Origin of the sequence: Enterobacter cloacae complex sp. I3 (assembly GCF_014896175.1) — a bacterium.
GTDB classification, from domain to species: Bacteria; Pseudomonadota; Gammaproteobacteria; order Enterobacterales; family Enterobacteriaceae; genus Enterobacter; species Enterobacter bugandensis.
The window spans coordinates 115,343-216,091 of record NZ_JADBQZ010000006.1; the positions used below are offsets into that span (position 1 = coordinate 115,343).

Below are 100,749 nucleotides of genomic sequence, written 5' to 3' on the forward strand. Positions count from 1 at the left end.
GCCCGGGCGCAGGCGGCAGCCAGGGGCAGCAGTGCGAAAGCCAGCGCGTCTTCATCCAGCCCGGTTGCCTGTTTAAGCACCGTGACCTGCTCCGCCGTCAGCAGGGCGGGGAAATGTGCGTCTGCCAGAACGGGAGCGAGGGCTGACTGCAAATTCTCTGCAAGCTGAGCGAAGGCAGCTTGAAAACGTGGGTGCATGGCGTTTGCCTCATAAAGGTTAATGGATCGGTAGTTTACGGAGCCGCAAGGCCTTTATATGTGATCCACTTCTCATTATGTATGCAACTTATGAAATCAAAATGAAATTTGCGCGACGCATCGCAAATTTTAGCCCATCACCGCCAGAATCAGCGGGAAAATGAACGGGGCGAGCAGGGAGGTGATAATCCCGGAGATCACCAGCGCAAGCGAGCTAAACGCCCCTTCCTGATAGTCCAGCTCCGCGCAGCGGGCGGTACCCAGCGCGTGCGAGGCGGTGCCCATCGACAGCCCGCGCGCTGCTTTGGTGTGAATACGCATCCCGTTCAGCAGAGTGTGGCCAAACACCGCGCCGAGAATACCGACGAAAATCACGCACATCGCGCTGATGGCCGGAATACCGCCGAGGCTGCCGCCTACCGCCATCGCGATAGGCGTGGTCACTGATTTAGGCAGGATAGAGGCGGCAATTTGCGGGGAGGCCCCCATCAACAGCGCCACCGACGTGCCGGTAATCATCGCCACCAGGCTTCCCACAAAACAGATAGTAATGATGGACTTCCACCGTGCGCGGATCTGGTGCAGCTGCTCATATAAAGGAAAGGCAAGCGCGACAACGGCGGGCTGCAGGAGGTCGTTTAAAATTTTGCTGCCCGCAAAGTAACGCTCATAAGGAATGCCGGTGAGCAGCAGGAAGGGAATAATCACCACCATCGCCACCAGCAGGGGGTTCAGCAAGGGCATTTTAAATCGTGCGGCAAGCTTGCGCGCGGCGAAGAATACCAGCAGGGTTAACGGCAGTGACCACCAGATATTAGCCATCATTTTTTTGTTTTCTCCCCGACCACGTTACGTTCTCCATGTACCAGATGAGAACTCCAGCTCACCACCAGGAAAACCACCAGCGTGCTGACCGCGCAGGAAACGACAATCGGGCCGAACTGCGCCTTGAGCAAATCAAAATACTGCATGACGCCCACGCCGATAGGCACGAACAGCAGCGCCATGTAGCGGATAAGAATGAAGCAGCCTGGATTAACCCACTTTGCAGGCAGAATTTGCAGCGCCAGTAAAACGAAGAGGATCAGCATACCGATAATGCTGCCGGGAATGGTGATGGGCAGCAGCGACGCGATGAAAATGCCGGCATACAGGCAGGCGTAAATCAGGACGAATGCGCGCAGATATTGCCAGATAATGTTCAATGATTTGCTCATGGTGATAGTCCTTGCTGAAACGCATTCATCATACAATTAAACCTAAAAATGTGCCACGGATCACATCATGAATTTTGAGCATACCAGACATTCCGGAATGGAACGTCCGGTATCACCTTACTGGTGCAGGCTACAGTTTAGAGGAAAGGGATTGCGCTGGCGAAGTCACGCGCCAGAGAAGGTATCAGCGTCAGGCGGTCAGTTTATCGAGAAAAGAAAACAGCACCTGGTTCATTTCGCGATAATCATGCGAGCGGAGTTTTTCCGCCGTTTCGACAAAACGGAATTCACCCGCACGGCGGAGGTCATTCTGCGAATGCTCAATCAGCAACTCTACCACCTCCGGCGTCAGCTCCATATGGCACTGGAAACCGTAAACCCGTTCGCTGTATTGCACGATCTGGCGGGGACAGCCCTCGCTGTAAGCCAGAACCTTAGCCTGCGGCGTCAACCCAGGCATATCGTTATGCCAGTGACCGACGTTCAGCACGCTGCCAAAGTCCTCAAACAGCGGGTTCGCCTTGCCTGCATCTGTGAGCCTGACGGGAAATTTGCCGATCTCTTTTTCCGGGCTGTGGCAAAACGCTGCGCCCAGCGCTTCGCCGATAAGCTGTGAGCCCAGACAAACGCCTATCACCGTTTTACCTGCCTCTATCGCGCGGCTGATGAGTGCCTTTTCCGCCTGCGCATCAAACCAGGGGCATTCCTCAAGCGTGGTGGCGGGGGATTGCGGGCCTCCCATGATGATAAGCAGGTCTGTGCCCCCCAGTTCCTCAGGTAAAGGTTCGCCCTGATACACTCTGGTGTAGCTCAGACTGCAGCCGCGACTTTTCCCCCAGATTTCATAGGCGCCTGGCGCCTCGAAATGTTCATGAATAATAAAATGGATGTGCATTGCGTCTCTCTCTGGTTACGTGTACAAGCAGCATCATAAGAGGAAGGGGGGAATGTGAAATGCCAACCGTTATCGATAAAACGCCAATTCACGACGATGCTATCGGATGGTCAAGAGGGGCAATTCGCTATACGCGCGGCGAAGTCGATCCGCCTCACCAGCATTCGCAGGGACAACTTTTGTTTGCCATTAAGGGGGTTATGCTGGTTGAAACCGGCAGCAAACGCTGGGTCATACCGCCGCAGCGCGCGCTGTGGATCCCTCCCTTTCAGGAGCATACCTACAGCGTGTTATCCGCAACGGAGCTTCGCGCGGTCTGGTTTAGCCCGGCACTGATTTCGCAATGCGAACCTTTTAAGCGGAAAGACGAGGTTCACGTGATTATGGCCACAGCGTTGTTCAAAGAGCTGATTGCCGGGCTGTTCAGCGCGAAATACCGGCCGGCAAGCCAGCGCAGCATGGCCGTTTTGCTGCTCGACATCCTCAGCGAGACGCAGCAGATTTCTGCCGAACTGCCGATGCCCGTGGATGAGCGCTTACATCGCGTGGCCTGTGACATCATTGCCAACAATCTCTGGGATCTCTCTCTGGAAAGGCTGGCGGAACGGGCCGCGATGTCTGAACGCACATTTTCACGTGCGTTTATCAACGATACCGGCTTTAGCTTCCGGGCCTGGCGACAGCGCGCAAGGATTTGTGCCTCGCTGGATCTCCTCGCCAACGGATACCCGGTTAAGCAGGTGGCCTGGATGCTGGGGTTTTCCGGCCCGGCGGCATTTGCGGCGGCGTTTCGCGCAATTGTTGGGGCAACGCCGGGTGACTTTCTGCCTGAACAGAAGCGCTTCCCAGCGATATAGAGAGCGGCTACTATAGCGCGTCTTTTTTCACAGGTACTGCTATGCGTGTTTTACTGGCCCCAATGGAAGGCGTACTCGACTCCCTCGTGCGCGAGCTTCTGACCGAGGTGAACGATTACGATCTCTGCGTAACGGAGTTTTTACGCGTGGTCGATATGTTGCTGCCAGAAAAGTCATTCTATCGTCTCTGCCCTGAACTGCATCGCCAGAGCCGGACCCCTTCCGGCACGCTGGTGCGTATTCAGCTGCTTGGCCAGTATCCTGAATGGCTGGCGGAAAATGCCGCCCGCGCGGTAGCGCTTGGCTCTTACGGGGTGGATCTGAACTGCGGCTGTCCGTCGAAGCTGGTGAACGGCAGCGGCGGCGGAGCGACGTTGCTGAAAGATCCTGAGCTGATTTACCGCGGCGCGAAAGCCATGCGTGAGGCCGTGCCCTCGCATTTGCCGGTGACGGTTAAGGTGCGCCTGGGGTGGGACAGCGACGCCCGACAGTTTGAAATTGCCGATGCGGTGCAGCAGGCCGGGGCCACCGAGCTGGTGGTGCATGGCCGCACTAAAGAAGACGGCTACAAAGCCGAGCGCATTAACTGGCAGGCGATTGGTGAGATCCGCAAACGACTTACTATTCCGGTGATCGCCAATGGCGAAATCTGGGATTACGAGAGCGCGCAGGCGTGCCTGAAAGCCACCGGCTGCGATGCGGTGATGATTGGCCGCGGTGCGCTGAACGTGCCGAACCTCAGCCGGGTGGTGAAATATAACGAACCGCGGATGCCGTGGGCAGACGTCGTCACGCTGCTGCAAAAATACAGCCGTCTGGAGAAGCAGGGCGACACCGGTTTGTATCACGTCGCGCGAATTAAACAGTGGCTGAGTTATTTACGCAAAGAGTACAGCGAAGCGCTGGGATTATTTCAGGAGATCCGCACGCTGCAAACGTCGGCTGATATTGCGCGAGTTATACAGTCAAAATAAACGGCAATTATATTTAAAAATAAATAATTCACTCGGTGAATATTTTGCCGAGTATGTAAGTGTATGACAATTTGCGGATTGCCACGCGTTACTAAAAAATAGCGCGTCATCAAGCGTAAGTTGCGCCTTTATTTTTTTGAGTGCATGGCGTAATGAAACGTTTTCTTATTTTATCTCTGAGTGCTCCCCTTGTTTTTATGCTGGCTGCCTGCGCACCGGAACATTCCACGGTGTCGCCAATTCAAACGCAAACGACAGCCGCGTCCGTTAATACCCAACTTCGTCATGCGGACTGGCCGAAAAATGAATGGTGGAAAGAATATAACGACCCGCAGTTAAATTCGCTTATTGCCAAAGCCATAGCGGATGCGCCCGATATGCAAATTGCCCGGCAGCGCATTACGCTTGCCGAAGCGCAGGCCAGAGCCGCTATCGCAGCCGATGGCCCACAAATGGATTTTTCAGCGGATGTTGAACGGCAAAAAATGTCGGCAGAGGGGCTGATGGGGCCGTTTGCCCTTACCGACCCGGCGGCGGGCACCACCGGCCCATGGTATACCAACGGCACCTTTGGCCTGACGGCGGGCTGGGATCTCGATTTGTGGGGCAAAAACCGCGCCCGGATTGCAGCGCGTATCGGTAAAGTGAATGCGCAAAAAGCGGAGCTGGAGCAGACCCGCCAGCTGCTTTCAACCAGCGTTGCGCGTCTTTACTGGGCGTGGCAGACCCAGGCCGAAGCAGGGGAAGTTCTTACCCGGATTAAACAGGAGCAGGAAAATATTATCGACGCCGATCGCGAACTGTATCAACACGGTATTACCTCCTCGGTGGAGGGCGTCGAAACCGATATACACGCCAGTAAGACTAATGAACAGCTGGCCGACGTAAAGGGCAAAATGAAGGCCATTGAAGCGCGTCTGGATGCGCTGACCGGCACCCCGGCGACACACCTTACGCGCCACCCGTTGCCTGCAGCAGAAGCCTCGTTACCGTCGACGCTCGGCTATGAACTGCTGGCTCGCCGACCGGATCTGCAGGAAGCGCACTGGTATATCGAAGCCTCCATGAGCGAGGTGGAAGCCGCCAGAGCGGCGTTTTATCCTGACGTGAACCTGATGGCGTTCTTACAGCAGGATGCCCTGCACCTGAGCGATCTGTTCCGCTCTTCAGCCCAGCAGATGGGCGTGACTGCCGGACTGACGCTGCCGATCTTCGACAGCGGCAGGCTGAACGCTAATCTGGATATCGCCCAGGCGCAGAATAACCTCTCGGTCGCGAACTACAACAAAGCGGTGGTGGAGGCGGTCAATCAGGTGGCGCGTACGGCAAGCGAAGTTGAAACCCTGACGGCAAAAAATCGTCACCAGCAGCAGATCGAAAAAGACGCGGCGCGCGTGGTGGCGCTGGCGCAGGCGCGTTTTAGCGCAGGTATTATTGCCGGTTCGCGGGTCAGCGAAGCCAGAATCCCGGCACTGAAAGAGCATCTCGAAGGCGTCATGTTGAAAGGCCAGTATCTCGACGCCACGCTGCAGCTGACGTCAGCGCTGGGCGGCGGCTATCATCATGGCTAAACAGGGCCATTATCTATACTTACCTCTTTGCAGTTTTTCAGGAGGTGAGTATGAACAGAGTAGCGATTGTAACCGCATCGGATTCCGGGATCGGTAAAACCACGGCGCTGATGCTGGCAGAGCGCGGGTTTGATATTGGCGTCACCTGGCATTCGGATGAAAAAGGGGCGCTGGAAACCTGCCGTGAAGTTGAAGCGCGTGGGCAGCGTGCAGAGGCTATCCATCTTGATTTAAGCACGCTCCCGGACGGCGCTGAAGCCATTGAAACGCTGATTGCACGTTTCGGCCGGCTGGACGTGCTGGTTAACAATGCCGGAGCGATGATCAAAGCGCCATTTCTTGAGATGGCGTTTGACGACTGGCGGAACATTTTTACCGTCGACGTGGACGGCGCGTTTCTCTGCTCGCAGATTGCGGCACGGCAGATGGTGAAGCAGGGGAAAGGGGGGCGGATTGTGAACATCACCTCGGTGCATGAGCACACGCCGCTGCCTGATGCCAGCGCTTACACGGCTGCGAAACATGCGCTCGGCGGCTTAACCAAATCGATGGCGATGGAGCTGGTGAAGCACAAGATTCTGGTGAACGCCGTCGCGCCGGGGGCCATTGCCACGCCGATGAACGATATGGACGACAGCGAAGTGAAGGAAGGGTCAATGCCGGAAATCCCGCTGGCAAGGCCGGGCCACACCAAAGAAATCGCCAGCCTGGTGGCGTGGCTGTGTGACAGCGACGCCAGCTATACCACAGGGCAATCGTTTATCGTCGACGGGGGCTTTATGCTGGCGAATCCGCAGTTTAAGCCGGAAGGGTAACAGGTTTCCCCTCTCCCCAAAGGGGTGAGGGGCACCAGGCTGACTCACTCCTCATCCCGCTTCTTCTCTCTGTGCCGCATCCACAGCCTGACCCCAATCACCGCCACAACCACCAGAATCAACCACGCCCAGTGCTTCAGGTGTTGGTCAAGGTTATGCAGCCACGGGCCAATCACTTCGCCACCCACGTAACCAAGCGTCGTGAAGATCAGCGCCCAGGCTATCGCGCCAACAATATTCAGCGGCAGGAAAATTTTTGGCGGCAGGCGGCTGGCACCAATCAGTATCGGTCCGATAATCCTGAAGCCGTACATAAAGCGGGTGCCTATGACGAACAGATAAGGGTGACGCTGGATCAGGCGCTGCGCGCGGTTGATTTTCTTTTTGTGTTTAACGAAACGCTTGAGCAGCGCCGGGCCAAAGCGTAGCCCCAGGAAGTAGAGCAGCTGATCGCCAATCATGCCGCCCAGCGCGACCGCAGCGACGACCAGCGGAAACTTCAGTAAGCCCTGATGCGCGGCGACGCCGCCCAGCAGCGTGATGGTTTCACCTTCCGCCACGCTGCCGATGACCAGCGCGGCATATCCATATTGTTCAATGAGTGCGTTAATATCCATTACGTAACGGTTATCTCCCTCTGCGTACCTCGTTTAATCATATACCTCATGAATCAACCGCGCGGCAATCAACGGAAATTTCCCACTGTACATAAAATAATCTAAAGCCTGCATTATACTTAAGGTATCGCTGACGGGCCGACAACAAGGGGGCGCTATGAACCATGTCTGGGGACTTTTCTCCCATCCCGATCGTGAAATGCATGTCATCAAAAGTGAGAACGAAACGGTCTCGCATCATTACACCCACCATGTGCTGCTGATGGCCGCGGTGCCGGTAATATGCGCGTTTATTGGCACAACACAAATCGGCTGGAACTTCGGTGACGGTACCGTGGTTCAGCTCTCCTGGTTTACCGGGCTTTATCTGGCCATTCTCTTTTATGGCCTGATGCTGGCAGGGGTGGCGGTCATGGGGCGCGTCATTCACTGGATGGCGCGTAACTACCCACAGCGCCCATCGCTGGCACACTGTATGGTCTTCGCCGGATACGTCGCGACCCCGCTGTTCTTAAGCGGTATTGTTGCGCTCTATCCACTGGTCTGGCTGTGCGCGCTGATCGGTACTGTTGCGCTCTTTTACACCGGTTATCTGCTGTATCTGGGCGTTCCAACCTTCCTGAATATCAATAAAGAAGAGGGCCTGAGCTTCTCCGGTTCCACGCTTGCCATCGGGGTGCTGGTACTGGAGGTGTTACTGGCACTGACGGTTATTCTCTGGGGTTATGGATACCGTCTCTTCTAAGCTCACTGCATTGCTGGCGTAAATGCCAGCAATGCAGCATCTGTTCACGATTATCCGCTGGCGACAAAGCACGGTGACCGCTATGATGCCGAAGCCAGCCTGTGTTTATCCGTCGACACAGGCGGTGTACGTCATTACGTGCGTGAATAATTATCAGAAGTCTCACCATGCTGAAATTTCGTGTCTCCTTACTTAGCCTGGCGCTGCTGCTGGGCGCGTCCGCTGCCGTGCCAGCCGTCGCCAAAACGCCCGCGGTGACCACCGCTGCTGCTCAGCCGCAAATTGCGTCCGGCAGCGCGATGATTGTTGATCTCAACACCAATAAGGTGATTTACGCCAGCCACCCGGACCTGGTGCGCCCGATCGCCTCAATAACCAAATTAATGACCGCGATGGTGGTGCTTGATGCTCGCCTGCCGCTGGACGAAAAGCTGAAAGTGGATATCAGCCACACGCCGGAGATGAAAGGGATCTACTCTCGCGTGCGCCTGAACAGTGAAATCAGCCGTAAAAATATGCTGCTGCTGGCGCTGATGTCGTCCGAAAACCGTGCGGCGGCAAGTCTGGCGCACCACTATCCTGGCGGTTACGATGCCTTTATCCGCGCGATGAACGCCAAAGCCAAAGCGCTGGGGATGAGCAATACTCATTTTGTTGAACCGACGGGTCTGTCGATTAACAACGTCTCCACGGCCCGCGATCTGACGAAACTACTGATTGCCAGCAAGCAGTACCCGCTGCTCGGCCAGCTCAGCACCACGCGTGAGGACATGGCGACATTCTCGAATCCGTCTTACACGCTGCCGTTTCGCAACACGAACCATCTGGTGTACCGCGAGAACTGGAATATTCAGTTAACCAAAACCGGGTTTACCAATGCGGCAGGCCACTGCCTGGTGATGCGCACCGTGTTTAACGGTAAGCCGGTGGCGCTGGTGGTGATGGATGCCTTCGGGAAATATACCCACTTCGCGGATGCGAGCCGCCTGCGGACCTGGATTGAGACCGGGAAAGTGCAGCCCGTTCCGGCTGCGGCATTGACCTATAAAAAGCAGAAAGCGGAGCAGATGGCGACGGCGCAAAACGATTAGGTAAAAGCAAAACGGTAACATGCGTTACCGTTTTTTATGTTTTCTCCCTCTCCCTGTGGGAGAGGGCCGGGGTGAGAGCACCAGACCGCACTGCGTTTATTCCGGCAGCGTCCAGTCACCGTCGTTGAGCGGGCGCTGCATTATCACCGTATCCCGCCAGTCGCCTTTCTTATACCCCACGCTGCGAAGCTGACCGACAATCTCAAAGCCGTGTTTTTTATGCAGCCGTAACGAGCCGGAATTATTATTGCCATCGCCCACAACGGCAATCATCTGCCGCCACGGGCCCTGCTCGCAGCGCGCGATCAGCGCGTTCATTAACGCGGTGCCAAAACCGCGTCCGGTGATGCTGGCATCCACGTAAATCGACTCTTCCAGAGTATAGCGATAGGCCTGACGCGGTCGGTAAGGGGTGGCGTAACAATAGCCCACCACGATGCCGCGATACAGCGCGATGAGCCACGGTAAACCGTTCTCGGCCACGCTTTTCATGCGCTGACGCATTTCGTCGATGGTGGGGGGAACTTCTTCGAATGACGCGCGTCCGTGAAGCACATGCCAGGCATAGATGGCGGCGATGGCATGCACATCATCGGGAAGGGCGTCGCGCACTTCCAGTTCGGTTTCGGATAAAACATCAACAGCCGACATGATGCGCCTGCTCCTCGTTATAGAATGCCGGAGAAACATTTCTCCGGCGACAGACCGCTACTCTATTACGATTAAGGCGCGCTAAACAATCTCTCAAATTTGGCTGTAGGGTTTAATCAGACGCTTGCGTTATGCGCTGCTCCGCGTCTGCACTCTCTTTCCAGTATTTCTTCCGCGTTGTTTTCCCGATCCCGGGGTTCATGCTGTTTGTAGGGTCATTCTCGCGATAAAACTGCTTAAGGGCGTCAGGGGCCTTATAAAGATGCCCGACGTTATGTTCCGCAGGATATTGTGCGCCACGCTCGCGCAGCAGGGCGAGCATCTGCTCTTTCAGTTCGTGAGCATCTACCCCTTTTTTGACGATGTAGTCCTGATGGAAGACGTAGCACATAAAGTGGCCGTAATAGAGCTTATGCACCAGCTTGCTGTCGATTTCCGGCGGCAGATGCTCAAACCATTCGGTGTCGTTGCGTCGCAGGGCGATATCCAGCGCCAGAATATCTTCCACCTCTTCGGAATGCACCGCCTGGTAACGGATAGCGGCACCCGCCGCGGCGAAGCGGTGCAGGAAGGCTTTGCTGCCTTCTTCCGGCGTGCAGGCAAAGAAATCACCCTCAGCCGTCCTGAAGAACTCGGTCAGCCAGCTCTGCGCTTCGGCGATCCCGTCCCCGGCCATTTTCAGCAGCAGGTGATGTTCGTACTTATCACGCCAGGTTTTCATTCGCTCCGGCAGATGTGCAGGGAAAACGTTGCCCAGCTTCTGCATAAAGCGGTCGGTAAAGTGGGGCTTGAACAGCGGCACTTTCTCCAGCATCGCGTCGGTGCGGCCCTTCATGGTGAAGAAGAACGGCATTTTGTCGGTGCCAAGCTTATCGATCATCAGGAAGGTGTCTTTCCCGTAGCGCTCCGCGATGTCGTAAATATCCCGATGCATGTACTCGCCCGCCACCGGCAGGTGGGTGAATTCGCCCAGAATATGGCGACGAATTTCGGTCAGGACCTCAGGCTGATTGGTGCCGATGTAAAATACCTGCTGCTTTTTCTCTGCCGGGAAGGTGTCGAGACGTACCGCAAAAACCGCCAGCTTGCCCGCGCAGCCGGACGATTCAAACAGGCGATCCGGGTCGGCGTTGTAGCGCGCCGGGGTATCGGCCTCGATATCGCGCACGCGGGTGATGTAATCGTGGTCGTGCGCGTGGCGACCATCGTGTTGCACGTCTTCGTCCCTCACGCGGTCGTCGTCGAGCTTGCTGAGGATCTGTTCCGGCGTCACGCCCAGATCGATGCCCAGGTGGTTCACCAGCGTCAGCTTGCCGTTTTCATCGATGCGGGCAAAAAGTGACATTTCGGTGTAGGCCGGGCCGCGCTGGACCAGCGAACCGCCGGAGTTATTGCAAATCCCACCGACCACCGAGGCGCCAATGCAGGAGGAGCCGATCACCGAGTGCGGCTCGCGGCCCAGCGGCTTAAGCGCTTTTTCCAGCGAGTAGAGCGTGGTGCCCGGGAACGCGAGCACCTGCTCGCCTTTGTCCAGCAGGTGCAGCTTGTCGAGGCGCAGAGTGCTGATAATCACGATATCGCGATCGTAATCGTTGCCGTTCGGCGTGGAACCTTCGGTCAGGCCGGTGTTGGCCGCCTGCATTAAAATAATTTTGTCCGCCGCAACGCAGGCGCTCAGCACGCGCCACAGCTCCAGCAGCGTGCCGGGGAAGACCACCGCCAGCGCGTCGCCCTGGCCGGAGCGGAAACCCTTACGGTAGCGGGCGGTTTTGGCCGGGTCGGTAAGCAGGTGAGAGGAGCCAACCAGGCGCGACAGTTCGTTAATAAATGTTTTGTTATCGTCAGTTCGAACAGAAGTCATCTTCCACTCCTTGTGGTGGGGCAAATTTCTCGCTGTAAAGCATAGCGCGATTAACTGTTCAGCGGTCGAGTATTCACGAGAAAAATCAGAGAATAACCCTGCAACGTTCAGAGGGTTTATGGCACACTGCGCTTTTCGCACGGTCTGGCCGGGTGCTTCCCACGGTTATTGATGAGAGAGAATAACAACATGAAATGGCTATGTTCTGTAGGTGTCGCCGTCAGCCTGGCGCTGCAACCTGCGCTGGCAGAGGATTTGTTTGGTAATCACCCGCTCACGCCTGAAGCCCGCGACGCGTTTGTCACGGAGTTGCTTAAGAAGATGACGGTCGATGAAAAAATCGGCCAGCTGCGTCTGATCAGCGTTGGCCCGGATAACCCGAAAGAGGCCATCCGCGAGATGATCAAAGAGAACCAGGTGGGCGCGATTTTTAACACCGTCACCCGCCAGGATATCCGCGCCATGCAGGATCAGGTGATGCAGCTCAGCCGCCTGAAAATCCCGCTGTTCTTCGCCTATGACGTGGTGCACGGCCAGCGTACCGTCTTCCCAATCAGCCTCGGCTTAGCCTCCTCGTTTAACCTCGACGCGGTGAAAACCGTCGGGCGCGTGTCGGCCTATGAAGCGGCGGACGACGGCCTGAACATGACCTGGGCACCGATGGTGGACGTCTCGCGCGATCCGCGCTGGGGCCGCGCCTCGGAAGGCTTCGGTGAAGATACCTATTTAACGGCCACGATGGGCAAAACCATGGTGGAAGCGATGCAGGGCAAGAGCCCGGCGGACCGCTACTCGGTGATGACCAGCGTTAAACACTTTGCGGCCTACGGCGCCGTGGAAGGCGGTAAAGAGTACAACACCGTCGACATGAGCCCACAGCGCCTGTTTAACGACTACATGCCGCCGTACAAGGCAGGGCTGGATGCGGGCAGCGGCGCGGTGATGGTGGCGCTGAACTCGCTGAACGGCACGCCTGCGACCTCCGATTCCTGGCTGCTGAAAGACGTGCTGCGCGACCAGTGGGGCTTTAAGGGCATCACCGTTTCCGACCACGGCGCGATTAAAGAGCTGATCAAGCACGGCACGGCGTCCGATCCAGAAGACGCGGTGCGCGTGGCGCTCAAGTCCGGCATCAACATGAGCATGAGCGACGAGTACTACAGCAAATACCTGCCGGGGCTGGTGAAGAGCGGCAAGGTAACGATGGCGGAGCTGGACGATGCCGCGCGCCACGTGCTGAACGTGAAATATGACATGGGGCTGTTTAACGATCCGTACAGCCACCTGGGGCCGAAAGATTCTGACCCGGCGGATACCAACGCCGAAAGCCGCCTGCACCGCAAAGAAGCGCGTGAAGTGGCGCGCGAAAGCCTGGTGCTGCTGAAGAACCGCCTCGACACGCTGCCGCTTAAAAAATCCGGCACTATTGCTGTGGTCGGCCCGCTGGCTGACAGCAAGCGCGACGTGATGGGGAGCTGGTCTGCTGCGGGCGTGGCCGATCAGTCCGTTACCGTCCTGACCGGCATCAAGAGCGCCGTCGGTGAAAACGCCAAAGTGGTGTACGCCAAAGGGGCGAACGTCACCGACGATAAAGACATCGTCACCTTCCTCAACCAGTACGAGGAAGCGGTGAAGGTCGATCCGCGCACGCCGAAGGAGATGATCGACGAAGCGGTCAACGCGGCGAAGCAGTCTGACGTCGTTGTCGCGGTCGTGGGGGAAGCGCAGGGTATGGCGCACGAAGCCTCCAGCCGTACCGACATCACCATCCCGCAGAGCCAGCGCGATCTGATCGCCGCCCTGAAAGCGACCGGCAAGCCGCTTGTGCTGGTGCTGATGAACGGTCGTCCGCTGGCGCTGGTGAAAGAGGACCAGCAGGCTGACGCCATTCTGGAAACCTGGTTCGCCGGCACCGAAGGCGGTAACGCCATCGCCGACGTGCTGTTTGGCGATTACAACCCGTCGGGCAAGCTGCCGATGTCCTTCCCGCGCTCCGTCGGGCAGATCCCGGTTTACTACAGCCACCTGAACACCGGTCGCCCGTACAACGCCGACAAGCCGAACAAATACACGTCTCGTTATTTTGACGAAGCTAACGGCCCGCTCTACCCGTTTGGTTATGGCCTGAGCTACACCACCTTCAAGGTCTCTGAGGTGAAAATGTCGGCGCCGAGCCTGAAGCGTGACGGCAAGGTCACCGCCAGCGTCGAGGTGATCAACACCGGCAAGCGTGAAGGGGCAACGGTGATTCAGATGTACGTGCAGGATGTCACCGCCTCGATGAGCCGTCCTGTGAAGCAGCTGCGCGGCTTTGAGAAGGTCAATCTCAAGCCTGGCGAAACCAAAACCATCAGCTTCCCGATTGACGTGGATGCGCTGAAGTTCTGGAACCAGCAGATGAAATATGATGCGGAACCGGGCAAGTTTAACGTCTTTATCGGGGTGGATTCCGCCCGCGTAAATAAAGGCGAGTTCGAGCTGCTGTAACCTTTCCCTCCTTTGCATCCCCCGTCCATCGGGGGATGCGTCTTACCTTATGCTAAAAAGGCATTTTGCCGGGTAAATCCGCCGTTTTAAGCTACGCTTTTCTCTCAAGCCTCTGAAAAAGGCGATAAAAAAATGAGGACAGCGGAATGACGATTAAATCGGGGATGGTAGTTTCTGCGGCGCTGCTCGCGGCGCTAAGCCTGCCGTTACAGGCGGCGGAGCCGGTAAAAGTGGGCTCAAAGATCGATACCGAGGGCGCGCTGCTCGGGAATATTATTCTCCAGGTGCTGGAAAGCCACGGCGTGAAAACCGTCAATAAAGTTCAGCTGGGCACCACGCCCGTCGTGCGCGGCGCGATTACCTCCGGCGAGCTGGATATCTATCCTGAATACACCGGCAACGGCGCGTTCTTCTTTAAAGAAGAGAACGATCCGGCATGGAAAAACGCCAAAGCTGGCTATGAAAAAGTCAAAAAACTCGACGCGGAACAGAACAAGCTGGTCTGGCTGACCCCGGCCCCGGCCAACAATACCTGGACTATCGCCGTGCGTAAGGACGTGGCGGAGAAAGGGAAGCTCACCTCGCTTGCGGATCTCAGCCGCTACCTGAAAGAGAAGGGCGACTTCAAGCTCGCGGCGTCCGCGGAGTTTATCGAGCGTCCCGACGCGCTCCCTGCATTCGAAAAAGCGTACGACTTCAAGCTCGACCAGGCGCAACTGCTCTCGCTGGCGGGCGGAGATACGGCGGTAACCATTAAGGCGGCGGCGCAGCAAACCTCCGGCGTTAACGCGGCGATGGCCTACGGCACCGACGGCCCGGTCGCGGCGCTGGGCCTGCAAACCCTGACCGATCCAAAAGGCGTTCAGCCGATCTACGCTCCAACCCCGGTTGTGCGTGAGGCGGTGCTGAAAGCCTACCCGGATATTGCGGAATGGCTCAAACCGGTCTTCGAAAGGCTGGATGAAAAAACGCTGCAACAGCTGAATGCCAGCATTGCCGTCGAGGGACTGGATGCCAAAAAAGTGGCCGCCGACTTCCTGAAACAACAAGGGCTTGTGAAGTAACGGGAAAGGGCTGTGCCAATAAAATGTCATAACCGCGTACTGCTGCTGTTGGCCTGCGTGGCCATCGCGGCGGTCGCGTTACCGTTTGTGAACGTCGCGCCTAACCGCCTGATGTCGGGGGAAGGGCGTGCTCTCTGGGACGTATGGTCGTTCACGCCGTGGTGGTTGGCGGCTGCGCTGGCCGCGTGGGTTGGACTGTCGCTCTGGCAAGGGCGAACGGCGCAGTGGCTGACGCTGCTGCTCTCGGAAGGTCTCTTTATCACGCTGTTCTGGAGCGCCGGGCTGGCGGCAACGCATATGGCCTCGGCGGAAAGTCCGCTGGCGAGAACCACGCCAGGCAGCGGCCTGTGGCTCTGGCTGGCTTTGTGTTTACTGGCCAGCAGCGATGCGATTCGTCGTCTCATCGCCAGTTCTGTCTGGCGCTGGGTGCTTAATGCGCAGATATGGTCTATTCCGCTGCTGTTATTGTTCAGCGGTGAACTGAACAACCTCTCGCTGTTAAAAGAGTACGCCAACCGTCAGGAGGTGTTTGATGATGCCCTGGCGCAACATCTGACGATCCTTTTCGGCACGCTGATCCCGGCGCTGCTGATCGGGATACCGCTCGGTATGTGGTGTTATCGTCATCCCTCACGTCAGGGTAGCATCTTTGCCGTGCTCAACGTCATCCAGACCATTCCCTCCGTTGCGCTGTTTGGCCTGCTGATTGCCCCCCTGGCCGGGCTGGTGAAGTCGTTTCCCGCGCTGGGCGCGGTGGGTATCGCCGGAACGGGGCTAACGCCCGCGCTGATTGCGCTGGTGCTGTACGCGCTGCTCCCGCTGGTGCGCGGCGTAGTCGCGGGCTTAAGCCAGGTTGCGCCGGATGTGCTGGAAAGCGCCCATGCGATGGGGATGAGCGCGCGACAGTGTTTCTGGAAGATTCAGCTCCCGCTGGCGCTGCCCCTGCTGCTGCGCAGCCTGCGTGTGGTAGCGGTTCAGACCGTTGGCATGGCGGTGATTGCCGCGCTGATTGGAGCAGGCGGCTTTGGCGCGCTGGTGTTCCAGGGGCTGCTGAGCAGCGCCCTCGATCTGGTGTTGTTAGGCGTAGTCCCTACCATTGCGCTGGCGGTTGTCGTCGACGCCCTGTTTGCCTTATGGCTCGCGCTGCTCAGGAGAAGAGCCAATGATTGAATTTCATGATGTGAATAAAACCTTTGCCGGCCGCCCGGCGGCAAGCCATCTGAACCTGAACTTTGCCGAGGGGGCATTTTCCGTGCTGATTGGCACTTCGGGCTCGGGAAAATCCACCACGCTGAAGATGATCAACCGGCTGGTGGAGCATGACAGCGGGTTAATTCGCTTTGCCGGGGAAGAGATCCGCAGCCTGCCGGTGCTGGAGCTGCGCCGCCGAATGGGCTATGCCATTCAGTCTATCGGCCTGTTTCCGCACTGGACGGTGGCACAGAACATCGCCACCGTGCTGCAGCTGGAGAAATGGTCGCGGGCTAAAATCGCTGACCGCGTTGATGAACTGATGTCTCTGCTGGGGCTGGAGCCCGCGTTGCGCGACCGCTATCCTCACCAGCTCTCCGGTGGACAACAGCAGCGCGTGGGCGTGGCGCGCGCGCTGGCGGCTAACCCGCAGGTGCTGCTGATGGATGAACCCTTTGGCGCGCTGGATCCCGTTACGCGCGGGGCGCTGCAAACGGAGATGACCCGCATTCACCGCATTCTTGGTCGAACCATCGTCCTCGTGACGCACGATATAGATGAAGCCCTGCGCCTGGCCGACCATTTGGTGCTGATGGACCACGGCGAGGTGGTGCAGCAGGGCGCGCCGCTTGCGCTGCTGACCAGCCCGAAGAATGACTTTGTACGCGAGTTTTTTGGCCGCAGCGAGCTGGGCGTCAGGCTGCTCTCCCTGCGGACGGTCGGAGACTATATGCGCCGTGAGAATGCACCGCCCGGCGGGGAACCGCTACAGGAGCAGATGAGCCTGCGGGATGCCCTCTCCGCGTTTGTCGCGCGCCGGTGCGAAGTCCTGCCCGTGGCGGATGCCCGGGGTGCGCCGTGCGGCAGCCTGCATTTTCGCGATCTGCTGGCCGGGGAGGTGACGCGTGAAGGCACTGCGTGATCCGCTCCCCTGGCTGGTAGCGCTCTTTGTCGCCTTACTGTTTCTGATGCCTCACAGCGCGGCGCTGTTTAACACTCTTTTTCCGGGGCTACCGCGGCCGGTGTATCAGCAGGAGAGCTTTATTAACCTTGCCCTGGCGCATCTCTGGCTGGTGGCGCTCTCAAGCGTCATTGCGGTGGTGCTGGGAGTAGGGGCGGGCATCGCGGTCACGCGACCTGCGGGCCGGGAGTTTCGTCCGCTGGTGGAGACGGTTGCGGCCATTGGACAGACGTTTCCGCCAGTGGCGGTGCTGGCGATAGCGGTGCCGGTGATGGGTTTTGGTCAGCAGCCCGCGATTATTGCGCTGATTCTGTACGGCGTGTTGCCCGTTCTGCAGGGCACGCTGGCGGGCGTTGCGGCGGTCCCGGCGTCTGTTTTAAGCGTGGCGGAAGGGATGGGGATGAGCCGCTGGCAGCGGCTGCGCAAGATAGAACTGCCGCTTGCGGCACCGGTTATTATTGCCGGGATCCGCACGTCGGTGATCATTAACATCGGGACGGCGACCATTGCGTCTACGGTCGGTGCCAATACGCTGGGAACGCCGATCATCATCGGCTTAAGCGGGTTTAATACGGCTTATATTGTGCAGGGGGCGGTGCTGGTCGCGCTGGCGGCCATCGTTGTCGATCGCCTTTTTGAGCGGCTGGCGCTGTACCTCAGCCGACACCGCCACGAACGATAAACGAGTATCCTGCAAGCATCACGCCGCCGATACCGCTTACGGCCATCAGGACAAAAAGGGTAATAATGGCGAGTTTAGTTGCCTTCATCATATGCTCCTGTTGTTAACGGAACAATTATACGGTGAAGCGCAGCTGTTAATGAACCATTAAATGCCGTTATGACTCATCCGGGCCAAGGGAATAAACCGGATAACCATGCTCACGCCACTCCGTCAGCAGCTGTTGCTGCGTGGCGGACGGCACTTCGCCACACCAGACCAGCAGGGTCTGGCCGTCGAAAAACTCGGGTTTGAGCTGCCCCAGCGAGTGCGCAAGGACATCCACGCGCCAGCCCTTTTGGGTGGCGATCCACGCTTCCAGCCACAGGCGGGTTGTATCGTGCACGTTCCAGCCGACCACCAGCGCATCTTTTCCTGCCTTGTTCTTCGCCGAGGCAAGACAGACGGCGATATAGTTGATCAGCACTCCGTCAAGCATGCTGAGCAGCGCCTGCAGGGTAGACTGTTGGCACTGCAGGCGCCGACGGAGCGGAATGAAAAGATGGGTGATAAGCGTTTTCGCCGGATAATCGCGACCCTGCTCTTTGATCCAGGCGCGCAGTCGCTGCAGGTTACCCGCCTGCAGGAGGCGCAGCAGCGTTTCCTGCTGCTCGCGCCAGAGGCGTTGCGTGTCCGGGTCGTCGTGGCTCAGCAGGGACTTCACTTTCCCGACCTGCACCCCGTTGTCGATCCAGCTTTTGATTTCGCGGATCCGGTCGATATCGGCATCGTTGAAAAGGCGATGACCACCGTCCGTCCTCTGCGGTTTGAGCAATCCATACCGTCGCTGCCACGCCCGTAGGGTAACGGGATTGATATCACAAAGGAGTGCCACTTCACCGATTGTGTAAAGCGCCATATTTGCCCCCTGGCTTACGCGTCCCCAGCTTAACTGTAGACCCACTTTGCCGAACCAGGAAGAGTTGATTAATTTTTAAACAAATAATGCGAAGCATGCGCGATGTGCAGAAAAAGATGTGATAACGGACACGATTTTGCGCTTTTTTGGGGCGCTTCAAAGAAAGTTCAGCCGCATCCGTGTATGTTACGCGTTTTTTAGCGTGTGCGGTTTTGAGTATGTACGAGTTTAACCTGGTGCTGCTGTTGCTTCAGCAGATGTGCGTGTTTCTGGTCATTGCCTGGCTGATGAGCAAAACGCGTCTTTTCATTCCGCTGATGCAGGTCACCGTACGTCTGCCGCACAAGCTGCTCTGCTACGTCACCTTCTCTATTTTTTGCATCATGGGGACCTACTTCGGCCTCCACATCGAAGACTCTATTGCTAATACGCGCGCCATCGGCGCGGTGATGGGCGGGCTGCTGGGCGGCCCGGTCGTCGGTTGCCTTGTCGGTTTAACCGGTGGGCTGCATCGCTATTCCATGGGCGGGATGACGGCGCTCAGCTGCATGATCTCCACGATCGTCGAAGGACTGCTGGGTGGCTTGGTGCACAGCTATATGATTAAGCGCGGTCGCCCGGACAAGGTGTTTAGCCCGCTTACCGCCGGGGCCATTACATTTGTGGCTGAAATGGCGCAGATGGCGATCATTCTGCTGATTGCCCGCCCGTTCGAGGATGCTCTGCACCTGGTCAGCAGTATTGCCGCCCCGATGATGGTGACCAACACCGTCGGCGCGGCGCTGTTTATGCGTATTCTGCTCGACAAGCGCGCCATGTTTGAGAAGTACACCTCGGCCTTTTCCGCCACGGCGCTGAAGGTTGCCGCCTCGACCGAAGGGATCCTGCGTCAGGGATTTAACGAAGAGAACAGCATGAAGGTCGCGCAGGTACTTTATAAAGAGCTGGATATCGGTGCGGTGGCCATTACCGATCGCGAAAAGCTGCTGGCGTTTACCGGCACCGGAGACGATCACCACCTGCCGGGCAAACCGATCTCGTCGACCTATACGCTGCGCGCCATTGAAACCGGCGAAGTAGTGTATGCCGACGGTAACGAAGTGCCTTACCGCTGCTCGCTGCATCCGCAGTGCAAGCTGGGCTCCACGCTCGTCATTCCGCTGCGCGGGGAAAATCAGCGGGTGATGGGCACCATCAAGCTGTATGAGGCGAAAAACCGTCTGTTCAGCTCCATCAACCGCACGCTGGGGGAGGGTATCGCCCAGCTTCTTTCCGCGCAAATTCTGGCCGGGCAGTATGAACGGCAGAAAGCCCTGCTGACGCAGTCTGAAATTAAGCTGCTGCATGCTCAGGTCAATCCGCATTTCCTGTTTAATGCCCTCAACACGCTCAAAGCGGTGATTCGCCGCGACAGCGATCAGGCCGCGCAGCTGGTGCAGTTTTTGTCGACCTTTTTCCGTAAAAACCTGAAGCGCCCGTCAGAGATCGTGACCCTCGCCGATGAAATTGAGCACGTGAATGCCTATCTGCAAATTGAGCAGGCGCGGTTTCAGTCCCGCCTGCAGGTGTCGCTCTCCGTTCCGGACGAGCTGGCGTATCAGCATCTTCCGGCCTTTACCCTGCAGCCTATTGTGGAGAACGCCATCAAGCACGGTACCTCGCAGCTGCTGGGGACAGGGGAGATAACCATTGCCGCCAGCCGTTTTAACCACCATCTGGTGCTGGATATTGAAGATAACGCCGGGCTGTACCAGCCTTCCGCTTCGGGCGGATTAGGGATGAGCCTGGTGGATAAACGTCTGCGCGCCCATTTTGGCGACGACTGTGGCATTACCGTCGCCTGCGAGCCTGACCGTTTTACCCGTATTACCGTTCGACTGCCGCTGGAGGAAAACGCATGTTAAGAGTGCTGATCGTGGATGACGAGCCGCTGGCACGGGAAAACCTGCGCGTTCTGCTGCAGGAGCAGCCAGACATTGAGATTGTGGGGGAGTGCGCCAACGCCATTGAGGCCATCGGTGCGGTGCACAAGCTGCGCCCGGACGTGCTGTTCCTCGACATTCAGATGCCGCGCATCAGCGGGCTGGAGATGGTCGGCATGCTCGACCCGGCGCATCGTCCCTACATCGTGTTTCTGACGGCGTTCGACGAATATGCCGTTAAGGCTTTTGAGGAGCACGCTTTCGATTATTTACTCAAGCCGATTGAAGAGAAGCGGCTGGAAAAAACGCTCACCCGCTTACGCCAGGAGCGAACCGTCCAGGACGTTACGCTGCTGCCGGAAAACCAGCAGCCGCTGAAATTTATCCCCTGCACCGGGCACAGCCGGATTTATCTGCTGCAAATGGATGATGTGGCGTTTGTCAGCAGCCGCCTGAGCGGGGTGTTTGTCACCAGCGCGGAAGGGAACGAAGGGTTTACCGAGCTGACCCTGCGCACGCTGGAGAGCCGCACGCCGCTGATTCGCTGTCACCGTCAGTATCTGGTGAACATGGCGCACCTGAAGGAGATCCGTCTGGAAGATAACGGTCAGGCCGAGCTGGTGCTGCGCGCCGGGCAGACCGTCCCCGTCAGCCGTCGCTATCTGAAAAGTTTGAAAGAGGCGATTGGCCTGTAAAACTGGTACACTGCGCGCCATTGCATCATCGACATTCGAAGGCTCTATGCTAAGTAACGATATTCTTCGTAGCCTGCGCTACACCCTGAAAGCAAACAATAACGACATGGTGCGCATTCTTGCGCTGTACGACATGGAATCCACGTCTGCAAATTTTGATACCTGGATGACCAAAGAGGACGAAGAGGGCTTCGTCCGCTGCCCGGACATCATTCTGTCGGGTTTTCTGAACGGGCTGATTTACGATAAACGTGGAAAAGATGACTCCGCGCCCGAGCTGGCGCTGGAGCGTCGCGTGAACAACAACACGGTGCTGAAAAAGCTGCGTATCGCCTTCTCGCTGAAAACGGACGATATCCAGGCGATCATGACCGAGCAGAAATACCGCGTGTCGATGCCGGAAATCACTGCCATGATGCGCGCGCCGGACCACAAAAATTACCGCGAGTGCGGCGACCAGTTTCTGCGTAATTTCCTGCGCGGGCTGACCCATCGGGTGCATCATCCGAAACCATAAAAAAAGCCGGAGATTATCTCCGGCTTTTTTGTTATTTCACCTGCTGGCCCGGCTTCGCGCCTTCGTCTGGGCTTAACAGGAAGATATCCTTCCCGCCAGGGCCTGCTGCCATCACCATCCCCTCGGAAATGCCGAAGCGCATTTTGCGCGGCGCCAGGTTGGCGACCATCACGGTTTGACGGCCGATCAGCACCTGCGGGTCCGGGTAGGCAGAACGGATGCCGGAGAAGACGTTGCGCTTCTCGCCGCCGAGATCCAGCGTCAGGCGCAGCAGCTTGTCAGAGCCTTCCACGAATTCTGCGTTTTCAATCAGCGCCACGCGCAGGTCGACTTTAGCGAAATCATCAAAGGTGATGGTTTCCTGAATCGGATCGTCCGCCAGCGGGCCGGTTACCGGTGCTGCAGCCGCTTTCACCTCTTCTTTAGAGGCTTCGACCAGCGCTTCAACCTGCTTCATCTCGATGCGGTTATACAGCGCCTTAAAGGTGTTCACCTTGTGGCCGAGCAGCGGCTGCGCCATTGCATCCCAGGTCAGTTCGGTGTTCAGGAACGCTTCAGCGCGGGCTGCCAGCTGCGGCAGAACCGGCTTCAGGTACGTCATCAGCACGCGGAACAGGTTGATGCCCATGGAGCAGATGGCCTGCAGATCGGCATCGCGGCCTTCCTGTTTAGCGACAACCCACGGCGCCTGCTCGTCCACATAGCGGTTAGCCAGATCAGCCAGCGCCATGATTTCACGCACTGCTTTACCGAACTCGCGCGTTTCCCAGGCTTCGCCAATGGTGGCTGCCGCGTCGGTGAAGGTTTGGTACAGGGCAGGGTCCGCCAGCTCAGCGGCCATTACGCCGTCAAAGCGCTTGGCGATAAAGCCCGCGTTACGGGACGCCAGGTTCACCACCTTGTTGACGATGTCTGCGTTCACGCGCTGCACGAAATCTTCCAGGTTCAGGTCGATATCGTCGATGCGGGAAGAGAGCTTCGCGGTGTAGTAGTAGCGCAGGCTGTCTGCGTCGAAGTGGTTCAGCCAGGTGCTGGCTTTGATGAACGTCCCGCGGGACTTGGACATTTTCGCGCCGTTCACCGTGACGTAGCCGTGAACAAACAGGTTGGTTGGCTTGCGGAAGTTGCTGCCTTCCAGCATGGCCGGCCAGAACAGGCTGTGGAAGTAAACAATGTCTTTGCCGATGAAGTGGTACAGCTCGGCGGTAGAGTCTTTCTTCCAGTATTCGTCGAAGCTGACGGCGTCGCCACGCTTGTCGCACAGGTTCTTGAAGGAGCCCATGTAGCCGATTGGCGCATCCAGCCAGACGTAGAAATATTTGCCCGGCGCATTCGGGATTTCGAAGCCAAAGTACGGCGCATCGCGGGAGATATCCCACTGCTGCAGGCCGGATTCGAACCACTCCTGCATCTTGTTCGCCACCTGCTCCTGCAGCGCGCCACTGCGGGTCCAAGCCTGCAGCATTTCGCTGAAGGACGGCAGGTCGAAGAAGAAGTGCTCGGAATCACGCATCACAGGTGTGGCGCCGGATACCACGGATTTGGGCTCAATCAGTTCGGTCGGGCTGTAGGTCGCGCCGCAGACTTCGCAGTTATCGCCGTACTGATCCGGGGATTTACATTTTGGACAGGTGCCTTTGACGAAACGGTCCGGCAGGAACATGCCTTTTTCCGGATCGTACAGCTGAGAGATAGTACGGTTTTTGATGAAACCGTTCTCTTTCAGACGGGTGTAGATCAGCTCCGACAGCTCGCGGTTTTCGTCGCTGTGCGTGGAGTGATAGTTGTCATAGCTGATGTCAAAGCCAGCAAAATCGGTCTGATGCTCCTGACTCATTTCGGCAATCATCTGCTCAGGGGAAATCCCCAGCTGCTGCGCTTTCAGCATGATCGGCGTGCCGTGGGCATCGTCCGCACAGATGAAGTTAACCTCGTGGCCGCGCATTCGCTGGTAACGGACCCAGACATCAGCCTGGATATGCTCCAGCATGTGGCCGAGGTGGATTGAGCCGTTGGCGTACGGCAGGGCGCACGTTACCAGAATTTTTTTCGCGACTTGAGTCATAGTAGGCATTACTTCTTTTAACTGTGAAAAGGGTTTTCGATATTACCAAAAGGGGCATTATTAAGTAAGCACAAACCACGGCCTTTCAGGTAAACTTGTTTGTCTAAGGTCTTATTCACAAGAACAAAGGAGTCGGGATGAGTTCTCAATCCCAGGCCAAATCACCGGAAGCCTTACGAGCAATGGTCGCCGGGACGCTGGCTAACTTTCAGCATCCAACCCTGAAACATAACCTCACTACGCTGAAAGCGTTACACCACGTCGCGTGGCTGGACGATACGCTGCACGTTGAAGTGCAGATGCCGTTCGTCTGGACCAGCGCCTTTGACGCGCTGAAAGAGCAGACCAGCGCCGAGCTGCTGCGCATTACCGGTGCGAAAGCGATTGACTGGAAGCTGAGCCACAGTATCGCCACGCTGAAGCGTGTGAAAAATCAGCCGGGCGTCAATGGGGTGAAAAACATCATCGCCGTGAGTTCAGGTAAGGGTGGGGTGGGTAAATCCTCTACCGCCGTCAACCTCGCGCTCGCGCTGGCGGCGGAAGGGGCAAAGGTCGGTATTCTGGATGCCGATATCTACGGTCCGTCTATTCCAAACATGCTGGGTGCGGAAAATCAGCGTCCAACCTCGCCGGACGGCACGCATATGGCGCCGATCGTGGCGCACGGTCTGGCGACCAACTCCATCGGTTACCTGGTGACCGACGATAACGCCATGGTCTGGCGCGGCCCGATGGCCAGCAAAGCGTTGCTGCAGATGCTGCAGGAAACGATGTGGCCGGATCTGGATTATCTGGTGCTGGACATGCCGCCGGGCACCGGTGACATTCAGCTGACGCTGGCGCAGAACATCCCTGTAACGGGGGCCGTTGTGGTCACCACGCCGCAGGATATCGCGCTGATCGACGCCAAAAAAGGCATCGTGATGTTCGAGAAAGTGGAAGTGCCGGTGCTCGGCATCGTCGAGAACATGAGCATGCACATCTGCAGCAACTGCGGACACCATGAGCCTATCTTTGGTACGGGTGGGGCGGAAAAACTGGCAGCGCAGTATCACACCCAGCTGCTGGGGCAGATGCCGCTGCATATTTCCTTGCGTGAAGATCTGGACAGCGGGAAGCCGACGGTCGTCAGCCGTCCGGACAGCGAGTTCGCTGAGATGTATCGCCAGCTGGCGGGGCGCGTTGCGGCGCAGCTGTACTGGCAAGGTGAAGTGATCCCGGGTGAAATCGCGTTCCGCGCGGTGTAACCCCCCAGCGCTGGATTGCCGGGTGGCGGTTTCGCCTTACCCGGCCTACGAAATACGATTTTGTAGGTCAGGTATGCGAAGCGCCACCTGACTTTACCCAAGCCGGTAATGCATAAGATAGTACTCTCCCTCAGGAGAATTCCCCGTCGCCTCAATGTGCCAGCCGTGGCGCTGGTAAAACGTAATAGCCCGCGCATTTTTCACCAGACACTTGAGTGAGCCCGTGCTGGTAAACGTCTTCTGTACGTGCTCAAGCAACACATGTCCGACGCCCAGGCTCTGATACTGCGGGTCGACAAACAGGTTGTGCAGAAAATTATCGTTCGTCCAGACTGAGGCGAAGCCAAGACGGTGCCCATCCTGCTCCGCCACCCAAATCTCTTCGTCCAGGGTTGCCGCGTCAAAATCTTCAAGCTGCCACGCAGAACTGTCCAGCCACGGCCAGGCTTCACGCCGGGCGTGGAGGTAGAGCGTACGCAGGAAAGGGCGGTCGCTCTCCTGCCACGGACGGATTACGATCGTATCAGCGATGATAGAAAATATCTCCATTGTAGGCTTTGTAGATTTTGCCATCTGCATCGCCAATCAGGACGTAGTTTTCGCCCATGTAGGTCCAGTGGGTACCGGCATCCGGTGCCGGAAGGTTACGCAGCTGGTACTGTTTAATGGTGTACTCCGGCGTTTGATACTGCGCCGGTGCCGTATCGCCGATTTTAAACTTCGTGAAATCGGCGATGAACTCTTGTTCTTCATAGGCCTTGATGCCCGATGGCGCAGCGGCGGTTTGCGGAGCAGAAAACGCGGAGCCCGCCAGAGACAGTAATACACCCAGAAGCAGCAATTTACGCTTAGCCATTTTTTCTCCAGTGATATTGTTTCAGAGACTTTCGTCTGCAGGGCACACAGCACAAGACAGACGGTCTATTTTAAGTATCAAAGCATGATGCGTTTGATAAAAAATGTAACAAAAGTGGAGGGGTTTGGGTAGTCGATAACGGTGATGCGCATCATTGCGGTGAATGTTGATTGTGCGGAATATTTGTTATTTTTATTATTTTATTAATCTATTCTGAAAATAAGTTTATACGTCAAAATAGCACCGTTAAGCGAATGCTTTCGTAAGGGATAACATTTAATATCGCGGCGCATAAAGTATTATTACTCTCCGTTTTCTTGCGCAATTGTGCGCTGTTTTTTAACGTTTTAAACAACAGCGAACGTGTGTTTTACAGCATCGCGGGGAAATAATAAATAACTATATTTCAATGACTTGCTTGCTTTCTTTTGCGAGTTAACTACCCAGCGCAACGATAAATCAACATTTTATATAAATGAAAAATACAACTGCTCTTTTACTGTCCTTTCTGACGCTCAGCCAGCTAACAGGATGTGTATTTTCACCAGGCCAGAACTTAAGTCTTTCCGGGAAAAAAGTCACTACCGGTGAGGAAATTAACGATCCGCTGGACAAACGCGTGGAAGTTTTTCCTTTAACCCCTGGATTGATTGAAAAACTGCGCCCACCCGTTTCTAAATCTCAGGCAAATCCTACTCTGGATGAGCAGCTCAAAAACTGGGAATACCGCATTGGCACAGGGGACATTTTGACGGTCACCGTCTGGGATCACCCTGAACTCACGACGCCCGCAGGGCAGTACCGTAGCGCGAGCGACGCGGGTAACTGGGTTAACGCCGATGGTACGCTTTTCTACCCCTACGTCGGCAAGCTGAAAGTGGCGGGCAAAACGGTTTCGCAGGTACGTGAGGAGATCACCGAGCGGCTGGATGAGGTCATTGAGAGCCCTCAGGTGGACGTCAGCGTTGCCTCCTTCCGTTCTCAAAAAGCCTATATCACCGGAGAGGTTGAGAAATCGGGCCAGCAGCCAATAACCAATATTCCATTGACGGTAATGGATGCGGTGAACGCCGCGGGCGGTCTCTCTGCGGATGCCGACTGGCGTAACGTCGTGCTCACGCATGATGGCCAGGACTCGCGCCTTTCCCTCTATGCTCTGATGCAACATGGCGATTTAACCCAAAATAAGCTGCTTTATCCGGGCGATATCCTGTTTGTTCCCCGGAACGACGCGCTGAAAGTGTTTGTGATGGGCGAGGTGGTTAAACAGAGCACCCTTAAGATGGATCGTAGCGGCATGACGCTGGCCGAAGCCCTGGGGAATGCAGGCGGGCTTAACCAGAATATGGCCGATGCAACCGGGATTTTTGTTATTCGCCCGGTTTCACGAAAAGGCGAGAAAGACAAAATCGCCAACATCTATCAACTCAATGCGGAAGATGCCTCAGCCATGGTGCTGAGCACAGAATTCGAGCTGGAACCGTACGACATTGTCTATGTCACGACGGCACCGCTTTCACGCTGGAATCGTGTGATCGCCCAGCTGGTACCCACCATCAGTGGCGTACATGACCTGACCGAAACCGTCCGTTACATCAGGTCGTGGCCGCAATAATGTTCAATTCAATTCTCGTGGTTTGCACCGGCAATATTTGCCGTTCACCGATGGGTGAGCGGCTGTTGCGCCAGCAGCTACCCGACGCGCAGGTGACCTCGGCAGGTATTTTCGGTCTTGAAGGACGCCCGGCGGATGCGACTGCAAAGGCAGTCGCCTTACGTCATGGCGTTTCGCTGGAAGGTCACGTGGCGCGTAAGGTCACACGTTTTCTGTTACAAAAATCCGATTTGATTCTGGTGATGGAGCCAGAGCATCTCCGTTTTATTGCCTCAGTGGCGCCGGAGAATCGGGGGAAATCGCTGTTGTTTGGTCAGTGGCTGGAAACAAAGGACATTCCCGACCCGTATCGCAAAAGCCGGGAAGCCTTCGAATATGTTTTCGAGCAGTTAGGAAAAGCCAGTCAGGAATGGGCTCGTCGTTTGCGTCAACAAGGAATGAAGCAGTAATGTCGTCTCATAAATCAGACAAATTTGGTGCTGCGACACCGCATGATAATGAAATTGATCTCATTCAGCTGCTGGCTGAGATGTTTGATCATCGGGTAATGATAGCGTGCATCACGCTCCTGTTCACCGTATGCGCCGGGATCTATGCGTATAGCGTCACACCGATCTATCAGGCTGATGCCCTTGTGCAGATAGAAGCGAAGCAGGACAACTCGTTGCTCAAAAGCTTAAGCCAGTTTGGTACCGATCTTTCACCTGATGTTGCGCCCGAACTCTTGCTGCTCAAGTCGCGGATGATTCTGGGAGAGACCGTTGATAAGCTGGGGCTAACGTACAGCGTCAAACGGCGCGTGCTGCCCGTCATTGGGCCGCTGCTGGAACGAGGGCATAAAGCCGATGAACTGATAATTGGCGCGCTTACTCTTCCTCTTCTGGAAGACAAGCCACAGGAACTTTTACTGACCGTTCAGGAGCAGGGCCGGTATCACCTCGAAGGAAAAACGCTTGAGGCTGATGGCGTTGTTGGGAAAACGCTGGTTAAAGACGGAGTAACGCTGCTTGTCACCTCGCTCAGTGCGGCACCAGGCACCCGGTTTGCCCTCAAAACCGTCACAAAGCTTGAAGCAATTAACGCCCTTCAGCGCCGACTCATTGTTTCTGAGTCGGCGAAGCAGAGCGGAATTATCACCTTAACGCTGACGGGCGAGGACCCTGACAAGATCGCCGTGGTGCTCAATACCATTGCTGAAAATTATCTCAGCCAGAATATTGCGCGCCAGGAAGCTAAAGATACCCGCAGCCTGACGTTTTTACAGGACCAATTACCTAAAATCAGGCGCGAACTGGATGAAGCCGAAGCACGACTGAACGCCTACAGAGAGCAGCGCGATTCTGTCGATCTATCCCTTGAGGCGAAGACGGTTCTCGATCAGGTTGTCAATGTGGAAAATCAGCTTAACGAGCTGACGTTCCGCGAAGCAGAAGTTTCTCAGCTTTTCAAAAAGGATCACCCAACCTACCGCGCCTTACGGGAAAAAAAACAGACCCTGGAGCAGGAACGTACGCGCCTGAATAACCGCGTCTCATCCATGCCTTCTACGCAGCAGGAAATTTTGCGTTTAAGCCGTGACGTTGAGTCCGGGCGCACCATCTACCTGCAGCTGCTGACGCGTCAGCAGGAGCTGAATATCTCGCGCTCCAGCGCCATCGGAAACGTGCGGATCATTGACCCTGCAGTAACGCAGCCTGGACCCGTCAAACCGCACAAAGTGATTATCATTGTGTTCGGTATGCTGGTGGGATTGATGCTCTCTGCAGGAACGGTGTTGGTACGCTCTGCGTTTAAACGGGGCATCACCTCGTCTGAACAGCTGGAAGCGCAGGGAATGCCTCTTCTGGCTACGCTCCCGCGTTCAGTGTGGCTATGGAAAAAAACGCATTTGCGCAGAAGGACGCTGTTTGCTTCCCACTGGAAGCACAGGACGTCAAACGTACCTTTCCTGCCCGTTGACCGTCCGGCGGATATATTTGTCGAGGCGGTGCGCGGGTTACGCACCAGTCTGCATTTTACCATGATGAATGCCGTTAATCGGATAGTGGTGATTTCAGGCCCTTCGCAGGACTGCGGAAAGACTTTGGTTAGCACCTCGCTGGCGTCGATTGCCGCTCAGGCAGGTCAACGGGTGCTGTTTATTGATGCGGATATGCGCAAGGGATATGTTCACAATATTTTCAAACTGAACAACCAGCATGGGTTGTCCGGCGTGCTGGGGGGAAGCGTAGAGTGGCAGGATGCGATTCAACGCTTCGAGAAAGGTGGCTTTGATGTCTTGACCTGTGGACCTCAGCCTTCACATCCTGTCGAGCTGCTCATGAATGAGCGCTTCCAGACGGTAATGTCGCGAATAGACAAAGAGTACGACATCGTGATTGTCGACACGCCACCGGTGCTGGCCGTGACGGATGCGCTACTCGTCGCCAGAGCCGCGGCAACCACGTTGCTGGTTGCCCGTTTCGGTAAAACCAGCGTCAAAGAGAGCGAAAACTGTCGGAAGCGTCTGCAGCAGATGGGCGTCCAGGTTGAAGGCGCGATTCTCAATGATATTGTGAAATCCGCTGCGTTCTATTACCACTCGGGTTATAGCCATTACAACTACGGCTATACCCCGGAATAAAGTGACGCGACACTTCTTTACAGCATGACGCCGAATAGCCCGCTAAGATGACCTCCGTCAAATCGAGAGGTCATAATGGATAACCGTAAATTGAGTCGCCTGCGCCGCTGGGCGCGGGAAGGGATCATACTCATTCTGCTTACGCTGGCGGTTATGTGGGGCGTGGATCAATACCGAAAGCCGTCATTACCCGCCAGCTTTAGCGCAACGCCTATGCAGAGCATCGACGGTAACATTCACGATATCGCGGCGCTCAGCAAGGAGCGCCCCCTGCTGATTTACGTCTGGGCAACCTGGTGTAGCATCTGTCGTTATACGACACCTGCGGTCGATAAGCTGGCAAAAGAGGGCGGTAACGTCGTGAGCATTGCCATGCGCTCCGGTGACGATGCAAAGCTCGCTCGCTGGGCTGAAAAGAAAAACTTGAGTATGCCGGTGATTAACGATGCAAACGGTGCCGTGTCGCAGCAGTGGCAGGTGAGCGTAACGCCGACGCTGGTGATTGTGTCAAAGGGGAAAGTAGTCAGTACCACAACGGGCTGGACGAGCTACTGGGGATTGAAAATCAGAATGTGGTGGGCAGGCGTATAAGATAACCCCTCTTCCGACGGAAGAGGGGTTTTGTATTAATTAGCGAGAACTTCCTGCGCGGTGCGCTCAACCAGCGACAGCAGGATTTTGATATCCTCCAGCGTCACGGTTGGGTTCAGCAGAGTCAGCTTCAGGCAGGTGATGCCGTTATGCTCGGTCACACCGACGTTTGCACGGCCGGATTCCAGCAGCGCATCACCAATTTTCTGGTTCAGCAGGGCGATGCCCGCGTCGTCCATCTGCACCTGGCCACGGAAGCGGAACAGCACGCTTGCCAGCTGTGGCTGCATAACCAGTTCCAGAGCAGGCTGCTCTTTCACGTAGGCCGCAACCTGCTGCGCCAGCGTTACGCCGTGATCGATGATCGCCGCGTATTGCTCCTGACCCAGCGCTTCCAGGCTCATCCACAGCTTTAGCGCGTCGAAACGACGGGTGGTCTGCAGAGATTTGGACACCAGATTAGGCACGCCCGCTTCTTCGTCGAACTCAGAGTTCAGGTAGGCCGCCTGATAGCGCATCAGCTCATAGTGACGCGCTTCTTTCAGCAGGAACGCGCCGCAGCTGATGGTCTGGAAGAACTGCTTGTGGAAGTCCAGGGTGACGGAATCCACCAGCTCGATGCCGTCCAGGTAGTGACGATACTGATCGGACATCAGCAGCGCGCCGCCCCAGGCCGCGTCAACGTGTACCCAGATATTCTGCTTCGCCGCCAGTTCAGCAATGGCACGCAGCGGATCGATAGCACCGGCATCGGTAGTACCTGCCGTCGCGACGATGGCCAGAATCTGCTCCCCGTTCGCGTTGCACTGCTCGATTTTCGCCGCCAGATCGGTCAGATCCATGCGGGAGAACTCGTCAGTTTTCACCTGCACTACGGACTGATAGCCCAGGCCCATCAGCGCCATGTTTTTCTGCACGGAGAAGTGCGCGTTCTCGGAGCACAGCACGCGAATTTTGCGCAGATCGCCCACCAGACCGTTCTGCTGAACGGAGTGGCCCTGACGCGCGAAGAATGCGTCACGCGCCAGCATCAGACCCATTAGGTTGCTCTGGGTACCGCCGCTGGTGAACACACCCGCGTCGCCAGCCTGATAACCCACGCGGGTACGCAGCCACTCGATCAGTTTGATCTCAATAATGGTTGCGGACGGGCTTTGATCCCAGGAGTCCATACTCTGGTTAGTGGCGTTGATCAGCACTTCCGCCGCCTGGCTTACCACCAGGCTTGGGCAGTGCAGGTGCGCCACACACTGCGGGTGATGAACGGACAAGCTGTCTTTCAGGAAGAATTCCACGGCGCGTTCAATCGCCGCTTCGTTGCCCAGCCCTTTCGGGTTGAAATCCAGCTTAATACGGTCGCGCAGCTCCGCGACCGTTTTTCCCTGGTACATCTCAGGCTGCTTCAGCCACTGCATCACAGCCTGAGTGCTTTGTTCAATCGCCTGCTGGTAAGCTTCAATGCTCTGCGCAGAGGAGAACAAAATTGGGTTTGAATCTGACATCGTAATCAACTACTCCGGTTACGCCGGGCGAACGCCCGCAGCAAGCAGTGCCTGCTCGAATTTATCCAGGAAGATTTTCAGCTCTTCGTCGCTGATCAGCAGGGAAGGCAGCAGGCGCAGAACGATACCGTTACGACCACCACGCTCCAGAATCAGACCGGCTTCAAAGCACTTCTTCTGAATCAGCGCAGACAGCTCGCCGTCGCCAGGGAAGCAGCCCATATGGTCAGCAGCTTCGTGTGGCTTAACGATCTCGATACCGATCATCATGCCCAGACCGCGCACGTGACCGATGACCGGATAACGTTTTGCCATCTCTTTCAGCTGGCCTTTCAGCCATTCGCCCTGTGCAGCCACTTTGCCCGCGATGTTCTGGTCTTTCAGGATTTTCAGCGTCGTCAGGCCGGTTGCCATTGCCAGCTGGTTGCCGCGGAAGGTACCGGTGTGGTGGCCTGGCGCCCATGCGTCGAACTGCTTTTTGATACCGAGCACGGCCAGCGGCAGACCGCCACCAACCGCTTTAGACATCACGATGATGTCTGGCTCGATGCCCGCGTGTTCGAAGGCGAAGAATTTACCGGTACGGGCAAAGCCAGCCTGAACTTCGTCGAGGATCAGCAGAATGCCGTGTTCCTGAGTCACTTTACGAATGCGCTGCAACCACTCAGCCGGAGCCGGGTTCACGCCGCCTTCGCCCTGAACGGCTTCCAGGATCACCGCGGCAGGTTTACGCACGCCGCTTTCAACGTCGTTGATCAGGTTGTCGAAGTAGTAAGTCAGCGCTTTCACGCCCGCTTCACCACCGATACCCAGCGGGCAGCGGTACTCGTGCGGGTAAGGCATGAACTGCACTTCTGGCATCATACCGTCAACCGCTTCTTTCGGAGACAGGTTGCCGGTCACGGACAGTGCGCCGTGGGTCATGCCGTGGTAACCGCCAGAGAAGCTGATGATACCGCTACGGCCGGTCACTTTTTTCGCCAGCTTCAGCGCCGCTTCAACGGCGTCGGCACCGGATGGACCGGTGAACTGCAGGCAGTACTCTTTGCCCTGACCAGGCAGCAGAGAGAGCAGATATTCAGAAAACGCGTCTTTCAGAGGCGTAGTCAGATCCAGAGTGTGTAACGGCAAGCCGCTGGTAATGACATTTTGGATGCTTTTCAGCACATCAGGATGGTTATGGCCAAGCGCAAGGGTCCCTGCGCCTGCTAAACAGTCAAGGTATTCTTTATTATCTGCATCGGTGATCCACACGCCTTCTGCTTTAGTAATCGCTAAAGGCAGTTTGCGCGGATAACTCCTGACGTTAGATTCAAACTCGGCCTGACGGGCCAGATAGGTTTCGTTGCTTTTGTGGGCATCTACGGTGTCAATACGGACTTTATCCGTCATCATATCACTCCTACAACCGCCGCTTCGCTATGAGCCACGATTGAATAAAAAGTTAAAAAACAGATGGGGCCTGAAAAAAACGCCGCCAATATAGAGCCTTTTGTCACGGGGCTCAATGGTTAATTTGTTTACTGTTTTGTGACATGGAGCACAGGAGAGGCAATATCACCATTTTTAAAAAGAAAATTGCACTTTATTGGCAATAAAAACAATTGCTTATTCGGCATTTGTTTGGGTTGTTAAATGACAGAAAAGAGTGTGACAAATCGTGCCATTGGCTGACAAAAGAAGGGGGTATGCTGCCTTCATAACCCCTTATTCTTCCATCAACGACAAAAAGCGGGAGTCACATGGCGCGTGCAATGGAATCACGCATTAAAAATGGACTTTCAACGCGCGTCGTTTCCCGGTGTTGTTCACCGTTAATAATGTGCAGGGCGCTCAGGCGACCAATTTCGTAGTGGGGCAACTGAACCGTTGAAAGAGGCGGCAAAAACAGCTCGCCAATGCCCACCATATTGTCATAGCCGATAACCGCGACATCTTCAGGGATGCGAAGCCCTTGCGCCAGCAGCGTCTGGTACACCATAAACGCGATACGATCGTTACCGCAGATAACGGAATCAAACCGCGGGATGCCGTTCTGGATGCGCGCCAGCAATGCGGACGGAATATCACGATAATGCTCATCCCCGTGCGCCATATACTCATGTTCCAGGCTGTCCGGGTCGATTCCGGCTTCACGGCAGGCGCGTTCAAGCCCCTGACGGCGGCGGGTTGTGGCCAGATGGCCCACAGGTAAATGCAGACACAGGGGCTGCCGATAGCCTTCTGCGAGTAATGCCCTGACGGCGGCGTATTGCCCCTGTTCATCATCCGGAATATAGCTGGCGACCTTTTCACCGACACTCTCGCAGTTGGCCAGCACGCAGGGGAGGGTGAGCAGCTTGGCAGGAAGAGGAACCTGACGTAACCCCATCGTGGTGTAGATAATCCCGTCTGGCCGGTGGGAGAGCAGAAGATCGACAATGGCATCCGGATTGTCGTCAGCAAACATATTCATGACGAAGCTATTCCAGCCGTGCATCCTGGCCGTCTCTTCAATGGACAGCGTAATCTCCACCGAAAAAGGTGTCGTGACCGTATCGAGCGCCAGCACGCCTATGGTTTTAGGCGAAGCATTCGCGCCGCGTATTTTCTTGGCGGACAGATCGGGAACGTAGCTGGTTTGCTCGATAGCCCACTGTACGCGCGCCAGCGTTTCCGGTTTAAGGCGCTCCGGGCTGTTAAGCGCGCGGGAAACCGTCATCAGCGATACGTTAGCCAGCTTTGCGACGTCCTTCAGGGAAGCCATTTTCTTACTCCGTTAATGCTCTGTGAGAGGGTATACAACTAAGTCGCTGATGTAAAAGGAAGGCTGATGACCAGGTTAAGTCATGCTTACCTCAGTTATGAATTTATGATCGCGATCTCACTTCCTTAATGTTAACGTTAACTTTCGTGATTAACATCTTAAATCTTAATCAGGCAGCATGAGAAAGCATGGATGTTAACGTTACCATTTGGTCATTACTCCAACACGAGAATGCCATGATGAAAACGCATCACTCTCACAGCTATCCCTTACTGAGCGCATTACTGTTTTTCTTTTTTGTCACCTGGTCATCTTCCGGTTCGTTGCTCTCTATCTGGCTCCACCAAGAAGTGGGGTTAAAAGCGGGGGATACGGGCGTTATCTATGCCGTGCTTTCCGTCTCCGCACTGTTTGCTCAAATCTGCTATGGATTTATTCAGGACAAACTCGGCCTGCGCAAAAACCTGCTCTGGTTTCTGACCAGTCTGCTTATTCTTTCCGGTCCGGCCTTTTTGCTGTTTGGCTATCTGCTGCAAATTAACGTGTTGCTGGGCAGTATTTTCGGCGGGATTTTTATTGGCCTGACGTTTAACGGTGGGATTGGGGTGCTGGAATCCTATACCGAACGCGTAGCCCGTCAGAGCCAGTTTGAGTTCGGCAAGGCGAGAATGTGGGGATCGCTTGGCTGGGCGGCGGCAACCTTTTTTGCGGGGCTCCTGTTTAACATCAATCCGAAGCTGAATTTCGCTGTCGCGAGCGGCGCCGGGCTGGTGTTTTTTGTTTTGCTCGCGCGCCTTCAGGTCTCTTCCGCACCGCACGCCATGCAGGAAGCGGTGTCCGGTGGCAAGGTGACGCTGGAAGACGCATTGCGCCTGCTGACGCTGCCGCGTTTCTGGGCGCTGGTGTTTTTCGTTATCGGCACCTGCATTTACGGCGTTTACGATCAGCAGTTCCCGGTCTATTTCTCATCACAGTTCCCGACGTTGCAGGAAGGGAACGCCATGTACGGCTATCTCAACTCCTTCCAGGTTTTCCTTGAGGCGGCGGGCATGTTTTGCGCTCCGTGGCTGGTGAACCGCCTCGGCGCGAAAAACGGCCTGATATTCGCGGGAATGGTGATGGCAATGCGTATGGTGGCATCTGGTCTGGTTGAGGGGCCGGTGCTCATCTCCATTACCAAGCTGCTGCACGCGGTAGAACTGCCCGTATTGCTGGTCTCGGTATTTAAATACAACAGCTTACATTTTGATAAGCGGCTCTCTTCCACGCTCTATCTGGTGGGCTTTGCCTGTACAAGCTCGGTGATTGCGTCTGTGCTGTCGCCGCTGGCGGGTTACAGCTATGAGAAATACGGCTTTGCCCAATCCTATCTCATTATGGGGCTGTTAGTGTTCAGCACCACGCTCATATCCATCTTCCTGTTGCGCTCGGGTAAGTCTTCTTCTGACCCGCTCATGCCGCAACCCTCCACTATCTGACTGAAAAGAGTAAAAAATGATGCATTCCATTGCCAAAGCTGAACAAGCATTACAGGCCAAACGCGGCGATCTTAACCTGCGCTGGTATCCGCGTTACCACCTCGCCGCGCGTGCCGGCTGGATGAACGACCCGAATGGTCTGGTGTGGTTTGACGGCTGGTATCACGCGTTTTACCAGCATCATCCGTACTCGACCCAGTGGGGGCCGATGCACTGGGGCCATGCGCGCAGCAAGGATTTAGTTCGCTGGGAACACCTCCCGGTGGCGCTGGCACCGGAAGGGCCAGAAGATAAGGACGGCTGTTTTTCCGGCTCGGCGGTGGTGGATGGCGATACGCTGGCGCTGATTTATACCGGCCACAAATTCCACGGCGATCCGGATGACGAGGCTAACCTTTACCAGGTGCAGTGCCTGGCAACCAGCCGTGATGGCGTCCATTTTACGCGGCAAGGAACGATCGTTGACACGCCGCCTGGGCTGCATCACTTTCGCGATCCAAAAGTGTGGCGGGAAGGGGAGCGCTGGTACATGGTTGTCGGCGCGCGGGATGGCGAGACGGGCCAGGTGCGTGTTTACCGTTCTGACGACCTGCGCGAATGGCAGGATATGGGCGTGCTTGCGGTGGCTGAAAAAGAGATGGGTTATATGTGGGAATGCCCGGACTTTTTCACCCTCAACGGCAAACGCGTGCTGATGTTTTCACCTCAGGGGCTGGCTGCGGAGGGATTCAAAAATCGCAATCTTTTCCAGAGCGGTTACCTGCTGGGGGAGTGGCAGCCCGGCCAACCTTTCGTGCGTGAAGGTGAGTTTGTGGAGATGGATAGCGGGCATGATTTCTATGCGCCACAAAGCTTCCTGACGCCTGACGGCCGCCGCATCGTTATCGGCTGGCTGGACATGTGGGAATCTCCCCTTCCGGAACAGCAGGACGGGTGGGCTGGCATGCTCTCTTTACCGCGCGAACTGACGCTAAGCGCGGATAACCGCCTGCAGATGCGGCCAGCCAGAGAAGTGGAAAGCTTGCGGGGAGCGTGGTCCCCTTGGCCGGTGAGCACGCTCAACAATCAGCAGATCGTTCAGGTGGAAAGCTGCGATGCGATGGAGGTCATTCTGCAGTGGGACTGTTCTAACAGCAGCGCGGAGCAGTACGGCATTCGTCTTGGCGACGGATTCCGTCTCTACGTTGATGCGCAGATGCAGCGCCTGGTGCTGGAGCGTTATTATCCGCAGTATGGCCTGTGCGGTACCCGAAGCGTCGCGCTGAATCTGAACGACACGCTAAGCCTGCGCCTGTTCGTTGACAGCTCGTCAGTGGAAGTGTTTATCAATGAAGGGGAGGCATGCCTGAGCAGCCGCATTTATCCTGATGAAGGGGCGCGCGAACTGGCAATGTTTGCCTGGACGGGGAGTGCGTCGCTTATTGCTGGCGGGGCGTGGCAGCTGGAATAAAATTATTTATTAATGGGCCAGAACAAAGCCCCATACAAATGGGGCTACGTTAATCTTAGATTGTTATAAAAAATGGATAGCGTAGGAGAAGGGGACTCTTATGCCCCCATTCACAGACTATGCGACAGTATCAAGGATCTCTCTTAAGAAATCAGTGAAGTTATCAAATGAACCATATATCGACTCTGAAGAGGCATTGTCACGAATTTCAAATAAATTCATTTTTGTATCATAAGTAAACAATGACATTCCATCCTCCCCAATAACTAATCGTTCTTGTAATTCGGGATCTAAATAATCATTATTGCGATAAAACTCATTCATAATGAACAAGTTTTTAACTATTGGTTCTGGAATTGATAAACTGAACATTGTCAGGCCGTTATACTCAAATCCATCCATTTTTTCGATGAATTTAGTATAGTCAGGTTGATTAACTAAAAGAAGACAAGTTTCATTTCCGATTTGATCCAGTATTGGTGATGCGGTTTTTCTGCGTTTTTTTGTTAGACTATCAAGAAATGATGCGTTAATAGGGTGCTCGATTGGGTATTCTAAATCGGTCATCATCTTTCTTAATTCGATTAGCAAGTCTGTTACATTTGATTTCATTTTCATACCCATCAAATTATTTAAGCGGATAAATCGATCCAGTAGGCATAACCCATGGAGTTACTTTGCTCTCTCCCGGTAGCATACCTCTTGTCGATGTTCTCTGCATATTTGTTAACACCTTATGAAACGGTTCTTTTTCAACCAATGATAGGTTATCAAAGGCATTTGTACCACCATCATCCAATGGTAGTTTATGATGAACTCCCCAGCCATCTGGTGCTGTACCCTTACTCATTTTGAACAAATCCGAAGGTTCGAAGACGTTAGCAGCATCTGAGGAATTGGATAACTGATTAAGAAATTTCTTCCTCACAATATTATTAAATTCTTTCCTTAGAAACATAGTTTCTGAAGGGTCACGTTTATTTCTTTTACTTCTATATTGTTTAATAGTTTTGTCTTTCCCCTGACTTTGCCTAAGTAGCGATACACTTCTTCAAAAGACTTACTATTAGGTCTTTTCGCTAACAGAATTGAAGACGCTGCAATAGCTGTACCTGCGGTTTGTTCATTTAATACCTGGTCATAACCCTGTATAGCTTCACCGCCTAATTGTTCTGCAGTTTTTCTGAACCCTTCAATGTTTCCATTATAAATTCCGCCAGCGGCCAATAAACGTCCTGCTGCTTTGCTATTGATGGTCTTAGCTGATTGCGCATGTTGTATAGGGGCATCTGAATAATGAATTTTTTGTGTAGGCGCTGGTTTCCTTCCCTGATGATCATTTAAACACTTTTCATATGCTTCTTTTACTTTCATTTCAAACCATGAATGCCAATGTTCCATAAAGCAATCATAAACAAGATCACCCTTTTCATCAAAATAAAAGGGATGTTTGAAGTAATCCCATTTTTCAGTGGTGTCTATTCCGATAAGCCAGCCAGTATCTATATTATGCTGTGTGTGATCATATGCACCATCGTACAGACCATTACGTTTACGATCATATTTGGCTGAATGAGGATTTACAAACCCACTCTTTCTGTTTGGCATTTGATGGAGGCTAAAATAAGAATAGTTGTCAGAATCAAGATCGTAGTAGATTCTTGCTCTTTCAAAAGTGACTTCCGGTCTCAGTATGTATTGAAAATCTTCGGGTTTAAGTTCCCTTGCTGCATCCCATATCATGAACAATCTGAAATCGTGCATGTAGATCCCTCACAATGCAAAAGGTTTATATTATCAGAAGAAATTATATTATCAATTATTCCCATGATAGATAAATACCTGGGATGTATTCATTGGATTCATATAAATTGCAAGCTATGAGTAACAATAAGGGAATCTGTTATCTACTTTTAAACGTCTTTTGAAGTGTGTTTAGTTATTTTGTCTATTGGCTTATCCTTGGCGTGGATTCTATTTCGATGGTGCCAAAAGTAGTATTTATGTAATATAAACTCAATAAAAAATCTCTATTTATCTTCTGGCGGCAGACTTGAATTTCGTTGTAAATCGAAAATCCTTGCGCCTGATCCCTACCCCCGGTTACACTAAGCATCTACAATTTGTTTCTGTGTAACTGATTGTTTTATATAGCTTTGACTCGGGGTGCCCTTCTTCGTTGAAGGCTGAGAAATACCCGTATTACCTGATCTGGATAATGCCAGCGTAGGGAAGTCAGATGCCTTCCCGGTCATCGCTTCTTCACGCAAGGCAGGAGCGAACCCATGCAGCCTGACCTGCTCGATTTACACGTTTTACACCACTTCCGTACCCGTTCTCCGCTGACCCACTGCATGACCAACGATGTCGTACAGACCTTTACGGCCAACGTTTTGCTGGCCCTTGGCGCATCCCCGGCGATGGTGATTGAGGCCGAAGAGGCCGAACAGTTTGCCGCCATCGCCGATGCGCTGCTGATTAACGTCGGCACGCTGACCGCACCGCGCGCCCAGTCGATGCGTCGGGCGATTGAAAGCGCGGTGGCGGCAGGCAAACCCTGGACGCTGGACCCGGTTGCGGTGGGTGCCCTGACGTTCCGCACCCGTTTTTGCCATCAAATTTTGGCCCTGAACCCGACCACCATTCGCGGCAACGCCTCCGAAATCCTGGCTCTGGCCGGAATGAGCGCGGGTGGGCGCGGCGTTGATACCACAGACACCGCCGCCAGCGCGTTGCCTGCCGCTCAGGCGTTGGCCCGCCAGACCCATGCCATTGTGGTGGTCACCGGCGAGGTGGACTACATCACTGACGGAGAACGGACCCGAACGGTAACGGGCGGAGACCCGTTAATGACGCGCGTAGTGGGAACCGGGTGCGCGCTTTCTGCCGTTGTGGCGGCGAGCTGCTCGCTGCCGGGGGACCGGCTGGATAACATTGCTGCCGCCTGCGGATGGATGAAGCGGGCCGGAACGGTCGCCGCTGCGCAGTCGCGTGGCCCGGGCAGTTTTGCCAGCGCCTTCCTGGATGCGCTCTATACGCTGGAGGAACAGGCATGAAGCGGATTAACGCCCTGACCATTGCCGGTACCGACCCCAGCGGCGGCGCGGGCATCCAGGCCGATCTGAAAACTTTCTCGGCCCTTGGCGCGTATGGCTGCTCGGTGATTACCGCGCTGGTGGCGCAAAACACGCGCGGCGTGCAGTCGGTCTACCGTATCGAGCCGGATTTTGTTGCCGCGCAGCTGGATTCGGTGTTCAGCGACGTGCGGATTGATACCACCAAGATCGGCATGCTGGCCGAGACGGATATTGTGGAGGCGGTGGCCGAGCGGCTTAAACGCTATCAGGTGCAAAACGTGGTGCTGGATACCGTCATGCTGGCAAAAAGCGGCGATCCGCTGCTCTCCGCCTCCGCCGTTGAGACGCTCCGCAATAAGCTGCTGCCGCAGGTGGCGCTCATCACGCCCAATCTGCCGGAAGCCGCCGCGCTGTTAGGCACGTCGCACGCGCAAACTGAACGCGAAATGAAAGAGCAGGGGTATGCGCTGCTGGCGATGGGCTGCGGGGCGGTGCTGATGAAAGGCGGTCATCTGGATGACGCTGAAAGCCCGGACTGGCTCTTTACCCGCGACGGCGAGCAACGTTTTACGGCTCCGCGCGTACAGACCAAAAACACCCACGGCACGGGGTGCACCCTCTCCGCCGCGCTGGCGGCGCTACGCCCGCGGCATGACGGCTGGGCTGATACGGTGCGAGAAGCGAAAATCTGGCTCTCGGCGGCGCTGGCAAAAGCCGATACTCTGGAAGTCGGTCACGGTATTGGGCCGGTTCATCATTTTCATGCGTGGTGGTAACCCAGTATACTGGCAGGAAACACCACGCCTGAGAAAACAGAGATGGAACAAGCGCATACCCGGTTAATCGCTCAACTGACTGAACGGATCGCCGCGCCTGACAACACGCCGCTGTACCTGAAATTTGCCGAAACGGTAAAAAACGCGGTGCGCAGCGGCGTGCTGGAGCACGGGAACATTTTGCCCGGCGAGCGCGATCTGAGCCAGTTAACCGGCGTGTCGCGGATCACCGTGCGCAAAGCGATGCAGGCGCTGGAAGCCGAGGGCGTTGTCACGCGTGCCCGGGGTTACGGCACGCAAATTAACAACATCTTCGAATACTCGCTCAAGGAAGCGCGCGGGTTCTCTCAGCAGGTGGTACTACGCGGTAAAACGCCAAATACGCTGTGGGTCAATAAACGCGTGGTGAAATGCCCGGAAGAGGTGGCGGGCCACCTGTCGCTGGAGCCGAACAGCGACGTCTTTTTGCTGAAGCGTATTCGCTATGTGGATGACGATGCGGTGTCGATTGAAGAGTCCTGGGTGCCGGTCGGGCTCATTCCCGAACCGGATGCGATAGGGATTTCGCTGTACGACTACTTCCGCAGTCAGAATATCTTCCCGCAGCGCACCCGTTCACGGGTCAGCGCCCGCATGCCGGACAGCGAGTTTCAGGCGCACATTAAGATGGACGAAAAAATACCGGTGCTGGTGATCAAGCAGGTTGCGCTTGACCAGCAGCACCGGCCGATTGAGTACAGCATCAGCTACTGTCGCAGCGACCTATACGTCTTTGTGTGCGAGGAGTAATTCCTCACGAGTGGGCGCGCAGTCGCCGCCGCGATGGCTCACCACCCAGGACGCCACGGCATTCCCCAGCAGAACGGCGTCTGCCAGCGACCATCCCGCCGCCAGCCCGGCAAGCGTGCCGCCCGCGTGGCTGTCACCAGCGCCGATGGTGTCCACTACCGTGGCGGGAAACGCCGGAACAACGCCCGATGCGTCGCCGTCATACCAGACAGCACCGTCTTTATCATGCCGCACAATCAGCGCGGCGCCGAAGCGCTGCTGCCACTCCTCGCCCAGGTTTTCAGCCTCAACGCCCAGCCTTTCAGCAGCGAGCTCCGCTTCCTGACGATTAAGCGACACGATCGGCCTGCAGGCCATAATCCGCCCGATCAGCGCGTCGGGGATATCCGCGATGCGTGGGCCGAAATCGATAAGCGCCGTCACGTCCTCCAGCCCTTCAAGCCAGCCCGTAAGCAGCTCGCCGCACGGCGAGGCCAGCTGGTAGCCGGAGAGATAAACCAGGCTATTTTGCGGGACGTTTAGCTCGTCAAGCCAGCGCTGCTGCCACTGGTTCTCGACGCCGCTAAAGGACATAAAGGTGCGTTCGCCGTCAGGCTCCACCAGGGCCAGACACCAGCCGTTGTCGCCGATTTCAGCCTCCACGGCGCTGTGCAGATCCTGCTTCGCCATTGCGTTACGAATAATATCCGCCCACACGCCGTGGCCGACGGGAAGGGCGTTTTGCGCCGCAATGCCGAGCCGTTTCAGGGCGATGGCGATATTCAGCGCGCAGCCGCCGATATTCACCCCCTGCTGTTTAAGCTCGATATCACACCCGCGCCAGGGCAGGGCGTAGGCGTCGGCGATGACGTCAATCACCGCCGCGCCCAGCACCGTCACCGGGCGCGTGGCGTGCAGGGTGTCGAGACGTTGGGCAAAAGAATTCATACGCCCTCCCTTTGCTCCCTGAAGTGCAGCAGTTTTTCGCCGTAGTGACCGAAATCGAGCTGATTAACGGCGTCGAGTTCGGCTTTGAGCGCCGGGTCAATGGCCTGCACGCCGTGGAGCGCGCCGCAGATGGCCGTCGCCATCGCGCCAATGGTGTCGGTATCGCCACCCAGATTGGCGCATAAAATGGCGCAGCGGTTCGGGTCGGTTCCCGCCAGCTCCACCATCGCGATGGCTGCCGGAACGGACTCAATGGTGCTGGTACCCGCGCCAGTGAGCTGATAAATCTGCTCGCTGGCGGAGTCGATGCCGTTGGCGTCCCGCACGGTCTTAAGCGCCAGCTCAATGCGCGCTGCGAGCGACGCGCTGAAGGTGGTGGTTTTCGCCTCCTGCGCATAGCGGGCGATCCCCGGCAGGGCATCGACGATGTTCTGCCAGCGTTCCCCGTCGATGGCGCGGGAAATCGCCCAGGCAATCACCACCGCGCCGGCAATGGCGAGATCCGATTTATGCGTCGGGCTGGAGGCCTGCGCCACCTGGTTCACAAAGTGCTCCAGCCGCGTCGCCGGGAGCAGGCAGCCCAGCGGGGAGGCGCGCATCGCCGCCCCGTTAGTCACGCCGTTGTTGTCCAGCTCGCTGACCGGTTTCCCGTCACGAATCGCGTTAAGCGCGATTTTGGAGGTCGGGCCGAGCACGTTCTTGTTAAACGCGTCGAAGTCGAGCGCCCAGTTCAGGATATGCTTGCCGATAACGTCCGCGTTAATCTCCCCGTCGCACTCGATGATCGCATCGGCCAGGCACAGCGCCATCGAGGTGTCATCGGTGAATTCTGCCTGTTTGAAATAGCAGGCCGCGTTATTCTCTGCCGGGCCGGGTAAAAAGCGGTCGATCCAGCCGAAGTGCGCCTTGACGCGCTTTCTCGGCCACAGCTCCGACGGCATGCCCATCGCATCCCCTAACGCCTGGCCGTAAAGGGCCCCGAGAATACGGTCTTGTTTCATTTAACTTCCCCTTGTGTCAGCGCGGTATCGCCATCAACCACCTCAATTGCGGTGATCTCTTTATCCGATTCGCGGAAAAACAGCATAAACAGCACGGCAATCACGGCAATCATGACTGCACCAAATGTCCACATTCCGGCCCAGTTGAAGGTCAGCCCATTCACCGGCTCTTTGTAAGCGAACATTTTTTCCATCATCACGCCGCCCAGGCGATAACCCAGCAGGCTACCAAACCCCTGACAGCACAGCGTAATCAGGCCTTGCGCGGCGGTGCGCATGTGCACCGGCGCTTTTTTATCCACGTAGATATACGCGGTCACGTAGTAGAAGTCATAGCTCACGCCGTGCAGCAGGATGCCGAGGAACAGCAGGGCGTAGGTGAAGTACTGCTCCGCACCGCCGTAAACGAAGAAGCCGTAGCGGATGGCGGCGGTAATCAGGCCCAGCAGCAAGACCTTCTTAATACCAAAGCGTTTGGTAAAGAACGGCAGGGCGAGCATAAAGAAGATTTCAGAGAACTGGCCGAGCGTCATCCAGCCGGTGGCGTTTTTCATCCCCACTTCGGTGAGATAGCCGTTGGCGAAGATGTAGTAGAAGGCCAGCGGCATGGCGAACAGGAACGAGCAGAAGAAGAACACCAGGAAGTTTTTGTCGCGCAGCAGGACCAGCGCATCCAGCCCCAGCATCACTTTGAAATCCAGCTTACCGGTACTTTTCGGCGGCGTGTTCGGCAAGAACAGGGCAAAGACGCCGAGCAGGGCGGAGCTGGCTGCGGTCATCAGCAGCGGAATATTGGTATCGGAAATATCGCTGTAGCCGAGCATCTGTGGCAGGAACCCGCACGCCAGCCCCGAGGCGATCCAGCCGATGGTGCCCATCACGCGGATACGCGGGAAATCAGCCTCAACGTCGTCCACGTTCGCGAAGGCAATGCTATTGGTCAGCGCGATGGTCGGCATATAGGTCAGGGAATAGACCAGCAGCAGCGGGAAGAAGGTGCTGAACTGGGTTTGCTGCGCGGCGAAGTACATCAGGATCGCGCCGGCGAACATCAGCATCGACAGTACTTTCTGCGCGGCGAAGAAACGGTCCGTCAGCGAGCCGACCAGGATAGGAGAGAGGATCGCGGCAATCGCGGTACAGGCGTAAGACCAGCCAATTTCCCCGGCGGTAAACCCGCTTTTGCTCAGCCACAGCCACAATGGCACAAACCACGCGCCCCAGATAAACCATTCAACAAACATCATGAATGACAGTTGGACTTTCGTTTTCATTTTTTAATCCTGCATGTCAGATAAGGTACGCCTTTAACATACCACTCAATAATACCTTTTAAATACCTTTGTGGCGATTGTTTGATCAATGTAACAGTTTTGTTGTACACGAATCGAGCCAGCAGATTGTGCTGAAAAAAAATGCATATGGTGGAAAATCTGTTAAGTCGGTACCAGGCTTAGTCTGCCCATAAAAGATGGGACTGGATAAACACACACCGACACGACGTCGGATTTACGGGAGTATCACATGACTGATATTGCGCAGTTGCTTGGCAAAGACGCCGACAGCCTTTTACAGCATCGTTGTATGACCATTCCAGCCGACCAGCTTTACCTGCCTGGTCACGACTACGTTGACCGCGTGATGGTGGACAACAACCGTCCGCCTGCGGTTCTGCGAAACATGCAGACCCTCTACAACACCGGGCGACTCGGCGGTACCGGGTATCTCTCTATTCTGCCGGTGGACCAGGGCGTTGAGCACTCGGCGGGCGCCTCTTTCGCGGCGAACCCGCTCTACTTCGATCCGAAGAACATAGTTGAGCTGGCGATTGAAGCGGGCTGTAACTGTGTAGCCTCCACCTACGGCGTGCTGGCTTCGGTTTCGCGTCGCTATGCCCACCGCATTCCGTTCCTCGTGAAGCTGAATCACAACGAAACTCTCAGCTACCCCACCGAGTATGACCAGACCCTCTACGCCAGCGTCGAGCAGGCGTTCAACATGGGGGCGGTGGCCGTCGGGGCGACGATTTACTTCGGCTCTGAACAGTCTCGTCGTCAGATTGAAGAGATCTCCGCAGCGTTTGAGCGCGCGCACGAACTGGGCATGGTGACCGTGCTCTGGGCCTACCTGCGTAACTCGGCGTTCAAAAAAGACGGGGTGGATTATCACGTCTCCGCCGACCTGACCGGCCAGGCGAACCATCTGGCGGCCACCATCGGCGCGGACATCGTGAAGCAGAAAATGGCGGAGAATAACGGTGGCTATAAGGCGGTGAACTTCGGTTACACCGATGACCGCGTTTACAGCAAGCTGACCAGCGATAACCCGATCGACCTGGTGCGCTACCAGCTGGCGAACTGCTATATGGGCCGCGCGGGGCTGATCAACTCCGGCGGCGCGGCGGGCGGTGATACCGACCTGTCCGATGCGGTGCGTACGGCGGTTATCAACAAACGCGCGGGCGGCATGGGGCTGATCCTTGGCCGTAAGGCGTTCAAGAAATCAATGGCCGACGGCGTGAAGCTGATCAATGCTGTTCAGGACGTCTATCTGGACAGTAAAGTCACAATTGCCTGACGTCTCCATCTCCCTCTCCCTGTGGGAGAGGGTTGGGGTGAGGGCATCATCGCGCACCGTGTGAAACATCAGCGCAAAAGCACACAGTCCGGCGGCAGCCTGCACTGCAGCGCGCCGGGCAACACCTCAATGCGGAACTGCGTTCCGCTCAGCGGCTCTCCGTCGAGGTTAAACGTCATCCCGTGCGGCGCATTCACCTCGAACCACGCCGATTTACCGTCAATGATATTCGGGCTCTCTTCCGGCTGCGTCAGCGTGGTAAACAGCGCGGGCAGCAGACCGTCGCCGGTGAAAATGCGCAGCTGTAGCTGACCATCGTTAATCAGCGCCTCCGGGCAGAGCTGCTGTCCGCCGCCTGCCTGACGTCCGTTGCCAATCCCAATCACCAGCGCGTCACCCTGCCACTGAAAATCCTCACCGCGAATTTCGCATCGGTCCGGCTTGAGGGTGTCCATACGCATCAATCCGTGGATCAGGTACGACACGCCGCCCAGCGCCGCCTTCAGTTTTTCCGGCGTTTCGCTGGTAATGCGCGTGCCGAATCCACCCGTCGCCATATTGATAAAGCAGGTTTTGTCATTCACCTGGGCGATATCCACGGCGGTGGCTTTGCCGAGGATCGCCAGCTGAAGCGCCTTCTCTAAATCTTCCGGGATCCCGGCGCTGGTGGCAAAATCATTGGCGGTGCCGAGCGGTAATATGCCCATCACCGGGCGATCTGCCGGTGGCAGGTCGATAATCGCAGAGGCGATCTCATTGATGGTGCCGTCGCCGCCGCCGGAAATGATGGTGCTGATACCTAACGCTAAGCCTTCGTTGATATAGCGTGCCGCGTCGCCTTTTTCCCACGTCACGCGCACGTGGATACGTGCGCCGTCGTCACGCAAACCCATAATCGCCTGACGCAACGGATCGTTGCCTGCACTTTTGCCATTGAGAATCAATAAACTGTCTGGATAGGTTGCCATCCTCGCTGCTCCCTTTTTTAGCGTTAGTAAGAGTGTATAGCAGAGAGGGAAAAAGCGGGTAAGAACAGGATGAAAGGAACAAAATATGCCCGAAAGCGCGTTACACTTCAGCGATGAGATTAATGTAATCACAGGAAAGTGATGATGAATAAAATTTTGGTAAGCGCTTGTCTGATGGGCTTCAGGGTCCGTTATAACGGAAGTGAAAAAGCGCGAATGAACGCGCAACTCGCTCGCTGGCAACAGGAACAACGTCTGGTTATCCACTGCCCTGAATTGGCTGCCGGGCTGCCTGTACCGCGTCCTCCGGCAGAGATTAAATTCGCTGATGGCAAAGACGTGATGCACGGGCAAGCCAGAATTATGGAAAATACCGGGCAGGATGTGACCGCACATTATCAGCTTGCAGCCTGGCTCGCGCTACGCGCTGCTCAGGCGTCGGGGTGTAGCGCTGCATTGTTAACCGATGGCAGCCCAACGTGCGGCAGTGAGTTTATTTATGACGGATCGTTTCGCGGTATACAGAAAGCGGGGAGGGGGGGTGCTGCGTCGTTGCTCGCTGAGAATGGGATCGCCGTGTTCTCAGAGAAGCAAATCGACGAACTCATTGCCTGGATTGAGGAGAGAGAAGGCAAAAAATAAGCCCGCGTAAGGGAGATTACGCAGGCTAAGGAGGTGGTTCCTGGTACAGCTAGCATTTATGGGTTATGTTTTTCAGCGGGGGGATAATACCCGTATTGAACGAAGCGGTATGTGATCCGATTCTAAGAATTATCCCAGCGCGAAAAAATTTCCCTGATTGACTATTTGCCGTGTGGATTACGTGTGCTTTCACCGTTGAAGTTACGCATCAGCAGCGCGAACTTCAGCTCCACCTCTTCCGGAACCGGCAGCCAGACGGTATGCCCGTCGCCCGGCGCAACCTCAATCGCTTCGCCTTTGCCGTTTTCCAGATGCTCCAGCGTGAAGTTCATGTTGCCCTGCGGGGTCATCAGCTCCAGGCTGTCGCCTTTGGTGAACTTGTTTTTCACCGCCACGGCCGCCAGCGCGCCTTTGCGCTCGCCGGTGAAGTCGCCGACAAACTGCTGGCGCTCGGAAACGGAGTAGCCGTGCTCGTAGTTCTGGTAGTCGTCGTGGGTATGGCGGCGCAGGAAGCCTTCGGTATAGCCGCGGTGCGCCAGGCCTTCCAGCGTTTCCAGCAGGCTGGTATCGAACGGTTTACCGGCCGCCGCATCGTCGATGGCTTTGCGGTACACCTGCGCGGTACGCGCGCAATAGTAATAGGATTTGGTGCGGCCTTCGATCTTCAGGGAGTGCACGCCCATCTGCGTCAGGCGCTCAACGTGGGCGATGGCGCGCAGATCTTTTGAGTTCATGATGTAGGTGCCGTGCTCGTCTTCAAAGGCGGTCATGTACTCGCCCGGACGCTTGGCTTCTTCAATCATAAACACGCTGTCGGTTGGCGCGCCGATGCCCAGCGTAGGTTCGACGTTGGTCACCGGGATCGGCTCATGCTTGTGGACGATGTTGCCGATATCGTCCTCTTTGCCTTCCTGGACGTTATATTCCCAGCGGCAGGCGTTGGTGCAGGTGCCCTGGTTCGGGTCACGCTTGTTGATATAGCCAGAGAGCAGGCAGCGGCCGGAGTAGGCCATGCACAGCGCGCCGTGAACGAAGATTTCAATTTCCATGTCCGGCACCTGAGTGCGGATTTCTTCAATCTCTTCCAGCGAAAGCTCGCGAGACAGAATGACGCGGGTCAGCCCCATCTGCTTCCAGAACTTTACCGTCGCCCAGTTGACGGCGTTAGCCTGTACGGAGAGGTGAATATCCATTTCCGGGAAGTTCTCCCGAACCAGCATGATTAAACCCGGGTCCGACATGATCAGCGCGTCCGGCCCCATATCCACCACCGGCTTCAGGTCGCGGATGAACGTTTTCAGCTTGGCGTTGTGCGGCGCGATATTCACCACCACGTAGAATTTTTTACCCAGAGCATGCGCCTCGTTGATGCCGAGCTGCAGGTTCTCGTGGTTGAATTCGTTGTTACGCACGCGCAGCGAGTAGCGTGGCTGGCCCGCATACACGGCGTCGGCGCCATAGGCGAAAGCGTAACGCATATTTTGCAGCGTTCCCGCCGGGGAAAGGAGTTCCGGTTTAAACATGTTTGTTCTCGTTCTGATGACAGGTCAGATCCGCATGCACCAGGTGCAGCGGTAAGGGGAGATCCCCCACTTTAAGGGCGGGCATTGTAGCGCTGCGGGGCAGGGAGGTAAAGTTATTGTGCCGGGTGACGGCTTCGCCTTACCCGGCCTGGATTAACCAGCGGCTAACTAGGCAATCCTGCACGCATCCGCTTCCCAGCGATACCCCACGCCGTACACCGCACGAATAAATGACTGCTCGGCGTCCAGCGCCTCCAGCTTGCGGCGCAGGTTTTTGATGTGGCTGTCGATGGTGCGATCGGTCACCACGCGGTAATCGTCGTACAGGTGGTTCAGCAGCTGTTCGCGTGAGAAGACTTTTCCCGGCTCGTGGGAGAGGGTTTTCAGCAGGCGGAACTCCGCAGGGGTGAGGTCCAGCAGCTTGCTGCGCCAGCTCGCCTGGAAGCGGCTCTCATCCACAATCAGCGGGCTTTCGGCGTCCAGCATCTGAAGCTCGCGCTTCGGCCTGCAGCGGCGCAGAATGGTTTTCACGCGGGCCACCACCTCACGCGGGCTGTAGGGCTTGCAGATGTAGTCGTCCGCGCCGATTTCGAGCCCCAGGAGGCGGTCAATCTCTTCAATTTTGGCGGTGACCATGACAATAGGCACGTCGGAGAAGCGACGAATCTCCCGGCACAGGGTCAGGCCGTCAACGCCCGGCAGCATTAAATCCAGCAGGATAAGATCCGGCGGAGTCTGGCGCACGTACGGCAGCACCTGGTCGCCGTGGCTGATCAGTGACGGGGCATAGCTGGCCGCGCGTAAATAGTCGATCAGCAGCTGTCCCAGCTTGGGTTCGTCTTCGACGATCAAAATGCGCGGCGTGTTTTCGTCAATCGGTAACTCGGTCATACTTCTCTCGATAAATCCCGTTCCAGAGGTAACTCTACTGTAATGCTAACCCCGCCAAAAGGCGAATGGGCGGCGCGAATGGTGCCATTATGCGCCTCGACGATGTTAACGCAAATCGCCAGCCCCAGGCCGGAACCGCCGCTGGCGCGGTTGCGGGAGCCTTCGGTGCGGTAAAAGCGCTCGAACAATTTTTCCAGCTGCGCGTCCTGCACGCCGGGGGCGGAATCCGCGAAGGTGAGGGCGAAGCGCCCGTTGTCCTGCCTGCCGGAGATATGCAGCCCGCCGCCGCTGTCGGTGTAGCGCAGGCTGTTTTCCAGCAGGTTGTTGAACAGCTGCATCAGCCGGTCTTTGTCGCCAAACACCACCGCGCTGTCCGGCAGGGAGAGGTCGATTTTCAGGTTGCGGCTGGCAAACCGTTCCCGGAAGGCGCCGCTCGCCACCTCCAGCACGTTAATGACATCGACGGGCGCCTTCTGGTAGGCCAGTGCGCCTTCGTCGGACATGGAAAGCTGGTGGAGATCGTCCACCAGCTTGGTGAGCGTACCCACCTCCGCCTGCAGAGAGGCCACCGATTCGGGCGTAAACTGGCGTACGCCGTCCTGAATCGCCTCCAGCTCGCCGCGCAGCACTGCCAGCGGGGTGCGCAGCTCGTGGGAAATATCGGCCATAAAGTCGCGGCGCATCTGCTGGTTTTTCTCCAGCGTGCTGGCGAGCTGGTTAAAGTCCTGCGCCAGCTTGCCCAGTTCGTCCTGGCTGCGGGTGTCGACGCGGGTGGTGAAATCCCCGGCGGCCAGCTTGTGCGTGCCTTCCACCAGCCGTTTCACCGGCGCGAGCAGACCGCGCGCCAGCGGGAAGGTGGCGAGCGCGGCGAGCAGGGTGGAGAGAGCGACGATCAGCCAACTGGTCCGGCGCTGCTGGCGGTCAAAGTTGATATCGGTGTTGCGCGTCAGGCGCTCCACCGGTGAGGCGATAACCCAGCCGACGATCGCGTTATTCACCTTAATCGCCCGGCGGGTGCCGTCCGGCGGTATCGGGGCGCGCGGCCCAACCAGCGTGCGCATATCCTGGTCAATCACCCAGAACTGGGTGCGCCAGCCGTGCGGCGGCATGCCCGGGCCAGGCCGATCGTCGCCGGCATCGTGCTCCAGCGAGCGCAGGATCTGGAAAATAAAGCGGTCATTGTTGCGCAGAAAACGCCAGTTGCCGTGCTGGGCGTACTGTTCACTCAGCGCATCGCTTAAGCCCTGTAAACGCTGTTCATTGCCATGCTTAATGTAATCAATAAAACCGCGCTCAAAGCTGATCCGCACCGCCCAGTGCATGGTGATCAGCAGGACGATACAGGTGGCGAAGATCGCCACGAAGAGCTTGCCGGTAATACCCGGACGCCAGAATTTCATGAGCCACTCCTTTTGCCGCGCCTAATCACGACGTTCTTTCTGGTATCATCCGGCACTCTGGCGAAGATGAAAGCGGGCAGGGCGATGATGACCGCCATGCTGAGATAGGTATACAAAAAGACCTGATGCGCCACCGGCGTGTCGACGCTGAGGTGATGCTGGCCGTACATGCCGAGCAGTAACCCCGCGATGGTCACGCCGACGCTCATGGAGAGCTGCATGATCATCGACAGCAGGCTGTTGCCGCTGCTCGCCAGATCGTCCGGCAGGTCTTTCAGCGTCAGGGTATTCATCGATGAGAAGCGCATGGAGTTGACGATCCCCTGACAGAACAGCACCAGCGGCAGGACGTAGTACCAGCCCATCAGCGCCACGGCCATAAACAGCAGGCTGACCAGCGACAGCCCCAGCGTGGCGGCCACCAGCACGTGACGGTAGCCAAAGCGGTTCACCACCTGCACCACGATGCGCTTCATCCCCATGCTGCCGAGCACCATCGGGATCATCATCAGGCCCGCGTGGAACGGCGAAAACCCCATGCCAATTTGCAGAAACACGGGCGTCATAAACGGCAGCATGCCGCTGCCGATACGTCCGGCGAAGCTGCCGAACAGGCCAAGGCGGTAGGTGGGATTTTTAAATAAGTTCAGGCTGAACAGCGCCTGGTCATTCCCGCGAGCATGCCACAGATACCACAAAATGGCGGTGATGCCGATAACCACCAGCACCCCGAGCGTCAGGGCGGAGATCCCCAGTCCCTTTTGCCCGTCGAGCGCCAGGGTGAGCGTAGCCATGCCCGCCGCCAGCAGAATAAAGCCTAAGAAATCAAAGCGCCGCGTCTGCATTTTGTAATTCGGCATCAGCGTCAGGGTGGCGATGGCGCCGATGATGCCCACCGGCAGATTGATCAAGAAGATCCAGTGCCAGGAGGCGTACTCCACCAGCATCCCGCCGAGCGCCGGCCCCAGCAGCGGCCCCACCTGGCCGGGCAGGGTGACGAAGGTCATCGCCGCCATGTACTGCTCGCGTGGCACAATCTTCATCACCGTTAACCGCCCGACGGGCACCATCATCGCCCCGCCGACGCCCTGCAGCACGCGCGCCGTCACCAGCTGGTCGAGGGTGCTGGCCTGGGCGCAAAACAGCGAGCCAGCGGTAAACAGCACAATAGCCGTGAAAAAAATATTCCGCACGCCCACTTTGTCCGCCAGCCAGCCGCTGGCAGGCAGCATCACCGCAACCGTCAGCACGTAGGAGACAATCACCATGTGCATATGCAGCGGGCTCTCCCCCAGGCTTTTCGCCATGGAGGGGAGGGCGGTGTTAACGATGGTCGTATCCAGCGACTGCATAAAGAAGCCGAAGGCGACTATCCACAATTGCCAGCGAACGTTGCTGGGAAGCTCAGTCATTTACCCGTTTACCGTTTCTCTGTTTTTACGCGAAAAGCGCAGCCGCAGGCGGTCGAAGAACAGATAGACCACCGGCGTGGTGTACAGCGTCAGCAGCTGGCTCATCACCAGGCCGCCGACGATGGTGATCCCCAGCGGCTGGCGCAGCTCTGAGCCATCGCCGCCCGAGATAACCAGCGGCAGCGCGCCAAACAGCGCCGCCAGGGTGGTCATCATGATCGGACGGAAGCGCAGCAGGCAGGCCTGGAAGATCGCCTCTTCCGGCGAGAGGTTGCCGTTGCGCTGGGCGTCCAGCGCGAAGTCCACCATCATGATGGCGTTTTTCTTTACGATGCCGATTAACAGCATAATTCCGATAAGCGCGATCAGGCTGAACGGCGCGCCAAACAGCTCCAGCGCCAGCAACGCCCCCACGCCCGCCGACGGCAGCGTCGAGAGGATGGTCAGCGGGTGAACGTAGCTCTCATACAGGACGCCCAGCACAATATAGACCGTGGCGATGGCGGCCAGAATCAAAATCACCTGCGAGTTCATCGTCTCCTGGAATACCTGCGCGGTCCCGGCAAAGCTGCCGCGCACGGTGGACGGCACGCCGAGCTGCGTCATCGCGCGGTTGATCGCGTCGCTGGCCTCGGAAAGCGACGAACCGGCGGGCAGGTTAAAGGAGATGGTCGACGCCGCCGACAGCCCCTGATGGTTCACCGACAGCGGCGCGTTGGCTGGTCGCCAGCTGGCAAAGTAGGAGAGCGGTATCGCCTTGCCGTCGCTGTTAATCACAAACATTTTATCCAGCGCGCTGATGTCCTGGGTGTAGCGCGGGTCGACTTCCATCACCACCTTATACTGGTTCATCGGCTGGTAGATGGTGGAGATCTCGCGCTGGCCGAAGGCGTTATTTAGCAGGCTGTTGGCGGCTTCAACGTTGATGCCCAGCCGCGACATGGTTTCGCGGTCGTAGGTGAGCGCCATCTCCGCGCCGTTGTCCTGCTGATCGGAGTTCACGTCCGCCAGCTCCGGCAGGGCGGCCAGCGCCTTACGGATCTTCGGCTCCCACTCGCGCAGGGCGGCTAAATCATCCGAGAGCAACGTGTACTGGTAGCTGGCGTTCGCCTGCCGCCCGCCGACGCGGATATCCTGAACGGCCATCAAAAACAGGTTTGCGCCCGGCTCTTTGGCGAGCTTCACACGCAGGCGGTCAATCACCTGCTGCGCCGTTTCGTTGCGCTCGCCGCGCGGCTTAAGGGTAATGAACATCATCCCGCTGTTAACGCGCGAGCCGCCGGTAAAGCCAGTGACGTTGTCTACAGCCGGATCCTCACGAATGATCTTCATAAAGTCCTGCAGCTTGCCGCGCATCGCCTGGAATGAAATGCTCTGGTCCGCCTGAATGCCGCCCATCAGCACGCCGGTGTCCTGCTCCGGGAAGAAGGTTTTCGGGATGGTGATGTACATCCAGACGTTGAGCCCAATGGTGGCGATCAGCACCAGGCCGACCAGCCGCGTGTGGTTCAGCACCCACTTCAGCGATTTGCCGTAGCCTTCCTGCATCGCCATCAGAAAACGACCAAAGCCTTTGCAACGCGGCTGCGAGTGAGGCTTGCTGCGCTTGAGCATCCAGCCGCACATCATCGGCGTCAGCGTCAGGGAAATCACCAGCGAAATCCCGATGGCGACCGAGAGCGTGACGGCAAACTCACGCAGCAGCCTGCCCGGCAGCCCGCCCATCAGCAGCAGTGGCAGGAATACCGCCACCAGCGACAGGCTCATGGAAAGTACCGTAAAGCCCACCTCGCGCGTGCCCTGCAGCGCGGCCTGCAGCGGTTTCACGCCTGCTTCAAGGTGGCGGGAAATGTTCTCCAGCACCACGATGGCGTCATCCACTACGAAGCCCGTCGCAATCGTCAGGGCCATCAGCGACAGGTTGTTAAGGCTAAAGCCACACAGGTACATGGCGGCAAAGGTCCCAATCAGCGACACCGGCACGGCCACCGCCGGGATCAGCGTCGCGCGGCCGGAGCGCAGGAACAGGAACACCACCAGGATCACCAGCGCGACGGAGATAATCAACGTTTGCTCCACCTCTTCAAGCGAGGCGCGGATGGTCGGGGAGCGATCCTGGGCAATCTGCAGATCGATTGCTGCCGGGATGGTCTCCTGTAGCTCCGGGAGGCGGGCGCGAATGCTGTTCACCGTCTCAATAATGTTCGCCTCCGGCAGCTTGCGGATCATCAGCAGGATCGCCGGGTTAGCGTTGGTCATCCCGGCGTTGCGCACGTCCTGCACCGAGTCAGTGACGCTGGCGACGTCGCTCAGGCGTACCGCCGCGCCGTTGTTGTAGTGAATAATCAGCGGCTGGTATTCCGCGGCGGTTTTTAGCTCGTCGTTGGTCTGGATCTGCCAGCGGTGGCTGCCGTCCTCAATCGCCCCCTGCGGTTTACGCACGTTGGCGCTGCTGATGGCGGAGCGCACGTCGTCCAGCGACACGCCCTGGTTGAACAGCGCCTGCGGGTTCAGGCCCACGCGCACGGCGGGCAGAGAACTGCCGCCAACGCTCACATCACCCACGCCGTTGATTTGTGAGATCGTCTGCGCCAGCTGGGTCGACGCGAAGTCGTAGAGCTGCCCCTGAGAATAGGTGTCCGAGGTCAGCGTCAGGATCATGATTGGCGCGTCGGACGGATTGGCCTTGCGGTAGGTCGGACGGCTCGGCATCCCGCTCGGCAGAAGGCTTTGCGCGGCGTTGATGGCCGCCTGCACGTCACGGGCGGCACCGTTAATATCCCGGTCGAAGCTGAATTCCAGAATGATGCGCGTGCTGCCCAGCGAGCTGCTGGAGGTCATCTCGTTGACCCCTGCAATCCGCCCAAGAGAACGCTCCAGCGGCGTGGCAACGGACGAGGCCATGGTCTCCGGTGACGCACCCGGCAGCGAGGCGCTGACCATGATCACCGGGAAATCCACCTGCGGTAGGGGGGCTACTGGCAGCAGCCGGAAGCCCAGCACGCCGCACAGGGTAATGGCGACGGAGAGTAAAATCGTCGCCACCGGACGGTAAATGAAGAGGGCGAAAAACTTCACTTACGCCTCCTCTTCACGTTTCGGGAAACGGCTTTTGGTCCACAGCGCCAGGCGGTCAAACAGCAGATAGATCACCGGTGTGGTGAAGAGCGTCAGCACCTGACTCACCAGCAGGCCCCCGACCATACCGATACCCAGCGGGCGGCGCAGCTCCGCGCCGACGCCGGTGCTGAGCATCAGCGGCAGCGCCCCCAATAGGGCGGCCAGCGTGGTCATCAGGATCGGGCGGAAACGCAGCAGGCAGGCCTGGAAGATGGCATCGCGCGGCGACATGCCCTGCTCGCGCTCGGCGGCCAGCGCAAAGTCGATCATCATGATGGCGTTTTTCTTCACGATCCCGATAAGCAGGATGATGCCGATGATGGCAATAACGTCCAGCTCGCTGCCCGCCAGCATCAATGCCAGCAGCGCCCCCACGCCCGCCGTTGGCAGGGTAGAGAGGATGGTGATCGGGTGGATAAAACTTTCGTACAGCACGCCAAGCACGATGTACATCGCCACGACCGCCGCGACGATCAGCCAGACGGTGTTGCCCAGCGCGGCCTGGAACGCCAGCGTGCTGCCCTGGAACTGGGTCTGAATGTCGGACGGGAAGCTGAGCGCTTTTTCAGCAGCCTGGATGGCTTCCACCGCCTCGCCCAGCGAGTAACCGTCCGGCACGTTGAAGGAAATGGTGGTGGACGGGAACTGATCCAGGTGGTTAATCGACAGCGGGGTATAGCGCTCCTCCACCGTGGCGATGGCGCTCAGCGGCACAATGCCGCCGTCTTTGCTGGTCAGGCGCACCGAGTCCAGCGCGGCCAGGCCGGGGGTGTTCTCGGTGTTGTGTTCCAGCACCACGCGGTACTGGTTCGCCTGGGTGTAGATGGTGGAGATCAGGCGCTGACCGAAGGCGTTATACAGGGCGTTGTCCACATCAGACATGGTGATGCCCAGACGGCTGGCGGTGTCGCGGTTAACGTTCACGTACGCCGCCAGCCCCTTGTCCTGCCAGTCGCTGCTGACGTCGGCGAGCTGCGGCAGGGTGTTAAGTTTTTCAACCAGCTGCGGCACCCAGGTGCTGAGGGCATCAAGCGACGTAGCCTGGAGCGTGAACTGATACTGCGTGCGGCTGACCTGGGTATCAATGGTCAAATCCTGAATCGGCTGCAGGTAAAGCTCAACGCCCGGCACGCGGGCCACGGCGCTTTGCAGGCGCTCGATGACGGCGTTCACGCGGTCGTCGCGCTCATCCAGCGGCTTGAGGTTGATCTGCAGACGCGCGCTGTTGAGCGACGGATTGGTGCCATCCACCCCCACGTAGGACGTCAGGCTCTCCACCGCCGGGTCTTTCATGATGATTTCAGACACCTGCTGCTGGCGCTGCGCCATGTTCGCGAAGGAGACCGACTGCGGAGCCTGAAGCGTGCCCTGAATAATGCCGTTATCCTGGATGGGGAAGAAACCTTTCGGAATAAAAATCCACAGCATTAAGCTGAGCGCCAGCGTGCCCAGCGCCACGCCAAGTGTTGCCCACGGATGGTTCAGCACTTTCGCCAGCACGCGACCGTAGGCGGCAATAATTTGCTCGAACATCCGCTCGGAGGCGCGGGAGAAGCGGTTTTGCTTGCGCAGGGATTCGTGGCTCAGCATGCGGGCACACATCATCGGCGTCAGGGTCAGCGACACCACGGCAGAGATCAAAATGGCGACCGCCAGCGTCACGGCAAACTCGCGGAACAGCCGCCCGACGATGTCGCCCATAAACAGTAGTGGGATCAGCACCGCAATCAGCGAGAAGGTCAGCGAGATAATGGTAAAGCCGATTTCCCCTGCGCCCTTCAGCGCGGCGGCCAGCGGCTTTTCACCTTTCTCGATATAGCGCGAGATGTTCTCGATAACGACGATGGCGTCATCCACCACGAACCCGGTAGCGATGGTGAGCGCCATCAGCGTCAGGTTGTTAATCGAAAAGTCGAGGAACACCATCACCGCAAAGGTCCCGACCAGCGAGAGCGGCACGGCGACGGCGGGGATAATGGTTGCCGGAACGTTGCGCAGGAACAGATAGATGATCATCACCACCAGCGCAATCGCCAGCATCAGCTCGAACTGGGTGTCGGTGACCGACGCACGAATGTTGGTGGTGCGGTCGGAAAGGACTTTTACGCTGACCGATTTCGGCAGGCTTTCAATCAGCTGCGGCAGCATGGTGCGGATGCTGTCGGCGGTTTCGATGATGTTGGCGCCCGGCTGGCGCTGCACGTTCATCACGATCGCCTGCTGCTTGTTCGCCCACGCGCCGAGCCAGCTGTTTTCCGCGCCTTGTTCCACGGTGGCGACGTCGCCCAGGCGGATCGGCGCGCCGTTCTGGTAGGCCACAATCAGCTGACGGTATTCGTCGGCGGACTGCATCTGGTCGTTTGCCGAGAGGGTGACCGCACGGGTCGGGCCGTCCAGCGAGCCTTTCGCCGAGTTGACGTTGGCACTGCTGATGGCGGTGCGGATGGTTTCGCTGGTCAGCCCCAGCGCGGCAATCGCCTGTGCGTTAAGCTTCACGCGCACGGCCGGGCGCTGGCCGCCCGCCAGCGTGACGAGGCCGACGCCGGAGACCTGAGAAATCTTCTGCGCCACGCGAGTTTCGACCATGTCTTCGACCTGGGTCATCGGCATGGCGGAGGAGGTGACGGCCAGTGTCATGATCGGCGGATCCGCCGGGTTCACCTTGCTGTAGACCGGCGGGTTAGGCAGGTCCGACGGCAGCAGGTTGGTGGCGGCGTTGATGGCGGCCTGCACTTCCTGCTCGGCGACGTCCAGTGAAAGCGTTAGCTGGAACTGCAGCGTCACGACGGATGCCCCGCCGGAACTCTGGGAGGACATCTGTTTTAACCCGGACATCTGGCCAAACTGGCGCTCCAGCGGGGCGGTGATGGCGGAGGTCACGACATCCGGGCTGGCGCCGGGATAGAGAGTGACAACCTGAATCGTTGGATAATCTACCTCCGGCAGCGCCGACACGGGCAGGAAGCGGTAGCCAATAATCCCGGCCAGCAGGATCGCCACCATCAACAGCGTGGTGGCGACAGGGCGGAGGATAAACAGGCGTGACGGCCCACCTGTAGAGCTCGGGGGCATAACCTGCATCAGGAGGTCGCTCCCTGTTTCGCAGGTTCAACCACCTCAACTTTCGCGCCTTCGGTGAGACGGTCGATGCCGTCGGTGACCACGCGGTCGCCGGCGGAAAGCCCGGCGCTGATGACCACCGTCTGGCTGTCCTGAATCCCGGTTTTCACCAGATGCTTGCTCACTTTATTGTCGCTGTTCAGCACCCAGACAAAGCTTCCTTCGTTACCCATCTGCAGCGCTGCGGTGGGGATCACTACCGCGTTCTCTTCGGTAGCGACCAGCATTCGCGCGTTGACGAACTGGTTCGGGAAGAGAGCATCGTCCTGGTTGTTAAAGCGCGCCTTCAGCTTGATGGTGCCGGTGGTGGTATCGATCTGGTTGTCCAGACTAAGCAGGGAACCCTCGCTCAGCTTCTGCTTGTTGGTGCGGTCCCAGGCTTCCACCACCAGGCCTTTACCGGCTTTTTGCGCCTGCATGACGGTTGCGATATCGCTTTCCGGCAGGGTAAAGACTAAATCAATCGGGTGGGTCTGGGTGATCACCACGATGCCCGTGGTGTCGCCGCTGGAGATCTGGTTACCGATATCGACCTGCTTCAGGCCCACGCGTCCGTCAATCGGCGCGGTGATGCGGCTCCAGTCCAGCTGCAGCTGCGCGCTGGCGACGGCGGCCTCGTCGGCTTTGATGGTGCCCTGCGTTTCGCTGACCAGCGACTGCTGGGTGTCCAGCTCCTGACGAGAAACAAGGTTGGTTTTCACCAGCTGCTGGTAGCGCGCCAGATCGCGACGGGCGTTGGCGAGGGTGGCTTTGTCTTTCGCGAGCTGCCCCTGCGCCTGAGCGAGGGCGACTTTAAACTGGCTCGGGTCGATTTCTGCCAGCAGATCGCCCGCTTTGACCTGCTGACCTTCCTGGAAGTGGATCGCGATGAGCTGACCGTCAACGCGGCTGCGCACCGTGGCGGTGTTGGCGGCGGTAATGGTTCCGAGCCCCGTCAGATAACGCGGAACGGCTTTGCTCACCGCCGTCGCCGCCTGAACCGGTGCCAGCGCGCCGCCGCGCATGCCGTGACGGCCGCCGCCAGCCGGGCGCTGGGCCTGGCTGCTGGCGCCGGCGGGAGCGGCGGAGTTCGCAGATTGACTGTGCCAGTACCAGGCGGCGGCAAGGACCACCACAATGATGCCAGCGGCGATTGCCCAGCGGGATTTGTTACTGCCTTTCATCGTTATACGTTCTCATCCTGAATACTTCGGGGAATGATACTAGTTTAGTCAGCTAACACAGCGGAAAAATGGAGGAAATATGGAAGACTGTCAGGAATGGTCTGAGTGTGGCGATCGTTTTAGCCGGGTAAGGCGAAGCCGCCACCCGGCACAACCGCACTAGCTAAACATCACCTGCGCCCAGCGCGCCAGCCCTGCGGTAACGGAGCCAAAGTCATCCCCACCGGCAATCGGAATGCCCGGCAGTTGTTCCGCCAGCGCTTTCTTGATCAGCGGTGAACGGGCGCTACCGCCGGTCAGGTAGATCACATCCGGCTTCTCTTTGCCGTTCTCCAGCGCCAGCTGGACCTGCTCCAGAATGCGCTGCAGCGGCTGAGCAAGCGCCGTTTCCAGCCCCTCCTGTGAAATCGCCGTGGCCAGCTCCTCGCTGATAAACGGCAAGGAGACCGCCTGTTCAGGACGGTCGGAAAGGGCGATTTTGCACTCCTCCGCAGTTCGCACCACGCGGTAGCTCAGGCGCTGACGCCACACTTTATACAGCAGGGCGACCTTCTCGGCATCCTGCGCGTCGCGCACCAGATCGTTGAGGAAGCGCCCGTTCGCGGTGCTGTAAAAATCACTCTGCGCCGGAACGTCGTTGATGGCAATCGCGTTCCACCACGGCAGGATCGGCAGGGCGATGCCTTTTTCCGTTTGCCCGCCCATGCCCAGCAGCGGCATCAGGCTCTTAAAGGCCAGGGCGATATCCAGATCGTTACCGCCTACGCGGCAGCCGCTGTGCCCGAGCAGGCTGTTTTCGCGGTCACGACGGTGATGCCACTGCGGTCCCATCAGCAGCAGCGAGCAGTCCGTTGTACCGCCCCCGATGTCGACGACCAGCACGCGCTTCTCTTCCGTCAGCGTGGCTTCAAAATCCAGCCCCGCCGCAACCGGCTCGTACTGAAACACCACGTCGCGGAATCCCGCCCGGTGCGCCGCACGTTCAAGGATCCCCTGCGCCTGCTGGTTGGCTTCGTCACCGCCCAGCCCCTGGAAGTTGATCGGGCGGCCAATCACCGCCTGGGTGATAGTATCCGGCACCTGCGACTGCGCCTGATTGCGGATATGCAGCATCATGGCGCACACCAGATCTTCAAACATCGCCACCTGCTGCGGCTTCAGGCCGCTCGCGCCGAGGAAGGACTTTGGCGATTTAACGAAGTAGACCTCTTCCGGGTCTTCAATGTAGTGCCCGAGCGAGGAGAGGCCAAACTGCACGCTGGAAGGGGTAACGTCGATGTCTTCCTCGCGGTTAAAGCTGACCGCCCGACGCAGCAGCGCCTGGGTCTCCGCCGCGGTAGCCGGAACCTGATGGTGGCGGAACAGCCACTCGCTCACCGCTTCGCGCGTCGGCGCGCAGAGCATTGACGGCAGCAGCGTGCTCTCTTTTTCCATATTCAGGAGCTGCGGTTGACCGTTTTGCATGATCGCAACCGAGCAGTTTGCCGTACCGTAGTCAAATCCAATAAACACGATTAATCCCCATGCCGGTGAGAAGGGGCGAGACTTTAACGAAATGTCTGCATCGCGACAACAGGAATATGAAAGCAAGGCAAAACAAGGTCTTTCCGTTTATGCTGATAAAAATAAAAAAGGAGCAGCGATGTATACCCTGACGTGGCAACCCCCTTACGACTGGCAGTGGATGTTTGGCTTTCTCGGCGCGCGTGCGGTGACGGGCATTGAAACCGTCACGAGCGACTACTACGAGCGCAGCTTTGCCTGCGACGGCCATCAGGGGATATTTCGCGTGACGCCGGATATCGCTACCCATACGCTGATTGTGACGCTCAGCCCGGGGTTGGTTCCGGTTGCGCAGACGTGTCTTGAACGCATCGGGCGCCTGTTCGATCTCGCCTGTAACCCGCAGCACATCGCGGATACGCTGGGGGATCTCGGCGCTGCCCGCCCCGGCTTGCGTCTGCCGGGGGCGATGGATGCGTACGAGCAGGGCGTACGGGCCATTCTCGGGCAGTTGGTCAGCGTGGCTATGGCGGCGAAACTGGCTTTCCGCGTTGTCGCCCTGTGCGGTGAGCCGGTGAAGGATGCTCCGGGTTATGTCTGCTTTCCCTCCCCGCAAGCGCTGGCCGCTGCCGATCCGCTGGCGCTCAAGGCGCTCGGGATGCCGGTAAAACGCGCGGAGGCGCTGATTCATCTGGCGCAGTCGGTTGTTGACGGGACGTTTCCGTTGACGCCGCCCGAGGACGTTGAGGCGAGCATGAAGGCGCTACAGCAGCGGCCGGGCATCGGGCGCTGGACGGCAAATTACCTGGCCCTGAGAGGCTGGCAGGCGAAAGATGTGTTCCTGCCGGATGATTATCTGATTAAGCAACGCTTCGCCGGGATGACCCCCGCGCAGATCCGTCGTTACGCCGAGCGCTGGCAGCCGTGGCGCTCCTACGCGCTGCTGCACATCTGGTATACCGACGGCTGGACGCCGTCAGTTGATGGCGAAATAACTGGTGTTGAGCAGTAGATCCAGCGGCTGCGGCTCGGCGATGGTGTCGCCATAGATAAAATCAATGCCGATGCCGGAAAGCGTATCCATCATGATGGGCTGGTTGCAGGGGCCTGCGATGGTTTTCATCCCCAGACGCTGGGCGTGGCCCTGAACGATGGTCACCATCATCTCATCCATCAGATTACCATACACGTTGCTCACCACCTCGGCGTCGAGCATCAGATAATCGGCCATGTTCGGGCTCAGGTGGCTGAAGACGTTCATGTCGCGCCCTATCTGGCTGAAGATCACCCGGCAGCCCGCCTGGCGAAGCTTTTGCAGCCCTCGCTGCAGGTTCTCATCCGGATTACACACCACGTCGCTCGCGATAACCAGATGCAGCAGACGGCCCGGCATGGGGCTGTTATCGAGCAGGTCGAGGAGTTCATCGACCAGCGTTACGCTGGCTAAACCGGCGGCAGAAAGCGGCAGTGCTACCCCCATCCCTTTACGGGCGACCTGTGCGGCAGAGGTGCGGAAAAACTCACCAAAGATACGTCTGTCGAGGGCGTGCAGCAGTTCGGGCTCCGCCAGACCAGAACGGAAGGCGTGCTCCTCCTGGACTTCACCCTGGCTGGTCCACAGGCGTAGCGAAATCAGCCAGAAGTTACAGCTTTCCGGTATGCGCGGGGAGGCGACGCTGCGGGCTATCATCATCAGATGATTGTCTTTGATCATATGCCACTGTTCGTCCAGCGACATCATGCTGCGCGCGCTCCGATCCCGCTCCTGCTGCGGTTCGTACACCGTCACGATGCCGCGACCGCTGTTTTTCGAGGCATAACAGGCAATATCCGCCTGCGACATCACTTCTGACGCCTGGTTATTATGCTCATCAATCAGCGTGATCCCTGCGCTGGCGCCAATCCGGTGCAGGCGACCTTCCCACATAAAGTGATAGTCATTGATGGTATGGATCAAACGCCCGGTGATATAGCGCGCGCTCTCAATATTGCAGTCCGGCAGCAGCAGCCCAAACTCGTCGCCGCCCAGGCGCGCCAGCACGTCGCTGGAGCGAAGCATGGTTAGCATCATGGAAGAGAGTTCCCGCAGCAGGGCATCTCCCGCCGCATGGCCTGCGCTATCATTGACGGCTTTGAAGCGGTCCAGATCGATAAAGACCAGCGCATGACGCTGACGCGTCTCGCGAACGGTTTGCAGAAGCCGTTTGAGATGGTTTTCGAAGCTGACCCGATTTGCCAGGTGGGTGAGGGCATCGTGCGACGCGCTGTAGCTTAGCTGACGCAGCATTTTGCGCGACTCGGTGACGTCCTGAATAACGATCACCGAGCCAATACTGTGCCCATCAAGGGTACTGAGTGGCGTAATGCTGTAGTGGATATCAAACGATCCGCCGGTGCGGCAGTTCAGCACTACATCCTGGTCGATATCGGAGCGTGACATATCGCCGCTGTGAATATTCTCCATCAGCTGGCCCCGTTCCCCAAAGGTGATGTGTAACACCTTCAGGATCGGCTGGCCGATGGCCTCGGTCTGCAGCCAGCCGCTCATCTTCTCGGCGACCGGGTTCATAAAGGTGACGTTCATGTCGATATCGGTACAGAGCACCGCTTCGCCGATGGAGTCGAGCGTGATGTGCAGACGCTCTTTTTCCTGAAACAGCGCTTCGTTAAGCTCCTTCACCTCGGTCATGTCCATATTGATGCCGAGCAAACGTTCGACTTCACCCTCTTTATTCAGCACCCGGTTGGCCAGGGATCGTATATGGCGCACGCCTTCCTTCACGCGGATACGGAATTCAAGCTTAAACGGCAGACGAGAAACCAGTGAATCCCGCAGCACCTGCTCCGCATGGGCGCGATCCTCCGGCAATATTCTTTCGTGCCAGAGCTGCCAGGTGGGCTTGATGTGCGGCGGAATTTCATACAGCTCAAACATCCGCTTATCCCAGCTGATGATGTCTGGCTCCAGATCCCACTCCCAGATGCCGATGCCGCCCGCTTCGTTGGCCAGCGTAATGCGCTCCATCAGCCGTTTATTGACCCACTCGGTCTGCTTCAGATCGTTAATGTCTTCAATCTGGGCGATGAAATAGAGCGGCGAGCCATCGGCATGGCGCACGACGGAGACGGCCAGAAGCGCCCAGACGACCTCTCCGTTGCGCGTGTAATAGCGCTTTTCAAGGGTGTAGGTGTTGATCTCGCCGTTGACCAGCTGCTCCAGCTGTTCCAGGTCGGTATGCAAATCTTCCGGCCAGGTGAGCTGCTGGAAGGTGAGCGACTGTAGCTCGGTCTGGCTGTAACCGAGGAAATTGCACAGCGCCTTGTTGGCCTGAAGCCACTGGCCCTCCATGCTGACTAACGCCATACCGATGGCGGAATACTCCATTGCATTACGAAAGCGCTCTTCGCTCTCGGTGATGTGTTTGCGTTCGGCACGGAAGGCATACATCACCATGGTCATCACGTTAGCGGGGAGGAGGAGCATCAGGAACGGCAGCCACGGCGCGTTCATCATCGGCCCGGCATGTTGGGTGGTCAGCGCCGAAGGGTTATGGGCAATCATCAGTGAAACGACCATTACGGTAACCAGAAACACCATGAACGCTTCCATCCGCGGCAAGCGTACGGCGCTCCACATCAGCAGGACAATCACGCAGGTAAAGGGCCACGGCAGCCAGGTGATAGATGCCCAACTGAGGGCCAGCGTTACGGCCATGGTAACCAGGGTTTCCAGCAGCAATCTCGGGTCACGGTGGCGGAGCAGGTAATGGGATTTAAACAGCAGCCCCAGCGGCACCAGCGCCAGCGCGCCAATGGATTCAGATAGCACCCAGACGATGAAATTACGCAGCGGCTCAGGGCCGGGGATCAGAAGCGTCATCAGAATACCGCCCACCAGCGGCGGCACCAGCGCGCTGCCTATTGCCAGGCGGATCCAGTCGTTTAAATTTTGCAGCGGGTTGTACCACGGAAGCAGCTTGCGCAGTAACACGGCACCGATGAGGGCCTCAATAACGTTTATTGCGGTGTAGGTGGGGGTTATCGACGCCCAGGAGAACAGCATCCACGAGGCCAGAATATTGCCAAATGAACAGGCCAGGGCTATCCCGGGCCACATTTTTCCTGCATGGCGGTAAAACGCCACCATCATAATGGCGGTAGGAAACCAGAGCGGCGCCAGCAGGGTACCGAAGCGGGTAAGCTCCAGCGAAAATAAGGTAAAGATAAAGGTGACCAGGCCCAGACAGACAAGTCGTAATAAAGGATGTGGGGTGGTAACCAAAACCCGCTGGTATTGTTTATTCATTACCGCTTTATCCAGAGACGCCATGCCGTCAGGAGAGAAGTACGCACGAGTGAATTTGATAATTTGGTTTATGCTAGTACAAACAATTTACAATTCATATGGCGACTGCTCATAATTTGACATCATAGACTTATTAAATAGTTACTCGCTAAAAAATTCCTGTTAAACGCTGAAAAAACGGTCATTAAAATTTCTCTCAGGGATCAATGCGCCACTTTTCAGCCTGTCTCGCAGAACCTGCGCATTCGACTGGTATCACGCCCGCGAAATCCCTATAATTGCCGCGTTTGACGCTCCGGCGTCGTCCTTCCTTAACATCCAGGTTATTCAGGTCGCTAAATTTATGACTGATAAGTCTCATCAGTGCGTCATTATAGGCATCGCCGGCGCATCGGCTTCAGGTAAAAGTCTAATTGCCAGTACGCTTTATCGCGAACTGCGTGAACAGGTAGGTGATGAGCATATCGGCGTCATTCCCGAAGACAGCTACTACAAAGATCAATCCCATCTGTCGATGGAAGAACGTGTAAAAACCAACTACGACCACCCGAATGCGATGGATCACAGTTTACTGTTCCAGCATTTAGAAGCGCTTAAGAGCGGCCAGGCGATCGAACTGCCCGTTTACAGTTACGTAGAACACACCCGTACCCAGGAAACGATCCGCATCGAGCCGAAGAAGGTCATTATCCTTGAAGGCATCCTGCTCCTGACCGATGCCCGCCTGCGTGAATCCATGAACTTCTCCATCTTCGTCGATACCCCGCTGGATATCTGCCTGATGCGCCGCATCAAGCGTGACGTTAACGAGCGCGGCCGTTCGATGGACTCCGTCATGGCGCAATACCAGAAAACGGTCCGTCCGATGTTCCTGCAGTTTATTGAACCATCCAAACAATACGCCGATATCATCGTGCCTCGCGGGGGCAAAAACCGCATTGCTATTGATATCTTAAAAGCGAAAATCAGCCAGTTTTTTGAATAAGCCGCGCGAATTGTGTACCGTTCAGAGATAACCTGGTTTTACCCTGAGCGTTCAACGGCTCAGGGTACGATGCATGAAAGGAGAAAGTACCATGCGTCTTTGCGATCGTGATATTGAAGCCTGGCTGGATGAAGGCCGCTTGTCTATTACCCCACGTCCCCCCGTGGAGCGCATCAATGGGGTGACCGTTGATGTACGGTTGGGGAATAAATTCCGCACCTTTAGCGGCCATACTGCGCCGTTCATCGACCTCAGCGGGCCGAAGGATGAAGTCAGCGCCGCGCTCGATCGCGTCATGAGTGATGAAATCATCATTGACGAAGGTGAAGCTTTCTATCTGCACCCGGGTGAACTGGCGCTGGCGGTGACGTATGAATCCGTGACCCTGCCTGCGGATCTCGTCGGCTGGCTTGATGGCCGTTCTTCTCTGGCCCGCCTGGGGCTGATGGTTCACGTGACCGCGCACCGTATCGACCCAGGCTGGTCCGGCCGTATCGTGCTGGAGTTCTTCAACGCCGGTAAACTGCCGCTGGCGCTGCGCCCCGGAATGATGATCGGTGCGTTAAGCTTTGAACCGCTCACAGGCCCGGCAGACAGGCCTTATAACCGCCGCCAGGACGCAAAATACCGCGACCAGCAGGGTGCGGTTGCCAGCCGTATTGATAAAGACTGATCGTTAGTCCATTGAGGATGCCATGAGAAGAGTTCTGACAACGCTGATGATTTTGCTGGTAGTGCTGGTTGCTGGCCTTTCGGCGTTGGTTCTGCTGGTTAACCCGAATGATTTCCGCGCTTACATGGTGCGGCAGGTCGAGGCACGCAGTGGTTACCAACTGAAGCTTGACGGGCCGCTGCGCTGGCACGTCTGGCCGCAGCTCAGCATTCTCTCTGGCCGCATGTCGTTAACCGCGCCGGGCGCGGCACAGCCGCTGGTCTCTGCGGACAACATGCGTCTCGATGTGGCGCTGATCCCGCTCATCTCCCATCAGCTGCAGGTTAATCAGGTGATGCTGAAGGGCGCGGTCATTCAGCTTACCCCGCAGACCGAAGCCGTGCGCGACGCGAATGCGCCGGTTGCGCCGCGCGAGAATACCTTACCGGATGAACCGTCCGATACGGGCTGGTCCTTTGATATAGGCAAACTGAAAGTGGCCGATAGCGTGCTGGTGTTCCAGCATGAGGATCAGGAGCAGGTCACCGTTCGCAACATCAACCTGCAGATGGAACAGGATGAACACCATCTTGCGTCGCTGGAATTTAGCGGACGGATAAACCGCGACCAGCGCGATCTGTCCCTCTCGTTGAATGCAAACGTGAATGCGTCGGACTACCCGCATCAGCTGACGGCCGACATCCAGCAGCTTAGCTGGCAGCTGACGGGAGCGGATCTCCCGACCCAGGGGATCGCCGGGCAGGGGACGCTGCAGGCCGTATGGCGCGAAGAGCAAAAACAGCTGGCGCTGGATAACCTTAACCTGCAGGCCAACGACAGCAGCCTGAAAGGGCAGGCGAGCGTCACGCTCGACGATAAGCCGAAGTGGGTGCTGAACCTGCAGTTTGACAAGCTCAACCTGGAGAACATCCTGCCACCGGTGCCGGCAAGCGCAACGGACAGCGATGCCGTGCAGACGGGGCAAAGCCAGTCACCGGTGTCGCGTCCGGTTATCTCATCCAACCTTGAACAGCCTGACTATAACGTGCTGCGCGGCTTCACGGCGGATATTCTGCTGAAAGCCAACAGCGTGCGCTGGCGCGGTATTGATTTTACCGACGTGAGCGGCCAGATGTTCAACCACAACGGGTTGCTGGTAATTTCAGAACTGAGCGGCAAAATGGGGGCGGGTCACCTGTCACTTCCGGGTACGCTGGACGTGCGTAAGGACGTTGCCAGCGCTGAATTCCAGCCGCGTCTCGACAACGTTGAGATTGGCAGCATCCTCAAAGCCTTTAACTATCCGATATCCCTGACGGGTCAGCTGACGCTGGCGGGCGATTTCTCAGGCACCAAAATTGATGCCAACGCCTTCCGCCGTGAGTGGCAGGGCGAGGCGCATGTTGACCTGAAAGATTCGCGAATGGAAGGGCTCAACTTCCAGCAGCTGGTTCAGCAGGCGGTGGAGCGCAGCAGCGATGTTAAAGCCCAGGAAAACTACGACAGCGCAACTCGCCTCGACAGCTTCACCACTGACCTGACGCTGGATAACGGGGTGCTGACGCTGGCCGGGATGCAGGGAACTTCATCTATGCTGTCGTTAACCGGAGAAGGCTCGCTGGATCTCGTCAAAGAGACGGCGGACACGCGCTTTAACGTCCGGGTGCTTTCTGGCTGGCAGGGCGAAAGCAAGCTGATTGACTTCCTCAAAGAGACGCCGGTTCCGCTTAGCGTATACGGCAAATGGCAGGCGCTGAACTACAGCCTTCAGGTAGATCAGATCCTGCGTAAGCATCTGCAGGATGAAGCGAAGCGCCGGCTCAACAGCTGGGCGGATCGTAATAAAGATTCCCAGAACGGCAAGGATGTGAAGAAGCTTCTGGATAAGCTTTGACGGCGGTGCGGCCTGATGCCCTCACCCAGACCCTCTCCCACGGGAGAGGGAGCAAACACTAAAACGGCAACGGGGTTGCCGTTTTGGTTTACCTAGACCTCAAAATCCAGCTCTTCCTCATCCCGCAGTGGAATAAGCTGCACTTTCTGCACGCGATGGTTTTCAATCTGCAGGGTTTTAAGCAGATAGTCGCCCACCTGAACCTCTTCTCCCGGCTGCGGGATGCGCTGCAAATACTCCATCAGCAGACCGGCAATGGTGTGGTATTCCCGTTTTTCATCCAGCGGTAGCGGCACGTACTGCACAAGGTCTTCCAGCGGCATGTGGCCGTTGGCCGTCCACGAGCCGTCAGCGTTTTTCTGAATGTCGTGGCGGGCATCAATCTCATCCACCTCGTTTGGCAGATTACCGGCGATGGTTTCCATTACGTCGCTGAGCGTGACCAGCCCTTCCACCGAACCAAATTCATCCACCACAAACGCGAAGTGGGTGCGCGCGTTGCGGAACTGCTCCAGCGCGGAGAGCAGCGGAAGCGCTTCCGGGAAGACCAGCGGCTGGCGTACCAGCGCGCGCAGGTTGAGCGGCTCGCCGTGCAGCTGCTGCTGGAGCAGGTCAATCACGTGTACCACCCCTAGCAGCTCCTCTTCCTCTTCACCGCCGGTGACCACCACGCGGGTGTGCTGGTTTTTATCCAGCAGGGCGCGGATCTGCTCTTCCGGTGCCGTGAGGTCAATATGCTCAATGTCATGCCGGGAGGTCATGATGCTGCTGACCGTGCGCTGATTCAGGTTAAGCACGCGCTCGATCATCAGCCGCTCCTGCGGGTTAAAGATTTGCCCGTCGCTGTGATCGGCCAGCAGGGCAGAGGATTCGGCGTCCAGCTCGGCATCCTCTTTCCTGCCGCTCAACAGGCGCATCACGGTGTCGGCCGTGCGCTGGCGCAGGGTCTGATTCGCGGAGAGAAACCGGCGGCGGTTAAATATCGCCAGCTGGTTGAGCGCTTCAATCATGACGGAGAAGCCAATGGCGGCGTACAGGTAGCCTTTCGGAATGTGGAAGCCGAAACCGTCTGCAACCAGGCTGAAGCCAATCATCAGCAGGAAGCTGAGACAGAGGATCACGATTGTCGGGTGGCTGTTCACAAAGCGGGTCAGTGCTTTGCTCGCCATCACCATCAGCGTGATGGCGATAATTACCGCGGCCATCATGACGGCGAGATGGTCCACCATCCCGACGGCGGTAATCACCGAATCCAGGGAGAAGACTGCATCGAGCACCACAATTTGCGCCACCACCGGCCAGAATCTCGCCCCGCGTCGCTGGGTCGGGTTCTCGCTGTCCTTGCCTTCGAGCCGCTCGTTAAGCTCCACCGTGGCTTTGAACAGCAGGAACAGCCCGCCGAAGAGCATGATCAGGTCGCGCGCGCTAAAGCTCAGGCCGCGAACGGAGAACAGAGGCTGAGTGAGCGTGACCATCCAGGAGATAGAGGCCAGCAGCAGTAAACGCATCACCATCGCCAGCAGCAGACCCGTCACGCGCGCGCGGTCGCGCTGGGAAGGGGGCAGTTTTTCAGCGAGGATGGCGATAAACACCAGATTATCAATACCGAGCACTAATTCGATGACGACCAGCGTCACCAGCCCGGCCCAGATTGATGGATCGGCAATCCATTCCATAGTAATAGCAATACCTTCTGTTATATGACGAATGTCACACTTCGATCATGGATAAAGCTGGGAGAAAATGCAATGTCGGGCTGAGATTTCTCTTAATACGATGCGTAAAAAAGAGAGCAGTCTCAGATGAGTGTAAATAAGCAAAATACGTATATTTTATTATTTTGAGTGCTTTTTAGGATATATCGCAGATAATGGTTTTTATTCTCTTTTTGTCAATATAAAGAAAATCCTAAAAGGTCAAAACTTTGCTCTTAATATTAATCTTAAAAACAGATATTAGGACAGTTGTCTCCTTGCCTGCTATTAGGTTAGCTGCAACAATTCTCCCAGCATCAAATGTTAAATCTTGTTGTTGCTATTATTGTTTTGGTCTTCGGAATGGTCATTCATTATCCGTTGTGTATTTCAAGCGGCTGATATATTTCCAGAAGACCTTACTCAAGAGGGTGTCTATCCATAACACATTGTTTAGTCAGTGGATTGGTAACTGAAAGCCAAGGGCGGTAGCGTGCCTGAAAGCGTGTGAATCAGCCTCGATTATTCTGTCAATAGCCAATGGATGAATAAGCTTTTTTTAGGACTGATGCCAGTTATATTTCTATTTGATTAACTGCATGCTGAAACCCAATACGTCTCAAGCTTATTTAAATTGCACAGGATAATTACTCTGCCAAAGTGATAAATAATCAATGATGAAATCCAAAATGAAATTGATGCCATTATTGGTGTCTGTGACCTTGATGAGTGGTTGCACGGTCTTTCCCGGCAGCAATATGTCAACAATGGGTAAGGATGTGATCAAGCAACAGGATGCCGATTTTGATCTCGACAAAATGGTGAATGTTTATCCACTAACGCCACGTCTGGTCGAACAATTACGTCCACGTCCGAATGTTGCCCAGCCGAATATGTCTCTGGACCAGGAAATTGCCTCCTATCAGTATCGCGTGGGGCCGGGCGACGTGATCAACGTGACCGTCTGGGACCACCCTGAACTGACCACGCCAGCGGGCCAGTACCGCAGCTCAAGCGACACCGGGAACTGGGTACAGTCAGATGGCACCATGTTCTATCCGTACATTGGGAAAGTACATGTCGCCGGGAAAACGCTTGCCGAGATCCGTAGTGATATTACCGGCCGCTTAGCGCAGTACATCGCCGACCCGCAGGTGGACGTTAATATCGCCGCATTCCGTTCGCAAAAAGCCTATATCTCCGGTCAGGTGAACAAATCCGGCCAGCAGGCCATCACCAACGTTCCGCTCACCGTTCTGGACGCCATTAACGCCGCGGGCGGCTTAACCGACGGCGCCGACTGGCGCAACGTGGTGCTGACCCACAACGGCAAAGAGCAGCGCATTTCGCTGCAGGCGCTGATGCAAAACGGCGACCTGACCCAGAACCGCCTGCTGTATCCGGGCGATATTCTCTACGTACCGCGCAACGACGATCTGAAAGTCTTCGTGATGGGTGAAGTGAAGAAACAGAGCACCCTCAAAATGGACTTCAGCGGCATGACCCTGACCGAAGCGCTGGGCAATGCTGAAGGTATCGATCTGACCACCTCTAACGCGACCGGTATCTTCGTCATCCGTCCGCTGAAGGGTGAAGGCAGTGCGAAGGGCAAGATTGCCAACATCTACCAGCTGGATATGTCCGATGCGACGTCTCTGGTGATGGCGACGGAGTTCCGTCTCCAGCCATACGATGTGGTTTACGTCACCACCGCGCCGGTTGCCCGCTGGAACCGTCTGATCAACCAGTTGCTGCCAACCATCAGTGGCGTTCGCTACATGACGGATACGGCGCGCGACATTCATACCTGGTAATCCGCGATGTTTAACAAAATTCTGGTGGTATGCGTGGGGAACATTTGCCGTTCCCCCACGGCTGAACGGCTGTTGAAACAGTACCAGCCCGAGTTAACGGTCGAGTCCGCAGGGCTGGGCGCGCTGGTGGGCAAAGGTGCCGACGAGCGCGCCACGAGCGTGGCCCGCGATCACAACCTCTCTCTTGACGGGCATATCGCCCGCCAGGTCACCGGCCGCATGTGCCGGGAGTATGACCTGATTCTGGCAATGGAAAAACGCCATATTCATGCGCTGTGCGATATCGCTCCGGAGATGCGCGGCAAGGTGATGCTGTTTGGTCACTGGGACAACGAACGCGAAATCCCCGATCCGTATCGCAAGAGCCATGAAGCCTTCGAGGCGGTTTACACCTTACTTGACCAGTCTGCCCAACAGTGGGCGCAGGCACTGAAAGCTCAGCAGGGATAACAATGACAGAAAAAACAAGACCTTCTGCCGCCCCGACTTCGGGCAGTGATGAAATTGATATTGGTCGCCTGGTCGGCACGGTTATCGAGGCAAAGTGGTGGGTGCTTGGCATTACTGCCGTGTTTGCCGCAGCGGCCGTCGTGTATACGCTGTTCGCCACACCAATCTACAGCGCCGACGCGCTGGTGCAGATCGAGCAGAATACCGGCAACTCGCTGGTGCAGGATATCGGCTCCGCGCTGGCGAACAAACCGCCAGCATCCGACGCTGAAATTCAGCTGATCCAGTCGCGTCTGGTGCTGGGTAAAACGGTTCACGACCTCGGACTCGACATCTCCGTCACCAAAAATACGTTCCCGATCTTCGGTGCCGGCTGGGACCGTCTGATGGGGCGCAGCAATGACACCGTAAAGGTCACTGACTTTGTGCTGCCGAAAGGAGCGGGGGATCAAACCTTTACCCTGACGGTGCTGGGCCCGAAACAGTATCAGCTGACCAGCGATGCGGGCTTTAGCGCACGCGGCGAAGTGGGGCAGATGCTGAACAAAGACGGCGTTAGCATGATGGTTAGCGCGATCCACGCCCAGGAGGGCGGTGAATTCACCGTCACCAAATTCTCCACGCTGGGGATGATCAACAATCTGCAGAACAACCTGACCGTCACGGAAAACGGTAAGGACACCGGCGTGCTGAGCATGACCTTTACCGGTGAAGATAAGGATCAAATTCGCGACATCCTGAACAGCATTACCCGCAACTACCTTGAGCAGAACGTCGAGCGCAAGTCGGCGGAAGCGGCGAAAAGCCTGGCGTTCCTCGCTAAACAGCTCCCGGAAGTGCGTGCCCGTCTGGATGATGCCGAGAACAAGCTGAACGCCTACCGTCAGGATAAAGACTCCGTCGACCTGCCGCTGGAGGCGAAATCGGTTCTCGACTCGATGGTGAATATTGATGCGCAGCTCAACGAGCTGACCTTCAAAGAGGCAGAGATTTCCAAGCTTTACACCAAACGCCACCCGGCCTACCGCACGCTGCTGGAGAAGCGCCGCACTCTCGAAGAGGAGAAGGCGAAGCTGAACGACCGCGTGACCGCGATGCCGAAAACGCAGCAGGAGATCGTGCGTCTGACCCGCGACGTGGAGTCCGGACAGCAGGTTTACATGCAGCTGCTGAACAAACAGCAGGAGCTGAAAATCACCGAGGCCAGCACCGTGGGCGACGTGCGCATCGTCGACCCGGCCATTACCCAGCCTGGCGTACTGAAGCCGAAGAAAGCGCTGATTATTTTCGGCAGCATCATTCTTGGCCTGATGCTCTCAATCGTTGGCGTCCTGCTGCGCTCGCTGTTCAACCGCGGCATCGAAAGCCCGCAGGTGCTGGAAGAGAGTGGTATCAACGTCTATGCCAGCATTCCGCTGTCTGAGTGGCAAAAATCCCGTGACAGCGTCAAGACCATCAAGGGCGTTAAGCGTTACAAACAGAGCCAGCTGCTGGCCGTGGGTAACCCAACCGACCTGGCGATTGAAGCGATCCGCAGCCTGCGTACCAGTCTGCACTTCGCCATGATGCAGGCTAAAAACAACGTCCTGATGTTAACCGGCGTCAGCCCGTCAATCGGTAAGACCTTTGTCTGTGCCAACCTGGCGGCCGTGGTGAGCCAGACCAACAAGCGCGTGCTGCTGATCGACTGCGATATGCGTAAGGGTTATACCCACGAACTGCTGGGCACCAACAACGTGAACGGTCTGTCGGAAATCCTGCTGGGTCAGGGAGAGATTAGCCAGAGCGCCAAGCCGACCTCGATTCCGAGATTCGACCTGATCCCGCGTGGTCAGGTGCCGCCGAACCCGTCTGAACTGCTGATGAGCGAACGCTTCACCCAGCTGATTGAGTGGGCAAGCAAAAACTATGACCTGGTGCTGATCGATACGCCGCCAATTCTGGCCGTGACCGATGCCGCCGTGGTTGGCCGTCATGCGGGTACCACGCTGATGGTGGCACGCTATGCGGTGAACACCCTGAAGGAAGTGGAAACCAGCCTGAGCCGTTTCGAGCAGAACGGCATTGAGGTGAAAGGGGTCATCCTGAACTCCATCTTCCGCCGCGCGACCGGGTACCAGGATTACGGCTATTACGAGTACGAATACAAGTCTGACAGCAAATAACAAAACACCCCCCCTCACCCTAACCCTCTCTCCTGAGGGGAGAGGGAACTGTCCGGTGCCGCCTTTCACCCTCTCCCCTCAGGGGAGAGGGCCGGGGTGAGGGGTAGGAGGAAAAGATGACCACACAACGCCCTTTAGTTTCTATCTATATGCCGACATGGAACCGTCAGCAGCTGGCGATCCGCGCTATTAAGTCGGTCTTACGTCAGGATTACGATAACTGGGAACTGATCATCGTGGATGACTGTTCTTCCTCGTATGAACAGCTGCAAAAATTTGTCACCGAACTCAACGATCCGCGCGTGATGTACACCCATAACCCGATTAACTCCGGGGCGTGCGCGGTGCGTAATCAGGCGATTATGCAGGCCAAAGGGCAGTATCTGACCGGCATCGACGACGATGACGAATGGACGCCGAACCGCCTGTCCGTCTTCCTTTCGCATAAAGAGCAACTGGTCACGCACGCTTTTCTGTATGCCAACGACTATGTCTGCCAGGGCGAGGTTTACTCGCAGCCCGCGAGCCTGCCGCTGTACCCGAAATCACCGTACTCTCGTCGCCTGTTCTACAAGCGCAACATTATCGGTAATCAGGTGTTTACCTGGGCCTGGCGCTTTAAGGAGTGCCTGTTCGATACCGAGCTGAAGGCCGCGCAGGATTACGACATCTTCTTGCGGATGGTGGTGGAGTACGGCGAGCCGTGGAAAGTGGAAGAGGCCACGCAGATCCTGCACATCAACCACGGGGAGATGCAGATCACCTCCTCACCCAAGAAGTTTTCAGGCTACTTCCATTTTTACCGCAAGCACAAGGACAAGTTTGACCGTGCCAGCCGGAAGTATCAGCTCTTTACCCTGTATCAGATCCGCAATAAGCGCATGAACTGGCGCACCCTGCTGACGCTGCTGTCGGTGCGTAACGGCAAGCGTCTGGCTGACGGGCTTCGGGGGAAATAATGTTTCTGGAAGATTGCCGCGCAAACAGCTGGAGCCTGCGCCCGTGCTGCATGGTTCTGGCGTACCGCATCGCGCACTTTTGCTCGGTGTGGCGCAAGAAAAACGTACTGAACAATATCTGGGCGGCACCGATTCTGGTGCTGTACCGCATCATCACCGAATGCTTTTTTGGCTATGAAATCCAGGCCGCTGCCACCATTGGCCGCCGCTTTACCATCCACCACGGCTATGCGGTGGTGATCAACAAGTTCGTGGTTGCGGGCGATGATTTCACCATTCGCCACGGGGTGACGATCGGCAACCGCGGGCCGGACAGCCTGACCTGCCCGGTGATCGGCAATAACGTCGAGCTGGGGGCGAACGTGGTGATGATTGGCGACATTACGATTGGTAACAACGTGACGATCGGGGCGGGTAGCGTGGTGCTGGACAGCATTCCGGATAACGCGCTGGTGGTGGGTGAGAAAGCCCGCGTGAAGGTGATTAAATGAACATTCTGCAATTTAACGTACGCCTCGCAGAAGGCGGAGCGGCAGGCGTGGCGTTGGATCTGCACCAGCGTGCCCTGCAAAAAGGACTTCAGTCCCGGTTTATTTATGGCTACGGCAAGGGCGGCAAGAAAAGCGTCAGCCATGATAACTTCCCGCAGGTGCACAAGCACACGCCGCGTCTGACCTCTGTTGCCAACATTGCGCTGTTCCGCCTGTTTAACCGCGATCTGTTTGGCAATCTGAACAGTCTTTATCGCACCGTGACCCGCACTACCGGCCCGGTTGTGCTGCATTTTCACGTCCTGCACAGCTACTGGCTGAATCTGGAAGAGGTGGTGGCGTTTTGTCAGAAGGTGCGGGCCCACAAGCCCGACACCCGCTTCGTCTGGACGCTGCACGATCACTGGAGCGTAACCGGACGCTGCGCGTTTACCGACGGCTGCGAAGGCTGGAAAGATAGCTGCCAGAAATGCCCGACGTTGAGCAACTATCCGCCGGTGAAGGTGGATCGCGCGCATCAGCTGGTAGACGGAAAGCGTCAGTTGTTCCGCGACATGCTTTCGCTCGGCTGCACGTTTATCTCCCCGAGCCAGCACGTGGCCGACGCCTTCAACAGCCTGTATGGGGCAGGGCGCTGTCAGATTATCAACAACGGTATCGACGTGGCGACGGAAGCCATCCTGGCCGAGCTGACGCCGGTGGCGGAAACCGCGGGCAAACCGAAAATTGCCATCGTTGCGCACGATCTGCGCTACGACGGCAAAACCAACCAGCAGCTGGTGCGCGACATGATGGCGCTCGGCGACAAAATTGAACTGCATACCTTTGGCAAATTCTCGCCGTTCGAAGGCGCTAACGTGGTGAATCACGGGTTTGAAACCGACAAGCGCAAGCTGATGAGCGCCCTGAATGGTATGGACGCGCTGGTGTTCAGCTCTCGCGTGGATAATTACCCGCTGATCCTCTGCGAGGCGCTCTCCATCGGCGTGCCGGTGATTGCCACCCACAGCGATGCAGCGCGCGAAGTGCTGGAAAAATCGGGCGGAAAAACCTTCGCCGGGCACGAGGTCCTGCCTCTGGTGCAGCTGCCGAAGGCGCAGATCGCCGAGGCCGTTTTTGGCACTGACCTGGAATCGTTCCGCAACCGCAGCCGCAAGGCCTACAGTGGACAACAGATGCTGGAGGAGTATGTCTCGTTCTATCAGAATCTGTAGTTATCTGCTGCTGCCGCTGATCTACCTGCTGGTCAACGTCAAAATTGCCCAGCTCGGCGAAAGCTTCCCGATAACCATCGTGACTTTTTTGCCCGTTCTGCTTCTGCTGTATGTCGATAAAATCAACCTGAAGAAGCTGATGATTGCCCTGGGGCTGGGCACGGGCCTGACGCTGTTTAACTACATCTTTGGCCAGTCGCTGGATGCCAGTAAATACGTCACTTCAACCATGCTGTTTGTTTATATCGTTATTATTATTGGCATGGTCTGGAGTATTCGCTTCAAAACTATTTCACCGCACAATTATCGGAAAATCCTCAGGTTCTTTTATATTGCCGTTGCGTTAATTGTTGTGCTTGCGGCAATGGAGATGGCGCAAATTATTCTCACGGGCGGCAGCAGCCTGATGGAGATAATTTCGAAATATCTCATTTACAGTAACAGCTATGTACTGAACTTCATTAAGTTTGGAGGGAAGCGTACAACGGCGCTCTATTTTGAACCGGCGTTTTTCGCTCTGGCGTTAATCTCAATTTGGCTCAGCATCAAACAGTTTGGTATCAAAACGCCTAAGACCGATGCTATGATTCTTGCAGGAATCGTTCTGTCTGGATCGTTCTCAGGGGTAATGACATTTATCCTGTTTTACCTGCTGGAGTGGGCGTTCCAGTACCTGAACAAAGATGCGATTAAGAAAAAACTGCCGCTGGCGATAATCTCTCTGACGGTATTTTTAGTGGGCGTCATATTCGCGTTTCCGTACATTTCAGAACGTCTGGGTGATTTGGGAACGGAAGGGTCATCGTCCTATTATCGCATCATTGGTCCGCTGGTGATGGTGGGTTATTCCTTAACCCATATCGATGGTGTAGTAAGATTCGGCTCACTTTACGAATATGTTGCATCATTCGGAATCTTTAACGGTGCGGATGTCGGTAAAACCATAGACAATGGTCTGTATCTGTTAATTATTTATTTTTCATGGTTCGCCGTACTGTTGACGCTGTGGTATCTGTTTAAAGTTTTCAAAATGATGATCAACGCGTTTGGTGATAACCAGAACTTTCGCGTGCAGCTTTATCTTTTTACGCCGGTGTCGCTGTTTTTTACCGGGTCAATATTTAGCCCGGAATATGCTTTCTTGATTGTCTGTCCGTTTATTTTGCGTAAGGCGCTTAATATTACGAACGTATGACGAAATGAGGTGATTTATGTTTCTTAGCGTCATTACTGTCGCTTTTCGTAATTACGAAGGGGTGGTAAAAACCTGGCGCTCGCTGCGCAACCTGGCGCGCGATCCAAGCCTCACCTTTGAGTGGATTGTGGTCGACGGCGGCTCGAACGATGGCACGGCGGAGTTTCTGGAAAAACTCAACGGTGAGTTCAACTTACGCTACATCAGCGAGAAAGATAAAGGCATCTACGATGCGATGAACAAGGGCATTACTATGGCCCAGGGCCGTTATGCCATCTTCCTCAACTCCGGCGATATTTTCCACGATGACGTGGCGCTGTTTGCCCGTCAGCTGGCGCGCCAGAAAGAGGATGCCATGTATATTGGCGATGCGCTGCTCGATTTTGGCGACGGGCATAAAGTCTGCCGCAGCGCCAAGCCAGGCTGGTATATCTACCATAGCCTGCCGGCCAGCCATCAGGCCATTTTCTTCCCTGTAAACGGTCTGAAAAAACAGCCTTACGATTTGCAGTACAAGGTGTCATCCGATTATGCGCTGGCCGCCAGCCTGTATAAATCAGGTTACCCTTTCCGTCGAATTAAAGGGCTGGTATCTGAATTTTCGATGGGCGGCGTGTCAACGTCTAATAATCTGGAATTATGCCAGGATGCAAAAAAGGTGCAGCGTCAAATATTACGCGTGCCGGGATTCTGGGCGGAATTGTCTTATTTATTACGCCTGCGTACGACAGGTAAAACAAAAACCTTATATAACAAAGCCTGAATATAAGGAAACGCAATGCAGGATTTAAAAGGTTTCTCCGTACCGAAAGGTTTTCGGGGCGGGAACGGTATTAAGGTACAGCTATGGTGGGCGGTTCAGGCAACCTTATTTGCCTGGTCGCCGCAAATACTGTACCGCTGGCGAGCCTTTTTATTGCGCCTGTTTGGCGCAAAAATCGGAAAAAACGTAGTTATTCGACCTTCGGTAAAGATTACCTACCCCTGGAAATTAACCCTCGGGGATTACGCCTGGGTAGGGGATGACGCGGTGTTATATACCCTGGGCGAGATTACGATTGGCGCAAATTCGGTGGTTTCACAGAAGTGTTATTTGTGCACCGGCAGCCACGACTTTATGAGCCCGCATTTTGATATTACCGCTTCGCCTATTGTGATCGGTGAGAAGTGCTGGCTGGCCACGGATGTTTTTGTTGCACCAGGTATTTCTGTTGGCGATGGCACGGTAGTCGGTGCCCGCAGCAGCGTTTTTAAATCGCTACCGGCAAATAAAGTTTGCCGTGGCAACCCCGCAGTGGTGATACGCGAACGCGTTGAAACTGATTAAATTCATAAGTAGAGGAATATAAACATGTCTAAAGTCGCTCTCATCACCGGCGTTACCGGGCAGGATGGTTCTTACCTGGCAGAGTTACTGCTGGAAAAGGGTTACGAAGTACACGGTATTAAGCGTCGTGCGTCTTCTTTCAACACCGAACGTGTGGATCATATCTATCAGGATCCTCACGCGGCGAACCCGAAATTCCACCTGCACTACGGCGACCTGACCGATACCTCCAACCTGACCCGTATCCTGCAGGAAGTGCAGCCGGATGAAGTCTACAACCTGGGGGCGATGAGCCACGTTGCGGTCTCCTTCGAATCCCCGGAATACACCGCTGACGTTGATGCCATGGGTACGCTGCGTCTGCTGGAGGCGATCCGCTTCCTCGGCCTTGAGAAGAAAACCCGTTTCTACCAGGCATCCACCTCCGAGCTGTACGGTCTGGTGCAGGAAATTCCACAGAAAGAGACCACGCCTTTCTACCCGCGCTCTCCGTATGCGGTAGCAAAACTGTACGCCTACTGGATCACCGTGAACTACCGTGAATCCTACGGTATGTACGCCTGTAACGGCATTCTGTTCAACCACGAATCTCCACGTCGCGGCGAAACCTTCGTGACCCGCAAAATCACCCGCGCTATCGCCAACATCGCGCAGGGTCTGGAATCGTGCCTGCACCTCGGCAACATGGACTCCCTGCGTGACTGGGGCCATGCCAAAGACTACGTGAAAATGCAGTGGATGATGCTGCAGCAGGAACAGCCAGAAGACTTCGTGATCGCCACCGGCGTGCAGTACTCCGTACGTCAGTTCGTCGAAATGGCTGCCGCGCAGCTGGGCATCAAGCTGCGCTTCGAAGGCACCGGCGTGGAAGAGAAGGGCATCGTGGTTTCCGTGACCGGCCATGACGCACCGGGCGTGAAGCCAGGCGACGTAATTGTGCAGGTTGACCCGCGCTACTTCCGTCCTGCTGAAGTGGAAACCCTGCTGGGCGACCCAACCAAAGCGCACGAGAAGCTGGGCTGGAAACCGGAAACCACTCTGCAGGAGATGGTTTCCGAGATGGTGGCCAAAGATCTTGAAGCAGCGAAAAAACACTCCCTGCTCAAGTCTCATGGCTACGAGGTTGCCATCGCGCTGGAGTCCTGAGAATGACAAAACAACGTATTTTTGTCGCCGGTCATCGCGGAATGGTGGGTTCCGCGATTGTCCGCCAGCTGGAACAGCGCGGTGACGTAGAAGTGATTGTCCGCACCCGTGACGAGCTGAACCTGCTCGACAGCCGTGCGGTACAGGACTTCTTTGCGAACGAACGCATTGACCAGGTGTATCTGGCGGCGGCGAAGGTGGGCGGTATTGTCGCTAACAACACCTATCCGGCGGATTTCATCTACGAGAACATGATGATTGAGAGCAACATCATTCACGCGGCGCATCTGCACAACGTGAACAAGCTGCTGTTCCTCGGTTCATCCTGTATCTACCCGAAGATGGCGAAGCAGCCGATTGCCGAGAGCGAACTGTTGCAGGGCACGCTGGAAGCCACTAACGAGCCGTATGCGATTGCAAAAATTGCCGGGATCAAGCTGTGCGAGTCCTACAACCGTCAGTACAACCGCGACTATCGCTCGGTGATGCCGACTAACCTGTACGGACCGCACGACAACTTCCACCCGAGCAACTCGCACGTGATCCCGGCGCTGCTGCGTCGCTTCCACGAGGCGACTGCCGAAAACGCCCCGGACGTGGTGGTGTGGGGCAGCGGAACACCAATGCGCGAGTTCCTGCACGTGGACGACATGGCGGCTGCCAGCATTCACGTGATGGAGCTGGATCGCGAGGTGTGGCAGGAAAACACCGAGCCGATGCTGTCGCACATTAACGTGGGTACCGGCGTGGACTGCACCATTCGCGAGCTGGCGCAGACCATCGCGCAGGTGGTGGGCTACAAGGGCCGCGTGGTGTTTGACGCGACCAAACCGGACGGCACGCCGCGCAAGCTGCTGGACGTGACCCGTCTGCATCAGCTGGGCTGGTATCACGAGGTCTCACTGGAGCAGGGGCTGGCCAGCACCTACCAGTGGTTCCTGGAAAACCAGCACCGCTTCCGGGGGTAATGATGTTTTTAAGTCAGGAAGATTTTGCCACGGTAGTGCGTTCCACTCCGCTCATCTCGATTGATTTGATCGTGGAGAACGAACGCGGCGAGTTCTTGCTGGGGAAACGAACCAATCGTCCTGCACAGGGCTTCTGGTTCGTGCCCGGCGGGCGCGTGCAGAAGGATGAGACGCTGGTTGATGCGTTTGAGCGTCTCACTCTGGCGGAGCTGGGCCTGCAGCTGCCGATGGCAGCGGGCCAGTTTTACGGGGTCTGGCAGCACTTCTATGACGATAACTTTTCGGGTACCGGGTTCTCCACGCACTACATCGTGCTGGGGTTCCGCCTGAAGGTGAGTGAGGCAGACCTGCGTCTGCCTGATTCTCAGCATGACGATTACCGCTGGCTAACGCCAGAGGCGCTGCTGGCAAGCGACAACGTCCATGACAACAGTCGGGCGTACTTCCTCGCGGAACGTCAGGCCGAGGTGCCAGGACTATGAAAATCCTCGTCTACGGAATTAACTACTCGCCGGAATTAACCGGTATCGGGAAATACACCGGCGAGATGGTGGAGTGGATGGCGAGCCAGGGACATGACGTGCGGGTGATTACTGCCCCGCCGTACTACCCGGAGTGGAAGGTAGGCGAACGCTATTCCAGCTGGCGCTATCGCCGCGAAGAGGGGGCCGCGACCGTCTGGCGCTGCCCGCTCTACGTGCCGAAACAGCCCTCGACGCTGAAACGTTTAATTCATCTGGGCAGCTTTGCCCTCAGCAGTTTCTTCCCGCTGATGGCGCAGCGTCGCTGGAAGCCGGATCGCATTATCGGCGTGGTGCCGACGCTGTTCTGCACGCCGGGCATGCGCCTGCTGGGAAAACTCTCCGGCGCGCGCACCCTGCTGCACATTCAGGATTATGAAGTGGACGCCATGCTCGGTCTGGGTATGGCCGGGAAAGGCAAGAGCGGCAAGGTGGCGAAGCTCGCCAGCGCCTTTGAGCGCAGCGGCCTGCATAACGTGGATTACGTCTCAACGATCTCGCGCTCGATGATGAACAAAGCGCAAGAGAAGGGCGTCCCGGCGGAGAAGGTGATCTTCTTCCCGAACTGGTCCGAAGTGGCGCGTTTTCGCAACGTGACGGAGCAAGAGGCTCAGGCGCTGCGCGCCCGGCTCGGTTTGCCTGAAGACCAAAAAATCATTCTTTACTCAGGCAACATCGGCGAAAAGCAGGGGCTGGAGAGCGTTATTGAAGCGGCCCAGCTGCTGATCGAACAGCCGTGGACGTTTGTGATTGTCGGACAGGGCGGGGGAAAAGCGCGGCTGGAAAAGATGGCCAGTGAACGCGGCCTGACCAACGTGAAGTTTTTCCCGCTGCAATCGTACGATGCGCTGCCCGCGCTGCTGAAAATGGCGGATTGCCATCTGGTCGTGCAAAAACGCGGCGCGGCGGATGCGGTGCTGCCGTCCAAGCTGACCAACATTCTGGCAGTGGGCGGTAACGCGGTGATTACGGCCGAAGCCGAAACTGAATTAGGCCAGCTGTGTGACAGCTATCCGGGGATTGCCGTGTGCGTGGAGCCGGAATCGGTCCCGGCGCTGGTCACCGGCATTGAACAGGCACTCGCCATGCCAAAAGTGAACACGGTGGCACGTGAATATGCCGAACGCACGCTCGAGAAAGAGAACGTGCTGAGCCAATTTATTGCAGATATACGGGGATAAATCATGAGTCAAACCACTTTGTATCCGGTTGTGATGGCTGGTGGCTCTGGTAGCCGGTTGTGGCCGCTGTCCCGCGTGCTCTATCCAAAACAGTTCCTCTGCCTGAAAGGGGATCTCACCATGCTGCAGACGACGGTAAACCGTCTGCACGGCGTGGAGTGTGAAAGCCCGGTGGTGATTTGTAACGAACAGCACCGCTTTATCGTTGCCGAGCAGCTGCGTCAGCTGAACAAGCTCACGGAAAACATCATCCTGGAGCCTGCCGGACGTAATACCGCGCCCGCGATCGCCCTGGCGGCGCTGGCGGCAAAACGCAGCAGCCCTGACTGTGACCCGCTGATGCTGGTCCTGGCGGCAGATCACGTTATCCAGCAGGAAGACGCATTCCGCGACGCGGTGCGTGCCGCGATCCCTTACGCCGAGAGCGGCAAGCTGGTGACCTTCGGCATCGTGCCGGATCTGCCGGAAACCGGCTACGGTTACATCCGTCGCGGCAGCGTAACGCCGGGTGAGGGCGACAGCGTGGCGTTTGACGTGGCGCAGTTTGTCGAAAAACCGAATCTCGAAACCGCGCAGGCCTATGTCGCCAGCGGTGAATATTACTGGAACAGCGGGATGTTCCTGTTCCGCGCCGGACGCTATCTCGAAGAGCTGCGCAAATACCGCCCGGATATTCTGAACGCCTGCGAAAAAGCGATGGCGGTGGTGGACCCGGATCTCGACTTTATCCGCGTGGATGAAGAGGCGTTCCTCGCCTGCCCGGAAGAGTCTATCGACTACGCCGTGATGGAACGCACGGCTGACGCGGTGGTGGTACCGATGGATGCAGGCTGGAGCGATGTGGGCTCCTGGTCCTCCCTGTGGGAGATCAGCGCCCATACCCCGGAGGGTAACGTCCATCACGGCGATGTGATTAGCCACAAAACCGAAAACAGCTACGTTTACGCCGAGTCTGGCCTCGTCACCACCGTCGGGGTGAAGGATCTGGTGGTTGTCCAGACCAAAGACGCGGTGCTGATTGCCGACCGTAACGCCGTGCAGGACGTTAAAAAAGTGGTTGAGAAGATCAAGGCCGATGGCCGTCACGAACACCACATTCACCGTGAAGTGTACCGTCCGTGGGGCAAATATGACTCCATCGACGCGGGCGACCGCTATCAGGTGAAGCGCATCACCGTGAAGCCGGGCGAGGGGCTGTCGGTGCAGATGCACCATCACCGCGCTGAACACTGGGTGGTGGTGGCGGGTACGGCCAAAGTGACCATCGACGGCGAAGTGAAGCTGCTGGGTGAAAACGAGTCCATTTATATTCCGCTGGGCGCCACGCACTGTCTGGAAAACCCGGGGAAAATTCCTCTCGACTTAATTGAGGTGCGCTCCGGCTCGTATCTGGAAGAGGACGATATTGTGCGCTTCCAGGATCGCTACGGGCGCGTGTAGCACGCCGCATCATGCCCGGCGGCGCTGCGCCTGCCGGGCCTACGAATGACAAAAATAAATTTGGCCATTAAGTGGTCAGGGCCAACTGTTGCCTGAAAAAGGGGTCATCATGGAAAAATTAACCTGTTTTAAAGCCTACGATATTCGCGGCAAGCTGGGCGAAGAGCTGAATGAAGACATCGCGTGGCGCATCGGTCGCGCGTACGGCGAATATTTAAAACCTAAGACCATCGTGCTGGGCGGCGATGTGCGTCTGACCAGCGAATCCCTGAAGCTGGCGCTGGCAAAAGGGCTGCAGGACGCGGGCGTGGACGTGCTGGACATCGGCCTGTCCGGTACCGAAGAGATCTATTTTGCCACCTTCCACCTCGGCGTGGACGGCGGTATCGAAGTGACGGCCAGCCACAACCCCATGGACTACAACGGCATGAAGCTGGTGCGCAAGGGCGCCCGCCCGATTAGCGGCGACACCGGCCTGCGCGACGTGCAGCGCCTTGCGGAAGCCAACGACTTCCCGCCGGTGAACGACGCGAAGCGCGGCAGCTACAAGCAGATTAACCTGCAGAAAGAGTACATCGACCACCTGCTGGGCTACATCAACGTGGCGAACCTCAAGCCGCTGAAGCTGGTCATCAACTCCGGTAACGGCGCGGCAGGCCCGGTTGTCGATGCGCTGGAAGCCCGCTTTAAGGCGCTGAACGTGCCGGTGACCTTCGTCAAGGTACACAACACGCCGGACGGTAACTTCCCGAGCGGTATTCCTAACCCGCTGCTGCCGGAGTGCCGCGACGACACCCGTAACGCGGTGATTGAGCACGGTGCCGATATGGGCATCGCCTTCGACGGCGACTTCGACCGCTGCTTCCTGTTCGACGAGAAAGGGCAGTTTATCGAAGGCTACTACATCGTTGGCCTGCTGGCGGAAGCGTTCCTGGAGAAAAACCCGGGCGCGAAGATCATTCACGATCCGCGTCTTTCCTGGAACACCGTCGACGTGGTGAAGGCCGCGGGCGGCGAGCCGGTGATGTCTAAAACCGGCCATGCCTTCATCAAAGAGCGCATGCGCGAAGAAGACGCCATCTACGGCGGCGAGATGAGCGCCCACCACTATTTCCGTGATTTTGCCTACTGCGACAGCGGGATGATCCCGTGGCTGCTGGTGACCGAGCTGCTGTGCCTGAAGGGGCAGAGCCTGGGCGAGCTGGTGCGCGACCGCATGGCGGCCTTCCCGGCGAGCGGGGAGATCAACAGCAAGCTGGCGCAGCCGGCCGAGGCGATTGCCCGCGTAGAACAGCACTTTGCCATTCACGCGCTGGAGATTGACCGTACGGACGGCATCAGCATGGCGTTCCCGCAGTGGCGCTTTAACCTGCGTTCGTCCAACACCGAGCCGGTGGTGCGCCTGAACGTGGAATCCCGCGCTGATACGGCGCTGATGGAAGCCCGAACGAAGGACATTCTGGCGCTGTTGAATCAGTAACAATTGCCCCTCCCGGCGGGAGGGGGAACCGAATACAGGAACAACGATGACGAATCTAAAAAAACGCGAACGAGCGAGAACGAATGCATCGTTAATCTCTATGGTGCAGCGTTTTTCTGATATCACCATCATGGTCGGTGGATTGTGGGCGGTGTGTCGGATCAGCGGGCTGCCGTTCTTATATATGCATCTTCTGATGGCCCTGATTGCGCTGGTTGTGTTTCAGATGATCGGCGGGATGACCGATTTCTACCGCTCGTGGCGCGGCGTGAAAATGACCACCGAACTGATGCTGCTGCTGCAGAACTGGACCCTGAGCCTGATCTTCAGCGCCGGTCTGGTGGCGTTCAGCCATGATTTTGACAACCGCTTCGTGACCTATCTCTGCTGGTACCTGTTAACCAGCGTCGGCATGGTCGTGTGCCGTTCCCTGATCCGCTTTGGCGCGGGCTGGCTGCGTAACCGCGGCTATAACCGTCGTTTCGTCGCCGTGGCGGGTGATTTACCGGTCGGGAGAGTGCTGCTCGACAGCTTCCGCAAAGAGCCGTGGTTAGGGTTTGAAGTGGTGGGGATTTACCACGACGCGAAGCCGGGCGGCGTGCCTGCGGACTGGGCGGGCAATTACGCGCAGCTGATTGAAGACGCGAAGGCCGGAAAAATTCATAACGTCTATATCGCCATGCAGATGAAAGACGAAACCCGCATCAAGCAGCTGATGCGCGAGCTGGCGGACACCACCTGTTCGGTGATCCTGATCCCGGACGTGTTTACCTTCAACATTCTGCATTCCCGCATTGAAGAGGTGAACGGCGTACCGGTGGTACCGCTGTACGACACGCCGCTGTCGGGTATTAACCGCGTGCTCAAGCGCGTGGAAGATATCGTACTCTCTTCCCTGATCTTACTGCTTATTTCCCCGGTGCTGTGCTGCATCGCCCTGGCGGTGAAGCTGAGCTCTCCCGGCCCGGTTATCTTCCGTCAGACCCGCTACGGCATGGACGGTAAACCAATCATGGTGTGGAAATTCCGCTCCATGAAGGTGATGGAGAACGACAAGGTGGTGACCCAGGCGACGCAGAACGATCCGCGCGTCACCCGCGTGGGGAACTTCCTGCGCCGCACTTCGCTTGACGAGCTGCCGCAGTTCATCAACGTCTTTACCGGCGGCATGTCGATTGTTGGCCCGCGTCCGCACGCGGTGGCGCATAACGAGCAGTACCGTTCGCTGATTGAAGGCTACATGCTGCGCCATAAGGTGAAACCGGGAATTACCGGCTGGGCGCAGATCAACGGCTGGCGCGGCGAGACCGACACGCTGGAAAAAATGGAAAAACGCATCGAGTTCGATCTGGAGTACATCCGCGAGTGGAGCCTCTGGTTCGATATCAAGATTGTTTTTCTGACCATCTTCAAAGGCTTCGTGAACAAAGCGGCGTACTAAGATGAGCTTACGTGAAAAAACCATCAGCGGCGCCAAGTGGTCAGCGATGGCGACCATCGTCATCATTGGCCTCGGCCTGGTGCAGATGACGGTGCTGGCGCGCATTATCGATAACCACCAGTTCGGCCTGCTGACCGTCTCGCTGGTGATTATCGCGCTGGCCGACACGCTGTCTGACTTTGGTATCGCCAACTCGATTATCCAGCGCAAAGAGATCAGCCATCTCGAGCTGACCACGCTCTACTGGCTGAACGTCGGGCTGGGCATTTTCGTGTTTGTGCTGGTGTTCCTGCTGAGCGACGTGATTGCCAGCGTGCTGCACAACCCGGATCTCGCCCCGCTGATGCGCACGCTGTCGTTTGCCTTTGTGGTGATCCCGCACGGGCAGCAGTTCCGCGCGCTGATGCAGAAAGAGCTGGAGTTCAACAAGATCGGCATGATCGAGACCAGCGCGGTGCTGGCGGGCTTTACCTTTACCGTGGTGAGCGCCCATTTCTGGCCGCTGGCGATGACCGCCATCCTCGGTTACCTGGTTAACTCTGCCGTGCGTACGCTGCTGTTCGGCTACTTTGGCCGCAAGATTTATCGTCCGGGGCTGCACTTCTCTCTCGCGTCCGTCTCGTCCAACCTGCGCTTTGGCGCGTGGCTGACGGCGGACAGCATTATTAACTATGTGAATACCAACCTCTCGACGCTGGTGCTGGCGCGCATCCTGGGCGCGAGCGTGGCGGGGGGCTACAACCTGGCCTATAACGTTGCGGTTGTTCCTCCTATGAAGCTGAACCCCATTATCACCCGCGTGCTGTTCCCGGCGTTCGCCAAGATTCAGGACGACACCGAGAAGCTGCGCGTCAACTTCTACAAGCTGCTTTCCGTGGTGGGGATTATCAACTTCCCGGTGCTGCTGGGGCTGATGGTGGTTTCCAGCAACTTCGTGCCGCTGGTGTTTGGCGAGAAGTGGAACGGCATTATCCCGATCCTGCAGCTGCTGTGCGTGGTGGGGCTGCTGCGCTCCGTGGGCAATCCGATTGGTTCTCTGCTGATGGCGAAGGCGCGCGTGGATATCAGCTTTAAGTTCAACGTGTTCAAAACTTTCCTGTTTATTCCGGCGATTATCGTCGGCGGGCATATGGCGGGCGCCATCGGCGTCACGCTGGGCTTCCTGCTGGTGCAGATCGTCAATACCGTTCTGAGCTACTTCATCATGATCAAACCGGTGCTGGGCTCCAGCTACCGTCAGTACATCCTGAGCCTGTGGCTGCCGTTCTATCTCTCATTGCCGACCCTGGCGGTGAGCTACGGTCTGGGCATTATCCTCAGCGGGCATCTGCCGCTCGCCGCGCTGCTGGCGGTGCAGGTTGCCGCGGGCGCGCTGGCCTTTGGCGTGATGATTGTGCTGTCGCGCAACGCGCTGGTGGTAGAGATGAAGCGCCAGTTTTGCCGTAACGAAAAAATGAAAACGCTGCTTCGCGCAGGCTAGTTCTTTAAGAGGCCATTATGAAATTATTAATTCTTGGCAACCATACCTGCGGCAACCGTGGCGACAGCGCCATCCTGCGCGGTTTACTGGATGCAATTAACACCCTTAAGCCTGAGACTGAAGTGGACGTGATGAGCCGTTATCCGGTCAGCTCATCCTGGTTACTGAACCGCCCGGTGATGGGCGACCCGCTTTACAGCCAGATGAAACAGCACAACAACGCCGCGGGCGTGATGGGGCGCGTGAAGAAAGTGCTGCGCCGTCGCTACCAGCATCAGGTGCTGCTTTCCCGCGTCACCGACACCGGCAGGCTGCGCAACATCGCGATCGCGCAGGGCTTTACGGACTTCGTGCGTCTGCTTTCCGGCTATGACGCCATTATTCAGGTCGGCGGCTCGTTCTTCGTCGATCTCTACGGCGTGCCGCAGTTTGAGCATGCGCTGTGCACCTTCATGGCGAAAAAGCCGCTGTTTATGATCGGCCACAGCGTCGGGCCGTTCCAGGATCCGCAGTTTAACCAGCTCGCAAATTATGTGTTTGGCCACTGCGACGCGCTGATCCTGCGCGAATCGGTCAGCCTCGACATGATGAAGCGTAGCGAAATTGACACCTCTAAAGTAGAACACGGCGTGGATACCGCCTGGCTGGTGGATCACCAGGACGATAACTTCCAGCCGAGCTACGCGGTGCAGCACTGGCTCGACGTGACGGCGAAACAGAAAACCGTTGCGATTACCCTGCGTGAACTCGCCCCGTTCGATAAGCGTCTTGGCACCACCCAGGCAGCCTATGAGAAAGCGTTCGCCGACGTGGTGAATCGCGTGCTGGACAGCGGTTATCAGGTGCTGGCGCTCTCAACCTGTACCGGCATCGACAGCTACAACAAAGATGACCGCATGGTGGCGCTGAACCTGCGCAACCTGGTGAACGACCCGTCCCGCTACCACGTGGTGATGGACGAGCTGAACGACCTGGAGATGGGCAAACTGCTTGCAGCCTGCGACCTGACCGTGGGTACCCGTCTGCACTCGGCAATTATCTCCATGAACTTTGGCACGCCGGCCATCGCCATTAACTATGAGCACAAGTCCGCCGGGATTATGCAGCAGCTTGGCATGCCGGAAATGGCCGTGGATATTCGTCATCTGCTGGACGGATCGCTCGGTGCAATGGTGGGGGACACCCTGGGTCAACTGCCCGCGATCAATGAACGCCTGGCGGTGGCGGTGAAAGCCGAGCGCGAGAAGGGCATTGGAATGGTGAAATCGGTGCTTGAACGCGTGCGGGAGGGGAAATGAAGGTTGGTTTCTTCTTACTGAAATTTCCGCTGTCGTCTGAGACCTTTGTACTGAACCAAATTACCGCGTTTATCGATATGGGATATGACGTGGAGATCGTCGCCCTGCAAAAGGGCGACACCAAAAATACCCATGCGGCGTATGCCCAGTATGGGCTGGAGGCGAAGACCCGCTGGCTGCAGGACGAACCGGCCGGGAAGCTGAGCAAGCTGCGCTACCGGGCCAGCCAGACGTTACGCGGGATCCACCGCGCGTCGACGTGGCGCGCGCTGAACGTTTCCCGCTATGGATCGGAATCTCGCAATTTAATTCTGTCGGCCATCTGCGGGCAAACGGCGCAGCCGTATCGTGCCGACGTGTTTATCGCCCACTTTGGCCCGGCGGGGGTCACCGCCGCGAAACTGCGTGAGCTTGGCGTAATTGACGGCAAAATTGCGACCATCTTCCACGGTATCGACATTTCCAGCCGCGAGGTGCTGAACCACTACACGCCGGAGTATCAGGATCTTTTCCGCCGCGGCGACATGATGCTGCCCATCAGCGACCTGTGGGCCGGACGACTGAAAAGCATGGGCTGTCCGGGGGAGAAAATTGCCGTGTCGCGTATGGGCGTTGATTTAACGCGCTTCACTCGCCGCCCGGTTAAGGTGCCGGGAAAACCGCTGCAGATCATCTCCGTAGCCCGTCTGACCGAGAAGAAAGGTCTGCACGTGGCCATCGAAGCCTGCCGACAGCTGAAAGCGCGGGGGGTGGCGTTCCACTATCGCATTCTCGGCATTGGCCCGTGGGAACGTCGTCTGCGCACGCTTATCGAACAGTATCAGCTGGACGATGTCGTGGAGATGCCGGGCTTCAAGCCGAGCCATGAGGTTAAAGCCATGCTCGATGAGGCGGACGTGTTCCTGCTGCCTTCTGTAACGGGCGCCGATGGCGATATGGAAGGCATTCCGGTGGCGCTGATGGAGGCGATGGCCGTTGGGATCCCGGTGGTATCGACGCTGCACAGCGGGATCCCGGAGCTGATCAAATCTGATCATTCCGGCTGGCTGGTGCCGGAGAATAACGCGATGGCTCTTGCGGATCGATTGGCTGCCTTCAGCGACATCGACCAGCAGGCGCTGGAGCCTGTGCTCCAGAATGCCCGACAAAAAGTTGAAACCGATTTTAACCAGCAGGTAATCAATCGCCAGTTAGCGAGCCTGCTGCAAACGCTGTAACGCCGAGGTTGTATGCTGAAAAAGATTACCCGACGCACCTTTGTCTCTTCTCTGTCTGTCCTGGCGGCCTCGCCGCTGCTGTCGTCCCGCATGGCGCGGGCGGCAAGCGGAAAGACGGTCTCCATTAATCAGTACAATAACAACGACTGGATCGCCGCTTTTAAGCAGGCGTTTAAGGACGGTGACACCGTCGTTGTCCCGGCCGGACTTACCTGCGAAAACATCAATACGGGCATTTTCATTCCCGACGGTAAAACGCTGCTGATCCGCGGAGCGTTGACCGGCAACGGACGTGGGCGTTTTGTGCTGCAGGAAGGCTGCAAAGTGATCGGTGAAGGCAGCGGGCGCACGGAGAACATCACGCTCGACATTCGCGGCTCGGACTGCGCGATCAAAGGGCTGGCAATGAGCGGATTTGGGCCGGTGACGCAGATTTACATTGGCGGCAAGAAACCTCGCGTGATGCGCAATCTGGTGATTGATAACATCAGCGTGAGCCAGGCTAACTACGCCATCCTGCGCCAGGGCTTTCACAATCAGGTTGATGGCGCCCGGATCACCAACAGCAAATTCAGTCATCTGCAGGGCGATGCGATCGAGTGGAACGTTGCCATCAATGACCGCAATATCCTCATCTCCGATCATGTGATCGATAACATCAACTGCACTAACGGCAAGATCAACTGGGGCATCGGCATCGGCCTCGCCGGCAGCACCTACGATAACGACTACCCGGAAAAGCAAACCGTGAAGAACTTCGTGGTGGCAAATATCACCGGCAGCAACTGTCGCCAGCTGGTGCACGTTGAGAACGGGAAACACTTTGTTATCCGCAATATAAAGGCCAAAAATATTACCCCCGATTTCAGTAAAAAGGCGGGTATAGACAACGCAACGGTCGCCATTTATGGCTGTGATAATTTCATTATTGATAATGTCGACATGGTCAATAGTGCCGGAATGTTAATCGGCTATGGGGTAATTAAAGGTGATTATTTGTCCATACCCCAGAACTTCAAGCTCAACAATATTCACCTCGATAATCGCCAGCTAGCGTATAAGCTGCGCGGAATTCAAATTTCATCCGGTAATGCGACCTCCTTTGTAGCGATCACCAACGTGGAGATGAAGCGGGCGACGCTTGAGCTGCACAATAAGCCGCAGCATCTTTTCTTACGTAATATCAACGTGATGCAGGAGGCAGCTATTGGCCCCGCGCTGAAGATCAACTTCGACCTGCGTAAAGATGTGCGGGGTAAATTTATGGCTAAAGACGAAACCTTGCTGTCGCTGGCGAACATTAAAGCGGTGAATGAGAAGGGGCAGAGTTCGGTGGATATTGACCGGGTGGATCAGCAGGTAGTGAATGTGGAAAGGCTGAATTTTGCGCTTCCGCACAGATAATCGACAACTTTCTTTTTTGAGACTATTCCTGGCACAGAAGTGTGATCTATTCAGATTACAACTACAGAAATTTGTGGGGCTAAGGCGTAACATTGTCAGAGGATTACGGCAAATCATGCTGGCGAAAACATGTTTAAGAGCTATAATTCGTCAACCATTTTAAGGTGGAAGAAATAATGATTAATTTGAAAGCAGTCATTCCGGTAGCAGGCCTGGGCATGCATATGCTGCCAGCCACTAAAGCCATCCCTAAAGAGATGCTGCCGATTGTCGACAAACCGATGATTCAATATATCGTCGACGAGATTGTTGCTGCAGGGATCAAAGAAATCGTCCTGGTTACCCATTCGTCCAAGAATGCGGTTGAGAACCACTTCGACACCTCTTACGAACTCGAAGCGCTGCTTGAGCAGCGCGTCAAACGCCAGCTGCTGGCAGAAGTGCAGTCTATCTGTCCGCCAGGCGTAACCATTATGAACGTGCGTCAGGCACAGCCGCTGGGTCTGGGTCACTCGATTTTGTGTGCCCGTCCGGTAGTGGGTGATAACCCATTCATCGTTGTTCTTCCGGACATCATCATCGATACCGCTTCAGCCGATCCGCTGCGTTACAACCTGGCGGCAATGGTGGCGCGTTTCAATGAAACGGGCCGTAGTCAGGTGCTGGCGAAACGCATGAAGGGCGATCTTTCCGAGTACTCCGTTATCCAGACAAAAGAAGCGCTGGAGACGGAAGGGCAGGTGAGCCGCATCGTTGAGTTCATCGAAAAACCCGATCAGCCGCAGACGCTGGATTCGGATCTGATGGCGGTTGGCCGTTATGTTCTGAATGCCGATATCTGGGCGGAGCTGGAAAAAACTGAGCCAGGCGCCTGGGATCGTATCCAGTTGACCGATGCAATTGCAGCACTGGCGAAAAAACAGTCCGTTGACGCGATGCTGATGACAGGTGACAGCTACGACTGCGGTAAGAAGCTGGGATACATGCAGGCGTTTGTGAACTATGGGCTGCGCAACCTGAAGGAAGGGGCGAAGTTCAGAAGCCGGATTGAGAAGCTGTTGGCTAACGACTGATATTCCTTCCGCGTCCAGAACAAACGGCAGTTATCATTTTTGGTGTTTAGACATAACCAAAATGATAACTGCCGTTTTTTGTTATTAATTTTAATGATTACATAGGGTTATCTGATTCAAATCTCAGCAGCTTTGTAGCGATTTGTGCTTGTTTCTCTGGTCGTTTAGGACGACAATTAACGCCTGTTTTTGTCTGTAACCAGACAAGCAAAATCATTAATCAAACATCGCTCAGTGCACTGGTAGCTGTTAAGCCAGGGGCGGTAGCGTGCTCAATTTCTGAAACCGTTATTAAACACTCAGGTTTCAGAACCCCAGTATCCAGACATATACACTAGACGGAACAGATAACGTGAAAATTCTTGTGACGGGCGGGGCTGGTTTTATCGGCTCAGCGGTTGTGCGACATATTATTAAAAATACACAGGACGATGTCGTCAATGTAGATAAGCTCACCTATGCCGGAAATCTGGAGTCGCTAACAGAAGTTAGTGATAGCAACCGATATGCCTTTGAGCATGCCGATATTTGCGACAAAGACGCCATGGATCGGATCTTTGCAAATCATAAGCCTGATGCGGTAATGCATCTGGCTGCTGAAAGCCACGTTGACCGTTCTATTACGGGCCCGGCAGCGTTTATCGAAACCAATATCGTCGGCACTTATGTGCTTCTGGAAGCCGCCCGTGCGTACTGGTCCACGCTTGATGAGCAGGCGAAGAAAGCGTTTCGTTTCCATCACATCTCTACCGACGAAGTGTATGGAGATTTGCCGCATCCTGATGAGCATCCTGCATCAACTGAGCTGCCACTCTTTACTGAAACTACCGCGTATGCGCCCAGCAGTCCGTATTCAGCGTCAAAAGCCTCCAGCGATCATCTCGTTCGTGCCTGGATGCGTACCTACGGTTTCCCGACCATCGTCACCAACTGTTCAAATAACTATGGCCCTTACCATTTCCCGGAAAAACTGATTCCGCTGGTTATCCTGAATGCATTGGACGGCAAAGCGCTGCCTATTTACGGCAAGGGCGATCAAATCCGCGACTGGCTCTATGTTGAAGACCATGCGCGTGCACTCTATACCGTGGTCACCCAAGGGAAACCGGGGGAGACATACAACATTGGTGGACATAACGAAAAGCAAAACCTGGATGTGGTGCATACGATTTGCGATCTGCTGGACGAGATTGTGCCTAAAGAGGGGGCGTATCGCGATCAGATTACCTATGTTGCTGACCGTCCGGGCCATGACCGCCGCTATGCCATTGATGCACATAAAATTGCTACTGAGTTAGGGTGGAAGCCTCAGGAGACCTTTGAAAGTGGCATTCGTAAGACAGTTGAGTGGTACTTAAGCAATCAAGATTGGGTTAACAACGTGAAAAGCGGTGCTTATAAAAGTTGGATCGAACAGAACTACGGAGAACGTTAATAATGAATATTCTTCTGTTCGGTAAAACAGGGCAGGTGGGGTGGGAACTCCAGCGTGCGCTTGCTCCACTAGGTAACTTGATAGCGGTCGATGTGCATTCTAAAGAATATTGCGGAGACTTTAGCAATCCTGAAGGAATCGCGGAAACTGTTCGTACAATTAAACCTGACGTTGTGGTTAATGCTGCAGCGCATACGGCCGTTGATAAGGCTGAGTCCGAACCGGATTTTGCCAGACTCCTCAACGCAACTAGCGTTGAAGCGATAGCTAAAGAAGCCGCTAAAATAGACGCATGGGTTGTTCACTACTCTACCGATTATGTATTCCCCGGTGACGGTGAAAAGCCATGGCATGAAACAGATTTGACTGCTCCGCTGAATGTGTACGGTGAGACAAAGCTCGAAGGTGAAAGGGCATTGCAGGCGCACTGCCCTAAACATCTTATTTTCCGTACCAGTTGGGTATATGCGGGGAAGGGCAACAATTTCGCTAAAACGATGCTGCGGCTCGCAAAAGAGCGTCAGGAACTCTCCGTAATCAACGATCAAGTTGGTGCCCCGACGGGCGCTGAGTTGTTAGCAGACTGCACAGCGCATGCTATTCGCGTCGCAATAATAAAGCCTGAAGTTGCTGGTCTCTACCATCTGGTCGCGTCGAATACGACAACCTGGTATGACTATGCGGCACTGGTGTTTGAAGAGGCCAGAAAAGCAGGTGTCGAGTTGGCCATTGAAAAACTTAATGCTGTTCCAACATCGGCTTACCCAACTCCTGCACGTCGACCACAGAATTCACGCTTGAACACAGAGAAGTTTCAGTCGAATTTTGGTCTTGTACTCCCTTCCTGGGATATTGGCGTAAAACGGATGCTCGCTGAGCTTTTTACGACTCAATCAATTTAAGAAGATAAATGCCTTTATATGGGCATTTGGTATTTATAGAGAAAAAATGATGGCTACGCGTAAAGGTATTATTCTTGCCGGTGGATCTGGCACTCGTTTGTACCCGGTGACCATGGCGGTGAGTAAACAGCTACTGCCAATTTATGACAAACCAATGATTTACTACCCGCTGTCAACACTTATGCTGGCAGGGATAAAAGATATTCTTATTATCAGCACTCCACAAGACACGCCACGTTTTGAACAATTGCTGGGTGATGGCAGCCAGTGGGGACTGAATCTGCAATATAAAGTACAGCCAAGCCCAGATGGCCTTGCGCAGGCATTTATCATCGGTGAAGAGTTTATCGGCGATGACAGCTGCGCTCTGGTGTTGGGTGACAATATTTTCTACGGACATGACCTGCCGAAGCAACTTGAAGCCGCAGTAAATAAAGATGATGGTGCTACAGTATTTGCCTATCATGTTAATGATCCTGAGCGCTATGGTGTGGTGGAGTTTGATAAGAACGGCACCGCAATCAGTCTGGAAGAAAAACCGTTAGAACCGAAGAGTAATTACGCCGTTACAGGTCTGTATTTCTATGATAATGGCGTGGTTGAAATGGCAAAAAATCTGAAGCCGTCTGCGCGTGGTGAGTTAGAAATTACAGATATTAACCGTATTTATCTTGAGCAGGGGCGTCTGTCTGTTGCGATGATGGGGCGTGGGTACGCGTGGCTGGATACGGGGACTCATCAGAGTCTGATAGAAGCAAGTAATTTTATTGCGACAATTGAAGAGCGCCAGGGTTTAAAAGTTTCCTGCCCGGAAGAAATAGCATTTAGAAAGGGATTTATCAACGCAGAACAAGTTAAAAAGCTAGCGATCCCATTATCAAAAAATGCGTACGGACAGTATTTAATTAAAATGATTAAAGGTTACTGACAATGAATGTAATCAAGACAGATATACCAGATGTATTAATTTTTGAACCGACAGTTTTCGGTGATGAACGTGGTTTTTTCATGGAAAGCTTTAATCAGCAGATGTTTGATAAGGCAGTAGGACGTAAGGTTGAATTTGTTCAAGATAATCACTCAAAGTCAAGTAAAGGTGTGCTACGTGGGCTGCATTATCAATTACCTCCTTTTGCTCAGGCAAAGTTAGTTCGTTGTGTTGTTGGCGAGGTATATGATGTTGCAGTTGATATTCGCAAAGATTCTGAGACCTTTGGAAAATGGGTTGGTGTAAACCTTTCGGCCGAAAATAAACGGCAGTTATGGATTCCTGAAGGATTTGCTCATGGGTTTATGGTGCTTAGTGATGAGGCTGAATTCTTATATAAGACAACGAATTACTACGCTCCAAATAGTGACCGTGGATTGGCCTGGAATGATCCAGATATAGGAATTAATTGGCCACTATCGGGTAAACCCATTTTATCAGATAAAGATTCTAAGCAACCACTTTTGCTTAGATGAGTAAAGCTGTTTAAGGGGTTTTTGGTTGATAAATAAAGAACATAAAAATGTAATTTATAATGCAGGCTATCTACTCTGTACTCAAGGTGTTGCATATATAGCGCCAATTATTGTATTGGGGCATCTTATAACAACTCTTGGTATTAGTGGTTTTGGTAAATATGCTTTTGCGTTGGTGCTGAT

General features: G+C 56.3%; 85 protein-coding genes, 1 pseudogene and 1 riboswitch (1 of these 87 running past the window's edge). Of the genes and pseudogenes, 55 read left to right on the forward strand and 31 right to left on the reverse strand.

All coding sequences use genetic code 11. The annotated features are described in order from the left end of the window. The 4 genes from cdd to IM271_RS06190 all read right to left on the reverse strand — a co-directional run. Window positions 1-197, reverse strand: the 5' portion of a protein-coding gene (cdd, locus tag IM271_RS06175) for a cytidine deaminase (protein ID WP_028013856.1). Its footprint begins 688 nt before the window's first position; 197 of the gene's 885 nt are visible here — the first part of the coding sequence; its start codon is at window positions 195-197; its stop codon lies beyond the left edge, outside the window. Window positions 198-326: 129 nt separating this feature from the next. Next, window positions 327-1,022 (reverse strand): CidB/LrgB family autolysis modulator, encoded by a 696-nt coding sequence (locus IM271_RS06180; RefSeq protein ID WP_193052320.1) that lies wholly within the window; start codon window positions 1,020-1,022, stop codon window positions 327-329. Further along, complete coding sequence (locus IM271_RS06185) at window positions 1,019-1,414, reverse strand: CidA/LrgA family protein (protein ID WP_047363090.1); 396 nt, start codon at window positions 1,412-1,414, stop codon at window positions 1,019-1,021. Before IM271_RS06185 ends, IM271_RS06180 begins: the two co-directional genes overlap by 4 nt. A 190-nt stretch (window positions 1,415-1,604) precedes the next feature. Then, a complete protein-coding gene (locus IM271_RS06190) occupies window positions 1,605-2,309 on the reverse strand; it encodes a type 1 glutamine amidotransferase (protein ID WP_028013853.1) in 705 nt (234 codons plus the stop codon). Between the two features lie 59 nt (window positions 2,310-2,368). Here IM271_RS06190 and IM271_RS06195 point away from each other — a divergent pair, with 59 nt between their 5' ends. The 4 genes from IM271_RS06195 to IM271_RS06210 all read left to right on the forward strand — a co-directional run bounded on the left by IM271_RS06195 (window position 2,369) and on the right by IM271_RS06210 (window position 6,526). Continuing rightward, window positions 2,369-3,166: a helix-turn-helix domain-containing protein gene (locus IM271_RS06195; RefSeq protein WP_193052321.1), complete on the forward strand. Its 798-nt coding sequence runs from the start codon at window positions 2,369-2,371 to the stop codon at window positions 3,164-3,166. A gap of 41 nt (window positions 3,167-3,207) precedes the next feature. After that, the gene (gene dusC, locus IM271_RS06200; protein ID WP_028013851.1) at window positions 3,208-4,140 is read left to right on the forward strand and encodes a tRNA dihydrouridine(16) synthase DusC; all 933 of its coding nucleotides are present in this window, start codon (window positions 3,208-3,210) and stop codon (window positions 4,138-4,140) included. Between the two features lie 152 nt (window positions 4,141-4,292). After that, window positions 4,293-5,711 carry a multidrug resistance outer membrane protein MdtQ gene (mdtQ, locus tag IM271_RS06205; protein ID WP_028013850.1) on the forward strand — a complete coding sequence of 473 codons (1,419 nt, stop codon included), beginning with the start codon at window positions 4,293-4,295 and terminating at the stop codon, window positions 5,709-5,711. A 50-nt stretch (window positions 5,712-5,761) separates the two neighbouring features. After that, window positions 5,762-6,526, forward strand: a complete 765-nt coding sequence (locus tag IM271_RS06210; protein ID WP_193052322.1) for an SDR family oxidoreductase — start codon at window positions 5,762-5,764, stop codon at window positions 6,524-6,526. Between the two features lie 44 nt (window positions 6,527-6,570). Here IM271_RS06210 and IM271_RS06215 read toward each other — a convergent pair whose 3' ends face one another. Continuing rightward, window positions 6,571-7,143 (reverse strand): DedA family protein, encoded by a 573-nt coding sequence (locus tag IM271_RS06215; RefSeq protein WP_193052323.1) that lies wholly within the window; start codon window positions 7,141-7,143, stop codon window positions 6,571-6,573. 157 nt (window positions 7,144-7,300) lie between these two features. Here IM271_RS06215 and IM271_RS06220 point away from each other — a divergent pair, with 157 nt between their 5' ends. Continuing rightward, window positions 7,301-7,888: a Yip1 family protein gene (locus IM271_RS06220; RefSeq protein ID WP_028013847.1), complete on the forward strand. Its 588-nt coding sequence runs from the start codon at window positions 7,301-7,303 to the stop codon at window positions 7,886-7,888. Between the two features lie 167 nt (window positions 7,889-8,055). Next, window positions 8,056-8,979 carry a D-alanyl-D-alanine endopeptidase gene (gene pbpG, locus IM271_RS06225; RefSeq protein ID WP_028013846.1) on the forward strand — a complete coding sequence of 308 codons (924 nt, stop codon included), beginning with the start codon at window positions 8,056-8,058 and terminating at the stop codon, window positions 8,977-8,979. A gap of 96 nt (window positions 8,980-9,075) precedes the next feature. Here the strand turns inward: pbpG and IM271_RS06230 are convergent, their stop codons facing one another. Together IM271_RS06230 and dld are read right to left on the reverse strand one after the other, a co-directional pair. After that, complete coding sequence (locus IM271_RS06230; RefSeq protein ID WP_028013845.1) at window positions 9,076-9,630, reverse strand: GNAT family N-acetyltransferase; 555 nt, start codon at window positions 9,628-9,630, stop codon at window positions 9,076-9,078. A gap of 112 nt (window positions 9,631-9,742) precedes the next feature. Then, window positions 9,743-11,491, reverse strand: a complete 1,749-nt coding sequence (dld, locus tag IM271_RS06235; protein ID WP_045259739.1) for a D-lactate dehydrogenase — start codon at window positions 11,489-11,491, stop codon at window positions 9,743-9,745. Window positions 11,492-11,680: 189 nt separating this feature from the next. Here dld and bglX point away from each other — a divergent pair, with 189 nt between their 5' ends. From bglX to IM271_RS06260, 5 genes are all read left to right on the forward strand, one after another. After that, window positions 11,681-13,978, forward strand: coding sequence for a beta-glucosidase BglX (gene bglX, locus IM271_RS06240; RefSeq protein ID WP_193052324.1), 2,298 nt, complete (start codon window positions 11,681-11,683; stop codon window positions 13,976-13,978). Between the two features lie 146 nt (window positions 13,979-14,124). Beyond that, window positions 14,125-15,042: an ABC transporter substrate-binding protein gene (locus tag IM271_RS06245; RefSeq protein ID WP_028013842.1), complete on the forward strand. Its 918-nt coding sequence runs from the start codon at window positions 14,125-14,127 to the stop codon at window positions 15,040-15,042. Between the two features lie 12 nt (window positions 15,043-15,054). Beyond that, window positions 15,055-16,212, forward strand: coding sequence for an ABC transporter permease (locus IM271_RS06250; protein ID WP_193052325.1), 1,158 nt, complete (start codon window positions 15,055-15,057; stop codon window positions 16,210-16,212). Then, window positions 16,205-17,155, forward strand: a complete 951-nt coding sequence (locus tag IM271_RS06255; RefSeq protein ID WP_193052326.1) for an ABC transporter ATP-binding protein — start codon at window positions 16,205-16,207, stop codon at window positions 17,153-17,155. The genes IM271_RS06250 and IM271_RS06255 overlap by 8 nt, the downstream gene beginning before the upstream one ends. Next, window positions 17,139-17,876 (forward strand): ABC transporter permease, encoded by a 738-nt coding sequence (locus IM271_RS06260; RefSeq protein WP_193052327.1) that lies wholly within the window; start codon window positions 17,139-17,141, stop codon window positions 17,874-17,876. The genes IM271_RS06255 and IM271_RS06260 overlap by 17 nt, the downstream gene beginning before the upstream one ends. On the opposite strand, the gene IM271_RS06265 is transcribed toward IM271_RS06260, so the two are convergent. Together IM271_RS06265 and mlrA are read right to left on the reverse strand one after the other, a co-directional pair. Continuing rightward, window positions 17,851-17,964 (reverse strand): protein YohO, encoded by a 114-nt coding sequence (locus IM271_RS06265; RefSeq protein ID WP_008500895.1) that lies wholly within the window; start codon window positions 17,962-17,964, stop codon window positions 17,851-17,853. The two genes, IM271_RS06260 and IM271_RS06265, sit on opposite strands and share 26 nt — an antisense overlap. Window positions 17,965-18,033: 69 nt before the next feature. Then, window positions 18,034-18,774: an HTH-type transcriptional regulator MlrA gene (gene mlrA / locus IM271_RS06270; RefSeq protein WP_193052328.1), complete on the reverse strand. Its 741-nt coding sequence runs from the start codon at window positions 18,772-18,774 to the stop codon at window positions 18,034-18,036. Window positions 18,775-18,992: 218 nt separating this feature from the next. On the opposite strand from mlrA, the gene IM271_RS06275 reads away from it, so the two are divergent. The 3 genes from IM271_RS06275 to IM271_RS06285 are packed head-to-tail and all read left to right on the forward strand — an operon-like array spanning window position 18,993 to window position 21,908. Beyond that, a complete protein-coding gene (locus IM271_RS06275) occupies window positions 18,993-20,678 on the forward strand; it encodes a sensor histidine kinase (protein WP_193052329.1) in 1,686 nt (561 codons plus the stop codon). Further along, window positions 20,672-21,391 carry a two-component system response regulator BtsR gene (gene btsR / locus IM271_RS06280; protein WP_023312443.1) on the forward strand — a complete coding sequence of 240 codons (720 nt, stop codon included), beginning with the start codon at window positions 20,672-20,674 and terminating at the stop codon, window positions 21,389-21,391. The genes IM271_RS06275 and btsR overlap by 7 nt, the downstream gene beginning before the upstream one ends. Window positions 21,392-21,437: 46 nt before the next feature. Further along, window positions 21,438-21,908 carry a DUF1456 family protein gene (locus tag IM271_RS06285; RefSeq protein WP_193052330.1) on the forward strand — a complete coding sequence of 157 codons (471 nt, stop codon included), beginning with the start codon at window positions 21,438-21,440 and terminating at the stop codon, window positions 21,906-21,908. Window positions 21,909-21,939: 31 nt separating this feature from the next. Here the strand turns inward: IM271_RS06285 and metG are convergent, their stop codons facing one another. After that, window positions 21,940-23,973, reverse strand: a complete 2,034-nt coding sequence (metG, locus tag IM271_RS06290; protein WP_047363114.1) for a methionine--tRNA ligase — start codon at window positions 23,971-23,973, stop codon at window positions 21,940-21,942. Window positions 23,974-24,110: 137 nt separating this feature from the next. Here metG and apbC point away from each other — a divergent pair, with 137 nt between their 5' ends. After that, window positions 24,111-25,220: an iron-sulfur cluster carrier protein ApbC gene (apbC, locus tag IM271_RS06295; RefSeq protein WP_028013834.1), complete on the forward strand. Its 1,110-nt coding sequence runs from the start codon at window positions 24,111-24,113 to the stop codon at window positions 25,218-25,220. Window positions 25,221-25,313: 93 nt separating this feature from the next. On the opposite strand, the gene IM271_RS06300 is transcribed toward apbC, so the two are convergent. Together IM271_RS06300 and IM271_RS06305 are read right to left on the reverse strand one after the other, a co-directional pair. Next, a complete protein-coding gene (locus IM271_RS06300) occupies window positions 25,314-25,793 on the reverse strand; it encodes a GNAT family N-acetyltransferase (RefSeq protein WP_045259769.1) in 480 nt (159 codons plus the stop codon). Next, window positions 25,744-26,076, reverse strand: coding sequence for an RcnB family protein (locus IM271_RS06305; protein WP_008500887.1), 333 nt, complete (start codon window positions 26,074-26,076; stop codon window positions 25,744-25,746). The genes IM271_RS06300 and IM271_RS06305 overlap by 50 nt, the downstream gene beginning before the upstream one ends. Window positions 26,077-26,551: 475 nt before the next feature. On the opposite strand from IM271_RS06305, the gene IM271_RS06310 reads away from it, so the two are divergent. The 4 genes from IM271_RS06310 (at window position 26,552) to IM271_RS06325 (ending at window position 30,905) form a co-directional block, all read left to right on the forward strand. Continuing rightward, window positions 26,552-27,691: a polysaccharide export protein gene (locus IM271_RS06310; protein WP_193052331.1), complete on the forward strand. Its 1,140-nt coding sequence runs from the start codon at window positions 26,552-26,554 to the stop codon at window positions 27,689-27,691. Continuing rightward, window positions 27,691-28,140 carry a protein-tyrosine-phosphatase gene (locus IM271_RS06315; RefSeq protein ID WP_048957523.1) on the forward strand — a complete coding sequence of 150 codons (450 nt, stop codon included), beginning with the start codon at window positions 27,691-27,693 and terminating at the stop codon, window positions 28,138-28,140. Before IM271_RS06310 ends, IM271_RS06315 begins: the two co-directional genes overlap by 1 nt. Beyond that, window positions 28,140-30,314 carry a polysaccharide biosynthesis tyrosine autokinase gene (locus tag IM271_RS06320; protein WP_193052332.1) on the forward strand — a complete coding sequence of 725 codons (2,175 nt, stop codon included), beginning with the start codon at window positions 28,140-28,142 and terminating at the stop codon, window positions 30,312-30,314. Before IM271_RS06315 ends, IM271_RS06320 begins: the two co-directional genes overlap by 1 nt. 75 nt (window positions 30,315-30,389) lie before the next feature. Then, a complete protein-coding gene (locus tag IM271_RS06325; protein WP_045259750.1) occupies window positions 30,390-30,905 on the forward strand; it encodes a protein disulfide oxidoreductase in 516 nt (171 codons plus the stop codon). A 35-nt stretch (window positions 30,906-30,940) separates the two neighbouring features. On the opposite strand, the gene IM271_RS06330 is transcribed toward IM271_RS06325, so the two are convergent. The 3 genes from IM271_RS06330 to IM271_RS06340 all read right to left on the reverse strand — a co-directional run bounded on the left by IM271_RS06330 (window position 30,941) and on the right by IM271_RS06340 (window position 35,153). Further along, complete coding sequence (locus IM271_RS06330) at window positions 30,941-32,407, reverse strand: aspartate aminotransferase family protein (protein ID WP_193052333.1); 1,467 nt, start codon at window positions 32,405-32,407, stop codon at window positions 30,941-30,943. Between the two features lie 18 nt (window positions 32,408-32,425). Beyond that, entirely contained in the window at window positions 32,426-33,802 is a 1,377-nt protein-coding gene (locus tag IM271_RS06335) for a diaminobutyrate--2-oxoglutarate transaminase (protein ID WP_014884533.1), read from the reverse strand. 343 nt (window positions 33,803-34,145) lie between these two features. Further along, window positions 34,146-35,153 (reverse strand): LacI family DNA-binding transcriptional regulator, encoded by a 1,008-nt coding sequence (locus tag IM271_RS06340; RefSeq protein ID WP_069733517.1) that lies wholly within the window; start codon window positions 35,151-35,153, stop codon window positions 34,146-34,148. Window positions 35,154-35,389: 236 nt separating this feature from the next. Here IM271_RS06340 and IM271_RS06345 point away from each other — a divergent pair, with 236 nt between their 5' ends. Next, window positions 35,390-36,631 (forward strand): MFS transporter, encoded by a 1,242-nt coding sequence (locus tag IM271_RS06345; protein ID WP_193052334.1) that lies wholly within the window; start codon window positions 35,390-35,392, stop codon window positions 36,629-36,631. 16 nt (window positions 36,632-36,647) lie between these two features. Further along, entirely contained in the window at window positions 36,648-38,081 is a 1,434-nt protein-coding gene (locus tag IM271_RS06350) for a glycoside hydrolase family 32 protein (protein WP_193052335.1), read from the forward strand. Between the two features lie 117 nt (window positions 38,082-38,198). On the opposite strand, the gene IM271_RS06355 is transcribed toward IM271_RS06350, so the two are convergent. Then, window positions 38,199-38,699: a YrhA family protein gene (locus IM271_RS06355; protein WP_193052336.1), complete on the reverse strand. Its 501-nt coding sequence runs from the start codon at window positions 38,697-38,699 to the stop codon at window positions 38,199-38,201. Window positions 38,700-38,709: 10 nt separating this feature from the next. Continuing rightward, window positions 38,710-39,341: pseudogene (locus tag IM271_RS20170) on the reverse strand (HNH endonuclease signature motif containing protein); the annotation flags it as partial. 892 nt (window positions 39,342-40,233) lie between these two features. After that, window positions 40,234-40,331, forward strand: a riboswitch (TPP riboswitch). 35 nt (window positions 40,332-40,366) lie between these two features. Here IM271_RS20170 and thiM point away from each other — a divergent pair. The 3 genes from thiM to IM271_RS06375 are packed head-to-tail and all read left to right on the forward strand — an operon-like array spanning window position 40,367 to window position 42,723. Continuing rightward, window positions 40,367-41,137 (forward strand): hydroxyethylthiazole kinase, encoded by a 771-nt coding sequence (gene thiM / locus IM271_RS06365; RefSeq protein ID WP_193052337.1) that lies wholly within the window; start codon window positions 40,367-40,369, stop codon window positions 41,135-41,137. After that, the gene (thiD, locus tag IM271_RS06370; RefSeq protein ID WP_028013822.1) at window positions 41,134-41,934 is read left to right on the forward strand and encodes a bifunctional hydroxymethylpyrimidine kinase/phosphomethylpyrimidine kinase; all 801 of its coding nucleotides are present in this window, start codon (window positions 41,134-41,136) and stop codon (window positions 41,932-41,934) included. The genes thiM and thiD overlap by 4 nt, the downstream gene beginning before the upstream one ends. A 42-nt stretch (window positions 41,935-41,976) precedes the next feature. After that, the gene (locus IM271_RS06375; RefSeq protein WP_028013821.1) at window positions 41,977-42,723 is read left to right on the forward strand and encodes a GntR family transcriptional regulator; all 747 of its coding nucleotides are present in this window, start codon (window positions 41,977-41,979) and stop codon (window positions 42,721-42,723) included. Here IM271_RS06375 and IM271_RS06380 read toward each other — a convergent pair. From IM271_RS06380 to IM271_RS06390, 3 genes are read right to left on the reverse strand one after another with little or no spacing between them, the layout of a single operon-like run. Continuing rightward, window positions 42,697-43,650: a PfkB family carbohydrate kinase gene (locus IM271_RS06380; protein ID WP_193052338.1), complete on the reverse strand. Its 954-nt coding sequence runs from the start codon at window positions 43,648-43,650 to the stop codon at window positions 42,697-42,699. The two genes, IM271_RS06375 and IM271_RS06380, sit on opposite strands and share 27 nt — an antisense overlap. Further along, window positions 43,647-44,651 (reverse strand): ADP-ribosylglycohydrolase family protein, encoded by a 1,005-nt coding sequence (locus tag IM271_RS06385; RefSeq protein ID WP_193052339.1) that lies wholly within the window; start codon window positions 44,649-44,651, stop codon window positions 43,647-43,649. Before IM271_RS06385 ends, IM271_RS06380 begins: the two co-directional genes overlap by 4 nt. Continuing rightward, a complete protein-coding gene (locus IM271_RS06390) occupies window positions 44,648-45,925 on the reverse strand; it encodes a nucleoside permease (RefSeq protein ID WP_193052340.1) in 1,278 nt (425 codons plus the stop codon). The genes IM271_RS06385 and IM271_RS06390 overlap by 4 nt, the downstream gene beginning before the upstream one ends. A gap of 250 nt (window positions 45,926-46,175) precedes the next feature. Between IM271_RS06390 and fbaB the strand changes: the two genes are divergently transcribed. After that, on the forward strand, window positions 46,176-47,228 hold the full coding sequence (fbaB, locus tag IM271_RS06395; protein ID WP_008500869.1) for a class I fructose-bisphosphate aldolase: 1,053 nt from the start codon (window positions 46,176-46,178) through the stop codon (window positions 47,226-47,228). Window positions 47,229-47,296: 68 nt separating this feature from the next. Here fbaB and yegS read toward each other — a convergent pair whose 3' ends face one another. Continuing rightward, entirely contained in the window at window positions 47,297-48,196 is a 900-nt protein-coding gene (gene yegS / locus IM271_RS06400) for a lipid kinase YegS (protein ID WP_126326853.1), read from the reverse strand. Window positions 48,197-48,337: 141 nt separating this feature from the next. On the opposite strand from yegS, the gene IM271_RS06405 reads away from it, so the two are divergent. Beyond that, the gene (locus IM271_RS06405) at window positions 48,338-48,838 is read left to right on the forward strand and encodes a DUF523 domain-containing protein (RefSeq protein ID WP_193052341.1); all 501 of its coding nucleotides are present in this window, start codon (window positions 48,338-48,340) and stop codon (window positions 48,836-48,838) included. A 161-nt stretch (window positions 48,839-48,999) separates the two neighbouring features. Here IM271_RS06405 and yegQ read toward each other — a convergent pair whose 3' ends face one another. The 8 genes from yegQ to yegD form a co-directional block, all read right to left on the reverse strand. Then, window positions 49,000-50,361: a tRNA 5-hydroxyuridine modification protein YegQ gene (gene yegQ, locus IM271_RS06410; protein WP_008500866.1), complete on the reverse strand. Its 1,362-nt coding sequence runs from the start codon at window positions 50,359-50,361 to the stop codon at window positions 49,000-49,002. Between the two features lie 168 nt (window positions 50,362-50,529). Next, window positions 50,530-51,252 (reverse strand): two-component system response regulator BaeR, encoded by a 723-nt coding sequence (gene baeR / locus IM271_RS06415; RefSeq protein WP_047367938.1) that lies wholly within the window; start codon window positions 51,250-51,252, stop codon window positions 50,530-50,532. Next, window positions 51,249-52,652, reverse strand: coding sequence for a two-component system sensor histidine kinase BaeS (gene baeS / locus IM271_RS06420; protein ID WP_193052342.1), 1,404 nt, complete (start codon window positions 52,650-52,652; stop codon window positions 51,249-51,251). Before baeS ends, baeR begins: the two co-directional genes overlap by 4 nt. Further along, window positions 52,649-54,064 carry an MFS transporter gene (locus IM271_RS06425; RefSeq protein WP_193052343.1) on the reverse strand — a complete coding sequence of 472 codons (1,416 nt, stop codon included), beginning with the start codon at window positions 54,062-54,064 and terminating at the stop codon, window positions 52,649-52,651. The genes baeS and IM271_RS06425 overlap by 4 nt, the downstream gene beginning before the upstream one ends. Continuing rightward, window positions 54,065-57,142 (reverse strand): multidrug efflux RND transporter permease subunit MdtC, encoded by a 3,078-nt coding sequence (gene mdtC, locus IM271_RS06430; protein WP_193052344.1) that lies wholly within the window; start codon window positions 57,140-57,142, stop codon window positions 54,065-54,067. Continuing rightward, window positions 57,143-60,265 (reverse strand): MdtB/MuxB family multidrug efflux RND transporter permease subunit, encoded by a 3,123-nt coding sequence (locus IM271_RS06435; protein WP_193051667.1) that lies wholly within the window; start codon window positions 60,263-60,265, stop codon window positions 57,143-57,145. Further along, window positions 60,265-61,467, reverse strand: a complete 1,203-nt coding sequence (locus IM271_RS06440; protein ID WP_041909096.1) for an MdtA/MuxA family multidrug efflux RND transporter periplasmic adaptor subunit — start codon at window positions 61,465-61,467, stop codon at window positions 60,265-60,267. The genes IM271_RS06435 and IM271_RS06440 overlap by 1 nt, the downstream gene beginning before the upstream one ends. Window positions 61,468-61,626: 159 nt before the next feature. After that, window positions 61,627-62,979, reverse strand: coding sequence for a molecular chaperone (yegD, locus tag IM271_RS06445; RefSeq protein WP_193052345.1), 1,353 nt, complete (start codon window positions 62,977-62,979; stop codon window positions 61,627-61,629). 130 nt (window positions 62,980-63,109) lie between these two features. On the opposite strand from yegD, the gene alkA reads away from it, so the two are divergent. Next, a complete protein-coding gene (gene alkA, locus IM271_RS06450; RefSeq protein WP_193052346.1) occupies window positions 63,110-63,982 on the forward strand; it encodes a DNA-3-methyladenine glycosylase 2 in 873 nt (290 codons plus the stop codon). Here the strand turns inward: alkA and IM271_RS06455 are convergent. Further along, window positions 63,947-67,276, reverse strand: coding sequence for a diguanylate cyclase (locus IM271_RS06455; RefSeq protein ID WP_192971308.1), 3,330 nt, complete (start codon window positions 67,274-67,276; stop codon window positions 63,947-63,949). The two genes, alkA and IM271_RS06455, sit on opposite strands and share 36 nt — an antisense overlap. A gap of 343 nt (window positions 67,277-67,619) precedes the next feature. Between IM271_RS06455 and udk the strand changes: the two genes are divergently transcribed. The 3 genes from udk (at window position 67,620) to asmA (ending at window position 70,807) form a co-directional block, all read left to right on the forward strand. After that, window positions 67,620-68,261 (forward strand): uridine kinase, encoded by a 642-nt coding sequence (udk, locus tag IM271_RS06460; protein ID WP_008500855.1) that lies wholly within the window; start codon window positions 67,620-67,622, stop codon window positions 68,259-68,261. Window positions 68,262-68,352: 91 nt separating this feature from the next. Next, window positions 68,353-68,934 (forward strand): dCTP deaminase, encoded by a 582-nt coding sequence (dcd, locus tag IM271_RS06465; RefSeq protein ID WP_028013805.1) that lies wholly within the window; start codon window positions 68,353-68,355, stop codon window positions 68,932-68,934. Between the two features lie 22 nt (window positions 68,935-68,956). Then, window positions 68,957-70,807 (forward strand): outer membrane assembly protein AsmA, encoded by a 1,851-nt coding sequence (gene asmA / locus IM271_RS06470; protein ID WP_049137366.1) that lies wholly within the window; start codon window positions 68,957-68,959, stop codon window positions 70,805-70,807. 92 nt (window positions 70,808-70,899) lie between these two features. Here asmA and IM271_RS06475 read toward each other — a convergent pair whose 3' ends face one another. Then, window positions 70,900-72,483 carry a TerC family protein gene (locus IM271_RS06475; RefSeq protein ID WP_047363153.1) on the reverse strand — a complete coding sequence of 528 codons (1,584 nt, stop codon included), beginning with the start codon at window positions 72,481-72,483 and terminating at the stop codon, window positions 70,900-70,902. A 692-nt stretch (window positions 72,484-73,175) separates the two neighbouring features. Here IM271_RS06475 and IM271_RS06480 point away from each other — a divergent pair. The 25 genes from IM271_RS06480 (at window position 73,176) to rfbC (ending at window position 100,566) form a co-directional block, all read left to right on the forward strand. After that, entirely contained in the window at window positions 73,176-74,315 is a 1,140-nt protein-coding gene (locus tag IM271_RS06480; protein ID WP_014170829.1) for a polysaccharide export protein, read from the forward strand. A 6-nt stretch (window positions 74,316-74,321) separates the two neighbouring features. Further along, on the forward strand, window positions 74,322-74,765 hold the full coding sequence (gene wzb, locus IM271_RS06485) for a low molecular weight protein-tyrosine-phosphatase Wzb (protein ID WP_045629833.1): 444 nt from the start codon (window positions 74,322-74,324) through the stop codon (window positions 74,763-74,765). Window positions 74,766-74,767: 2 nt separating this feature from the next. Continuing rightward, a complete protein-coding gene (gene wzc / locus IM271_RS06490) occupies window positions 74,768-76,930 on the forward strand; it encodes a tyrosine-protein kinase Wzc (RefSeq protein ID WP_193052347.1) in 2,163 nt (720 codons plus the stop codon). A gap of 116 nt (window positions 76,931-77,046) precedes the next feature. Continuing rightward, window positions 77,047-77,889 carry a colanic acid biosynthesis glycosyltransferase WcaA gene (gene wcaA, locus IM271_RS06495; RefSeq protein ID WP_028013800.1) on the forward strand — a complete coding sequence of 281 codons (843 nt, stop codon included), beginning with the start codon at window positions 77,047-77,049 and terminating at the stop codon, window positions 77,887-77,889. Beyond that, entirely contained in the window at window positions 77,889-78,380 is a 492-nt protein-coding gene (wcaB, locus tag IM271_RS06500; protein WP_193052348.1) for a colanic acid biosynthesis acetyltransferase WcaB, read from the forward strand. Before wcaA ends, wcaB begins: the two co-directional genes overlap by 1 nt. Further along, window positions 78,377-79,594 (forward strand): colanic acid biosynthesis glycosyltransferase WcaC, encoded by a 1,218-nt coding sequence (gene wcaC, locus IM271_RS06505; protein ID WP_193052349.1) that lies wholly within the window; start codon window positions 78,377-78,379, stop codon window positions 79,592-79,594. The genes wcaB and wcaC overlap by 4 nt, the downstream gene beginning before the upstream one ends. Next, a complete protein-coding gene (gene wcaD / locus IM271_RS06510) occupies window positions 79,569-80,789 on the forward strand; it encodes a colanic acid polymerase WcaD (RefSeq protein WP_045260416.1) in 1,221 nt (406 codons plus the stop codon). Before wcaC ends, wcaD begins: the two co-directional genes overlap by 26 nt. Window positions 80,790-80,805: 16 nt before the next feature. Beyond that, window positions 80,806-81,552, forward strand: coding sequence for a colanic acid biosynthesis glycosyltransferase WcaE (gene wcaE, locus IM271_RS06515; RefSeq protein WP_028013796.1), 747 nt, complete (start codon window positions 80,806-80,808; stop codon window positions 81,550-81,552). Window positions 81,553-81,567: 15 nt separating this feature from the next. Beyond that, window positions 81,568-82,116: a colanic acid biosynthesis acetyltransferase WcaF gene (wcaF, locus tag IM271_RS06520; RefSeq protein ID WP_045260414.1), complete on the forward strand. Its 549-nt coding sequence runs from the start codon at window positions 81,568-81,570 to the stop codon at window positions 82,114-82,116. A 24-nt stretch (window positions 82,117-82,140) separates the two neighbouring features. Continuing rightward, a complete protein-coding gene (gmd, locus tag IM271_RS06525; RefSeq protein WP_003863514.1) occupies window positions 82,141-83,262 on the forward strand; it encodes a GDP-mannose 4,6-dehydratase in 1,122 nt (373 codons plus the stop codon). A 2-nt stretch (window positions 83,263-83,264) separates the two neighbouring features. Further along, a complete protein-coding gene (locus tag IM271_RS06530) occupies window positions 83,265-84,230 on the forward strand; it encodes a GDP-L-fucose synthase (protein WP_024908102.1) in 966 nt (321 codons plus the stop codon). A 2-nt stretch (window positions 84,231-84,232) separates the two neighbouring features. Beyond that, window positions 84,233-84,712 (forward strand): GDP-mannose mannosyl hydrolase, encoded by a 480-nt coding sequence (locus tag IM271_RS06535; RefSeq protein WP_074135958.1) that lies wholly within the window; start codon window positions 84,233-84,235, stop codon window positions 84,710-84,712. Then, a complete protein-coding gene (wcaI, locus tag IM271_RS06540; protein ID WP_193052350.1) occupies window positions 84,709-85,932 on the forward strand; it encodes a colanic acid biosynthesis fucosyltransferase WcaI in 1,224 nt (407 codons plus the stop codon). The genes IM271_RS06535 and wcaI overlap by 4 nt, the downstream gene beginning before the upstream one ends. A 3-nt stretch (window positions 85,933-85,935) precedes the next feature. After that, entirely contained in the window at window positions 85,936-87,372 is a 1,437-nt protein-coding gene (gene cpsB, locus IM271_RS06545) for a mannose-1-phosphate guanyltransferase (RefSeq protein WP_028013792.1), read from the forward strand. 109 nt (window positions 87,373-87,481) lie between these two features. Then, window positions 87,482-88,852 (forward strand): colanic acid biosynthesis phosphomannomutase CpsG, encoded by a 1,371-nt coding sequence (cpsG, locus tag IM271_RS06550; RefSeq protein WP_193052351.1) that lies wholly within the window; start codon window positions 87,482-87,484, stop codon window positions 88,850-88,852. A 46-nt stretch (window positions 88,853-88,898) separates the two neighbouring features. Beyond that, entirely contained in the window at window positions 88,899-90,293 is a 1,395-nt protein-coding gene (gene wcaJ / locus IM271_RS06555; RefSeq protein WP_041909129.1) for an undecaprenyl-phosphate glucose phosphotransferase, read from the forward strand. Between the two features lies 1 nt (window position 90,294). Then, on the forward strand, window positions 90,295-91,773 hold the full coding sequence (gene wzxC / locus IM271_RS06560) for a colanic acid undecaprenyl disphosphate flippase WzxC (RefSeq protein WP_193030512.1): 1,479 nt from the start codon (window positions 90,295-90,297) through the stop codon (window positions 91,771-91,773). A gap of 17 nt (window positions 91,774-91,790) precedes the next feature. After that, window positions 91,791-93,071: a colanic acid biosynthesis pyruvyl transferase WcaK gene (gene wcaK / locus IM271_RS06565; protein WP_047363165.1), complete on the forward strand. Its 1,281-nt coding sequence runs from the start codon at window positions 91,791-91,793 to the stop codon at window positions 93,069-93,071. Beyond that, window positions 93,068-94,288, forward strand: a complete 1,221-nt coding sequence (gene wcaL / locus IM271_RS06570) for a colanic acid biosynthesis glycosyltransferase WcaL (protein ID WP_193052352.1) — start codon at window positions 93,068-93,070, stop codon at window positions 94,286-94,288. The genes wcaK and wcaL overlap by 4 nt, the downstream gene beginning before the upstream one ends. A gap of 12 nt (window positions 94,289-94,300) precedes the next feature. After that, complete coding sequence (gene wcaM / locus IM271_RS06575) at window positions 94,301-95,692, forward strand: colanic acid biosynthesis protein WcaM (protein ID WP_049137378.1); 1,392 nt, start codon at window positions 94,301-94,303, stop codon at window positions 95,690-95,692. Window positions 95,693-95,868: 176 nt separating this feature from the next. After that, entirely contained in the window at window positions 95,869-96,765 is an 897-nt protein-coding gene (galF, locus tag IM271_RS06580; RefSeq protein WP_041909139.1) for a GalU regulator GalF, read from the forward strand. Window positions 96,766-97,117: 352 nt separating this feature from the next. Continuing rightward, the gene (gene rfbB, locus IM271_RS06585) at window positions 97,118-98,200 is read left to right on the forward strand and encodes a dTDP-glucose 4,6-dehydratase (protein WP_193052353.1); all 1,083 of its coding nucleotides are present in this window, start codon (window positions 97,118-97,120) and stop codon (window positions 98,198-98,200) included. Between the two features lie 2 nt (window positions 98,201-98,202). Beyond that, window positions 98,203-99,102 (forward strand): dTDP-4-dehydrorhamnose reductase, encoded by a 900-nt coding sequence (gene rfbD, locus IM271_RS06590; protein ID WP_193052354.1) that lies wholly within the window; start codon window positions 98,203-98,205, stop codon window positions 99,100-99,102. Between the two features lie 49 nt (window positions 99,103-99,151). Then, window positions 99,152-100,030, forward strand: coding sequence for a glucose-1-phosphate thymidylyltransferase RfbA (gene rfbA / locus IM271_RS06595; RefSeq protein WP_193052359.1), 879 nt, complete (start codon window positions 99,152-99,154; stop codon window positions 100,028-100,030). A gap of 2 nt (window positions 100,031-100,032) precedes the next feature. After that, complete coding sequence (gene rfbC / locus IM271_RS06600) at window positions 100,033-100,566, forward strand: dTDP-4-dehydrorhamnose 3,5-epimerase (protein WP_193052355.1); 534 nt, start codon at window positions 100,033-100,035, stop codon at window positions 100,564-100,566. Window positions 100,567-100,749 lie beyond the last annotated feature (183 nt).

Bases quoted from the DNA above. Each gene is read 5' to 3' on its own strand.
- IM271_RS06180 (WP_193052320.1), bottom strand. From the start codon at position 1,022: ATGATGGCTAATATCTGGTGGTCACTGCCGTTAACCCTGCTGGTATTC.
- IM271_RS06185 (WP_047363090.1), bottom strand. From the start codon at position 1,414: ATGAGCAAATCATTGAACATTATCTGGCAATATCTGCGCGCATTCGTC.
- IM271_RS06190 (WP_028013853.1), bottom strand. From the start codon at position 2,309: ATGCACATCCATTTTATTATTCATGAACATTTCGAGGCGCCAGGCGCC.
- IM271_RS06195 (WP_193052321.1), top strand. From the start codon at position 2,369: ATGCCAACCGTTATCGATAAAACGCCAATTCACGACGATGCTATCGGA.
- dusC (WP_028013851.1), top strand. From the start codon at position 3,208: ATGCGTGTTTTACTGGCCCCAATGGAAGGCGTACTCGACTCCCTCGTG.
- mdtQ (WP_028013850.1), top strand. From the start codon at position 4,293: ATGAAACGTTTTCTTATTTTATCTCTGAGTGCTCCCCTTGTTTTTATG.
- IM271_RS06210 (WP_193052322.1), top strand. From the start codon at position 5,762: ATGAACAGAGTAGCGATTGTAACCGCATCGGATTCCGGGATCGGTAAA.
- IM271_RS06215 (WP_193052323.1), bottom strand. From the start codon at position 7,143: ATGGATATTAACGCACTCATTGAACAATATGGATATGCCGCGCTGGTC.
- IM271_RS06220 (WP_028013847.1), top strand. From the start codon at position 7,301: ATGAACCATGTCTGGGGACTTTTCTCCCATCCCGATCGTGAAATGCAT.
- pbpG (WP_028013846.1), top strand. From the start codon at position 8,056: ATGCTGAAATTTCGTGTCTCCTTACTTAGCCTGGCGCTGCTGCTGGGC.
- IM271_RS06230 (WP_028013845.1), bottom strand. From the start codon at position 9,630: ATGTCGGCTGTTGATGTTTTATCCGAAACCGAACTGGAAGTGCGCGAC.
- dld (WP_045259739.1), bottom strand. From the start codon at position 11,491: ATGACTTCTGTTCGAACTGACGATAACAAAACATTTATTAACGAACTG.
- bglX (WP_193052324.1), top strand. From the start codon at position 11,681: ATGAAATGGCTATGTTCTGTAGGTGTCGCCGTCAGCCTGGCGCTGCAA.
- IM271_RS06245 (WP_028013842.1), top strand. From the start codon at position 14,125: ATGACGATTAAATCGGGGATGGTAGTTTCTGCGGCGCTGCTCGCGGCG.
- IM271_RS06255 (WP_193052326.1), top strand. From the start codon at position 16,205: ATGATTGAATTTCATGATGTGAATAAAACCTTTGCCGGCCGCCCGGCG.
- IM271_RS06265 (WP_008500895.1), bottom strand. From the start codon at position 17,964: ATGAAGGCAACTAAACTCGCCATTATTACCCTTTTTGTCCTGATGGCC.
- mlrA (WP_193052328.1), bottom strand. From the start codon at position 18,774: ATGGCGCTTTACACAATCGGTGAAGTGGCACTCCTTTGTGATATCAAT.
- IM271_RS06275 (WP_193052329.1), top strand. From the start codon at position 18,993: ATGTACGAGTTTAACCTGGTGCTGCTGTTGCTTCAGCAGATGTGCGTG.
- btsR (WP_023312443.1), top strand. From the start codon at position 20,672: ATGTTAAGAGTGCTGATCGTGGATGACGAGCCGCTGGCACGGGAAAAC.
- IM271_RS06285 (WP_193052330.1), top strand. From the start codon at position 21,438: ATGCTAAGTAACGATATTCTTCGTAGCCTGCGCTACACCCTGAAAGCA.
- metG (WP_047363114.1), bottom strand. From the start codon at position 23,973: ATGACTCAAGTCGCGAAAAAAATTCTGGTAACGTGCGCCCTGCCGTAC.
- apbC (WP_028013834.1), top strand. From the start codon at position 24,111: ATGAGTTCTCAATCCCAGGCCAAATCACCGGAAGCCTTACGAGCAATG.
- IM271_RS06300 (WP_045259769.1), bottom strand. From the start codon at position 25,793: ATGGCAAAATCTACAAAGCCTACAATGGAGATATTTTCTATCATCGCT.
- IM271_RS06305 (WP_008500887.1), bottom strand. From the start codon at position 26,076: ATGGCTAAGCGTAAATTGCTGCTTCTGGGTGTATTACTGTCTCTGGCG.
- IM271_RS06310 (WP_193052331.1), top strand. From the start codon at position 26,552: ATGAAAAATACAACTGCTCTTTTACTGTCCTTTCTGACGCTCAGCCAG.
- IM271_RS06315 (WP_048957523.1), top strand. From the start codon at position 27,691: ATGTTCAATTCAATTCTCGTGGTTTGCACCGGCAATATTTGCCGTTCA.
- IM271_RS06320 (WP_193052332.1), top strand. From the start codon at position 28,140: ATGTCGTCTCATAAATCAGACAAATTTGGTGCTGCGACACCGCATGAT.
- IM271_RS06325 (WP_045259750.1), top strand. From the start codon at position 30,390: ATGGATAACCGTAAATTGAGTCGCCTGCGCCGCTGGGCGCGGGAAGGG.
- IM271_RS06330 (WP_193052333.1), bottom strand. From the start codon at position 32,407: ATGTCAGATTCAAACCCAATTTTGTTCTCCTCTGCGCAGAGCATTGAA.
- IM271_RS06335 (WP_014884533.1), bottom strand. From the start codon at position 33,802: ATGATGACGGATAAAGTCCGTATTGACACCGTAGATGCCCACAAAAGC.
- IM271_RS06340 (WP_069733517.1), bottom strand. From the start codon at position 35,153: ATGGCTTCCCTGAAGGACGTCGCAAAGCTGGCTAACGTATCGCTGATG.
- IM271_RS06345 (WP_193052334.1), top strand. From the start codon at position 35,390: ATGATGAAAACGCATCACTCTCACAGCTATCCCTTACTGAGCGCATTA.
- IM271_RS06350 (WP_193052335.1), top strand. From the start codon at position 36,648: ATGATGCATTCCATTGCCAAAGCTGAACAAGCATTACAGGCCAAACGC.
- IM271_RS06355 (WP_193052336.1), bottom strand. From the start codon at position 38,699: ATGAAAATGAAATCAAATGTAACAGACTTGCTAATCGAATTAAGAAAG.
- thiM (WP_193052337.1), top strand. From the start codon at position 40,367: ATGCAGCCTGACCTGCTCGATTTACACGTTTTACACCACTTCCGTACC.
- thiD (WP_028013822.1), top strand. From the start codon at position 41,134: ATGAAGCGGATTAACGCCCTGACCATTGCCGGTACCGACCCCAGCGGC.
- IM271_RS06375 (WP_028013821.1), top strand. From the start codon at position 41,977: ATGGAACAAGCGCATACCCGGTTAATCGCTCAACTGACTGAACGGATC.
- IM271_RS06380 (WP_193052338.1), bottom strand. From the start codon at position 43,650: ATGAATTCTTTTGCCCAACGTCTCGACACCCTGCACGCCACGCGCCCG.
- IM271_RS06385 (WP_193052339.1), bottom strand. From the start codon at position 44,651: ATGAAACAAGACCGTATTCTCGGGGCCCTTTACGGCCAGGCGTTAGGG.
- IM271_RS06390 (WP_193052340.1), bottom strand. From the start codon at position 45,925: ATGAAAACGAAAGTCCAACTGTCATTCATGATGTTTGTTGAATGGTTT.
- fbaB (WP_008500869.1), top strand. From the start codon at position 46,176: ATGACTGATATTGCGCAGTTGCTTGGCAAAGACGCCGACAGCCTTTTA.
- yegS (WP_126326853.1), bottom strand. From the start codon at position 48,196: ATGGCAACCTATCCAGACAGTTTATTGATTCTCAATGGCAAAAGTGCA.
- IM271_RS06405 (WP_193052341.1), top strand. From the start codon at position 48,338: ATGATGAATAAAATTTTGGTAAGCGCTTGTCTGATGGGCTTCAGGGTC.
- yegQ (WP_008500866.1), bottom strand. From the start codon at position 50,361: ATGTTTAAACCGGAACTCCTTTCCCCGGCGGGAACGCTGCAAAATATG.
- baeR (WP_047367938.1), bottom strand. From the start codon at position 51,252: ATGACCGAGTTACCGATTGACGAAAACACGCCGCGCATTTTGATCGTC.
- baeS (WP_193052342.1), bottom strand. From the start codon at position 52,652: ATGAAATTCTGGCGTCCGGGTATTACCGGCAAGCTCTTCGTGGCGATC.
- IM271_RS06425 (WP_193052343.1), bottom strand. From the start codon at position 54,064: ATGACTGAGCTTCCCAGCAACGTTCGCTGGCAATTGTGGATAGTCGCC.
- IM271_RS06435 (WP_193051667.1), bottom strand. From the start codon at position 60,265: ATGCAGGTTATGCCCCCGAGCTCTACAGGTGGGCCGTCACGCCTGTTT.
- IM271_RS06440 (WP_041909096.1), bottom strand. From the start codon at position 61,467: ATGAAAGGCAGTAACAAATCCCGCTGGGCAATCGCCGCTGGCATCATT.
- alkA (WP_193052346.1), top strand. From the start codon at position 63,110: ATGTATACCCTGACGTGGCAACCCCCTTACGACTGGCAGTGGATGTTT.
- IM271_RS06455 (WP_192971308.1), bottom strand. From the start codon at position 67,276: ATGAATAAACAATACCAGCGGGTTTTGGTTACCACCCCACATCCTTTA.
- udk (WP_008500855.1), top strand. From the start codon at position 67,620: ATGACTGATAAGTCTCATCAGTGCGTCATTATAGGCATCGCCGGCGCA.
- dcd (WP_028013805.1), top strand. From the start codon at position 68,353: ATGCGTCTTTGCGATCGTGATATTGAAGCCTGGCTGGATGAAGGCCGC.
- asmA (WP_049137366.1), top strand. From the start codon at position 68,957: ATGAGAAGAGTTCTGACAACGCTGATGATTTTGCTGGTAGTGCTGGTT.
- IM271_RS06475 (WP_047363153.1), bottom strand. From the start codon at position 72,483: ATGGAATGGATTGCCGATCCATCAATCTGGGCCGGGCTGGTGACGCTG.
- IM271_RS06480 (WP_014170829.1), top strand. From the start codon at position 73,176: ATGATGAAATCCAAAATGAAATTGATGCCATTATTGGTGTCTGTGACC.
- wzb (WP_045629833.1), top strand. From the start codon at position 74,322: ATGTTTAACAAAATTCTGGTGGTATGCGTGGGGAACATTTGCCGTTCC.
- wzc (WP_193052347.1), top strand. From the start codon at position 74,768: ATGACAGAAAAAACAAGACCTTCTGCCGCCCCGACTTCGGGCAGTGAT.
- wcaA (WP_028013800.1), top strand. From the start codon at position 77,047: ATGACCACACAACGCCCTTTAGTTTCTATCTATATGCCGACATGGAAC.
- wcaB (WP_193052348.1), top strand. From the start codon at position 77,889: ATGTTTCTGGAAGATTGCCGCGCAAACAGCTGGAGCCTGCGCCCGTGC.
- wcaC (WP_193052349.1), top strand. From the start codon at position 78,377: ATGAACATTCTGCAATTTAACGTACGCCTCGCAGAAGGCGGAGCGGCA.
- wcaD (WP_045260416.1), top strand. From the start codon at position 79,569: ATGTCTCGTTCTATCAGAATCTGTAGTTATCTGCTGCTGCCGCTGATC.
- wcaE (WP_028013796.1), top strand. From the start codon at position 80,806: ATGTTTCTTAGCGTCATTACTGTCGCTTTTCGTAATTACGAAGGGGTG.
- wcaF (WP_045260414.1), top strand. From the start codon at position 81,568: ATGCAGGATTTAAAAGGTTTCTCCGTACCGAAAGGTTTTCGGGGCGGG.
- gmd (WP_003863514.1), top strand. From the start codon at position 82,141: ATGTCTAAAGTCGCTCTCATCACCGGCGTTACCGGGCAGGATGGTTCT.
- IM271_RS06530 (WP_024908102.1), top strand. From the start codon at position 83,265: ATGACAAAACAACGTATTTTTGTCGCCGGTCATCGCGGAATGGTGGGT.
- IM271_RS06535 (WP_074135958.1), top strand. From the start codon at position 84,233: ATGTTTTTAAGTCAGGAAGATTTTGCCACGGTAGTGCGTTCCACTCCG.
- wcaI (WP_193052350.1), top strand. From the start codon at position 84,709: ATGAAAATCCTCGTCTACGGAATTAACTACTCGCCGGAATTAACCGGT.
- cpsB (WP_028013792.1), top strand. From the start codon at position 85,936: ATGAGTCAAACCACTTTGTATCCGGTTGTGATGGCTGGTGGCTCTGGT.
- cpsG (WP_193052351.1), top strand. From the start codon at position 87,482: ATGGAAAAATTAACCTGTTTTAAAGCCTACGATATTCGCGGCAAGCTG.
- wcaJ (WP_041909129.1), top strand. From the start codon at position 88,899: ATGACGAATCTAAAAAAACGCGAACGAGCGAGAACGAATGCATCGTTA.
- wzxC (WP_193030512.1), top strand. From the start codon at position 90,295: ATGAGCTTACGTGAAAAAACCATCAGCGGCGCCAAGTGGTCAGCGATG.
- wcaK (WP_047363165.1), top strand. From the start codon at position 91,791: ATGAAATTATTAATTCTTGGCAACCATACCTGCGGCAACCGTGGCGAC.
- wcaL (WP_193052352.1), top strand. From the start codon at position 93,068: ATGAAGGTTGGTTTCTTCTTACTGAAATTTCCGCTGTCGTCTGAGACC.
- wcaM (WP_049137378.1), top strand. From the start codon at position 94,301: ATGCTGAAAAAGATTACCCGACGCACCTTTGTCTCTTCTCTGTCTGTC.
- galF (WP_041909139.1), top strand. From the start codon at position 95,869: ATGATTAATTTGAAAGCAGTCATTCCGGTAGCAGGCCTGGGCATGCAT.
- rfbD (WP_193052354.1), top strand. From the start codon at position 98,203: ATGAATATTCTTCTGTTCGGTAAAACAGGGCAGGTGGGGTGGGAACTC.
- rfbA (WP_193052359.1), top strand. From the start codon at position 99,152: ATGGCTACGCGTAAAGGTATTATTCTTGCCGGTGGATCTGGCACTCGT.
- rfbC (WP_193052355.1), top strand. From the start codon at position 100,033: ATGAATGTAATCAAGACAGATATACCAGATGTATTAATTTTTGAACCG.